Source organism: Halopseudomonas sp. Lyrl_26 (genome assembly GCF_051948695.1).
Taxonomy (GTDB): Bacteria; Pseudomonadota; Gammaproteobacteria; order Pseudomonadales; family Pseudomonadaceae; genus Halopseudomonas; species Halopseudomonas formosensis.
Genome location: NZ_JAYJLH010000003.1, coordinates 225,475 through 338,396, shown reverse-complemented (window position 1 = coordinate 338,396; position 112,922 = coordinate 225,475). Strand labels below are relative to the sequence as shown.

Genomic DNA, 112,922 nt, shown 5'->3' with positions numbered 1-112,922 from the left:
CGGGCATGATCAGCCAGTTCACCCCGGTGCTGCTGCAATTCATCGGCAATCAGGCCGTGGGCCAGCCGCTGCTGGGTACCCTGACCAGTCTGTGGAGTGGGCAGCCGGCCAGCTGAGCCAGCGGGCAGGCGACGGCTCAATAGCTGTAGCCTGCCCAAGCACCGAACAGATTACAGCATGACCAACGTCGGTCAGCTCATCTGGTGGAGAGGGAATAGTCGCCGCAGCTGCGTTACCAGATGCTCGTAATGGATCGGCTTGGGTAGAAAATCCACTGCGCCGCTTCGAAACAGATTGACCACATCGTCGCGGTCAGCGTGGCCGGAGGTGATGATTACCGGGATTCGCCCGGCCTTTTCATCCTTCTCAGCCAGAATCTGCAACAAGCGCAAGCCGCTCTGATCCGGCATCCGCAGATCCGAAATGATCAACTCCAGATCCGGATGGAGCTCCATGGCAGTGATCGCTTCGCTGATATTGCTCGCGCAAAAGCAGGTAAATCCCAGATCAGTTATCAGCTCCTGCAGTTCCATCAGGATGTCGTTATCATCATCAATCAAAAGAATCTTGTTCATTCAGGACTCGCTAACTGTTTTATATACTTCCTTGCAGGACCTGCAACAGTAGTCACGCTACAGGCGATGAATTGAGCTCCTCGCTGTCTTCGTCCGAGTCCGGGGCAGAGCGGGCCGGTAAAAATATGGAAAACCGCGCCCCGTGCGGCGTGTTCTCTGCCGTCAGTTCGCCGCGCATCTGGTTGATGATTCCATAACTTACGGACAAGCCCAGTCCTGTTCCCGCCCCGACCGGTTTGGTCGTGACAAAAGGCTCAAAAATTCGCTTGAGCATGCGCGGCTCTATACCATCTCCATTATCCTCTACTGAGATCAATATGCCGTTTTCCGCCGGGCGGCAGCCAACTTTGACAAGTGGCACACTACAATCGTTAGCGCTGCGGTGTTGTGCCGCATACTGGCCATTGAGAAGCAGATTGATCAACACCTGCTCCAGCCTGTCCGGGTGCCCTACGACCTGAGGTACTGGCTCCATATTCAACTCAAGACTGACACCATCCTTATCCATGCTTTCCTGAACCAACAAAACCGCCGCCTGCAGACTCTCACACGGATCGAAGCAGATACCTTTGACATCGGATGTCCGACCAAAAATACGCACGTGATCAACAATGCGTGAGGCTCGGGATACCTGATTTTCCACTCGTTCAAGCTTGAGTTTCAGGTACTCGGGCTCCAGTTCGCCCTTGTTCAGGCGCTTGAAGATGTTCGTCAGCGCCATGCGCATGACCGTCAACGGCTGGTTGATCTCATGGGCCATGCCGGTGGCCATCTCCCCAAGGGTGGCCATCTTGGCACTCTGGAACAGCTGATCCCGCGCCTCATAGAGCGCCGTGTCATCCCGCCCGACCGCTTGCACCTCAACCAACTGGCCTGTGCTGTCAAACAGGCCGCGCTCAGTCCACAGCCATTTCACCCGTTGGCCGTGCGATGTCTGAGGGCTGAATTCAACCGTTCTGACCGGATCTTCCGGGGTGAGCGTTGCAAGACGCTGGATGGTGGCTTGCTGATCCTCTTTGCTCAGGAACTCTGCGATATTGATGGGATGCAGAGCCAAATCCGGCTGGCCGAGAGACTTAAGCAGCATCTGGTTGGCGTAGGTCAGCGTCAGGTCAGGCAGGTAGCGGCAGATGATCGCCGGGGAGTCCTCTACCAGAACCCGATAGCGCTCCTCGCTTTCACGGATCCGCTCCTGCGCCTCGGTCGCGTCGGTCACATCCATCATCAGCCCCACGACCTCTACCGGCAGGCCTCTGCTGTCACGCAGCAGCTTGGATTCCTCCAGAATCCAGTGGTAGTCTCCCCGGCTGTCCCGCACCCGATAGCGACCGCTGCTGTAGCCGGTCTTGAGCAGAGTCAGCGTGCGCTCATGATAGAAGTCCCGATCCTCCATATGCACGAAAGAGGAAAAAGGTGTGCTCTGCAGATCCTGCAGCGTCCAGCCGAGCAATCGGACCAGACTGGCGCTGCAGAACTCGAAGCTCAGGCAGCCGTCCCTGTAATTCTGCACGAAGATGACGGCCGGTGCATTGTCCAGCAGCCCCTCCAGACGGGCGCGGGCCGCGGTGGTCTCTTCCTGCTGCTCTCGCAGATCGCTGATGTCCAGCGCGTAACCGACGATACGCGGCGTCGGCGAGCGGATCATCTCGCCCTTGAGCCGTAACCATCGGCCGCCTTCCACGGTACGCATCATCACCGTATCACTGAATGCAATGCCGTACTGCTCCGCCTCTTCCAGCCGCCTGACGACCAACTCGCGATCCAGTGGATCAAACACCGACAGGCCGTGCTCCAGGGACATACTGCCATCGGCACTCAGCTCCAGGGCCAGCCTTTGCGCCAGCGTCGGCGTCATCGACAGCCGCCGGGTTACCGTATTCAACTCCCACCAGCCGCTGTCGAGCAGTGCCTCCAGTACAGCGTTGCGCTGGAGCTTGCGCTGAACCTCAAGATACCGCAACCCGGAGCTCAAGGGTGCGGCAAACGGCATCAGCAGCTTGTGCCAGTCACCCTGGTTGAAGAACGGCACACGGCGCAGCATGTCTGCGCCGGATATGATCATCCAGACCCTTACACCATCATGCTCCGAATAGGGCACCAGCCAAGCTCGACGCCCCGTAGCAGCGCTTTGCCACTCACATGCGATGTGGCTGCTACTGCAAGCGAATGCTTCCTGCAGCTCCACGTCATCCCACCCGAGCGGCGTGTGTCCCGGCTGGGTGGACGCCGCATAGAGCTGCCACTGCTTCAGGCCGGGTATGAACAACCCCAGCCAGGGAACCTGGAAGCGCAGCCGAAGCCCCTCCAGCCAGTCCTCTGTCAGTCGGAGCATGTCTTCCAGGGGTGCCTGGCGCATACTGATAGCCTGATTGACAGAGAAATCCATCACCTCCCTGCGGCGTTCTTCGTAGCGCAGGGCCAGGGTGTGGGCGGTGACGTCCAGCAGCATGAGCGCCCACTCGCCGTCACCCTCAAGCAAGCCGGCCTGAAAATGCCACTGTTCGTCATTGCGCCCCTTGAAACTCAGCGAAAGCTGCTGTGGCCATTGGGCAGGCGAACCTTGCAAGCTCCCGAGGGGCTGCGCCAGATCCAGAACAAGGGCAGTCCCCAGGTGCTGGCGGTCAGGCAGGATGGCACCCAGGGCCGGGCTCAATTCCGTCACCAGTCCAGCAGCATCAAGTCGCATGTAATAGCCGCCGTCCTGCCGCCGGGACTCACCGCCTGCGCCGTCACTCCCCGCAGACGTTGCAGACTTGATGAAGCACCGCCAGAATCGCCGCAAATCACTCACTCCTGTCACTTGGCCAAAGAGGCAACATACAGATCATGTTAATGGACAGCCTGCATCGCCGACATTATGTATTTGAGATTAGTCAAAAAATGACTCAAGAGCGTCTTCAGGCTTAGCTGCTATCATGCGCGAGCCGACAATGGATGAGAAGCAATGAGCGGATTTATCGAAACGTCAGTTCTGCTGCTGTGGGGGTTGCTTTGCGCCCTGCAAGACGCACGCAGTCGTCGCATCAGCAACTGGCTGACCCTGGGCATGCTGGTCTGCGCAGCAGCGGTGCTGTGGTACGGCGGCTCCAGCCTGACCGGCGCTCGCGCCGCTGCGGCAGGGCTGGCGATGGGCCTGGGGCTGGCATTGACGCTGCCGGGCTATGTCAGCGGCCGCATGGGTGCCGCTGACGTCAAACTGATGGCTGCGCTGGGTCTGGCCAGCAGTCCCATGCATGTACTGCTGTGCTTTGCCTGCGCTGCTCTGGGCATGCTGCTGTGGGCGGCTATCGGCCCCCGGCTCTGGCCCCGCCTGGGCTCCGCTGTACATACCCGGCTGCGCATGCTCGACCCTGCCGACAAGCAGTCCCAGCCCTACGCCCCGTTTATATTCCCCGGTCTCCTGGCTGCCCTGATCATCCTGCTCTGAACTCAGCGCTCGAAGCTGCCGCCGTCATCCTCACCGAAGTATTCGGGGATCGGATGGCTGTAACTGTCGAGCAGGCGCTGCATGCTGCGCTCCCGCTCCGCCGGGGTGGCGCTCTGCACCTGCCGGGAGGCCGCGTTACCGTCGCGCTGCAACTGCAGCCACCTTTCCGTCTGCGTTCCGGGTTGGTCAGCCACCAAGGGTGCGCCTGCATCAGCTGCACTCAGCGTGGCGGCTCCCATCGCCAGCACCAGACCCGCCAGTATCCGCGTACTCATATTCATCTCGTCCTTCATTCGGGTAGACATTCCATGATCGCCTGGCGCAGAGAACCTTCCCCGGACGATCGGCACACAATGGGACGGCGCCCGGCAGAGGACCTCGATTGCACTTCGCGTTGCGCTGCGGCTGCCGCGGAAGCCGGTGCCTCCTCTACTGCCCAGGCCCGGGCGGCATCCGACAGGCGCATCGGTGCAGAAGTCCGCGCCGGTGCCTGCGCAGCGGGCTGAACGGCGGATAACGGGATGGGAGCAGGCTTGGCAACGGGCACGGGGTCGGGGTGGGCGCGCGGGCGCTGCCCAGCCGCTACCGGCGTGACTGGCGTGACTGGCGTGACTGGCGTGACCAGGGAGGCTACTGCTGCTGCCGTGCCCGCCGGCTCCGGCGTGACCAGCGGCGGCACAATGGCCGTTGGCGCAGCCAGCGCAGCTGTTTCAGGTGCATCCTGGCTGCGCATGGCCTGGGCACGCTGCTCGGCCTGCTTGAAGTCGGCACTGCTCAAGCCCCTGGCAGCAACCAGCTCCTGAGCGGCCTGCCACTGGCCCTGGTACACCAGCAGGGTGAGCATGTTCATTGCCGCACGCCGGGAGTGATCCCCCAGCTCCATGGCGGTCAACAGCTCGAACTGCGCCTCGGACAGGCGCCGCTGGTTCATGTACACCACGCCCAGATCGTTACGGATCGCCTCGCTGGCCGGTGACAGGCTGGCGGCGGTACGCAGGTAGCTCTGGGCTTGCGGATAGCTACCCCGGCTGGCCTCGATCTGCCCCAGCCCATGATTGGCATCGGCCGCCAGACAGCTGTTCAAAAGACCGTGGAACAGCATCTCCGCCTCACTGCCGTGGCCCAGTACGCGTAGCAGGCGGGCCTTGCTCAGGCGCACCTGAGGCACTTCGTTGGGCAACCGTTCGAGGTTGGCCAGCGCCGCGTGCCGGCGCCCGGCACTGGCCATTTCCTGCGACAGCCCCAGCACCAGCTCCTGATCAGCGGTCAGAGGCTCGCAGCTCCTGGGCATGTTGGTGTCACGCTGCACCAGCCATGGCGATTCGTTCGCCGAGTGAGTGGCGCATCCGACCAGAGTTCCGGCCAATAGCAGCACCGCTGTGGCTCGTCTCATCCCATATCCCCCAACGCCTGAATAATCGCTACGAAACCCGGCCCCGCCAATACGATCAACAGCGCCGGGAACAGAAACAGCATCATCACCACGGACATCTTTGCCGACATTTTTGACACCCGCTCCTGCAGGCTGGTCATGCGCCGGTCGTCCAGCAGCTCCTTCAATGACAGCAGCGAGGCCATCGCCCCACCGCCCTGGTAGATCAGTTGCACCAGAATGGCGAAGCAATCGGTCAGATCATCCACCTGCAGCAGGCTGGCCAGCTCGCGCAACTCCTCACCCAGTTCCAGCCCGGCATCGACCCGCGCCAGCAACAGCTTCAGCTCCCGGCTCAGCTCCGGAAGAATCTGCTGCCCCTCATTGCACAGCACACGCAGGGCCTGCTCGACCGTCATGCCGACATCAAACAGCATGCGCAGCATGGGGATCATCAATGAGACTTCCAGGGCCAGGCACTCCTGACGCTGGCGTACCTGGGCTGCCAGCACCCGCTTGGGAATCAGGTAGCCCACGCCGAAGGCGAAGAAAGGGGCCAGCCAGGGCAGGCTCGGTGGCTCCGCCATATTCATCTGCACCACCAGCACAACCAATACCAGCAACAATGGCAGACCGAGCTGGATACAGAAGAACAGTGTCCGCCGCTGGCTGCTGCGCCAACCCAGCTGATTCAGCAACACCAGAGTTTCCGGGTCCGACTTGCCCAGCCTGGCGGCACCACTGCGTTCACCCAGCTGCAGCAACGCCGAGCCGGAACGGCTGTTTTCACCCAGCCTGGCCATCATCCGCCGGGCGGCCAGCTGTTCACGCAGGGCGCTGTACAACAGCAGCCCACCGGCCATCAGCAACAGCAGCGCACTGAGCAGCAACAGGTTCATCGGGTGATACTCCGCATCATCCGCCACAGCAGCCAGGTGCCAATCAGTTGCAGACCAAAGGCCACCAGCAGCACCATGCGCCCACCGGACTGCTCCCACATACCGAGCAGCATCTGCGGGTTGCTGAGGAAAAGATAACCGGCCATGGCCACGGGCATACAGCCCAGCACAATAGCGCTGATGCGCGTCTCGCCGGTCAGCGCCCGCAGTTGTCTGGCGGCCCGCTCACGATCGCGGATCAGGCTGATCAGGTTGGTCAGCAGCTCACTGGCGTTGCCGCCGTAGCGCTGGTTGACCGCCACCCCCATGGCCAGGATGTGAAACTCCTTGCGCTCATACAGCTCGGCAAAATCCGTCATGGCATCGGCCAGCGGCATACCCCGCTGTACCGCGTTACGGGTACGCTCCATGGCGCTGTACAGCGGCTCCTGGGCGTTCTGCATACTGAGCAGCATGCCATCCCCCAGGGTGCGCCCGGACTTCAGGCTGCGTACCGTATGATCCAGCAGGCCCGGTGTCTGCTCGATCATCCGCTGCAGCCGCCGACCGGCCTGCCACAGCATGTACAGGCGCAACAGTACCGGCGGTATCAGCAACAACATGAGCAATGCCAGCCAGCCGCCGAGCAACCAGCCCAGCGCGGCCAGCAGCAGCCAGAAAGAACTCAACAGCACCACGACCCAGGCTGGCATGCTCAGCCCCGAGCGCAGCAACTCCCGCTGCAGCCGCCCCATGCTGACCGGCGCAGCCTGGGCCTGTTCGCTGGTCAGTCGCTGCATCACCTGCTCGGTCTCCGCAGCGCGCAGGCCACGACGCAACAGCCATAACCCGCCAAACAGCAACAGCAGGCACAGCAGCAGCGCGATATTCATCGCCCGCCCAGCCCCGGCATGCCAGGCATACCCGCTCCACGCAGCTTCTCACTGGCAGTGTTCCGCGCCTCGCGGACAAAACCGCCATGCACCCCCGGCTCAAGGCGGAAGAGGGTATTGGTCACATACTGCTCATCACGCAGGCCGACCACTTCCAGCACCTCGGACACACAGCGCCGACCATCACTGGTACGGGTCAGTTGCACGACCACATCAATCGCCGAGCAGATGGTCTGGCGCAGGGTGCGGTCGTGCACCTGGATACCCGACAGCCCGACCAGGGTTTCCAGCCGCAGCAAGGCATCCTGCGCATTGTTGGCATGCACCGTACTCATCGAGCCGTCGTGCCCGGTGTTCATCGCAGTCAGCACATCCAGCACCTCGATGCCGCGAATCTCCCCCAGCACGATACGGTCCGGGCGCATACGCAGAGCGTTACGCACCAGATCCCGGGCAGTCACCTCACCGTGTCCATCGGCATTCGGCGGGCGGGTTTCCAGGCGTACCACGTGGTCGTGCTTGAGTTGCAGCTCAGCGGTGTCCTCGATGGTGACAATACGCTCACGCGGGTCAATCATCTGGCTGAGCATGTTCAGCAGGGTGGTCTTGCCGGTGCCGGTACCGCCGCTGACCAATACGTTGCAGCGTTTGGCGACCATCAGCCGGAAGAAATCCAGAATCGCCTGGTCCAGCGAGCGCGTGGCCAGCATATCGGTGCTCTTGAGCATATCGCGGCTGAACTTGCGCACCGACAGACAAGGCCCATCCAGCGCCACCGGCGGGATCACCGCGTTGATCCGGCTGCCATCGGGCGTGCGCGCATCGACCATCGGCGAGGACTCATCCAGCCGCCGCCCGAGCGGAGCCAGAATCCGCTGGATCACCCGCAACAGATGCTGGTCATCCATGAAGCGCAGGTCACTGTGCTGCAATACCCCGTTGCGCTCGACAAAGATGCGCTGCGGGCCGTTGACCAGAATCTCACTCACCGTGCGATCGCGCAGCAGCACCTCCAGCGGGCCGAAGCCGACCAACTCATCAACCAGCTCCTCGGTCAGCCGGTCGGCCTCGTAGCGGGAGATGGCAAACTGCGCCTGCCGCGTGTACTCCCCGACCTTGGCCGAAACAAAGCGCACCAGGCTGGGCCGCGGCCCTTCCAGCAGGTTGTCGCTCTCCTCTTCCAGTTGCTCGATGATGTAACGGTGCAACTGTGCCTTCAGCTGCCCGCCACCCTGCCCGCTGTGCAATGAGCGATTCATTTACCGAGCCTCGCCAGCCTGCGCAACAGACTGCCCTGAGCCTTGTCTTCACCCTCCGGCGCCAGTTGCCCGACCAGCTGAACAAGCGCCCGGCTCAAGGCATCCCTCGGAGCAATATGGAACAACGGACTGCGCTGATTACGCGAACGCAGACGCAACTCGGCACTGGCGGGCAAGGTCGCCAGTACCGGCATTTCGAAGGTGCGTCCGAGTGCCTTCGAGGCCGGAGCGACACTATCGTAGTAGCGGTCCACCAGCAGCTGGGCATGCTCCAGCTTGACCCCGTCACCGCGCCACTGATTGAGCAGCTCAAGGTTGCGCCGACAGCAACTGACGCTGGGGTCCACATACCAGCACAGCTGGTCTGCCTGGCCGACCAGATTGCGCAGCATCTCGCTGTCCGGCTGGCCGGTCATGTTGATCAGCACCTGGTCAAAGTTCTGCCGCAGGGTTGCGGTCAACAGAAACACCTCCGAGGAGCTGTAGTGATCCAGGCGGTTATCCTTGACATCGGCAGGCAACACCCGCAGACCGCTGTCATGCTCGATAAAGGCCGTGTCGATCAGATTGCGGTCTATGCGCCGCAGGTTACGCACCGCATCGGAGAACACAAAGGTGGCCTCCAGCCCCAGTACGTCGAGGCTTTCACCACTGGGCACCCCCAGATCCACCAGCAGGGTGCGCTGAGTGCCACGTTGCAGCTGCAGCGCCATATGCGCGGCAATCAGTGCTGCATCGGCATCCGGCTGATTACCGAACAGCAGAATCAGTCGGCCCTGTTCCTTGCGCACCGGCAACGTCGGCAGGCGGTCGGTAATCCGTCGCACCAGACCACTGACCTCACTGGTACGCAGCCCCGAGGTCAGAAAGTCCTTGGCCCCGGCGCGCATCGCGGCGATCACCAGTTCATTATCAAAGCCATCACCCATGACCACCACCGCCAGCAGCGGCTTGGCTTCCAGCAGGCTTTCGATCAACGCACACTGGCTGGACAGGTTGTCCCTATCCATCCCGACAAATACCAGCGTCGCCCCGGTGGCATCAATCAGCCCGAACAGCTCATCCAGCTGCGGACTGACACGCAGCACCTGCCCCATGGGAGCCAGTGCACCCTGCAGCCAGCTGACTTCTTCTTCCTGATAAGTGCAGGCAAGAAACGTTCGCATCATTACCTCACTGTTTACCAGGAAAGCCCATCGAACCGATCAAAATCGCCATTCTCGAACAGCAGCATTTCCAGCGCTGAAGGATCGTAGTTGCGCAGTTTTTCACCCGGCAGCTCAGGCAGTTGAGCATCCGCCGCCAGCGGATTGACCAGCCGTGGGGTCACTATCATCAACAGCTCCTTCTCCTCGCGCAGCATGTCGGAATTACGGAAAAACGCACCCAGTACCGGGATATCCCCCAGCCCCGGCAGCTTGTTCACCATCGAGCGGTTGGTGGTATTGATCAGCCCGCTGATGACAAAACTCTCACCATCGGCCAGCGAGATACTGGTATCGGTGCGCCGCACGTTCAGCGCCGGTACCTGGGTACCGGAAATCACCACACCATTACTGAAGTCCAGCTCACTGACCTCCGGTGCCACCTTGAGGTGGATGCGGTTGCGGTCAATCACCGTCGGCGTCAGATTCAGACGGATACCGTATTCCTTGTACTCGATCGACAGCGAGTCACTGCCGCTACTGGGGATCGGCACCGGAAACTCACCGCCGGCCAGGAAGCTGGCGCTCTGACCGCTCAGCGCTACCAGGCTGGGGCGTGACAGGGTGTAGGCAAAGCCGCTGTTCTCCAGTGCATTCAATGCACCAAGGAACTTGCTGCTGCCTCCACCCCAGACGATATTGAAACCATCCGCCGACAGCGGCACCTGCGCCCCTGGCGTCAGCCCGCTGACCCCACCCACAGGCACACTACCCGGTCCAGTGCCCGGCGAGCCGAACAGGAAGTTATTCGACTGTGTACCAAAAATACGCAGGCCGACTTCCTTGAGCTTGGTACGGTTGACCTCGACAAAACGGATATCGGTTTGTACCTGACTGGGCAGCGTTGTCTCAGCGCTATCGGCCAGCAGTGGGCGGGCCAGCGCAGCAGTTGCTTCACCCTCCACAAACAGCATGCTCTGATGCGGCGTGCTGGCACAGCGGGTCCATAGACTGACGGTGGTCACGCCCGAGCCCTTGCCCAACAGCAGTATGCTGTCGCGGTTCAATAACCTGGCTTCAGCCACCTCGGGGTTGCCAACCGCAATACGCGTCACCGGCACCGGCAACTGCAATTGCTGATGCTGGCCCTGCCGCACTTCCAGCGTCCTCGGTACCTGCTCCAATGCGGCGCAGCCCGTGGCCGCCTGAGCCAATGCCAGCGGACTGACCAGCACCGCAGCGAGAGTGCCAAGGGCGAACAATGTACGTTGGGTCTTCTTGATCAGCATGATCTGCATCCTTGGCTCGCTCAGGGGTATTGGCGGGAAACATCGCTACCGTGATACACCGGGATACCGGCAGGACGTACCGGTACCAACCCCGGCTGCGGACGTTGAACCTGGCGCAGGGCCAGCTTCTCGAACTGGAACAGTTGGCGGTTGAGGTCTTCCACCTTGTCTTGCAGGGCCTTGCCGGCCTGGTACTCGGCCAGCAGCTTCTCGTCGATGCTGCGCACCGCCAGCCGCAGCTTGCCCACCTCACTGGCCAGCATAAAGCGCGTCAGCAGGCTCTCGGGCAGCGCCAGCACCACGGTGCGCGCCTGCTCCACCCGGCGGTTGGCGCGGCTGTCCTGCGCATCCTCCGCCACCGGCGCCATCAGCGGCTCACCGCTGCGATCGGCACCCAGCGCGCTGCCCACGGTCAGCACCCGCAGCGCCGGAATCACCACCTGCGCGGTGCGGTCACTGTTGCGCTCGTCATCGCGCAGAAACAGCAGCACGTCGACATAATCACCGGGCTGGATATGCCCGCCACCGCTGATCACCTCGTCCACCTGGATCGCCAGCGCCCGCTCCTCCGGGCGGATCATCCGCGCCAGCGGCCCGCCGGTCTCGAAACTCGATTCGTTCAGCACCGTACCGGCCGGCAGATCGCGCCACACCACCCGGCCCAGCAGCGGCTCGCTGTCGGCAAAGCTGCCCGGGGGGGCCACGCGCAGCTCCTCGATCAGCAGATCCTCGGCGCTGATGGCGCTCATTGCCGGCACCGCCCGCGCCAGCACCACCACAGGTACCCGCTCCTCTTCTGCATTGCGCAGGGGCAAGTCGGGCAACTCAAGGGTTGGCGCGGCGACGATGGGCGCCGGCTCCGCAACCACTTCAACCATCTGTGGCTGGCGGCTCAATGACAACCCCCAGTAGCCGGCAATAACTGCCCCCACCAGCAGCAGGCCCGCCAGCACCATGGTTACACGACTGTTCATTGCGGCACGCTCCTTGGTAGCCGTAATACGGGATCGGGCGAATCGATTCACCCGGCCCGGTGAATACCCGGGCACATGTGGATCGGGATTCTAGCCAGCCGGCAGCGCAACATCCTATTGCCACATAGTGCTAATCCTAATTGCATAATTACCTTGTGCGCCATTAGCCGCTAGGCTTACGCCACATGCACCTCCCTGTCCGCGTCACCGTGGATAATAACTTGCACCGGGCACCGGTAAGGAAGTAAGCAATGAATACCAAGTTGATCATGTTGATGGAATCGCTGCGCTCTTTTGTGAAGCGTGAGGATGGGGCTTCGGCGATTGAGTATGCGCTGATTGCGGGGTTGATTTCCATTGCGATCATAACCGCCGCAGGCCTACTTGGAGATGAGATATCTACTGCCTTCGAGAAAATAACACAAACTCTATCGGATGTTGAACAAAAGTGAGAAAAAGAGAAAAGGGGTTAGGCACAACTTAATGTACCGCCCCGACTGCTTTGAGTTGATATAAAGCGGGTATGTCGGCACCTGACTTACAGGTGCCGACACTCTGGCTTATTGGATTGGGCAAACACTTCAGCCCCCAGCAACGGATGGCTTGAGTCAGCGAATTCTGAGGGAGCAGCCAGCATGCAGTCAGCTGTCGCGCTACGACTGACCAGCGCCGTGGATATCACGCTGCAGCACACGCCCGTCATCGCTGGGCGCCTCGACCTGCAGCAGTGCCTGCAGTTTGCCAACCCAGCGCTGGCGACCGCCGTCGGTTATCCTTCCGAACAGCTGCTGGGCAACAACCTTGCTCACACCGCCCTGGCCGATATCGCCGCCTTGATCACCCGGCAGCGCAGCAGCCTGCTGGCAGGTGAAGCGCATACCAGCCACATGGAATATCAGCATGCCAGCCTCGGCATGCGCGCCGCCGAGGTGACTCTGGTCCCCCACCGCAGCAGTGACGGCAGCATCACTGGCTACCTGTTTTTCCTGCACGATACCCCCGACGCCTGCACCGACCTTGCCAGGCTCAGGCAGCTCGAACAGCAGGCCCGGCAACTGGCGCTGTATGACCCGGTGACCAATCTGCCCAACCGGCGGCGGCTGCACCAGCTGCTGGATCAGTGCCGTGCGGAATCCGCCGTAACCGGTGGATACTGTGCCTTGCTGTCGATCGAGCTGGACAACTTCAAGAGCCTCAATGATCTGTATGGTCGCGCACAGGGCGATCTGCTGCTGGGCAACACAGCGCGACGGCTGATCCAGAGCGTCCAGCTGTCCGACACCGTGGCCCGCATCGGTGACGACGAGTTCGTAGTCATCCTGCGCGAGCTGGGCAGCGAGCGAGACCAGGCCCTGCGCCGCATCCGGCAGATCACCGGTGGCATACTTGCCGCTCTGGGGCAGCCCTATCACGCCGGCGCCGGGGAGAGCCCGAGCGCCCATGGCCTGCTGTCGCCAGCCAGCATCGGCGCCCTGCTGTTCCGTGGCAGCCAGCTGAGCAATGATGAACTGCTCCAGCGCTCCGCCCTGGCGCTGTACCGCGCCAGGGCCAACGGCGGCAATCAATTCACCCTGTTCGAGCCCGAGCAGCTGGTCAAGGCCCAGCGCCGGCTGGCACTGGAAGCCGAGTTGCGGGGTGCCCTGGAGCGCCGGGAACTGCGGCTGCACTACCAGCCGCTGGTCGATGCCCAGCAATGCGTCATTGGCATGGAGGCCCTGCTGCGCTGGCAACACCCGCAACTCGGCCTGCTGCCACCAGACCGTTTCATCCCGCTGGCCGAGCACAATGGCCTGATTGTCACTATCGGGCAGTGGGTACTCGACACCGCCTGCGCGCAACTGGCCCAGTGGCAGCGGGAACCGCGCAGCTGGCACTGGACGCTGAACGTCAACATCAGCGCACGCCAGGTCCATGAGTCGCATTTCTTCGAGCTGCTGCAGGGGTGTGTGGCCCGTTCGGGTATCGATCCCGCCGGCCTCTGCCTGGAGCTGACCGAGTCCCTGCTGCTGAAAGACCCGGACCCACAGCTGCTCCAGCATCTGCATCAACTGCAGCAGAGCGGCGTGCAGCTGGCACTGGATGATTTTGGTACTGGCTATTCTTCATTGAACTATCTCAAGCAGTTGCCGCTGAACTGGCTGAAGATCGACAAGTCATTCATCCGCACGGTGCCGGATGACCCGCGGGATCAAGGCATCACCCAGGCCATTCTGTCGCTGGCCGCCGCCCTGGACCTGAAAGTGGTTGCCGAGGGCGTGGAAACCCGCGAACAGTTCGACTACCTGCGCGCAGCCGGCTGCGACGCATTTCAGGGTTATCTGTTCGGCCGCGCCATGCCCGCCGAGCAACTGACCGGCGAGCTATTCAGCAGGCGGCCGCCAAGCCCCGCCGGCTAGATCCATGAATATCGAGGTATCCCGTTGAAGAACAACCAGCCTGTCACCCAGAATGAAATCAGCTTCCCTGCCAGCCAGCGGCTGATCTCGGCGACCAATGCCAAGGGCGTGATCGCCTACTGCAACGACGAGTTTGTCGCGGTCAGTGGCTTCAGCCGCGACGAGCTGATCGGCAGCCCGCACAATATCGTCCGCCACCCGGATATGCCCGAGGCGGTATTTGCCCACATGTGGTCGTACCTGAAAAGCGGCAAGAGCTGGATGGGCATCATCAAGAACCGCTGCCGCAACGGCGACTACTACTGGGTCAACGCCTACGTCACGCCGATCCTGGAAAACGGCCAGATTACCGGTTACGAGTCGGTGCGGGTCAAACCCGAGCCGGAGCAGGTGCGCCGCGCCGACGCGCTGTATCAGCGCATGCGCAACGGCCAGCAGCCGACCGCCCGCCAGCCGCTGATCAGTCTGGTCACGCAACTGGCACCGCCGCTGGTGGCCACTGGTATTGCTGCCGCTGTATTGTCCCAGGGGCATTATTGGCTCAGCCTGGGCACCAGTGCGGTATTGCTGTTTGGCCTGCAGGCACTGGCCCGTTACCGCCAGCAGCGCACCTTGGACAGCCTGCGCAGCACCGCCGGTGACAGTTTTGACAGCGAGTTGATTGCCCTGACCTACAGCGACGCGCCGGCGCCCATTGCCCGCCTGCAACTGGCGATGATCAGCGAGCAGGCGCGTATCCGTACTGCGTTGAGCCGTCTGAATGACTTTGCCATCCGCACTTCGGAGCTGGCCTCGACCAGCTGTCAGTTGGCCGATCAGTCCGCCCGGGCGCTGCGTACTCAGCGTGACGAAGCGGATATGGCCGCCACCGCGATGAATCAGATGGCCGCCTCCATTACCGAGGTGGCGCGGCATATCCACGACACTGCCGACGCTGCACAACAGGTCAACGGCCTGAGCCAGACCGGCTCGGCACAGGCACAGAATACCCGCCAGGTGATTGAGCGGCTGGCCGACACCGTGCGTCACATCAGCCAGTCAGTCGACAGTCTGGCGGCAGAATCCCAGTCGATTCAGTCCGCCGCCGACATGATCCGCGCGATTGCCGAGCAGACCAACCTGCTGGCCCTCAACGCGGCTATCGAAGCCGCCCGCGCCGGCGATCAGGGCCGCGGGTTTGCCGTGGTCGCCGACGAAGTACGTGCGCTGGCAGCCAAGACTCAGGAGTCCACCGAACAGATCCAGCGCATTATCGGTTCGCTGCAACAGGTCGCTGCGGAGGCCGTGGAAATCGCCCATCAGGGCAGCGAGGAAGCCCAGACTGGGGTCCAGCAGGTGGTGGATACCCAACATGCGCTGGACGGCATCACCCAGGCGATCGCGCAGATCCATGAAATGGGTCAGCAGATGGCCGTCGCCTCCAACCAGCAGGCCCACGTCGCCGAGGACATCTCCCGGCAGATCACCAATATCGCCAGCGTATCCGACCAGAACGCCGAACTGGCGCAACGCTCCGCGCAGACCGGCAAGGACATGGAAACCACCGCCCAGGCGTTGCATACGCTGGTTGAACGTTTCAACCGTTGAATGGTCGCTACACTGGTTTTATTTGCATTAGCCGGTCAAGCGCAATGGCTCCGGCACTTGCCTGGAAAAAACGCAACATGTACCCCCCCCTGCAGGGCGGGGTTTGTTCTTTGTCAGTTGAAGATTACCTATGCCTCTACACCGCCGTACCCCGCCCCTTTCCTCGCTGCAGGTGCCCGCGCTCGGCGCCTGCCTGTTGAGCAGCCTGCTGACCGTCAGCCTGCCAGCCCAGGCCGAGCAGACCGCCGCCAGCACGCGCTGGGTCAGCGATAGCCTGACCAGCTTCGTGCGCAGTGGCCCGACCGACGGTTACCGCATCGTCGGCACACTCAGCTCCGGGCAGCAGGTCGAGCTGCTCGGCAGCCAGGGCGACTATAGCCAGGTGCGCACCCCCAATGGCAATGCCGTGTGGATTCCCAGCCGCGACCTGCAGAGCGTCCCTGGCCAGGCCGAGCGTCTGCCACAACTGGAACAGCAGGTAGCGCAACTGTCTGCCGAGCTGGCCGGCATCGATGATAACTGGAAGGCCCGCGTGCAGGGCATGCAGGAGACGCTGGACTCACGCAAGGCGCTGATCGACGACCTGCAAGCCACCCGCACCAAGCTGAACGCCGAACTGACCAGTGCCCGCTCGCAACTGCGCGATGCCCAGGCCCAACTGGGTGCGGAACAACAACAGGTGCTGATGCGCTACATGGTCTACGGTGGCGGCATAGCCGGAGCAGGTCTGCTGCTGGGACTGATCTTGCCGACCCTGCTGCGCGTGCGCCGCAAGCGCAACGATCAATGGATATAGGCCTGTCGAGTCCCCTCTCGACACCAGCACGTGCAGGGCACTGCATTGGGCGTGACCGCACACATATAGATCGAGGCGATTAAGATATTTGCCCCGATTAGATCAGACAGGAAGGAATGCGATGCTGATTCTGACTCGTAAGGTGGGTGAAAGCCTGATGGTAGGTGACGAAGTGACAGTAACGGTGCTGGGCGCGAAGGGTAATCAGGTGCGCCTCGGCATCACTGCTCCGCAGGATGTTGCAGTACACCGCGAAGAAATTTACCAGCGTATTCAGAAGCAGAAAAATGACCTGTCAAGCAGCTGATTTGGTTAAATGTTTCATGAGGCAGCGGGTTGCCTTGTGATTTAGCGGTTGAGCCAATACCATGCAACGCTTGGATTGATGTAACTCAGGATAATCAGTATGCGCTCCCTTCTTTGGCTGCCCCCGTTGTTTGTTGCCGCATCCGTGTCTCTGCTGGCAGAGGCTGCCGCTGAGCAGCCGGATCAGAGCGCCACCTTCTCTGCCGGCCAGTGCTGGGTCAACGCGCCCATCAAGCCGCGCCCCTTGCACGAGCAAGTGGAAGTCGTGTTGCAGGAATCCAGCGTCAGGTATTCCGTTGCCCCGGCGCAGCTCAGAGAAGGCGTGCAACAGGTGGTCACCCGTGAGGGCACCAAAACCTATCGCGTGGTACCCGCCACCTTCAAGCAGGTGACCGAACAGGTCCTGGTCAAACCCGAAACCCAGCGCTCCGTGGTAGTGCCCGCCGTCTACGAGGCACGCGAAGCGGTGCTGACCGTGGAGGAGGCCAAGACAGTACTTGAGCCCTGCCAGGCAGCAGGTACCCGCTTCGGCAACAGCGGTGCGATGGCGTTCTGCGCCACGGAAATCCCCGCCAGAGAAGAGATCGTCCAAGTCAACGTGCTGGTCGAGCCTGAAACCACCCGGTTGATCACTGAGCCAGCAGTGTACGAGAGCGTTACCCGCTGGGTAGTGGACCAGCCCGCGCGGGTCGTCGAAGTGACCACCGAGCCTCAGCTGGCCACGGTAGCCAAGGTGGAAACAGTCACCCCGGAACAAGTCCAGCAGCGCACCGAGCCTGCAGTGACCCGCACCATGAATATCACCAAGTACCAGGGCGAGCCGCAGATTGTGCTCAGACGCGCAATATGTGATTCGGACCTGCAACCTGCATTGATCAGCCGCCTGCAGGCAGCACTCAGTTCCAGGGGCTACAGCCTCGGCAACATCGACGGCAAGCTTGGTCAGCGCACCATTGCCGCGCTGTCGGACTATCAGGCCGACAACGGCCTGGCGATCGGTGCCGTGACCTACGAGAGCCTGGAAGCACTCGGGGTACGCTGAAACGCGAGCATGGCGGCGGCCTGCCTCGGCCGCCACTAACAACCGGGGCTACGCCGCGCTATGGCGCAGCATCTCGACCGTGCTGGACAGGCCGGTCGCGCCGGAACTCTTGATCAACACAACATCGCCGCCCCGCAACTGATCCACGAGGGCGGCGTTCAGTTCCTTGACCGTGGGATACCACCGCAGGGTCAAACGATCGTCGAGCAGCTGGGCGAGGATCTTCATGTGCTCACCACAGAGCAACAACAGCTCGGGCCGGGCCTGGAGCAGCGGGGCAGCCAACTGCGCGTGATAGCGATCGGCATCCTCGCCCAGTTCCAGCATGTCCCCCAACACCGCCACTTTTCTGCCCTGCTGTGCAGTCGTATCGGCAAGCAGCGCCAGAGCGGCGCGCATGGACACCGGGTTGGCGTTATAGGCTTCGTCCATCACCCGCACCCGCCCCTGCGCTGTTTCCGTGTAGAACGCCACACCCCGGCCCGCCAGCGGCTGGAACAGACTGAATTGGGCGAGCATCGGCTCCAGCGGCAAGCCCAGGGCCAGCGCAACGGCGATGCACGCCAGACTGTTGGCGGCCATATGCTCACCCGGCGCACCCAGCCGATAGTTATAGCGCTGATCCGCAACCACTACCTGCACCTCACTGGTTGCTGCCGAGTAGCGCTCCAGCCGCACCTCAGCGTCCGGGTGGCGGCCGTAGTGCAGCACCTGCAGCCCTCTGGCCCGGGCATGCGCCTCCAGCACTTCCCAGTACTCCATATCCCGGTTGAGCACCGCCACGCCCTGCTCGTTCATGCCCTCGAAGATACGACCCTTCTTGATCGCAACCGTCTCGGTGGTTCTGTGGTATTCAAGATGAGCCGGACCAATATTGGTCACCACGGCAATATCAGGTTTGACCAACAGCGAGTTGCGCGACATGTTGCCGATGGCCATTTCCAGTACCGTATGCGGCGCATCCCAGGCAATCGAGGCCAGATTCCAGGCAATACCATGGGGTAGATTGGCGTTATGCGCTGTGCGGCCGACTTCCCCCCAGGGCTGCAGCGCCCTTGTCAACATGGCCACGGTGCTGGTCTTGCCGGCACTGCCGGTCACTCCGATAACCTTGCCCAGCATCTGCTGACGGGCAAACTTCCCCATCGCCAGAATCGCCTGATTGATGTCCTGCACCCGCAGCAGCGGTATATGTGCAGAACCGACGCTGTCATCATCCTGCGTCAGCAGCGCCTGGGGAGTAAATGGCAGATGGGCCAGCGCTACCGGGTTGATACCGCGGCGGCCGCCGGCAGGCCGCAGGGTGACCATCTGCCCCGGTTGCAAACTGGGTGCCCATATACACAGACCAGTCGCTCGCCAGCTCGGTGCCGGCGGCCTGACCCAGCGTCCACCGGTGGCCTGCAGCAGGCGCTCCGGCGTCCAGTTGGGTCCGCTCTGGTAGGCCAGCTGTTTTCGGTGCTCGCGTGCCGCGCTGATCCGTTGCTGACGGGCGGGCGGGCACTGCTCACGTAGCAGGTAACTGTGGTACGCCACCATCCCGGACAGATAATGCTCAACATCATCGATCCGCACCCGAAACGCCTGATGACGAATGAAAAAACTGCCGAGTATTCTGGCCGGATTGCGAAAGTACATCGCGTATTCCGGCCAGAAATGGCCGTTCATCAGGTAGGCGGCGCGGTGATGCAGCGCCCGGTCGAACTTGTCGAGATCGATCTCACTCAGCAGGTGGCGATGCTCCGGGCTTTGCGCAATGCGTTCGAGCATACGCTGCGCCGCCATCATCAACTCCAGCAGCGTCGGGAAGGTGGTGATCCGCTTGAGCACGAAATCGAGATGGTCGGCGACGTTGCGAATGCCGAAGCGGAAATAACGTTCCTCGGGGCGGTACAGGGTCAGCTCGTTGACGCAGTAGCCCAGCCAGTGGTCGTGGGCCTTCCAGTGCTCGCGTGCGATAAAGCTGTCGAAGGCCTGCTCCACCATGGCCAGCCAGCGCTCATCACCGGTCAAACGGTACAAACGCATCAGACCGAAGGCCGCTTCGCCGTCGTAGTAGATGATGCGAAACGCGGCCTTGACGTCGAGTGCGGGGTAATTGAGCACATGCACGAATTCCCCGGAGTCCGGGTTCTGCATGTGACGGATGCCCAGCGCCAGCTCTTCCAGCAGCGGTAGATGCTGCTCGGTGTCGAACAGCTCGCTGTACTTGCCCAGCGCCAGCAGGCACACGGCGTTGCCACCGAGCTTGATCTCGTTGCCCACGTCCAGCAGAAATGCCGCCCGCTCACCGGTCGGCAACAGCACGCGCTGGATCAGTTCTGTGCACAGATAGCCAAGCCCTCTTTCTATGGCCTGCGCCAGCTCCGGCTCGCGGGTGACTTCCCAGGCTTCGAGCATGGAATAAAGTGTGCTGGCGTGGCGCAACGTGTTGTAGGCATTGATCGGCCGGTCGAAGCATGGATGCCAGCCGTAGTGGAAACGACCGTTTTCCCTGACCTGGGAGGCCAGATAATTGCTGCCCCGCTCGATCATGCCGCGCACCGCATCGGCATCACAGTCAAGCACCCGCCGCCCGGCGTTGTGGCCGGTGGCGTGGAGCGCCAGTGGCTGAGTATCCAGATCGCAGAACAAACCTTCGGTGGTCAGCAGATACACCGGCGCGTCGTCGGTAAAGTCCACCACCAGCCCGGCAAAGCGCTGGCCGGCATAGAGACTGAAATTCTTCTCGTTGATTACCGCGTGGCTGACCTGGCCGCCGCCGTAGAGCATGGCGTTACCGTTGAGCTCACCTTCAAGAAACGCCTGCTGGAAGTTCGCATCCAGGGCCAGGCCGTAACGAAAATAGTTGCGCTTGAACACCTTCAGGCTGGCCCTCAGCGCTTTCCAGGTCAGCGGCTGCGCCCGCGTCACCCAGTCCGCCCGCAGCCAGCGCACAGGCATATGGCGGCGTGCGGCAAGTTGCTGGCAGGCAGCGCTGAGCTCGCTCCACAGCGAGTCGATATTCGTGCCGCTGGCATGTACCACGGCGGCGCGGCGCCGCCCGTCGCTGAATGACAGGAACAGCGTGTACTGCGGCCAGGGCGACGGCAGCGCGGCAATGCGCTGCTGCAGCACCGGGCGCATTTTTTCCAGCAGGTGCGACAGGGATTTACTCATATTCTGGTCAAACTCCCCTATCCATTACCGGCACCGCCGCCATCGGCCCGAGGCGGGCCTCCCACAGAAAGGGCTGGCCGGGTGTTTTTGTGGGAACGGCGCCCCGCCGCGATGTCTGGCAGCATTTACCTTTCCCTCAACGCTTCGCCGGCGTAGTTGATCGGCTTCATCAGGTAATCGAACACGGTCTTCTGCCCGGTGCGGATATCCACCGTGGCGATCATGCCGGGCACGATGGGAAAGCGCGTGCCGACCTGATTGACCAGAGCATCACCATCGGTGCGGATGAACACCCGGTAATACACGCTGTCCGGTTTGGCTTCGTCACGAATGGTGTCTGGCGAGATCAGCGTTACCTGGCCGTCGAGACCGCCATACACCGTGTAGTCATAGGCGGTGATCTTCACCTTGGCCGGCTGGCCGGGGTGGATGAAGGCGATATCGCGGGGTGAAATCCGCGCCTCGACCAGCAACTGGTCACCCAGCGGGACGATTTCCATCAGCCGTCCGTTGGGCGGAATCACGCCACCCCGGGTGGTGATTTCTATGTCCTTGACGATGCCGCGCACCGGCGAGCGTATGGTCAGGCGCCTCAGGGAATCGAAGCGACCACGCACCACCGACTCCAGCGACTGCGCCTCGGCGCGCGCCTTGGCCAGTTCCTCGCGCGCCAGGATCATGTACTCGGAACGGGTGTCGCTGGCCTTGAGTTCCAGCTCGGATATCTGCCGCCGCAGGCGCAGCACCTCCACGTTGCTGGCCGCGCCGATCGCCATCAGCGATTCGGTGATGGCCAACTCCTCGCGCACCAGCTCCAGGGATTTGCTCACCCCCGCCAGCGTCTGGCGGAGGCCCTCGCGGCGGGTCTGGTAAAGGCGCGTTTCGCTGGCGACCAGGTCGGGATAGGCGTCCAGCTCGGCGGGAAATTTCAGCGGCGTGCCATTGACTTCCGCCTCCAGGCGCGCCACCGAAGCCAGGGTGGCGCGGTAGCGTGCGGCGCTCTCCTCGACGTTCGATTCGGTCTTGGTCAGGTCCATTTGCGCCAGTACCTGGTCGGCCTCGACGATATCGCCCTCACGCACCAGCAGATCGAGCAGAATGCCGCCTTCCAGCGACTGGATGACCTGCTCGCGGGAGATGGGAATGACCCGGCCATCGCCGGTGGACACTTCCACCACCTCGGCGAACCAGGACCAGACCAGCAGCGCGGCAATCGCCAGCGACGACAGCCAGGTGATCCGCGTGGCGCGGTCGATGCTGCTGTCGTCGACTTCGTCGTTGTAGTGGCCCTGCGCGCCAGCCTGTCCGGCCACCGCTGGCATGGGGGCAGCGGTGCGCACGGCTCCTCTGCGCCGCAGCTTGATCAGTGGGTTTTTCATGACTCGCTCCGCGTCACGGTTTCAGCTCGCGCCGCGCCACCCTGCGCCAGCCGGCCGAGAATCTGCTGCTTGCTGCCATCGCGCAGTATCTGGCCGTTGTCGACCACGATGATGCGATCCACCAGGCTGAGGATGCTCTGGCGGTGGGTGGCGACGATCAGCGTGCGCCCCTCCAGCCAGGGACCGAGGCGCTGGATGAAGCGCTTCTCGGCCACCTCGTCGAACGATGCCGTGGGTTCATCCAGCAGCAATACGCGGGGCTGGCGCACCAGCAGCCGTGCCAGCAGCAGCGTCTGGCGCTGGCCGCCGGACAGTCCCAACCCGCCTTCCTGGATCATGTGGTCGAGACCGCCCGGCAGCCTCTGCACCACCTCGCCAGCGCCACTGATATCCAGCGCGGACAGCAGTTCCTCGTCGCTGGCATCCGGCGCGCCAAGCAACAGGTTGTCGCGCAGGGAGCCATGGAACAGGCGGGCGTTCTGGCCCATCAGGCTGAGGTCGCGACGCACATCGGCGGGGTCGATATGCGCCATCCGCACGCCATCCACCACGATCTCTCCGGCCGACGGCTCGACCATGCCCGCCAGTGCCTGCAGCAGGGTCGACTTACCCGCGCCGTTGCGCCCCAGCACCGCGATGCGCTCGCCCGCTGCAATATCCAGCTGCTCGACGCGCAGCGCCGGCGGCGCCCCCTCGCCGTACTGGAACACAGCTCCACGCAGGGCAAAGTTGCCGGCAATGTGCGGACGGTGGATACGGCGTTCGGCGCCCGGATCATCCACCGTCAACGCCATGATGTTGTCGAGACTGGTCAGCGCCAGCCTGGCCTGCTGCCACTTGCTCAGCACCTGGGTGACCTGGGACATGGGCGCCATCATCCGCGACGCCAGAATCGAGGCCGCCACCAGCGAGCCGACCGTGAGATCGCCGACCATCACCAGCGGCGCGCCAAACAGCACCACCAGGGCAAACACGCCGTTCTGCAGGCTGTAGGTCCACACACCCAGGGTATTGACGAGAAAGCGCAGCCGCAGGTTCACATCGGCGGTCACCGCGTTGTAATGGTTCCACTGGCGCTGGAAGCGTTGTTCCGCCTGCAGGCTCTTGATATCGTCCGCCCCCTGCACCGACTCCACCAGCATCGCGCTGCGCAGGGAGGATTCGCGCATCGCCTCGCTGGCCAGCCGCCGCAACGGCCCCTGCATCAGCAGACCCGGGATCACCATCAGCAGCAGCGCGACCACCGGCACCCATACCAGCGGGCCGGCGATGTACCAGAGGATGCCGCAGAACAGGAAGAAGAACGGCAGGTCCGCCAGCGCCGTCACCGTGGTCGAGGTCATCAGTTCCCGTACGTGCTCCAGCTCGCGGATCTGGGAAATGAAGGTGCCGGTGGAGCGTGGGCGCTGGCTGTTCTTGATGCGCAGGGCGTGACCGAAGACCCGGTCGGAGGCGACCATGTCGGCGCGCTTGCCCACCAGGTCGGTGATGCGCACCCTGGCGCAACGCAGCATAAAGTCGAACAGCATGGCGACCAGCACGCCGCCGAACAGCACGTAGAGCGTGGCCATGGACTCGGCGGGAATCACCCGGTCGTAGACCTGGCGGGAAAACAGGATACCGGCCAGGGCCAGGATGTTGGCCATCAGCGACGCCAGCAGCACATGGCCGTAGGGCCTGAGATCTCCCAGGGCGATGTCGCGGAACCAGTGGGGCTGATAGGGCTTGATGTAACCGTCCACCCGGGCATCGGGCACCGCCCGCGCCGGACGCAGCACCACCATGGTCCGCGCACGGGCCAGCAACTGCTCGCGGGGCAGCGTGCTGCGCAGGCCGGCATCGCCACTCAGCAGCACGCTGAGCCGACCGTCGCTGGCGATGGCTTCCACCACCGCCACCTGGCCGTCATCCAGTTCCACGGCCAGCGGCAGGCGCCAGGGCGTCAACTGGCCCGCGTCGAAGGCGCTCACCCGGCAACTGAGGCCGATCTGGCGCGCCAGAGCGCCAAGCACTTGCGCCAGCGGGCGCCCCTCCGACCAGGCGGCCTCCAGGCGGATATTCTCCTCGGAGCAATCCAGTCGGTAATGCCGCGCCACCGCCAGCACGGCATCGATCCAGGGAGCGAAAGCGGCACGCTGGCCGGCAAATGACGACTGCTCGGTCATGATCGTACCTCTGTGCGGTTCACTATTCGGCGGTTCAGCGCTTCACCGGCGCGGAACATCTCACGCAGTCCGCCAACGCTGTAAAGACAGTCGATCTGCAGGCTGCGCAGATCGAACAGGGTGTTCTGCTTGTCCACCTGGGTCTGGAAGATTTCCTGCTCGGTGTTGAGGATATCCAGCAAGGTGCGGGTCCCCAGCGACAGATACTGGTGGCGGTACAGCTCCTGGGTCTTGACGATGCTGGCGTGACGCCCGTCCTGCAGCGCCAGACTGGAGGTCAGGCTGAGCGAGCGGTCACGGGTTTCCCGGTAGAGCCGCGACAACTCCAGCAATGCCCGGTCCCGGGCTGCGGTGGCGCTGTACAGGGCGTGCTCCGCAGCGCGGCTGCGGGCGCGCAGGGCACCGCCCTGGAACAGGTTGCTGGTCAGGTTGAGGCTGACGACAAACTCCTGGTCGTCGAGTTGTTGCAAACCATCGGTGTCGCGATTCAGGTAATGCTCGAAATCCGCACTCAACGACAGGGTCGGGCGCTGTTCGGCCCGGGCCTGCTGGATCGCGGCCTCGGCCTCGGCGCGCTCGGCTTCGGCTAGGACTATCCGGGGCGCGCTGTCGAAGTTCTCCGGCAGGCGCGGACACAGCCCCTCCAGTGGCTCGGGCCAGCTATCGTCCAGGGTCAGCGGCTGCTGGCTGCCGATCAGGTTTTCCAGGGCGCGATGCCACTGGTCGCGCTGGGCCTGCATCTGCAACTGTGTGGCCCGCGCCGACTCGCGACGCGACTTCGCCTGCATCTGATCGGACGCCGTGGCGGCACCCAGCGCCGAACGCTTGGCCGCCATGGCTTCCAGTTCGGCAATGGCGTCGATCTGCTCCCCGGCCAGCTCCAGCAATACCTCGTAGCGCCGCGCCTCGATGAACGCCTTGCTGGTTTCGCGGATCAGGTCTTCCGCTGCCAGCAACACACTGGCCTGTTCCCGATCCACCCCGCGCGTGGCCGCGTCCACGGCGCTGGACACCTTGCCAAAATCGTACAGCATCTGCGACGCGGAGACGCTCAGGGCTTCCTCGGAGCGCCCGGTGGTGTGGCGATAGCCGCTATTGATGCCGGTTCTCAGCTGCGGCCAGTAGCCCGCCCGTGCAACGCTGACCTGTTCCTGTTGCGCATCGAGACGACTGAGGGATTCGACGATAGCGGGATGCTCATTCAGGGCGCTGCGTACCGCATCGAACAGCTGCAGCTTGCCAGAGCGGTCGGGGGTGAGTGAGGTAGCGCTGGGTATGCTCAGCGGCAGTGGGAGCGATGCCGGATCCGCGCTGCCGGCGCTGTATTGGGCCAGGCTTGCCGGTGGTACTGCTGTAGCCATGCCGTCGTGCGACGGGATCCGCAGGGTGTCCGAGGGAGTGGCGGCAGGCTCCGTGCTGGCCGATCTAGGGCTGACCTCGCGGCCAGCATCGCCCCGGGGCAGGGCTTCTACAGGGTCAAGGTGTGCTGGAAGAGGTTTAATCAGAGCGCTTGCAACCAACGGCTCAATGACCTCGGTTTGCTCAACGGACTCGATCTGCTCTGCAGCAAGCTGAGTGCTGTCAGCTGGTGTTGTGGGAAGCGCGCCTCGCGACGACGGCGTGCGCAGGACGCCCGAAGGGCTGCCGGCAAACTCCATGCTGGCGGATTGCGCGCTGGCATTGGCGCCGGCATCGTCCCGGAATGGGGCTCCTGCAGGGTCAGTTCTGGTGGCTTCCTGTCCGGTTTGACTGGCCACCAGATCCACCAGCGACACCCTCGTTACCTCCCCCGCTTTGCCCTCTACAGCCGCCTTCTCGACAAACTCCACCAGCGAGAAAGACAGCACCCGCCGCTCGCCGGTCTGCCTGACAGCAGAGTCGGCCTGTGCGGAAGGCGGATTCTGCACCACCTGCACCGGAGTATCCGCAGTGCTGACAGAGGCCTCATCGTTGACCAACCTGGCGAACTCCGCCACCGACAGGGCAGGCAACGACGGCGCCTGCCCTGCCTGATTTTCCGTTTCAGCAACGGCGACCGAGCTGCCCGCCGATAACAGAAACCCAACCGCAAATGACAACCTTGACTGCCACATCCTTATCGTCCCAGCTCTGTTCCCGGCAACGTTACCGGTAACGACGAATGGCGCCGGGTTTTCACCCGGCGCCATTGCGCTTTCCTCGGTCAACTGACGTGCAATAGAGTTTACATCACTGACAGATGCTGCTGGGACAAGAGGTCGTCGAGACTGGACGGCTCCAGTACCAAAGCCAGCTCGGCAGGGGCAGGCACTGCGGCCAGAACCGTATCCTCGGATACTTGCTGGTCGACCTCTTGCGCTGCCTGCTCATCCACTACAGCCTCGGCATCCTCCTGGACTCGCTCCGCCAGCAGCTCTTCGAGCAGCTGATCCACCAGCGTATCCTGCTCCGCTGCGCCGCCCAGCAAATCGCTGATCAGGCTGTCGTCCAGCGCCGCCACTGCCGGCAGGTCTTGCGCCTCTGCCAGGGTATTGCCGGATTCGAACGCGGTCTCTGCAGCTGCACCAGCGCCACTCAGGATATGGTCGAGCAGGCTGACTTCGCCAGACAGCTCATCGGCTACGGCCAGCCCTGCGTCATCCGGCGCACCGGCTGCCAGCAGATCGGCTTCACCCAGCTCCGTGCTCAACAGCATGCCGTCCTCGGCGGTGGCGCTGAGCAGGCTGAACGCGGCAGCCTGGGCGCCGGCGGCATTGGTGCCGCCGCCAAGCAAGCCACCCAGCAGACCGCCGAGCAAGCCGCCAACCAGACCATCCGGGCCCAGCAGACCATTGAGCAGACCGCCGACCAGACCCTGGTCACCGAGCAGGCCGCCCAACAGACCACCCAGCAAGCCACCCAACAGGCCGTCATCGCCGAGCAGGCTGCCCAGGATGCCACTGGTATCCACATTCTCGCCCACCAGACCATTGCCAACCAGGCCGGTGAGCAGGCCACTGACCAGGCCGTTCTCGCCGACCAGCACATCCAGCAGGCCGCTGGCACCCTGTTCGGTGTTCAGCAGGCCACCAAGCAGTTTGCCGATCAGGCCGTTTTCGCCCAGCAGGCCGTCGAGCAGACCGCCAAGCAGGCCAGTCTCGCCCAGAAGTTGCTCCAGCAGCGGGATATCCACCAGGCCGTCGCCGGTGAGCAGGCCGCCGAGCAGGTCGCCACCCAGCACGCTGTTCAGCAGACCGGTGATCAGGCCGTTCTCGCCGAGCAGACCGTCGAGCAGGCCGAGCCCGTCGCCGCCACCCAGCAGGCCGCCGAGCAGGTCGTTGTCACCGCCCAGCAAGCCATTGAGCAGGCCGCCGATTACACCGTCCTCACCCAGCAGCGTGCTCAGCAGACCCGCACCATCGCCTTGACCCAGCAAACCGCCAAGCAGGCCACCGTCACCGCCAAGCAGGCCATTCAGCAAGCCACCGAGCAGACCGTCTTCGCCAAGCAGGGCACCGAGCAGATCACCCGCCGGCAGGCCGCCCTCACCACCCAGCAGACCGCCACCGAGCAAGCCGTTCAGCAGACCGGTGACTAAACCGTTCTCGCCCAGCAGCCCATTCAGGATGCCATCGCCGCCGAGCAGGTCGCCACCGAGCAGGCCATCACCCAGCAGACTGTTCAGCAGGCCGGTGACCACACCGTTCTCGCCCAGCAGAGTGTCGAGCAGACCGTTGCCGTTCTCTCCGCCCAACAATCCGCCAAGCAGACCACCGCCCAGCAGGCCACCGTCACCGCCCAGCAGACCGTTCAGCAGGCTGGTGACCAGGCCCTGTTCACCCAGCAGGCTGTCCAGTACACCGCTGCCCAGCAGGCCGCCGTTCTCTCCGCCCAGCAGACCGCCAAGCAGATCACCGCCCAGCAGGCCGCCGAGCAGGCCGTCCTCGCCGAGCAGACCGCCCAGCAGCCCCTCACCGGTCAGGCCATTCAGCAGACCACCGCCTTCACCGCCCAGCAAGCCGTTGAGCAGGCCGGTGACCAGACCCTGTTCACCCAGCAGGCTGCCCAGCAGGTCGTCCAGCAGCTCGTTCTTCAGCAGGCCGTCTTCGCCGAGCAGGCCACCCAGCAGGCCGTTTTCACCCACCAGGGCTTCCAGCAGGCCGGTAACCAGGCCCTGTTCGCCGAGCAGGCCAGCCAGCAGTTGCTCAGGCAGCAGTGTGCCCAACAGTTCATTGTTGCCCAGCAGCCCCTCCAGCAGACCGCCGACCAGACCGTCGCGGCCCAGCAGGCTATCCAGCAGCTCGCCACCCAGCAGATCATCGCCAAGCAAACCACCCAGCAGCCCGTGTTCACCCAGCAGGGCGTCGAGCAAACCGGTGACCAGGCCGTTTTCACCGAGCAAACCAGCCAACAGATCGTCACCCACCAGACCACCTAGCGGCCCGCTCTCACCCAGCAGGGTATCCAGCAGATTGCTCAGCAAGCTGTCCTGGCCGAGCAGACCACCCAGCAGGGCGTTGTCACCACCCAGCAAGCCATCCAGCAGTCCGCCCTGGTCACCCAGCAGGCCCTTCAGCAGGCCGGCCACCAAGCCTTCGCTGCCCAGCAGCGCAGCCAACAGCCCCTGGTCACCAAGCAGGCTTTCCAGCCCCGCGCCACCCAGCAGACTGTTCAGCAAGCCACCGATCAGACCATCTTCGCCGAGCAGGCCGGACAACAGAGCGCTATCAGTCAGGCCACCACCGAGCAGGCCGCCGCCCAACAGGCCGTTCAGCAAGTTGCTGAGCACGCCGTTTTCACCCAACAAACCGGCCAGCGCGTCACTGCTCAGCAGCCCGTCCTGACCCAGAATCGTATTCAGCAATTCCGACACCAGACCGCCCTGACCCAGTAGGGCGTCGATTGCCGGATTATCAATCAGACCGCTGCCGAGCAGACCATGCAGTAGTTGCGTGACTGCGCCGTCCTCACCCAACAACACACTCAGTGGTCCGTTGGCACCCAGCAAGCCGGACTCGCCAGTCAAACCGTCCAGTGCGCCAGTGCTCAGCAGGCCATTGAGCAGGTTGGTCACCAGGCCGTCGTCACCAAACAGCGTACCCAGCAGTTCATCACCCAGCAGACCGTTTTCACCGGTCAGGCCACCGAGCAGGCCGTTTTCGCCTAGCAGGGTGTCCAGCACCTTACCCAGCACGCCTTCAGAGCCGGTCAGCAGCGCCAGCAAGCCGGTCTCCCCCAACAGATCACCGATAAACGTTGACTCACCCAGCAGCTGGTTGATCAGGTTGATATCACCGCCCAACAGGTTCGCCAGCAGCCCACTGAGCGCGCCCTGATCACCGAGCAGCGTGCTCAGCAGGTCACCTAGCACCGTGCCTTCGGCCAGGATATCGCCCAGCAGCCCGCCTTCATCCAGAATGCCACCCAGAATGCCGTTTTCAGCCAGCAGGGCGCCCAGGGCGCTGTTTTCAGCCAGCAGGCCGCCGATCAGGCCTTTCTCGGCCAGCAGGCCACCGACCAGGCTGCCTTCGCCCAGCAGGTCACCCAGGAGATCGGCCAATGCACCGTCTTCGTCCAGCAGGCTATCCAGTGTGCCACCCAGGCCAAGACCCACCAGCACACCACCCAGCAAACCCTCTTCATTCAGCAGGTTGGCAACCCCGTCGGTGACGAAATCAATCTGCCCGCCCAGCAGCTGATTCAGTAGCTCCAGAGCCACATTCTCGCCGAGGAGGTCGGTGACCAGCGGTGCCAGGAGCTCGCTGAGATCATTCCCGAGCCCGCCCAGGGTGGCATCCAGCTGATCCAGACTGTTCGGGTCATCTGGATGGAACTCACCACCCAGCAGCGGCTTCAAGGCATCGTTGAGACGATCCGTCAGACCTTCGGTAGCTCCGATTGCAGGAGCCAATCCGCCATTCAATCCGAGCAGGTCGTCCAGCGCCGGCACCACTGCACCCAGTATCACATCGGCGGGATCCAGCAGCTCATTGCCGTCCGAGTCGGCATCGGCGTCGGCATCTGCATCTGCATCTGCATCTGCATCTGCATCTGCATCTGCATCGGCGTCGGCGTCGGCATCAGCATCGGCATCGGCATCGGCATCGGCGTCGGCATCGGCATCTGCGTCAGCATCAGCATCTGCGTCTGCATCAGCATCTGCGTCGGCATCAGCATCTGCATCTGCGTCGGCATCAGCATCGGCGTCGGCGTCGGCGTCGGCGTCGGCGTCGGCGTCGGCGTCGGCATCAGCATCTGCATCTGCATCTGCATCGGCGTCGGCATCAGCATCAGCATCTGCATCAGCATCTGCGTCGGCATCAGCATCTGCATCTGCGTCGGCATCAGCATCGGCGTCGGCGTCGGCATCTGCATCTGCGTCGGCATCAGCATCGGCGTCGGCGTCGGCATCTGCGTCGGCGTCGGCGTCGGCGTCGGCATCAGCATCAGCATCAGCATCAGCATCAGCATCAGCGTCGGCATCTGCATCGGCATCAGCATCGGCGTCGGCGTCTGCATCAGCGTCGGCATCTGCGTCTGCATCGCCGTCTGTCACCGGTGCGCGGGACGAGCTGTCGTCGTCATCCAGAATGGCCCACAACGCGCCTGCGCCAAGCAATCCGAGCAGCACCCAGGCCCAGTCCGGGATACCCCCGGCGGCAGCAAGCTCGGATATCTCGGCAAAGTCAAAGTCGGCAGCCGCCGAGTTATATTGACCGAGCCAGACTACACCGTTGCTATCCTCAAGTATCAGCTCGCTGCGCTCTTCTTCACCGGGCACGCCAAAGAAGTTCTTGATCAGAATCTTCTCGCCGCTCTTGAGGTTTACCTCCAGGTCATTGCCCACCCTGATGGTCGAGGCCAACTGCTCCGGACCGAAAGGCAGTTTTACAACGCCCGCCTTTTCGAGCGTGATTATGCCGTCCACCGGTAGGCTGACCGAGGAGTCGCCGGATTTTGCAATGATGTCGATTGTGTTGCCTGCCATGCTCAATTACTCCAAAACGAATTTCTAGCTTCTTTAGCGTCGAACCTGTGCACCCGGCATTCCGCGACCTTTCGAGTCGCCAGCACTGGGGCCAGGCATACCCTTCAACGCTGGCCGTAGATCATGATCTGCACGCGCCGATTGGGCTGCAGGCACTGTTTGAGAGATGCTGTAATGGCGCGACCCTGACACTCGACCAGAGGCTCTCTGGCACCGCGCCCTTCGGCGGAAATCAGGCGACCGTCGACTCCTTTGGCAACCAGCCGATTGCGCACGGCCTCTGCACGGCGCTGCGACAGTGCGTCGTTATAGCGATCAGAACCAATACGGTCCGAGTGACCTACAACTACGACGCGGTCAAGCTGCATCCTCTGGCTGAGCACGACATGTGCAGCGAGATCCAGCTCTTTCAGTCCTTCAGCGGAGAGCGTCGCGCTGTCAAAGCCAAAAAGCAGGTCGCTGAACAGGGTGATTTCCTGAAGCTCTGGGACCTCGGGCCGGATCAGCTCCTCATAACGTGCAGTACATTGCGGCCTACGCCACTTACTGCTGGTAACCAGGCCATCAGGGTCAAACGCAACACCGAACTGACACACCAGGTAATCGCCCGCGGAATCCAGAGGCAGATTGACGTTGTAGCGCCACCAGCGCTGGTTGACCTCATCGACCGGAGTCCCCATCAGGCTCCTGACATCATTCTTGCTGCTGCCCGGCACCACCTGGGCAATACTCCGGGGCGCAATGGCTGTGCCTCTGCGCACATAGTCAGGCCCCAGGTCCGTCAATACGCGCTCGACATTATCAAACTCCAATGGACCCGGGGTCTGATTACCCTGATTGCCATTTACGCTCGCGCATCCAGTCAAAAACGCCAAGGCGCACAGGGCTGTTACTTTCATCATGATTCCCATGGGAACTCCATTACTCCAATCAGTAGCCAACGGCGAAGCCTCGCGCGGCCCAATCCCGAACGAGGTTTTCTGCATGCGACCAGAATAGGCAGTATCAGGAAACTATAAATATTGAATTGGTATTAGTCGGATGGCACAAACAGAACAGTGCCCACCCAAGCATCTATACAGCCAAACCAAACAACCCCACACCAACATAACCTTGTATATAGTTGGAACTCATTATTTATATTTCCCCAACAATTCCTTATAATACACGGTGGAACTAAAAGTTCCATGCACACCAGCGATTTCAAGGGATCTGCCGAACGGGCTTTGGCAGCGGGGCAGACGATGCAGCGACAGACAGCAGGGACGAAACAACAAGGCGCGGCCAGTATCGAGTTCGCCTTTATGTTTGTGCTGGTGTTTATGATCTTCTATGGGATGGTTGGGTATTTCATTCCGCTGTTACTAAGTGCCACTTATCACGAACTATCTTCAGAGGCACTCCGCCAGGCAATAAGCCTGAAATACTCGACTCTGGAGCACGCTGATATTCAGCGTCAGGCAAACCGGGTCATCGAGGATTCGTGGTTACCCAATGCCTGGGCGCAGCTATGTCCAGGTTATGAGGCATATCTGAAAATCCACGGCGATACCTGGAGCGCCTGTGTCCGCCACGATAATCCCTCTTCGATCCTGACGCCCATATCGCTGTTTGGTCTGGATCTGGTTCCGTTACCCGATGAGATTCGGGGAGAAGCGACAGTGCTGCTGCACTGACCCCCTCACCCACGCTAATGCTGACCAGGCACACTGCCAAGGAGTTCATCCATGTCCCGCTTCTCCATGCACCTACCACCCAAAATTCATCAGCGCGGTGCATTCAGCATTCTGACGGCCTTCACCCTGTTGGTGCTTCTGCTTTTCCTGGCCCTCGTAGTGGATGGCGGTCGCTTGTACATGGAGCAGCGGAAGCTGCAGAAAATTGCCGATATGGCCGCACTGGAAGCGGTGGCACGTCTTGAAAACGGCAATTGTGCAGCCGAACCCGGCAACGCTGCCGGCTACGCTGACGAAAACGCCCTGCGACACGGCTTCTTACAGAACAGCGGCCAGTCCCTGCTCACCCAGTGCGCCACGGTAACGCCGGGAGATGCCGCAGGCGACGGAAGCCGCATCATTACTGTCGACCCCGGTGGCCGAGCTGTTAAAGTCACTGCCATCAAAAGCGTGCAGAACAGCCTGATAGCGCAACTGCTCGATCGCCTTCCCACTGTTGACTTGAGAGCTGAAGCCACCGCCGTGCGTGAAGCTCCCACTGCCTCATTCAGTGTGGGTGCGCAACTGCTGCGCCTGAATGATAACAAGCTACTCGGCCAGTTGCTGAAAACCGTGGGGCTGAAGCCAGAACATCTGACCGTCCTCGACTCCGATGGTCTGGCCAGCGCTCAAATCACCCCAGCCGGCCTGCTCAAGGCATTGGGCATCAAGGTCGGCATCCATGAGCTCAAGGCTCTCAGTCCTCAGGGACTGGTTGATCTGGTCAATACCGAAGTGGGTCTTCTCGGCCTTGACCGCCTGATCGGTTTATCAGCCCAAGTAGTCTCTGACTCGGTACTATTGGCGCAGTTGGATCTGCTGCGCCAGGGTATTCTGACCAGCCCTATCCTCAAGGATGTCAACCTGCAACTGTTCGGCACCGAGGATCAACCAGGCCTGCTGAAACTGGAATCCAGCCCGGATGGCACCCTGGGCGCCGCACTGGACACCCAGATCAACCTGGGCGATCTTTTGGGTGCCGGTATTCTGATCGGGGCCAATGGTCGAGGCCTGGAAGTGAGCAACCTGAACGTGCTCGGGCTGGCCCAGATCGAGTTGGGGATTGTCGAACCACCTTCCATTGGTATCGGGCCGGTAGGCACCAAGGCCTACAACGCCCAGATACGCCTGTATGTTGGAGTCGATACCAACAAGCTGCTGGGCGGCATTCTTGCCTGGCTGACCGATACCGTACTGGGCACCCGGATCAATCTACCCATCTGGATCGACCTGGTGTCTGGCGAAGGCACCCTGGAGGCCATCCACTGTGACGCCGGAACGCCCACTGCGGATATCTGGGTGGAAACAGACATACTCAATGCCTGCGTCGGCAAGATGCCCGAGGAAGGAAAATGGTCCACCAGCGGCAGCTGCGAAGTTGCCCTGCATGAGGACGAGCTGATCAGGCTGCTGCATATTCCGGTGCTCAGCGGCAAGACCAACATCCCTGCGCTGGCACACGACGACGAGTTACTGGACATGGTTGCAGGTGAAACTCGCTCCACTACTGTCAACCCGCTTGCACTCGGCAACACAGTGGATAATCTGGTCAGTGGTCTGTTGGATCTGCTCAGTGGCCTGTTCCGCAAACCGGTCAACGATGACCCCAACCTGGATTACAGTCAGAAGGCACAAAACGAACTGATAGCCAGACTGGCAAAGCAATACCTGGACGCCACTAAAGTTAATGGCTTCTATAATGTGGACAATGTCACTAGGCTGATCCTGCAAGGTAGCGAGGAGCGCGACGCAAATGGCGAGCAGATTCTGCCTCCTCTGGTAAGCGCAGACTGGGAGATTCCAAACAGTATTCCTGTAAGCTGTGTGCTCGGGGCATGCCCCACAAGTTCGTGGAAAAAAGGAACCTTCACTCAAGCTTTCCATGCTTATACCAGTATTCCGTATGGAGTTCTGGACATTGTAGGCATCCCCACTCTGGGTAAAGGCTACCTGAGCTGCGCGGGACTACTCTCGTCCCTGCTTAATTGGAACAACTGCGTTGAACACAACCTGGCCAAATTGCTGAAAGACAAACCCGACAGTATCAACGTGAGCGACAATGGCGACGGCCAGAGCCTGGCCAACCCCAACAGCAACGAGATCACTTGCTCAGGTGCGTTGTGTATCCTTCTGAAACCAGTGCTGGCACTGCTCAAGCCCATCCTCAACGGCATCGGAGCCCTGCTGACCACTATCCTCGCCAATGCACTCGGCCTGGAATTGGGCCGCACCGATGTCACCGTGCATGCGATCAGCTGCGGCACGCCGCAACTGGTGCGCTAGACATTTCAGGGAATAAAGAATGTCCTTTATCAGATATCGCCAGAGCCGACACCAAGGGAAGTTCGGGCTGCGGCGTCAACAGGGCGCGGTAGCCATCGAGTTTGCCGTGCTGTTCATGGTGTTCTTCGCCGTGCTATATGCCGTCATCGCCTATAGCATCCCATTGCTGCTGACCCTGACCTTCAATCATCTCAGCGCGGAGGCAACCCGCGCGGCGGTCAGGATTGATCCGGCCATTGGGCTGGCGGCCTATAAACAATCTGTCAGCAAAGTTGTGCAAGATACCGTGGACAGCAGTTGGCTGCCGAAGAGCTGGGTAGACGATGAGCGTTGTGCTCCTCCTGCCGATACCGGATTGCAATGGATAAATCTGGAGAGCAGCCATGCTCTTCTCGCAACAGAGACCCTGGGCACCGTAGAACGTATGCAACTGCATGTCTGCCTGCAACGCGAATACAACCGCAACAACGCCATCATCCCGATATTGACCGTATTCGGTGTCGATATTCCCAGCCTGCCCAAGGATAAGGATGGCAACATCACCCTGCGCGGTCGCTCCACCATCCGCCTATAACGCGGGGGGGGGGCAGCACCGCGCTCGGGCGCTACGCACACAGACTTTCAACCGTGCCAACCCCGTCGTCGAGCAGGCGCTCGACAACCCGGGAGTTGTGCTGGCCGGGATGCAATCCGGCCTTCCGGTACTGGCAAACTGTTTCAGCAGCTACCGTCGCCCGCCCAGAGCCAGCGCCAGCAGCGTGCGGTTATGCATATTGGTGGCCCGCAGTACTTGGGAGACATACAGCTTGACGGTATTTTCCGAGATCCCCAGTTCGCAGGATATCTGGTAGTTGGTCAGCCCCTTGGCCAGCAGCTCGGCCACTTCGACCTGGCGGGGCGACAGCGTGGAGTAGCCGGGCAGTTCCACAACTGGTAGCGGATCAACTGTTTCACTGGTGTTCAAGTCACTGACACCCCGCTGTAGTTCCTGCAGTGAATCGGCCATTTCCTTGATCCGCTCGCTGATGATCTCCACCTTCGACGCTGCGCTACGCCGCTTGACGGTAGCCTGCAATCGACGGAGCCCCGTCAGCAACGCATCCAGATCCAGCGGCTTCGGGTAGTAGTCGGAAATACCCGCCCGCAGGGCATCAATGACATCTTCCTTATCCGCATCCCCAGTGAACAGTATGCTTTCAAACACCCGGTTGGCAGACCGGGTTCTGTTCAGCAGCCTGATCAGCTCGATACCATTGATGCCCGGCATCCGGTAATCGCTTAGCACCACGCCAATATTCTCATCTTCATGGAAGAGGTCGATGGCTTCTGTAGAGCTCACACAGCCAACGCATTCAATACCGCAGTCGGTAAAAAATTCGGTCAGTTCTTCGACAATAGAAGGTTCGTTGTCGACAATCAGGATTTTATTCAAATGGTTCATACTGTCCCTGTCCTCGCTCAGCTGCGAGGGGATGCGATGCAATCCAGTCACCGTCACCCTGACAGTGGCTGGCGGTTCCCAGCAAACATATGCAGTACGTCCAGTACGCATGACCACAACCGAAGGCTTGAAACAAAATTTAGCATAAACTACTAACAATCAAATTATACCTTTCGTTAGCTAAAAGTTTTCTTGCCAGCCACTAGTGCCCTCTGACAGCCTGCGCGCTCCTTAGGCAGCCCTGCGGCATCCCTTGGTCCTGGTAGCTGTGAGCGGCGGCCCGACCTACAGTCATGGCAGGGGCAATCACTTCATCTGGATCAGAATATGGTCGACTACAGCCGCAAATATTTTCTCATAGTGGATGACTATACTGATTTCCGCTCTGCCCTCAGCGGCATGTTGCGGCAGATGGGGGTCAACAGCATTGATGCCGTGGCCTCCGGTGAGGAAGCGCTGGTACTGTGCCGCCGAAACCATTACGACGTGATTCTGCACGATTACAACCTGGGCGGCGGCAAGAACGGTCAGCAGGTCCTGGAGGAACTCCATCACCGGCGCCTGCTTCCACCCCACTGCGTGTTCGTGATGATCTCCGCCGAGAGCAGTCAGGCCATGGTGCTGGCTGCGCTGGAATGCGAACCGGACAGCTACCTGGCCAAGCCTTTCAATCAGGCCAGCCTGCAACAGCGGCTGGATCGCCTGATCGCCATGAAGACTACCCTGCGCCCGGTACTGGAAGCCCACCACGAGGGCGACCATGCCCGTGTGCTGGAGGCCTGCCGGCAGGTGATCGCCGCACACCCGCGCTACCGCCCCCAGTGCCAGCGCTACCTGGTCATGGCCCTCGGCGGGCTGGGTCAGCATGGGGAACAGGAACGCGTGTTGCGGGACCTGATCGCCGAGCGTCCGGTGCCCTGGGCGATGCTTGCTCTGGCCGAGCTGTACCGGAACAGCGGAAGGCTGGACGAAGCTCGTGATACCTACGAAGAGGGCATCCGGCAATTCCCCAGGGTACCGGCGATGTATGACGGACTGGCCGCCACCGCGCTGGCCCAGGGCGACCCCGAGCAGGCGCAGGACTATCTGCAGCAGGGCCTGCGGCTGTCGCCCAATTCCCTGCGCCGCCAGGAAACCATGGGCAGTCTGGCCCGTCGCAACCGGGATCACGAGCAGGCGGCCCGCGCCTATCGTCAGGCGGTGGAGCTGGGCCGGCACTCGCTGTTCCGCAATCCGGAGAACCACCTCAATCTGGTTTCCAGTCTGCACGCCCAGTCCGACGACGGCACGCTCAGCCAGCGCCAGCTGGTGGAGATTCGTCAGACCCTGACCGAGCTGGACCGGACCTGGCGGGATGATCCGGCACTGGCGGTGCGTTCGCGCCTGGCGCAGGCCCAGACCCTGCGCCGCACCGGGCAGGAGGACGAGGCGCGCCGCCTGACCGACCAGGCCCTCGAGCAACTGCAGGAAATGCCCAGTTTCTTCAGTGCCGAGGCGGCCATGCAGGTTTTCACGCAGCTGGACGAACTGGGACAGTCACAACGGGCCCAGCAGGTGCTGGCCACGTGCGCCGAGATGTATGGTGACGATCCCCAGGTGATGGACGCCCTGGCCCGGCATACGGACGATCCGGACATTCTCGCGGCGGGCTCCGAGGCACTGGAATGGAACCGTCAGGGCATACTGCAGTATCAGCAGAAGCAGTATGCCGCAGCGCTGGAGCTGTTCCGCCGGGCCGGCGCCGCCCAGCCACGCAATATCAGTTTTGCGCTCAATACCGCCCAGTCATTGCTGCGCCTGATATCCCGCGAGCCGTCGGCCGACCTTGTCCGGGAATGCCGCGCCTGCCTGCAGCGGGCCAGCCAGATGCCGGCCGATGATCATCGCCGGGAACGCTACCTCAAGTTATGTGACCGCCTGGAGGCGCAATGATGAACCATCAGGACCCGGGCCCCGAATTTTCCGCCATCCTGGCCTCGACCATCCATGACATCAAGAACTCCCTGAGTCTGATGATGCAGAACTGGGAACAGTGGCTGGCACGTCTGCCGCCGGAGCAGGCGCAGGCCGGTGAGCGCGGCGTGATCGAGTACGAGGCGCTGCGGCTGAACGGCATGCTGATGCAGATGCTGGGGCTGTACAAGCTGCAGATCAATGAGCTGCCACTGCAGCCGGACTGGGCCGATGTGGAAGCGCTGCTGCAGGAGCAACTGGCCCGGCATGCGGAGATTCTCCAGGCGCGCAATATCAGCAGCAGCTGCCATATAGCGGGGCCGGAACTGTTCGTGCTGGACGACACGCTGATCGGCTCGGTCATCGGCAATGTCATCAACAACTCCATCCGCTACACCCGTTCAGCCATCCGGCTCAGCGCCACCACGGACGATGGCATGCTGCTGATCCGCATCAGCGATGACGGGGCGGGCTATCCCGAGCACATGCTCGGCCGCCGCGGCCAGGACGCCCAGGCGGCGGACCTGGTGCAGGGCAGCACCGGGCTGGGTCTGTATTTCGGTCAGTGCATCGCCGCCATGCACCAGCGCGACGGACACCAGGGCTATATCGAGCTGGTCAACGACGGTGAGCTGGGCGGGGGCGAATTCCGTCTGTATCTGCCCTGAGTCGGACACGGTCCGGCTTATGATCCATCAACACCGAGGGTTCTGGGGCTTTCCCCCGTCCGCCCGGGCGTGTTTGACTTGGGCCTCAATAATGACAAGACCGCCCACGGAGACCCGCGTATGTTTGACCGTCATTACGCCGTCTGGCCCGATCTGGTGCCGAAATTCCTCGACCTTCCGGCGACCAGCCTGTATTCCAACCTGAGCGTCTCTGCCCTGCGCTACCCCCAGCACCCGGCCATCATCTATTACGGCACCACCCTGACCTACGCCGAGCTCGAGCAGCAGGCCGAGGCGCTGGCCGGTTATCTGCAGCGGGCCGGGGTACAGGCCGGGGACAGAGTGCTGCTGTACATGCAGAACAGCCCCCAGTTCGTCATCGGCTTTTACGCCATTCTGCGGGCCAACGCTGTGGTGGTACCGGTCAACCCGATGAACCGCAAGGCGGAACTGGAGTACCTGATCGCTGATACCGAGGCCGAGGTTGCCCTCTGTGGTCGGGAACTGCTGGACAATATCAGCGGCCTGGTCGGCCATACCCAGCTGCGCGAAGTCATTGTCAGCGCCTATGGCGAATACGTGCGCGAGCCCACCGACCTGGCCCTGCCGGACGCCGTGACACTGGACTCCAGCCTGCCCGATCTGCCCGGTCTCACGCCCTGGCAGCAGGCAATGGAAGCGGCCTACCAGCCCGGTCCGCTGACCGCCGGCCCGGATGACCTGTGCGTGATTCCCTACAGCTCCGGCACCACCGGCAACCCCAAGGGCTGTGCCCATACCCACCACAGCGCCATGGCCACCACGGTGTATTGCTGCGTGTGGGGCAACAGCCAGCACGATGTGGTGCAGCTGGTGTCGGTTCCCATGTTCCATGTGACCGGGATGCAGGTGTGCATGAACGCCTCCATCTATCTCGGTGCCACCCAGGTCATCATGACCCGCTGGGACCGCAGAACCGCTGCCCGGCTGATCGAGCGCCATGGCATCACCTCCTGGCGCAACATCCCCACCATGGTGGTGGACCTGCTCTCGGATCCGGATATCGAGCAATATGATCTGAGCACGCTCAAGTCCATCGGCGGCGGTGGAGCAGCCATGCCGGCGGCCATCGCGGCGAAGCTGGAGAACAAGCTCGGACTGCGCTATTCGGAAGGCTATGGTCTGTCGGAAACCCTCAGCGCCACCCACATGAATCCCCCCGCGGCACCCAAAGCGCAGTGTCTGGGCATCCCCATCATCGGGGTGGACGCACGGGTCATCGACGTGGACAGCCTGCGTGAGGTCGGAGTCGGCGAGACCGGCGAGATCGTGCTCCACGGCGAACAGGTGTTCCAGGGCTACTGGCGCCGCCCGGAGGCCACTGCCGAGGCCTTCATCGAGCTGGACGGCAAGCGGTTCTTCCGCACCGGCGACCTGGGTCATTATGACGAAGAGGGCTATTTCTTCCTGGTCGATCGGGTCAAGCGGATGATCAATGCCTCCGGCTACAAGGTCTGGCCGGCGGAGGTGGAGGCACTGCTCTATGGTCATCCGGCGGTGCACGAGGTCTGCATCATTTCCGCCCCCGACGAACGCCGCGGCGAAACCGTCAAGGCCGTGGTAGTGCTGGCCGCAGGGCATGACGGAACCACCGCAGATGACATTCTCGACTGGTGCAAGGACAACATGTCGGCCTACAAATGTCCGAAGCTGGTGGAGTTTGTCGACAGCCTGCCCAAATCACCGGCGGGCAAGATCATGTGGCGGGCGCTGCAGGAGCAGGAGTGGGCGAACAGCTGATGGCGTCCCGAGCCTTTTAACCTCTGGGAACGTCGAGCACCAGCTCGATGAGAGGCCTCGCCGCCAGCCCCGTGGACGAGCTGGTGCTCGTCCCTCCCAGGGAGCGATTGGCGGCAACCCCAAGTGGCCGGGATGGAACCCGGCCCTCCTACTTCAATCGGCAATATGCACCAGCTGCTTGCCGAAGTTCCTGCCCTTGAGCATGCCCTTGAACGCTTCGATCGCGTTGTCCAGCCCTTCGGCCACGGTTTCGCGGTACTTGATGTTGCCGCTGGCCACCTGCTCGGCCAGCAGTGCCGTGATCTCCTGGTGCTGGTCCTGCCACTCGGTGACCAGGAAGAAACGGTGCTCCGGCGGATTCTCCAGCTTGCCGAAGATATGGAAGGGGGTTTCCACCTTGCTCGCGTCCTCGGCATTGTAGGCCGAGACGTAGCCACAGATCGGCACCCGCGAGCCGGGATTCAGCAGCCTGGCCACGGCACGGCTGACATCACCGCCGACGTTCTCGAAGTACACATCAATGCCGTTCGGACAGGCCGCCGCCAGATTGGCCTCGAGGTTGCCCGCCTTGTAATCGACACAGGCATCAAAGCCCAGCTCCTCGACCACGAAGCGGCACTTCTCCTCGCCGCCGGCGACGCCGACAACGCGGCAGCCGAGCTGCTTGGCAGTCTGGCCCACCACGGTGCCCACCGGGCCGGAGGCCGCGGACACCACCACGGTTTCACCGGCCTTCGGCTTGCCGACGTAGACCAGACCACAGTAGCCGGTGCGTCCGGGCATGCCGGCCACACCCAGATAGGCCTGCAGCGGGATACCCCGGGGCTGGATCTTGTAGACCATGGGCGCATCACCGGGAATGATGCAGTACTCCTGCCAGCCGGAGTAGCAGGTGACCAGATCACCCTCGGCGTAATTCGGCGACTTCGACTCGATCACCCGGCCGACGCTCTCACCGACGATGACCTCGCCGATACCGATGGGATCCATGTAGCCCTTGGCATCGTTCATGCGCGGGCGCATGTAGGGGTCCAGTGACAGCCACAGGGTCCTGATCAGCACCTCGCCGTCGCGCAGCTCGCGCACCGGTGCTTCGGTCAGGACCAGATCACCATCGCGGATCTCCCCCTGGGGGCGGCGCTGCAGAATTATTTTTCGGTTGGTATAAGCAGACATTCGGACCTCGCATGAGCAATGGATAACCCGGGCCTGGGCCCGGCTTGTTGCTGATCATAGACCAGCGCCGTGCCACTGCCGCCTGTTATTCATCACGATGATCGGCCGTCAGCAATCACCCTGCATCCGTCCGTATCCCATCGATCATCAGTACGTCATGGAACACCAGCTGGTTACGACCCTGATGCTTGCCGCGGTACAGGCGCCGATCGGCGCAGCGGTAAAGCTGATCGCCGTCACTGCCATCGCGCGGCCACTCGGCCATGCCGAAGGTAGCCGACAGCGGTATCTGCTCGCCTCGGTAGTCCAGCGGATGCTGAGCGATCTGCGCCCGCAGTTGCTCCACCAGCGGCACGGCATGGGCAGTGTCGGTATCGCGCAGAAGAATACCGAACTCCTCCCCGCCAAGCCGGGCCAGCAGGTCGGTACCACGCAGGCGCCCATGCAGACAGTTGCAGACATGGCGCAGAGCCTGATCCCCGGCGTCGTGGCCCCAGCGATCATTGATGGCCTTGAAATGGTCGAGATCGAGAATCACCAGCACCAGTGCATGGCTACTGCGGCGTGCCAGGGCGATGCTGTTGCCCAGCTCACGCTGGAAGCTGCTGCGGTTGGCGACACCGGTCAGACCGTCGGATTCGGCCATCTGGCGCAGCAACAGCTGCGCCGCCGCCCGCCGACTCTCGTACACATGTACGAACAACATGATCAGCAGCCCGCACAGCAGCGCGTTGCCCAGGTCGATCAACCCTGCGCCTTCCAGCTGTTCGGGGTGCTTGAGCATGTAGGCGGCGATCGCGACCATGGCAAAGGGCACGGTGACCACGAAGCCGGCCCGCTTGCCCAGCAGCAGGTAGGTCATCACCGGGATCATGAAGACCCAGACGAAGGCCGACACCGAGGCCTCGGGCATGACGATGATGTAGATCAGGAAGCTGTAGGTCGGCAGCAGATACAGGTAGATCCACGGCGTGAGGTTGCGCACCCGCCCGAGGCAGACAGCGCCAATCAGCAGCAGAAGACAGGCGCAGGCCTCGACGGCGGCCAGCGGGGTGCGGCCATTGAGCGCCTGCAGTATGCCGAAGAAGCCTATGGTCAGGCCGGTGGCCAGATAGATCAGGCGCAGCAGGGCGCGACTGTCCTCCTGTTCCAGGCCACCGTCAGCATGGGGCGCATTCTTGAACCTTTTCCCTGGCACAGCTTCTCTCCCTGAAATGGTTGGATGCAGACGCGCTCAGTTGCTCTCGTTGCGGTACTGATCCTTCAGACGCACATAGTTGGCTGCAGTATAGGTGAAGAACTCCCGTTCACGCTCGGTCAGCGCCCTCACCTCCTTCGCCGGGCTGCCCATGTACAGGTAGCCGCTGCGCAGCCGCTTGTTCGCCGGCACCAGACTGCCGGCGCCAAGAATCACCTCGTCCTCGATCACCGCCCCGTCCATGACGATGCTGCCCATGCCGATCAGCACCCGGCTGCCTACAGTGCATCCATGCAGCAGTACCTTGTGGCCGATGGTCACATCATCGCCGATGATCAGGGGGTAGCCGTCGGGGTTGAAGGGCCCGGCGTGGGTAATATGCAGCACGCTGCCATCCTGCACGCTGGTACGGGCACCGATGCGGATACGGTGCATGTCCCCGCGGATCACCGCCATGGGCCAGACCGAACAGTCCTCGCCCAGCTCGACATCCCCCAGGACTACCGCGCTGGCATCCACAAACACCCGCTCACCCAACTGCGGCTGGTGACCGGCGAAACGGCGTATATTCATCTGTTGCCCCTTGAATTGGCGGACTGCCGCCATCATCTATCGGATATAGCCGCCCGGCATGCAACCGGGTGCCAATGATTCTCTGGTTCGCTACCATGACCCCATTGTACGAACCCACGCTATTCAGGAAACCCCGCCATGTCCAATCCGCTGTTGCACGCCTACGACCTGCCGCCCTTCAGCCAGATCAAGCCGGAGCATGTCAGACCGGCCATCGAGCAGGTCATCGCCGACAGCCGCGAACAGCTGCAGCAGCTGCTGGCCGAGCCGCCGGCGCAGTGGACCTGGGCCACCCTGATCGAGCCGCTGGACGAGATGGGCGAGCGCCTGAGTCGGGCCTGGTCCCCGGTCAGTCACCTGAATGCGGTGATGAACAGCCCCGAGCTGCGCGAAGCCCATGACAGCTGCCTGCCGCTGCTGAGCCAGTTTTCCACGGAAATGGGCCAGAACCAGGCCCTGTACAATGCCTACCGGCAACTGGCCGACAGTGACGCCTACCACGAACTGGATGCCGCCCAGCAAACCATCATCCAGCATGCCCTGCGCGATTTCCGGCTGTCCGGCATTGCCCTGCCGGCGGAGCAGCAGAAGCGCTACGGTGAGCTGAAGATGCGTCTGTCGGAGCTGCAGAGCCGCTTCTCCAACCAGTTGATGGATGCCACCCAGGCCTGGACCAGACATGTCACCGACGTCAGCGAGCTGGCCGGTCTGCCCGAATCCGCCCTGGCCCAGGCCCGCCAGGCCGCCGAGGCCCGGGATCTGGACGGCTGGCTGATTACCCTGGAATTCCCCAGCTACTACGCGGTGATGACCTACGCCGACAACGCCGATCTGCGCCGCGAGGTCTACACCGCATACTGTACCCGGGCTTCCGACCAGGGGCCGCATGCCGGGCAGAATGACAACGGCCCCGTCATCGCCGAGATTCTCCAGCTGCGGCAGGAGCTGGCCAGCCTGCTGGGCTACGCCAATTACGCCGAACTGTCCCTGGCAACCAAGATGGCCGACAGCACCGATCAGGTGCTGGGCTTCCTGCGCGATCTGGCCGGCCGCAGCCGCCCCTATGCCGAGGCCGATCTGCAGGCCCTGCGCGAGTTTGCCGCCAGCCGAGGCTGCAGTGAGCTGCAGAGCTGGGACACCGGCTATTACGCCGATCAGCTGCGTCAGCACAGGTACGCCATTTCCCAGGAGGAACTGCGCCCCTGGTTCCCGGTGGACCGGGTACTGCAGGGCATGTTCACCACCGCCGGCCGGCTGTTCGGCGTCGAGCTGCGCGAGGTAGCCGAGTTCGATCGCTGGCACCCCGAGGCCCGCCTGTTCGAAGTCGTCGAGGGAGGCAGGGTCATCGGCCGCTTCTTCCTCGATCTGTACGCCCGCAGCAACAAGCGGGGCGGCGCCTGGATGGACGGTGCCCGGGACCGGCGGCGCCTGCCCGGCGGCGAAGTACAGCTGCCGGTGGCCTATCTGGTGTGCAATTTCACCCCGGCGGTCGGTGACCGGCCGGCCCTGCTGACCCACGACGAAGTGACCACCCTGTTCCACGAATTTGGGCATGGCCTGCATCACCTGCTGACCCGGGTCGACTACCCCGCAGCCTCCGGCATCAACGGCGTGGCCTGGGATGCGGTGGAGCTGCCCAGTCAGTTCATGGAGAACTGGTGCTGGGAGCCGGAAGGTCTGGCACTGATCTCGGGGCACCATGAAACCGGCGAGCCGCTGCCGGCGGACCTGCTGGAGAAGATGCTGGCAGCGAAGAACTTCCAGTCCGGCCTGGCCATGCTGCGCCAGATCGAGTTTTCGCTGTTCGATTTCGAGCTGCACGCCCAGAGCGGTCGCAGCGCCCGTGAGGTGCTGCAGGCCGTGCGCGAGGAGGTATCTGTGATGCCGCCGCCGTCGTTCAACCGCTTCGAGAACGGCTTCGCACACATCTTTGCCGGGGGCTATGCGGCCGGCTACTACAGTTACAAGTGGGCGGAGGTGCTGTCAGCGGATGCCTTCTCGCGCTTCGAGGAGGAAGGTATCTTCAATGCCGAGACGGGCCGCTCGTTCCGCGACAACATTCTCGCCCGGGGCGGCAGCCGCGAACCCATGGAGCTGTTCGTCGCCTTCCGCGGCCGCGAGCCCTCAGTGGAGGCGCTCCTGCGCCACAGCGGCCTGACTCAGGAGCAAGCAGCATGAACGAGCCCAACCAGCCGGCACAACCGGTCAAACGTTTCATCGCCGGGGCGGTATGTCCGGCCTGCAGCCGCATGGACACCATCCGCATGTACCAGCAGGACGGGGTCATGCACCGCGAATGCGTGGAATGCGGCTTTGCCGACAGCCTGGACGAGCGGGGCAACTCCATTCCCCGGGAACTGCCCACCCGGGTCACCGCCAAGCCGGTGACCAAGCCGGCCAGCTCCCACGTGGCGCAGTTCTTTCCCAATCCCAGGCTGAAGAAGAAGGACAGCTGAACCGGGGCCAGCGCACCCGCGCTACGCGGGTGTGGCCGTTCGGCTTTTACTGGAGGTTGTCGCGCCAGGTCAGGCCGATGCCCAGCTCCTCGGCCATGTTCGGCCAGCGCCGCCACATCTCCAAGCGGTCCCGCTCTCCGACGCCCTCGCGATAGGCGAGGAAGGCAGGGCTCTCGAACACCGCCTCGGGCAGCAGCCCGGCAACCGCCTCGAAGACGGCAGTATCCAGCCGGTTGGCATAGTCCTCGCCCAGGAGTTCGTGGACTATCAGGTTGGCCCTGGTGTTGTTCATCGGAATCAGCGACTCGCCACCGTGGGCCACGTAGCGGTCGTTGACCTCTTCCACCAACCGGTGCGCCAGATAGGCCTCATCCAGCAGCAGCAACAGCCCGCGATGGGTGTCGGAGATCACCTCCATGGGCTGCAGGAAGAATTCCTCGGCGACCTTGAGCACCGGAATCAGCTGCGGGCGCAGCTGGGCATTATTGGCCACCGCCTGCGCCGCCTCGAGCATGTCCGGCACGCGCTCCACGTAGGCCTGGATGAAGTTGAACAGGGTAGTGGCCGCATCCTCCCGCGTTCGTATGGAGCGATGCAGGCCAGGCAATTTGCGCTCCAGCCATTTGCGCAGCGCTTCGTCGTTGGCTTCATCTTCACGGGCGGCTCTGACCCGCTCGCGCAACTCGGCAATTTTCATTCGCAACTCCGATGATGGCGAACCCGCGCGGCACGCCTAATGCTTTGGATTGACGGAAACTGAAGCTAGCAGAGTGCCTGCATATCGTCAAAGTGACTCGTCGCCGAGCCTAATCACCAACTCGCCTCTGTGCCCCCCTGCGAGCGGTGCCAATTTCTTACATATTTGACCCGTGACGCTCTTGACATTTCTCGAAAAAATCATCGCCCGAAAATTGCCACCACCACCTTCAGGTCTATACTGCTTTCTGACCGTGGTGACCTTGGGCACACCGTCACGATAAAAACAATAAAACAAGGGGAAACCGGGATGTTGCGACATGCACACATCTGGCTGGGGGGGCTATTCCTGATGGCCACTGCAGGGAACGCCGCCGCCAGCTGGACTGTAAATATGAGTCCGGGGGCAACTGAAGTCAGCCGTTCGGTCTTCAATCTGCACATGACCATCTTCTGGATCTCGGTGATCATCGGCGCCATGGTGTTCGGCGTGATGTTCTGGTCGATGATCATGCACCGCCGCGCCAAGGGGGCAGTCGCCGCCAAGTTCCATGAAAACCTCACGGTCGAGATTCTATGGACCGTCATTCCGCTGCTGATCCTGATCGGCATGGCGATCCCCGCGACCAAAACCCTGATCGAGATCTACGATACCGAAGACGCCGATCTGGACATCCTGGTCACCGGCTATCAGTGGCGCTGGCAGTACAACTACATGGGCGAGGGCGTGAGCTTCATGAGCAACATGGCCACGCCCCGTGAACAGATCACCAACCAGCAGGCCAAGGGCGAGCACTATCTGCTCGAGGTGGACGAGCCGCTGGTGGTGCCCACCGGGCAGAAGATCCGCTTCCTGATCACCTCCGCCGACGTCATCCATTCCTGGTGGGTGCCGGCGCTGGCGGTGAAGAAGGATGCCATCCCCGGCTTCATCAACGAGTCCTGGACCCGCATCGACGAGCCCGGCATCTACCGTGGCCAGTGCACCGAGCTGTGCGGGCGGGACCACGCCTTCATGCCGATCGTGGTCGAGGCCCGGACGCCGGAGGACTTCGCCACCTGGCTGGCCGAGCGCAAGGCGACCGCCGCCGCCGAAGCCGAGCTGACCAGCAAGGAATGGACGCTCGAGGAGCTGATGGAACGCGGTCAGCGTGTCTACACCAGTACCTGTGTCGCCTGCCACCAGGCCAACGGCGAAGGGATGCCGCCGGTGTTTCCCTCCCTCAAGGGCAGCGAACTGGTGCTCAACGACATAGCCGCGCATATCGATGTGGTGGTCAACGGGGTACCCGGTACCGCCATGGCCGCCTATGGTCCGCAGCTGTCGGAAACCGACATTGCCGCAGTGATCACCTACGAGCGCAACGCCTGGGGCAACGACACCGGCGACATAGTGGCCCCCATCGATATCCTCAACTTCAAGAACGGCCAATAGGAGACCTGTCATGAGCGCAGTGATCGATCATCACACTGACCATGCCCACGGTCCGGCCAAGGGCCTGATGCGCTGGGTACTGACCACCAACCACAAGGACATCGGCTCGATGTACCTGTGGTTCAGCTTTGCCATGTTCCTGCTCGGCGGCACCCTGGCCATGGTCATCCGGGCCGAGCTGTTCCAGCCGGGGCTGCAACTGGTGGACCCGAACTTCTTCAACCAGATGACCACCATGCACGGGCTGATCATGGTGTTCGGCGCGGTAATGCCGGCCTTCGTCGGCCTGGCCAACTGGATGGTGCCGCTGATGATAGGCGCACCGGACATGGCCCTGCCACGGATGAACAACTTCAGCTTCTGGCTGCTGCCGGCAGCCTTCGGCCTGCTGGTCTCGACCCTGTTCATGGAGGGCGGCGCACCCAACTTCGGCTGGACCTTCTATGCGCCGCTGTCCACCACCTACGGACCGCAGAGCACCACCTTCTTCATCTTCGCCATCCACCTGGCGGGCATCAGTTCGATCATGGGGGCAATCAACATCATCGCCACCATCCTCAACATGCGCGCCCCGGGCATGACCCTGATGAAGATGCCGATGTTCGCCTGGACCTGGCTGATCACCGCCTTCCTGCTGATCGCGGTAATGCCGGTGCTGGCCGGTGTGGTGACCATGATGCTGATGGATATCCACTTCGGCACCAGTTTCTTCAGCGCCGCCGGCGGTGGTGACCCGGTGCTGTTCCAGCATGTGTTCTGGTTCTTCGGCCACCCCGAGGTGTACATCATGATCCTGCCGGCCTTCGGCGCGGTGAGCATGATCATCCCGGCGTTCTCGCGCAAACCGCTGTTCGGCTATACCTCCATGGTCTACGCCACCGGCGCCATTGCCTTCCTGTCCTTCGCGGTCTGGGCGCACCACATGTTCACCGTCGGCATCCCGCTGACCGGCCAGCTGTTCTTCATGTACGCCACCATGCTGATCGCCGTGCCCACCGGGGTGAAGGTGTTCAACTGGGCGACCACCATGTTCCGCGGCTCGCTGAGCTTCGAGGCGCCCATGCTGTTCGCCGTGGCCTTCGTCATCCTGTTCACCATCGGCGGCTTCTCCGGGCTGATGCTGGCCATCGCCCCGGCGGACTACCAGTACCACGACACCTACTTCGTGGTGGCGCACTTCCACTATGTGCTGGTACCCGGCGCCATCTTCGGCATCTTCGCCTCGGCCTACTACTGGCTGCCGAAGTGGACCGGCCACATGTATGACGAAGTGCTGGCCAAGACCCACTTCTGGATGAGCTTCATCGGCATGAACCTGGCGTTCTTCCCGATGCACTTCGTCGGGCTGGCCGGCATGCCCCGGCGGATTCCGGACTACAACATGATGTTCGCCAACTTCAACATGGTGTCATCCATCGGCGCCTTCATGTTCGGCGCCACCCAGCTGCTGTTCCTGTACATAGTGATCAAGACCATCCGCGGCGGCAAACCCGCTCCGGCCAAGCCCTGGGACGGGGCGGAGGGTCTGGAGTGGACAGTGCCGTCACCGGCGCCCTACCACACCTTCAGCACCCCACCGGAAGTGAAGTAGGAGTCTGCCATGCGCGAGGAAGGTCTGAGCACCCGCAGTCTGGTCAAGCGTCTGCTGTTGCTGGTGGTCGGCATGTTCGCCTTCGGCTTCCTGCTGGTGCCGATCTACGACGTGATGTGCCAGGCCTTCGGCATCAATGGCAAGACCGCCGGCTCGGCCTGGCAGGGCTCGGCGCAGAGCGTGGACCTGCAGCGCGAGGTCCGCGTGCAGTTCCTGGCCAGCAATGCCGAGGGCATGCGCTGGCGCTTCGGCCCGCAGGACGAGGAAATCCTGATGCACCCCGGGGAAACCCGTACCGTCCATTTCCTCGCCCACAATCCCACCGATCGGGTGATGGTGGCCCAGGCCATACCCAGCGTCGCGCCGTCCCGGGCGGCGGCGTATTTCCACAAGACCGAATGCTTCTGCTTCACCCAGCAGGTGCTGCAACCCGGGGAGAGCGTGGAGATGCCGGTGCGCTTCATAGTGGATCCGGCCCTGCCGAAGGACGTTCGGCGACTCACTCTGGCCTATACGCTGTTCGATGTAACCGAACGCATGGCGCCCAGCCTGGGGCTGACTGCAATGCACAGCAATTAATCACGACTGCCGATAAGGAGAACAACAGATGGCGAGTCCTGAGAAGCACGAAATCTATTATGTGCCGGAACAGAGCAAGTGGCCGATCGTCGGCTCCATTGCCCTGCTGGTATCGGTGTTCGGCGCCGGCACCCTGATGAATGGCCTGAGCAGCGGCTCGGGCGCGGCGCCCGGCCAGTACATCCTCTTTGCCGGCCTGCTGCTGCTGGTGTGGATGTTCTTCGGCTGGTTCGGCAACGTCATCAAGGAAAGCCGTCAGGGCCTGTACAGCAGCCAGATGGATAGGTCGTTCCGCATGGGCATGACCTGGTTCATCTTCTCCGAGGTGATGTTCTTCTGTGCCTTCTTCGGCGCACTGTTCTATGTGCGGGTATTTGCCGGGCCCTGGCTGGATGGGCTCGGTGACAAGGGCGTATCCGGCATGCTGTGGCCGGAATTCAACTTCTCCTGGCCGCTGGTGAACAACCCCGATCCGTCACGCTTCCCCGGCCCGCATGAAACCATCAGCCCCTGGCAGCTGCCGCTGATCAACACGCTGCTGCTGGTCAGCTCCAGCGTGACCCTGACCCTGGCGCACCATGCCCTGCGAGCCGGCAAGCGCAAGGCGCTGCAGAACTGGCTGCTGCTGACGGTGGTGCTGGGGGTGATCTTCCTCGGTCTGCAGCTGGCCGAATATGCCCACGCCTACCGGGATCTGGGGCTGACCCTGAAATCGGGGATCTACGGGTCGACCTTCTTCATGCTCACGGGCTTTCACGGCTTCCACGTGACCATGGGCGCGATCATCCTGACAGTGATGCTGATCCGCGTGTACAAGGGTCACTTTACCCCGGAGAACCACTTCGGCTTCGAGGCCGCCGCCTGGTACTGGCACTTCGTCGATGTGGTCTGGGTGGCGCTGTTCATCTTCGTCTACGTGCTCTGACCCATTGCGCTGGTCAGTGCAGCCAGGGGGCGCCCCACTGCAGCTGCCCTGACCAGAGCCCCCAGGCGATCAGCAGCATGACCACCACGGTGAGACTGATGCGCAGAGCCAGGGCGCTGAACAGCTGGCGACCGGAGCCCGCATCACGCAAAAAGAAGGCGCCACTGAACAGACTGACCACAATCGCGGTCAAGAGAACGAGAATGACGATTTTCAACCACATGAACACAACCCCCCTTACCCCGGAATGCACTGCAGTATAGACATGGATATCCGACATGGAGCGTGTGATGCCCGACACCGGGGCTGATCAATCGCCACGGCGCTTTGCGCCCGGCTGGCCGTTGTGGCTGTTTACCCTGGGCTTTCTGCCGATACTGCTCGGCCTGGGATTCTGGCAGCTGGATCGCGCCGAGCAGAAACGCGAGCTGCAGACGCGCATGGAGCAGCGCCGGGAGGCTCCGCCTCTGGCACTGGAGGACATCTCCACCACCCGGGATCCGGCCTGGCGCAGGCTGCAACTGACCGGACAGTTCGATCCCGGGTACATCTGGCTGCTGGATAACCGGACCCGCAACGGCCAGGCCGGTGTCGAGGTGCTGCAGCTGTTCCACGCCCACCCGGGCGACCAGCCCCTGATCATCAACCGCGGCTGGCTGCCGTGGCCGGATCGGCGCCACTTGCCCGGCGTCCCTACCGCCGCAGGTCTGCTGCAGCTGGAGGCCGAAGTCGTTGCCGAGGCCGAACCCGGTTTCCGCCTGCGCGGCGCCAGCACCCAGGGCTGGCCGCGCCTGATTACCCAGCTGGATCCGGCGGTGCTGGCCGGCCACCTCGACCTCGACCCGCCGCCCCTGATCGCCCGCCTGCAGCCCGGCAGCGCCGCAGCACTGCGGCTGGAGTGGCCGGCACTGTCAATGAGCCCCAGCAAGCACACCGGCTATGCGGTACAGTGGTTCACCATGGCCGCAGCACTGCTGGCACTGTTTTTCTGGGCCGGATACCACCGGCCCGTCTCCGGGGGAAACAACAACAATGATGAGCATGACTGAACAGCACTCCGTCAAACCGCGGGGCCAGCTGAAGCTGCTGGCGCTGCTCGCCGTGGTGATAGGCCCTATCCTGCTGGCCTGGCTGATGGTGAAACTGCAGATCGGCATCCCGCAGTCACAGACCAACCATTCCTCCCTGGTGGACCCGGCGCTGAGCGTGAGCGACTGGCAGGTGCCGGTGGAGCCCGTCGGCTACGGTGCCCCCTGGCGCCTGCTGGTCACCGCACCGGCGGGCTGCGACGAGGCTTGCCTGACTCTGGTGCACGAGGCGCGGCAGATCCACGTCGCCACCGGGCGCGAGGCTGATCGGCTGGAGCACGCTCTGGCCGTGGGACTGGCCCTGCCTGGCGAACTGGCCCAGCGCCTCGAGCGGGACTACCCGCGCCTGCAGCAGCTGCCGCTGGACAGGCGGGCCTATGAAAGCAGTCTGGAGGCCCATGCGCCGGACTGGCGTGTCGGACCGCAGCTGTGGCTGGTAGACCCCCTTGGGCGGGTGGTGCTGCATCGTGATCCGGCGAACCCGGGCAAGCACCTGCTCGATGACCTGCGGCGCCTGCTGAAACTGTCCAAGATAGGCTGATGATCATGCGTAAACCCGGTTTTGTATTTGCATTGGCGGCCCTGGCGCTGGGCCTTGTCGTGGTAATCCTCGGCGCCTATACCCGTCTGGTACATGCGGGCCTGGGCTGCCCGGACTGGCCCGGCTGCTACGGATTTCTCAGCGTGCCGCGCAGCGATACCGCACTGGAACTGGCCCAGCTGCGCTTTCCCGAGGCACCAGTGGAAAGCTTCAAGGCCTGGGCAGAGATGATTCACCGCTACGCCGCCGGCCTGCTGGGCCTGACCATACTGGGTCTGGCCCTGCTGGCGCTGAAGCAGCGCGGCCGGGACGGCTACCCGCTGAAACTGCCCCTGGGTCTGCTGGCGCTGGTCATCTGCCAGGCCCTGTTCGGCATGTGGACCGTCACCCTGAAGCTCTGGCCCCAGGTGGTCACGGCACACCTGCTGGGCGGCTTCGCCACCCTGAGTCTGCTGTTTCTGCTGAGTCTGCGGCTGTCGGGACGCTTCCCAGCGGACGTGGGGCTGACCGCGCTGCGGCCGCTGGCCAGGGCCACCCTGCTGGTGGTGATCTGCCAGATCGCCCTGGGCGGCTGGGTCAGCAGCAACTATGCCGCTGTGGCCTGCGTCGACCTGCCCACCTGTCACGGCGAGTGGTGGCCGGACATGGATTTTGCCGCCGGTTTCAACATCTTTCAGGAGATCGGCCCCAACTACCTGGGCGGCATGCTCTATGGCGAGGGTCGCACCGCCATCCACTTCACCCACAGGATGGGCGCAGTGGTCACCCTGCTGATCACCCTGCTGCTGGCCTGGCGTCTGTACCGCGCCGGGCTGACTGCTACTGCCGCCGGGCTGACCCTGGTGCTGCTGACCCAGGTCGGCCTGGGCATTACCAACGTGCTGGCGCACCTGCCGCTGGCCGTGGCCGTGGCCCACAATGCGGTAGGCGCCCTGCTGCTGCTGAGCCTGGTGCTGGTGAACTACCGGGTGCGCCCGGCCAGCATCAAGGTGAACCGCCGGAGCAGCGCAGCGGTCGGACACTGGACGCCGGGATGAAATCCCGGCACAACCGATAAACCCGGGCCATACTGAACAGCACTGCCACAGGCGGACACATAATAACAAGCGCCCGAAGCGCAAAGGGGATATCCATGACGACCTTGACCAGAACCGCAACGGCCAGCTGGCGCGACTACCTGGAACTGACCAAGCCCCGGGTGGTGGCGCTGATGATCATCACCTCGGCGATCGGCATGCTGCTGTCCACCCCGGGGGCCATCCCCTGGTCGGTACTGCTGCTGGGCAATCTGGGCATCGCCCTGTGCGCCGGCTCGGCGGCGGCCATCAATCACGTGGTGGACCGCCGCATCGATATCCACATGGCGCGCACCCAGCGCCGGCCGCTGGCCCAGGGCCGGGTGCATCCGCTGCATGCCCTGCTCTTTGCTCTGGTGCTCGGGGTGGCCGGCATGGCCATACTGCTGCTGTGGATCAACGCCCTGACCGCCTGGCTGACCCTGGGCTCTCTGCTCGGCTATGCGGTGATCTACACCTCCTTCCTCAAGCGCGCCACGCCGCAGAACATCGTCATCGGTGGTCTGGCTGGCGCCGCGCCGCCGCTGCTGGGCTGGACCGCCGTCACCGGTCGGGTGGATGCCGAGGCCCTGCTGCTGGTGCTGATCATCTTCGCCTGGACGCCGCCGCACTTCTGGGCGCTGGCCATCCACCGCAAGGCCGAATACGCCAAGGTGGATATTCCCATGCTGCCGGTAACCCACGGTGAGCAGTACACCAAGCTGCATATCCTGCTGTATACCTTTATCCTGTTTGCAGTCAGCCTGCTGCCCTATGTCATCCACATGAGCGGCCCGCTGTACCTGATCGCGGCAATCGCACTGGGTCTGCGTTTCATCGACTGGGCCTGGGCACTGTACCGCGACAGCCGCAAGCATGCGGCGATCAGGACCTTCAAGTTTTCACTCTGGTACCTGCTGTGGCTGTTTGTTGCCCTGCTGGTGGATCATTACGCGGGAGTAGCCGGATGGCTCTGAGTGGTGTGCAGAAAACCGTCATCGCTACGGTGGCGGTCATTGCCCTGGTAGTGGGGGCGACGGTCAACAAGGTGCTGCGGCCGGCGCCGCTGAGCGAGGCGCAGCTCACCGAGGCGGGGGTCTACCTGTTCGATGCGCCGCGACCGGTACCGGATGTCCGCCTTACCTCCGACAGGGGCGAAGGCTGGGGCCGGACGGATCTCGAGGGGCAATGGAACCTGCTGTTCTTCGGCTATACCTTCTGCCCCGACATCTGTCCGACCACCATGGCCGAGCTGCGCCAGCTGAGCCTGAATCTGCCTGAACAGCTGCGCGACCAGCTGCAGGTCACCATGATCAGCGTGGACCCCAACCGGGATACCCCCGAGCAGCTGCGCAGCTATCTGGCATTCTTCGATGCCGGTTTTGCCGGGGCCACGGGTGAACCCGACCAGCTGGCCCACCTGGCCCAGGCGCTGTCGGTGGCCTATATCGAGCCCGACACCAGCCAGGACAACTATCTGGTCGACCACAGCGGTCAGGTGGTGATCATAGATCCCCGGGGGCGCTACGTCGGGTTCATCCGCCCGCCGCTGCGACCGGAGCAGCTGGGTCAGTTGCTGCCGCGCATCATGGACGCTGGCGACTGAGAATTGCTCTGCTTACGGTTTGCCATATGGCTCTGATAACGCCTTGTTATCGCTGACATTTTCAGCTTGTTTGCTGGCCATGCGCTGCGCCTTTGGGCACAATGGGCCGTCCAGTTCACTACCAGTCAACCGAGGTGGCGCGCCATGCAAGGGCATCCGGATATCATCAACTACCTGAACGAGTTGCTGCGTGGCGAGCTCGGCGCCCGCGATCAGTACTTCCTGCACTCGCGCCTGTACGAGGACATGGGTTACAGCAAGCTGTACGAGCGCATCAATCACGAGATGGAAGAGGAAACCGAGCACGCCGACGCCCTGCTGCGCCGCGTCCTGTTTCTCGGAGGCACCCCGGATATGCGCCCGGTGGCCATCCAGCCCGGTTATACGGTGCCGGACATGCTCGAAGCCGATCTCAAGCTGGAATACCACGTGCGCGAAGCGCTGGCCCGGGGCATCGCCCTGTGCGAGCAGCACGGCGACTACGGCAGTCGTGACATCCTGGTGACCCAGCTCAAGGACACCGAGGAAGATCACGCCTACTGGCTGGAGAAGCAGCTGGGCCTGATCAAGCTGATCGGCCTGGAGAACTATCTGCAGGCGCAGATCTGACGCCCAGCCCGGCGGCCCATCCCGGGCCGCTGCAGTTTTCTCCCCCTTACTGCCGTCGCGGCACCAGCAACGACAGCATGAACAACCCCGCGGCACTGACCACTATGGAGGGGCCGGCCGGGGTGTCCAGATTCCAGGACAGCGCCAGACCGCCCAGCACCGCCAGACAGCCCAGTGCACTGGCGCCCAGCGCCATCTGCTCCGGCGTGCGGGCATGCCGCTGGGCCGCCGCCGGCGGAATGATCAGCAGCGACGTGATCAGCAGCACCCCCACCACCTTCATGGCCACGGCGATGACGATGGCGATCAGCAGCATCAGCGCCAGGCGTATGCCGCTGACCGGCAGCCCCTCGACCCGGGCCAGCTCCTCGTGCACGGTCACCGACAGCAACGGCCGCCACAGCCAGGCCAGCAGAACCATGACGATGGCCAGCCCACCGAGCATCCATGCCAGATCACCGCGGGTAATCGCCAGCAGATCACCGAACAGGTAAGCCAACAGGTCAACCCGCACGCTTTCGGTCAGCGCCAGCACCACCAGCCCCAGCGACAGGGTGCTGTGCGCGAGAATGCCCAGCAGGGTATCGCTGGCCAGCCATTTGCGGTTCTGCATGGCCACCAGCAACACCGCCAGCAGCACGCAACCGGCAGTCACCGCCAGGGTGAGATTGACCTGCAGCAGCATGCCCAGTGCCACCCCCAGCAGCGCCGAGTGCGCCAGGGTGTCACCGAAATAGGCCATGCGCCGCCATACCACAAAGGAACCCAGCGGGCCTGCCACCAGCGCCAGCCCGAGGCCGGCAATCAGAGCATAGAGAAGAAAGTCAGGCATGGTTGCAGGGGGATCCGTCCGGGTGCTGGTGGGGCGCGTCGATGACTTCGCCGTGCATGTCGTGGCTGTGATCGTGCTGGTGGTTGTACACCGCCAATGCGCTGGCCTGCTCGCCGAACAGGGCGATGAAGGCCGGATCGGCGCTGACCTGTTCGGGTCGGCCGGAACAGCAGACATGCCGGTTCAGGCAGACCACGGTGTTGGTGGTCGCCATGACCAGATGCAGGTCATGGGACACCATGAGCACGCCGCAACCGTAGCGGTCACGCAGCCGGGTGATCAGCTGGTACAGCTCTATCTGCCCGTTGACATCCACCCCCTGCACCGGCTCGTCGAGCACCAGCAGATCGGGGTGGCGCAGCAGGGCGCGGGCCAGCAGGATACGCTGCTGCTCCCCGCCGGACACCTGCTGCAGCGGACGCTGGGCGAGATGTCCGGCACCCACCTCCTCCAGCGCTCGAAGGGCCGCCTCACGGCTGACGCCCGGGGCCAGCAGCAGAAAGCGCAGCACATTCAGCGGCAGGGTCGCATCAATCTGCAGTTTCTGCGGCATATAGCCGATGCGCAGCCGCGGCTGGCGCTCGACCCGGCCACTGTCGGCGGCCAGCAGACCCAGGACGATGCGTACCAGGCTGGTCTTGCCGGCCCCGTTGGGACCGATCAGGGTGACGATTTCGCCCCGGCGTACCTGCAGACTGATGTTGTCCAGAATCGCATTGCCATGGCGCCGCAGGCCCACCCGATCCAGGCTGAGCAGAATATCGCTCATGCAGCCTCCCGGCAGCGGGTACAGAGTCCGGCGATCTCCACCGTCTCGGACTCCACGGTAAAGCCCAGCTGCTCGGCGACCTTGCTGATGGCCGGCTGAATCAGCGACTGGTCCAGCTCGAAGGCTACCCGGCAGTTGCGGCAGATGAGGAAGTGACCCTGATGCACATGCTCCGGACTGGCGCAGCCGATGAAGGCGTTCAGTGAGGCAATACGGTGCACCAGTCCCTGTTCCTGCAGGAAGTCCAGGGCGCGGTAGACGGTAGGTGGTGCCGGACGCCGGTCGTCCTCACGGGCCAGGATATCCAGCAGGTCATAGGCGCCCATGGGACGGTGACTCTGCCATACCAGCTCCAGCACACGCCGACGCAACGTGGTCAGGCGTACGCCGGCCCGCTCGCAGACCTGCTCCGCGGCCGCCAGGGCATCGCTGACACACTGCGCGTGATCATGCTGGCAGGGCGCTGCCACCAGCGAGGTGATTTTATTCATGCGGATCTGTTCCCGTACGGATACTGACTGTTATCATATAACAATTCTGCTTCAAGGTATCATCACCATGCGTCGTTTCCTGCTCGCCCTGCTATGCGGGCTTGCCCTGCTTCCCTCAGCCGCCATGGCCGCCGGCCCCACCGTGGTCACCACCGTCAAGCCGCTGCAGCTGATTGCCGCGGCGGTACTGGACGGCATCGCGGTCCCCGAGGTATTGCTGCCACCGGCCGCCTCGCCCCACAACTATGCCCTGCGCCCCTCGGATCGGCGCCTGCTGGCCAACGCCGACCGGATCTACTGGGTAGGTCCGGACCTCGAGCGCTTCCTGCAGCGCCTGCTGGAAAGTCAGCCCTCAGCCCGGCGGCTGGATCAGGTGCCGGGCCTGATGCTGCGTCGTTTCGGAGAGGAGGACGACCACGGCCATGGGCACCATGATCACCATGCGCACGATCACGAGCACGATGATCATGATCACGCCCCCGGCACCCTGGACGCCCATATCTGGCTGTCCACCGACAATGCTCGTGCGCTGGCCCGCTGGATGGCCGAGGACCTGGCCGAGCTGTTCCCCGGCCATGCTGCCACCCTGCTGGCCAATGCCGAGGCCCTGGATCAACGGCTGGAGCAGTTGCAGCAGCGCCTGGAGCAGCAGCTGCAGCCCCTGGCCGGCCGCCCGTATTTCGTGTTCCACGACGCCTATGGCTATCTGGAAGACAGTGTCGGTCTGCGGCCGCGCGGAGTGTTCAGCCTGTCCGCGGAAATCCAGCCCGGTGCCCAGCACGTGCAGCGTCTGCGTGCCACCCTGACCGACGCCGGGTCGAGCTGCATATTCCGCGAGCCGCAGTTCCCGACTGAGCGCATTGCCGCGCTGACCAGCGGTCTCAGCGTCCGGACCGCCGAACTGGATCCGCTGGGAATCGCGGTGCCGGTGGACGCGAACGGTTATGAAGCACTGCTGACACAGCTGGGTGAGAACCTCGCGACCTGCCTGCAGGACCTCTGACTACCGCCCCGCTGTCAGCGAGTGCCCAATATGGCTGCAAGCAGCCCCGGAAAGCGGCTCTCCATCTCCTCCGCGCGCAGGGAATTCATGCGCGTGGTGCCCACCGCGTAAGTACACACCAGGCCGGCATCGCGCAGCACCCGGAAGTGATGCGACATGCTGGATTTGGGTCGACCTCCGTCCAGCTCGCCGCAACTGGCCTCGGGCACCTCGGCCAGCGGATGCGGCAGGAAGTCGGCATTCCGGTGTCCTCGGCCTGGGGCTTCGGCGAGCCGCACATCGCCGAGCAGGCGGTCCGGGACGGACAACTGGATCTGGTGATGGTCGGCAAGGCTCATCTGGCCAACCCGCACTGGGCCTATCATGCCGCCCGGGAGCTCAAGGTCGACCGGGCCTCCTGGACCCTGCCGGCCCCCTACGGCCATTGGCTGGAGCGATACTGAGCGTAGCCTGCCCTGTTCGGCGATCGGGCAGGTGCTGATCCTCAGCATCTCAGCCTGCTGATTACCCGCTTGCGTACCTGAAAAGGCGCAGTCAGATCACAGGGCCAGCGGCAAGCCCACCGTCACCTGGCGGTGGTGCACCAGCAGCGCACGGAAGTGCTGCGGGTCCTTGATCAGGACGCCGCTGTGGCCGGCATGCTGCTCGGCAGCCAGCTGGCGTGACAGCCAGAAGCGCAGCGCCGCCACCCGCAGCAGGTCCGGCCAGAGCTCGGCTTCCAGCGCGGTGAAGCGCCGCACGGCGGCATAGCCGGCCAGCAGCGCCTCGGCCCGCCGCCCGTCCAGTCCGCCCTGCTCCGCCAGAGCCCAGTCATTGACGCAGATCGCCACGTCATACAGCGCCCAGCCGCGAAAGGCATTGTGAAAGTCGATCAGCCCCGTCAGGTGGTGCCCCTCGAACAGGACATTGTCGCGGAACAGGTCTGCGTGCAGGACTGCCTCCGGCAACGCCGGACGCCGCGCGCGCAGGCGCTCGACCATCGGCAGCAGCTCACCCAGCAGTATGCGTGCCTCCTCATCACTGCGCGCCTGCAGTGCGGCGGCCTGCTCGGCCATCCAATCCAGCCCGCGATCACTGCGCCGCTGCAGGTCGGTACCTTCGGTCTCCAGGTGCAGCCTGGCCAGCATCTGGCCCAGCGCATGGCAATGGCTGGCATCGACCTCGCCCGGATGACGACCCGGCAGACGGGGTTGCAGCAACGCCGGGTGGCCATTGAGCCGATGCAGCGCCTGGCCCTGCCGGTCGCGCAGGGCGTAGGGCACCGGTAACCCCGCCTGATGCAGGTGGTCGAGCAGCGCCACCATGAAAGGCAGCTCATCCACCGAGCCGCGTTCGATCAGGGTCAGAACGTACTCGCCGCGCTCGGTAGTGACGAAGAAGTTGCTGTTTTCGGCTCCGCCGGCAATGCCGCTGTAGTCGATCAGCCGCCCGAGGTCGAATCTCCGGAGAAAGGCCTCGAGCTCAGCAGCAGTGACCGGCGTGAATACCGACATGGCCGCTTCCTACCACTCGAAGATCTTCCAGGAGGGGATGCGCATGCCGCTGGGCGAGTCGGCCCGGGTGAAGTTGCCATCGTCATCCACCGCTACCAGGAAATAGGGCGCGCCGTTCTTCGGCGTGATCTTGATCGCGTAGAGGAAGCCGTTGATGCGGTATTCCTCCACGGTCTTGTCGCCTTCCTGGCGAATGGTTACCTCGGGCTCACCGGTCAGGGGCGACTCCTGCGCCACCGAGTGCATGCTGCCCAGCAGCAAGAGTGCAGCCAATCCGCAGCCAATCAAGCGTGTCATGTTAACCTTGTCCTTCAGTGGGATGATGTTACTGTCATTCTAGCCTCTTTTACTCTGGAAACGCTGACCTGACGCATGACTGACTCAATTGCCCCCCTGGTTCTGGTTGATGGCTCCTCCTATCTGTACCGGGCCTTCCACGCACTGCCGCCGCTGACCACCTCCACCGGCATGCCCACCGGGGCGGTCAAGGGCGTGCTGAACATGCTCAAGAGTCTGCGCAAGCAGTATCCGGACAGCCCCTTTGCCGTGGTCTTCGATGCCAAGGGCCCGACCTTCCGGGATGCCCTGTTCGAAAACTACAAGTCCCACCGCCCGCCCATGCCCGATGACCTGCGCGCCCAGGTCGAGCCGCTGCACGCCTGCGTGCGCGCCCTGGGCCTGCCGCTTTTGTGCGTCGAAGGGGTGGAGGCCGATGACGTGATCGGCACCCTGGCCCGACACAGCGCCGAGGCCGGCTGCCCGGTAGTGATTTCCACCGGGGACAAGGACATGGCCCAGCTGGTGGACGAACATGTCACCCTGGTCAACACCATGACCGGCACCGTACTGGATGTGGCCGGCGTGCATGAAAAGTTCGGTGTCGGCCCAGAGCTGATCATCGACTACCTGGCACTGATGGGGGACAAGGTCGACAACATACCCGGCGTGCCCGGGGTTGGCGAGAAGACCGCGCTGGGCCTGCTGACCGGGCTGGGCGGCAACATGGATGTGATCTACGCCAATCTCGACAAGGTGCCGGAGCTGCCCATCCGCGGCGCGAAGAAGCTGCCGGAGAAGCTGCTCGAGCACCGGGACATGGCCTACCTGTCGCGCCAGCTGGCAACCATCAAGGTCGACTGCGAACTGGACGTGAAGGTCGGCGAGCTGATGCCCGGTACACCGGATCGCGATGCCCTGATCGAGCTGTACCGCAGCCTCGAATTCAAGGCCTGGCTGGACGAGCTGCTGCGCGAGGCCAAGGCCGCCGGTGACAGCGTCGAGACCGTCGATCAGACCCCGGCGGTCGAGGCCGAGTACGAAACCATCCTTGATCAGCAGCGTCTGGACCACTGGCTGCAGCAGCTGCGCGAAGCCCCGCTGTTCGCCTTCGATACCGAAACCACCAGCCAGTATGCCCAGCAGGCCGAGCTGGTCGGCGTGTCCTTTGCCGTGGAGCCGCACAGAGCGGCCTATGTGCCGCTGGCCCACAGCTACATGGGCGTGCCACAGCAGCTGGATCGGGATCAGGTGCTGGGGCAGCTCAAGCCGCTGCTGGAGGACCCCGCCCGACCCAAGCTGGCACAGAATGCCAAGTACGACATCAACGTGCTTGCCCATTATGGCGTCGAAGTGCGCGGTGTGGCCTTCGACAGCATGCTCGAGTCCTACGTCCTGGACTCCACCGCCACCCGTCACGATATGGACAGCCTGGCGCTGAAGTACCTGGGCATTGGCACTACCCGCTTCGAGGACATCGCCGGCAAGGGCGCGAAACAGCTGACCTTCGACCAGATCGCCCTGGAGCAGGCCGCACCCTACGCCGCCGAGGACGCCGACATCACCCTGCGCCTGCACCGCACACTCTGGCCCCGACTGCAGGAAACCGGCGCGCTGGCCAGCGTGTTTCAGGATATCGAGATGCCGCTGATGCCGGTGCTGGCACGGATCGAGCGCACCGGGACCCTGGTTGACGCGCGCCTGCTGGGCGAGCACAGCCGCGAGCTGGGCGAGAAGATGGTCGCGCTGGAGCGCCAGGCCTTCGAGCTGGCCGGCGAGGAGTTCAACCTCGGCTCACCCAAGCAGCTGTGCGCCATTCTCTACGAGAAGCAGGGCCTGCCGGTGCTGGCCAAGACCGCCAAGGGCCAGCCCTCCACCGCCGAATCGGTCCTGGCCGAGCTGGCCGACCAGGGTCACGCCCTGCCCCAGGTGATCATGCAGCACCGCACCCTGAGCAAGCTCAAGAGCACCTACACCGACCGCCTGCCGGAGCAGATCAACCCGCGCACCGGCCGTATCCACACCAGTTACCATCAGGCGGTCACCGCCACCGGCCGGCTGTCCTCCTCGGACCCGAACCTGCAGAACATCCCGATCCGCACCGCCGAAGGGCGGCGCATCCGCCAGGCCTTCATCGCCCCCGCGGGCTACCGCATCATGGCCGCGGACTATTCGCAGATCGAGCTGCGCATCATGGCCCACCTGGCCCAGGACGAGGGCCTGCTCGATGCCTTCCGCCAGGGTCTGGACGTGCACCGCGCCACCGCCGCCGAGGTGTTCGGCGTATCGCTGGAGGAGGTCACCGCCGACCAGCGGCGCAGTGCCAAGGCGATCAACTTCGGTCTGATCTACGGCATGAGCGCCTTCGGCCTGGCCAAGCAGATCGGTGTCGATCGCAAGCAGTCCCAGGACTATATCGACCGCTACTTCGCCCGCTACCCGGGCGTGCTGCGCTACATGGAGAACACCCGCGCCCAGGCTGCGGACAAGGGTTACGTCGAGACCCTGTTCGGCCGCCGCCTGTACCTGCCGGAGATCCATTCGAAGAACCAGGCCATGCGCAAGGGTGCCGAACGCACCGCGATCAACGCGCCCATGCAGGGCACCGCAGCAGACATCATCAAGCGCGCAATGATCGAGGTGGATGCCTGGCTGCAGGACTCCGGCCTGGATGCCAAGGTAGTGATGCAGGTTCACGACGAACTGGTACTGGAGGTCCGCGAAGACCTGATCGCCCAGGTCAGCACCGGCCTGCAGCAGCGCATGAGCGCCGCCGCCAGCCTCGATGTACCACTGCTGGTGGAAACCGGTGTAGGCAATAACTGGGATGAGGCGCACTGACCGGGAACGTCGAGCACCAGCTCGATGAAGTTTGCCTGTGAGACCTTGGGGTTGCTGATGGGTTACAGGCGCGGCACCCTCGGTGATAGGCGGATGTGGAAGGCAGGGCCGTGCCGACACGCTGCAAGTACATCCTTGTAAGCTCGCGGTTTTCATCCCTGAAAACCGACGGTCGGCACAACCCTGCCTCCCACCTTCGCCGGAAACTTCTGCGCTGCTGATGGTTTTAATCCATCAGCAACACCACTGCCATCAGGCCGGGGCGGGTGTGACCCGTTGCCGGACCGTCTGCGGCCAGGGACGGCCGTAGACGAGCGCCATGGACGGCGGGGTGCGCGTCCGGCAATGGGTCACACCCGCCCCGGCCATGCACCGGACGCACAGCCACTCACAGTCACAAGCCACAAGCCACAAGCCACAAGCCACAGAAAACAAAAAACCCGCCGATAAGGCGGGTTTTCTGGCAGAAAGAGCGAGATCTTACTTGATCTTGCCTTCCTTGTAGATCACGTGCTTGCGTACAACCGGATCGTACTTCTTGATTTCGATCTTGTCGGGAGTAGTACGCTTGTTCTTGTCGGTAGTGTAGAAGTGACCAGTACCGGCAGAGGAGATCAGACGAATCAATTCACGCATGGGGCTGCTCCTTAAACCTTGATGCCGCGACCGCGGATATCAGCCAGAACGGCGTCGATACCACGCTTGTCGATGATACGCATGCCCTTGGCGGAAGTGCGCAGACGGACGAAACGCTTTTCGGATTCTACCCAGAAACGATGGTACTGCAGGTTAGGCAGAAAACGACGCTTGGTTTTGTTGTTAGCGTGGGAAACATTGTTCCCAGTCACCGGACCCTTGCCGGTCACTTGACATACTCGAGACATGGTTAACCCTCTCCAACCACTTGCCCAACCCGAACTGGTTGGAAGTCGTAAATAAGAAACTGTTGTCCAGCCGGGGCAAGCCTTCGCGCATCACTGTAAGGAGCAGATCTACAGGTGCAGCCCCGAGAAGAGCGGAGCTTTATACCAAAATGCGAAGCACCAATCAATTATTTTTCTGTCCGCAGAGCTACAAAAGACCACGTTCGGCAAAGGATACCGGCTCCCCGTCGCCGACCACCAGATGGTCCAGCACGCGGATATCCACCAGCGCCAGCGACTCCTTAAGCCGACGGGTCAGCAGCAGATCCGCCTGACTCGGCTCGGACACACCCGACGGATGGTTGTGAGTCAGGATCAGCGCAGCGGCATTGTGCGCCAGGGCGCGCTTGATCACCTCCCGGGGGTAGACGCTGGCGCTGTCCAGCGTACCGCGGAACAACTCCTCGAAGGCGATCACCCGGTGCTGGTTGTCCAGATAGAGGCAGGCAAAGACCTCGTGGGGCAGCGCGGCCAGCTGACTGCGCAGAAAGTTGCGCACCGCACCGGGAGACGTCAGGGCATCGCCGCGCTTGAGCTCCTCGAACAGGTGCCTGCGGGCCATTTCCATGACGGCCTGCAGCTGCGCATACTTGGCCGGCCCGAGCCCCGGCCGGCTGCAGAACTGCTTCTGCTCCGCCTGCAGCAGGGCGCGCAGGCTGCCGAAACTGGACAGTAACTGGCGCGCCAGGTCCACCGCACTGCAGCCGGGCACCCCGGTACGCAGGAAGATCGCCAGCAGCTCGGCATCGGACAGGGCGCCGGCGCCCTGAATGAGCAGTTTTTCCCGGGGGCGCTCGGCCGCCGGCCAATCGGTGATGGGCATGTGGTGTGCTCCTTGCATAGCTTGTACAGCCAGGCACGTACCACCCTACCGTGCAATCCGGGGCCAGAGTATATGGACCCCAGCGGCCCCGGGCCAGCCATCCATGGAAGGGGCGTGACCGGGTCGGCATATGTTATCGTTAGCGCCATTTGCCGGGCGTTCTGGAGTCTATGATGCAGCGGTTGTTTAACAAGCAGGTGGTTCTGGGAATCAGCGGCGGTATCGCTGCCTATAAAAGTGCCGAACTGGTGCGCCGGCTGAAGGATGCCGGAGCCCAGGTGCGGGTGGTGATGACCCGGGCCGCCCATGAGTTCATCACCCCCCTGACGCTGCAGGCGCTGTCCGGCAACCCGGTGCACGGCGACCTGCTGGACCCGGCTGCCGAAGCCGCCATGGGCCACATCGAGCTGGCCCGCTGGGCAGACCTGGTACTGATCGCTCCGGCCACCGCCGATCTGATGGCACGCCTGGCAACCGGACGCGGCGATGATCTGCTGACTACGCTGGTACTGGCCACCGACGCCAGCATCGCCCTGGCCCCGGCGATGAATCAGGCCATGTGGCGCGATCCGGCGACCCAGGCCAATCTCGAGACCCTGCTGCAGCGCGGCTTCCGCGTATTCGGCCCGGCCGCCGGCGAACAGGCCTGTGGCGACGTCGGCCCGGGGCGAATGCTCGAGCCGGTGGAGCTGGCCATGCGCTGCGCCGAGTGTTTCGAGCTGGGGCTGCTCAGCGGGCGGCACGTACTGATCAATGCCGGTCCCACACGGGAGGCGATCGATCCGGTGCGCTACATTTCCAATCACAGCTCCGGCAAGATGGGCTTTGCCCTGGCCGAGGCGGCGGCCGAAGCCGGTGCCCGGGTGACGCTGGTGGCCGGCCCGGTCAACCTGCCGACCCCGCCTCGGGTCCAGCGTATCGACGTGACTACCGCAGTCGAGATGCTGGCCGCCTGCGAGCAGGCACTGCCGGCGGATCTGTTCATCGCCTCGGCGGCGGTGGCCGACTACCGGCCCGCGCAGTGCGCGCCCGGCAAGCTGAAGAAGGACACCACCCGCGAGGATGGCATGACCCTGCACCTGGTACGCAACCCGGACATACTTGCCACTCTGGCCACCCACGCCCGGCGCCCGGCCTACTGCGTGGGTTTTGCCGCCGAGACCGACGATGTGCTGGGCTACGCCAGCGACAAGCTGACTCGCAAGAATCTCGATCTGATCGTGGCCAACGATGTCAGTCAGGCCGGTATCGGCTTCAACTCCGATGACAACGCCGTCACCCTGATCGACCGCAGCCTGACGCCCCAGCCCCTGCCGCAGGCCAGCAAGCAGAAGCTCGCGCGCCAGATCATTGCCCGCATCGCCCAGCACCTTAATCCACCAGCCTGAGGACGCACCATGCACGCACTGCAAGCCCGGATTCTCGACCCCCGCCTTGGTCAACAATGGCCGCTGCCCACCTATGCGACAGAGGGTTCCGCCGGGCTGGACCTGCGCGCCATGCTGGATGCACCGCTGATCCTGGAGCCGGGTCAGACCCATCTGCTGCCCACCGGACTGGCCATCCACATCGCCGATCCGGGCCTGGCGGCGATGATCCTGCCGCGCTCCGGACTGGGCCACAAGCACGGCATAGTGCTGGGCAACCTGGTGGGTCTGATCGATTCCGATTACCAGGGTGAGCTGATGGTCTCGGTGTGGAACCGCGGACACGCCAGCTTCACCATAGAACCCGGCGAGCGCATCGCCCAGCTGGTGCTGGTCCCCGTGGTCCAGGCCCGTCTGGAGGTGGTCGATGCCTTCGACGACAGCCAGCGCGGCGCAGGCGGTTTCGGCCACACCGGCAGTCACTGAATTTCCGGATCATGCAAGGAGGCACACCCGAAATGAAGCTGAAGACTCCCTCGCTCAGGCGCCAGCCGCGCAATCTGCCCGACACCCTGGTCCCGCTGCTGCTGATGCTCGCCGGGCTGGCCGCCGCCCTGGCGCTGCTCTGGCTGCTGGTGTTGGCCCCGGCGGCGGAGCGCTATCGCCAGGGTCTCAGCCAGGCCTATGCCAGCCAGCAGCAGAGTGGCCTCAACCGCACCCTGGCACGGCTGGATGCGGACCTGATCCGGATCGCCGCCAGCCCGCGACTGCAGACTTCACTGCAGCGGGGCGACCATGCCGCCCAGGTGCAGCTGCTGCGCGAGCTGCTGGGTGACGCCCTGGCGGTCCATGTGCAGCTCCCCGGCAGGGCCGATCTGATCGAGGATGCCCGGGCGCCGGTCAACTTCGCCGCACTGGACATGATCCGCCGTGCCGAGCGGGGCCAGGCAGTCCCTGCCGAAGCCCAGCAGGTCGGCAGCGACTGGCTGCTGTACATGGTCAAGCCCCTGCGCAGCTCGCCCCAGGCACCGGTTGCCGGCACCCTGCTGGCGATCTTCGATCTGCAACGCCTGACCGGCGCCCTGCCGCAGCTGCCCAGCGACGCCGGCCAGGTCAGGCTGATCCAGCAGTTTCCCAGTGGGCCGGAGCAGATGCTGTATCGCGCTGGCCATGGCCAGGGGACCGAAGTACGCCTGAATACCGACAACCCCCATTGGAAAATCAGCTTCCAGGATGGCCAGGCCATGGCTGCCGGAGCCCCCAACCCCCTGTGGCTGGCCGGCGCGATACTGCTGGCCCTGGCCGGCGCACTGGCCAGCCTGCTGTACCTGCAGCGGATCTGGGAACGCGCCCTGGCCGCCGACGCCGAGACCCTGGAGCAACTGACCCGCGGCCACAAGGCTGCCGGACTGGCCCTCGGCCCCCTGGAGCCGGTAGCCCAGCGCATCATGCAGCTGGCCAGCCAGAACGCTAACCGCCAGGCCAGCCCCGCACGCGAGCCGGCCCCACCGGTACAGACCAAGGCCGCCGCACCGGCCGCCGAGCCGCTGGCGGTGGAGGAGCTGCCCCCCCTGGACGATGTGCTGGATATCGATTTTCTCGAGGAGCCGGCGGCACTCACCGGCGGCAGGCCCGAGCTGCCGGCGGAGATCTTCCGCGCCTACGACATCCGTGGCGTGGTCGGTCGCACCCTCACCCCGGAATATGTCTACTGGCTGGGCCGCGCCATCGGCAGCGAATCCCTCGATGCCGGCCAACCGCAGGTGGCCGTCGCCCGGGACGGTCGTCTGTCCGGCCCCGAGTTGATGGCCGAGCTGATCCGCGGCCTGTGCGACAGTGGCTGCCAGGTACTGGATCTGGGCATGGTACCCACGCCGGTGCTCTACTACGCCACCCATACCACCGAGGCCAGTTCGGGGGTGATGCTCACCGGCAGCCACAACCCGCCGGACTACAATGGCCTGAAGATCGTCATCGCCGGTCAGACCCTGTCCGGCGAGCGCATTGCCGGATTGCACCAGCGCCTGCAGCAGGATCGCCTGCATGAGGGCCAGGGCAGCTGCACCGCACTGGACATACTCGACAGCTACTGCCAGCGCATCGTTGATGACGTGCTGCTGACCCGCCCGCTCAAGGTGGTGGTGGATTGCGGCAACGGTGTCGGCGGCGTGGTCGCCCAGACCCTGCTCGAGCAGCTGGGTTGCGAGGTGATACCGCTGTACTGCGAGGTGGACGGGCACTTCCCCAATCACCATCCGGACCCCGGCAAGGCAGAGAACCTGCAGGACCTGATCGAAATGGTACGCCAGCATGGCGCCGAACTGGGCCTGGCCTTCGACGGTGATGCCGATCGACTCGGCGTGGTCACCGCCAGCGGCGAGATCATCTGTGCCGACCGCCTGCTGATGCTGTTTGCCGAGGACATAGTGACCCGCAACCCGGGCGCGGACATCGTATTCGACGTCAAGTGCACCCGGCGCCTGCCGCAGCTGATCAGCCAGCTGGGCGGACGTCCGGTGATGTGGAAGTCCGGTCATTCGATGATCAAGGCCAAGATGCAGGAAGTCGGCGCCCTGTTCGGCGGCGAGATGAGCGGCCATCTGTTCTTCCAGGAGCGCTGGTACGGTTTCGATGACGGCCTGTACGCCGCCTGCCGCCTGCTGGAGCTGGTGTCCATTCTCAGCGGCGATGCGGAACAGACCACTGGCCTGTTCAGCCGCCATCCCGCGGGCTGGAACACCCCGGAGATCAATCTGGAGGTGGGCGAGCAGCGCAAGTTCGCGCTGATCGAGGCCCTGCAGAAGAATGCCGACTGGGGCGAGGATGCCCGGGTCACCGGGATCGACGGCATCCGCGTCGACTACCCTGACAGCTGGGGCCTGGTACGCGCCTCCAACACCACACCGGTGCTGGTGCTGCGCTTCGAGGCCGAGGACGCCGCCGGGCTGGAGCGTATCCGCCACCAATTCCGTGATCAGCTGGCCGCCGTGGCCCCTGACCTTGAACTGAACAACCTGTAATCAGGAGTTGAAAATCACCATGCTCAATCGTGACGCCGCCACCCAGGTCTCGCGCATTCTCACCGAAGCGCTGCCCTATATCCAGCGTTTCACCGGCAAGACCATCGTCATCAAGTACGGCGGCAACGCGATGGAAAGCGAGGAGCTGCAGTCCAGCTTCGCCAAGGATATCGTGCTGATGAAGACCGTCGGCATCAACCCTGTGGTGGTGCACGGCGGCGGTCCCCAGATCGGTGACCTGCTCAAGCGGCTGAACATTGCCAGCGAATTCATCGAGGGCATGCGCGTCACCGACAGCGCCACCATGGATGTGGTGGAGATGGTGCTCGGCGGCCAGGTGAACAAGAACATCGTCAACCTGATCAACCAGCATGGCGGCCAGGCCCTAGGCCTGACCGGCAAGGACGCCAACCTGATCCGTGCGCGCAAGCTCAAGGTCAGCCGTCGCACCCCGGGCATGAACAAGCCGGAGATCATCGACATCGGCCACGTGGGTGAAGTCACCGAGGTCAACGTCAACCTGATCAACCGGCTGATTTCCGACGATTTCATCCCGGTCATCGCCCCCATCGGTGTGGGCGAGGATGGCAAGTCCTACAACATCAATGCCGATCTCGTCGCCGGCAAAGTGGCCGAAGCGCTGAAGGCCGAGAAGCTGATGCTGCTGACCAACATCGCCGGGCTGATGGACAAGCAAGGCAACGTGCTCACCGGACTGAGCACCGCCCAGGTCGACGAGCTGATCGCCGATGGCACCATCTATGGCGGCATGCTGCCGAAGATCCGCTGCGCCCTGGATGCCGTTCAGGGTGGCGTGGGCAGTGCCATCATCGTCGACGGCCGGGTGCCCAACGCGGTTCTGCTGGAAGTCTTCACCGATACCGGTGTCGGCACCCTGATTACCAATCAACAACAGGATTGATCGCAATGCAGCAAGAGGATTTCCGTTTCAGCACCCCATTGCGGGTGCGCTGGGCCGAGGTCGACCCGCAGAGCATCGTGTTCAACGGGCACTACCTGACCTACTGCGATGTGGGCATCACCGAGTACTTCCGCGCTCTGCGCGCCGCTACCCCCGATGCCGGCATTGTCGGCAGCGACTTCTTTGCCGTACGTACGGTACTGGATTATCAGGCACCGGCCATGTTCGACGACCTGCTGGACATCCATGTGCGCATTGCCCGGCTGGGCAACAGCAGCCTGCAGTTCGCCATCGGCATCTATCGGGACGGGGAGTTGCTGGTAAAGGGGGAAATTGTCTACGTCCATGCGGACATGCAGACCCGCCGGCCGGCGCCCTTCGACCCGGCGTTTCGCCAAGCCGTGCATGCCTTTGAAAGCAAGGCGCCCGAGGACTCCAGCGCCACACCGGCCTGAGACGGGCCGATTGCCGGCCGGGACATTGCCCCGGCCGTGCCGGTTCAGGCAGTGGAGCCCACCAGCTGGCTGCGCAACCGGGCTCCATGCAGCAGGTTGTCCGCCAGCGGGCAGCGACGCTCCACCTCCTCCAGAAACTCCTGCTTCTGCGCTTCGGTCAGATCGGCATCGATGTCCACCCGCATGCGGATTTCCTGAAAGCCCGGGCGCACCTCCGGATTGCGGCCCAGCAGACCATCGGGATCATAGTCCGCCTCGATCTCGAAGCGCATGCCGCGCAGCTCTATCCGGCGCTGATGCGCAACAAAGCGACCGATGGTTCCGAAACAGCCGCCCAGAGCGGCAAGCACCATATCCAATGGCGTCGGACCGGTATCGGTGCCGGCGGCGGTGCGCGGCTGATCCATCAGTACCTGATGCTGACCGCACTGCATGCTGATGGCAAAGCCCTGACCCAGCCTGCCGGCGACTTGCATGGTTCTCAATGCCATGGTTTCACCTCCGCTTGCCGGTGTTGATCCGCAGCATCGCATACAGCGGGCAGAAGCTGATGAACGCGGTTGCCAGCAGAATCACCCCCAGCCAGCCCCACCAGCCGATTACCCCGAACAGGCTCAGCCCGATCAGCACCAGACCGGCAACGACACGCAGTAAGCGATCCAAACTTCCAATATTCACTTGCATGATTCCGCCCCTCAGCAGATTGTAACGAGCCAGGCACCAGGCCGGCCTCAGAAACTGAACACCTTGCGATCATTCTCCAGCAGGCTGCGTGCCATCGCATCGGGCGTCGCCACGCCAACACCCTCTTTCAACGCCTCCCTGGCATGTCCGCTGTTGGGCAGGTACAAGGCACAGACCGAGGCGGTGGCCCCCTTGCCCAGCGCTGCGGAAAGCAACTGCGCCGGCGTGACATCGTTCGGCTTCAGCGGCTCGCCTCCTGCCTCCTTCAGCGCCAGGTCGCCGGCCTGGTCGCACAACAGGATATCCACCTGCGCGCCCTGCTCCTGCATCTGGTTCGCCAGCACCATCGCCATGCCCTGGGTCATGCCACTGGCATCACTCAGGGTGACGGTCACCGGCCTTGCTTCGGCCAGCAGTCCAGAGCTTGCGCCCAGCAACACCAATGCTCCAATGGCTCTTTTCATCTTTTAGCTCCCATTTCCGGGTTTCAGGGTCTGTAGATCTTGTCCGGGTTCATCTTCGGGCTCCAGGGCAGCCCCGAGTTCTGCCAGCCGTTCAGCAGACGAAAGCCCGCTTGCTCGCCATCCTTGATGCTGTCGCCCTGGAAGCCATTGATCACATAGCGGGCATTGGCAAAGCCGTTGTCACGCAGATACCGGGCACTGGGTTCACCACGCTCACTGCCGGAGCGGCACAGGGTGATGATTTCCGTATCCGCTGGCAGGCCGCGACGCTCCAGTTCGGCAGCAATCTCGGCGCTGAAACGCGGATTGCGCTCCAGCTGGAAGGTATCCCGCTCGCCGTTCCAGGCGTTACGATCCACGATCAGATAGGGAATGTTCACATGCACGCTGTCGGTGAAGCCGGTGAACATGATCTCCACCGGATCACGCACGTCGACAAATAGAAAGTCATCCTCTCCCGCTGCCAGCCGGGCCTGCACGTCAGCGCCCTGCACGCCGATTTCAACTGCCTGAATCTGAGCTGCCAACAAGCAACCCAACATGACACCAGCCGCTCTGCGCATTTCGCCTCCCGACTACACAGCGTTGCATTACCGCAAATTCAAGATAGTACTAATTTAGATAACTCTAATAAATAAAGCAAGCGCTCAGCTCAAGCGACCACCGCATGTCGCTTGATTCTAAATTAGTTATTGCTAATATTTGGGCAAACACGCCTGCCTCGGATACAGGGAGAACCACAGCCATGAGCTACAACGACAACAATCCCTTGACCCGGCGACGCTTGCTACAACTGGGCGCCCTCGGTACTGGCGCTCTACTGTTGCCGCTGTCCAGCGCCACTGCGGCACCACAGAAGCTCAGGAGCTCGGCACGTATTGTCATCGTCGGTGCCGGTGCCGGCGGGCTGGCGCTGGCCTCGCGGCTGACCACCAGCCTCGAGGGTGCCGACATCACGCTGGTCGACGCCCGCCGGGAACACTTCTACCAGCCCGGTTTCACGCTGGTGGCTGCCGGTATCAAGCCAGCTGACTACCCGGCTGGGCCGGGCGATGCTGGTCGAGTTCGACTACGAGAACAATCTGATGCCCTCGTTCCCTGGCCTGATCGCCCCGCTGGAGGAGCTGTGGGTCAGCTGGGTAATGAAGACCATGGGTCTGAAACCCACCTATATCAGCATGCTGCGCGGCCGCGCCTGAGCAACCAGAGGAGACCGAACCGTGAGAGAACTCGACCCTATCGTGCTGCTGGCGGTATTTCAGGAAATGCTCGGTGCGCCGCTGCTGTGGCTGCTGATCATCCTCTGCATCGTCACGCCGCTGGCGTTTATCACCCTGCTGCTACGTGAACGCCGCCTGGTATCCAGCCACATGCTCTACAGTCAGGCGGCCGGACTGCTCGGTGGCGGGCTGGCTCTGGTGCTGATGGCCAGGGTATCGTCCTCCGGCTTCACCGATGCCGGTGGTCCGGCGGACTGGCTGCTGATCGGGCTGATCTTCGGCCTGGGCCTGATCGTGACCACCCTGACGCTGTACAGCATTGCCGGCTGGACGCAGGCGCTGCGGCGCAGCAGCCAGCCCCCTCTATCGGAGTGAGCACATGTGGGATCAACGCTACGCCAGTGACGAGTTTGTCTATGGCACCCGACCCAACCTGTTCCTCGCCGAGCATGCACAGTTGCTGACCGGGCCGGTGCTCAGTCTGGCCGAAGGCGAAGGACGTAATGCCGTGTATCTGGCCAGCCTCGGCCTTGACGTGCTGGGTGTGGATGCCTCCGCAGTCGGCCTGAGCAAGGCGCATAAACTGGCCGAGGCACAGGGAGTCCGTATCCGCACCCAAGTGGCTGATCTGACGCGCTACCAGCCACAGGCAAAGAGCTTCGGCTCGTGCATCTCGATCTTTGCCCACTTACCCAGCCAGGCCCGCCGCCACCTGCATCGACAGATCGCGGCGGCGCTCAGGCCCAACGGCATCTTCCTGCTGGAGGGCTACAGTCAGGCCCAGCTCTCGCGCCACACCGGCGGCCCGAAAGCTCCCGATATGCTGCTTGATGCCGGAGAACTGGCCGGGGAGTTGCCCGACTGCGAATTGCTGCTGTGCCGGGAAGTGGAGCGCGAGGTAATCGAAGGCAGTCTGCATACCGGCATGGCCAGCGTGGTACAGCTGATCGCCAGAAAAACCTGTCTATAACCGGCATTACGCCATTATCCAATCCAGCGGGGCTACCAGAATGATCTTCCGACAACTGTTCGACACCAGCTCATCCACCTACACCTATCTGCTGGCCGATGCAGAGCATGGCCAGGCGCTGCTGATTGACCCGGTGTTCAGCCAGGCCGGACGCGATCTGGCATTGATCAGCGAGCTGGGGTTGAAGCTGACCCTGGTGGTCGACACCCATGCCCACGCCGACCATGTCACTGCTGCCTGGCTGCTGAAACAGAAAACCGGCTGCCGCATTGCCTCAGCCAGGGTAATAGGTGCCGAGCACGTTGACCTGCCGCTGGACGATGGCCAGACCTTCGGTGTCGCTGGCATCACCCTGCGCGCCATTGCCACCCCCGGGCACACCAACGGCTGCATGAGCTATGTGCTGGAGGATCAGAGCATGGTGTTCACTGGCGATACACTGCTGATCCGAGGCTGTGGCCGCAGTGACTTCCAGCAGGGCAGTGCCAAGAAGCTGTATCACTCCCTTACCCAGAAGCTGTTCAGGCTGCCAGATGCCTGTCTGGTCTACCCCGGCCACGATTACCATGGTCGCACCGTCAGCAGTATAAGAGAGGAGAAAGCCTTCAACGTGCGGGTTGGCGCTCAGGCGAACCAGACTGACTTCATCGAGTTCATGCACGCCATGCGCCTGCCCCATCCGAAGCTGATTGACGAAGCGGTACCGGCCAACCTGCGCAGCGGCTGCCCGGAGGACGGCAGGCTCCCTGCGGTGCCCGATTGGGCGGATATCCGCCTGAACTACGGCGGTGTCCCGGAAGTCGACGCCGATTGGCTGCACAACCACCTGGACAGGGTCACCGTGCTGGATGTGCGGCTGAACGAAGAGGCTGACGACTGCAGCATCTCCAGTAAGCTGGTGGACATTCACATCCCCTTAGACCAGTTACGCGAACGCACGGCGGATGTACCCGACGACAAGCCGGTGGTTACCCTGTGCCGCTCCGGTCGCCGCTCGGCACTGGCAGTGAACATTCTGCAGGAGGCCGGCTTTGACCGGGTAGCCAGCCTGAGCCATGGGCTCATGGGCATGAGCCAGGCTTAAGGCTCCGATGACAGCTGATCGCCTGTCCCGCTGGCTGCCCTGCAATCACTGGCTGCGGCACTACAACCGCAACCTCGCCGGTCAGGATGCACTGGCGGCGATAATTGTCACCCTGATGCTGATCCCCCAGAGCCTGGCCTACGCCATGCTCGCGGGGTTGCCACCGATCACCGGGCTCTATGCCAGCATGCTGCCACTGCTGCTGTACGCGCTGTTCGGCACCAGCAGCAGTCTGGCGGTGGGGCCGGTGGCGGTGGTATCGTTAATGACCGCTGCGGCCCTGCAGCCGCTGTTCCCTGCCGGCAGCGCCGACTATATCGCCGCAGCCATGTTGCTGGCCTTGATGTCCGGCGTCCTGTTGTTGTGCATGGCCGTGCTGAAGCTCGGTTTTCTGGCCAACTTTCTCAGTCATCCGGTAATTTCAGGCTTTATTTCCGCCTCCGCCATCCTTATCGCTCTTGGCCAGTTGCGTCATCTGCTGGGCCTGCCCGCCGCCGGGGATAACGCACTGGCCATGGCCGTGCACCTGTGGCAGGCCGCGCCGGACACACACTGGCCAACCTTGCTGACCGGCGTCTGCAGCCTGATTCTGCTGTTTCTGGCGCGCTTTCGATTCACCTCGTGGCTACAACGCCTGGGCTGTAACGAGACGCTGGCCGGCCACATCGGGCGCACCGGACCGGTGCTCATCCTGCTGCTGGCCATACTGCTGGCAAGCTGGCTTGATCTGGCTGACGCCGGGGTCAGCGTGGTGGGCAACGTACCCGCCGGCCTGCCCAGCCTGACGCTACCGAGCTGGAATACCGCTCTTGCCATACAGTTACTGCCGGCAGCGCTGCTGATCAGCCTGGTCGGCTTCGTCGAGTCGGTCTCGGTCGGACAGACCCTGGCCGCCAGACGCCGAGAACGCGTCGAGCCCAACCAGGAGCTGGTCGGACTAGGCACAGCCAATATCGCCTCTGCGATCAGTGGCGGCTTTCCGATAACCGGAGGTTTTGCCCGTTCAGTGGTCAATCATGATGCCGGGGCCCGCACCCCGATGGCGGGTGCCTTCAGTGCTCTGGGTATTGCCCTGACGGTGCTGCTACTTACCCCGCTGCTGCATAACCTGCCCCACGCGGTACTAGCGGCCACCATCATCATGGCGGTGCTCAGCCTGATGGATCTTGACGCACTGCGCCGCACCTGGGCTTATTCCCGTCCTGATGCACTGGCCATCGCCGTGACCATGCTCGGCGTACTGCTGGTGGGGGTTGAAGCCGGCATTCTGCTCGGTGTCGGCCTGTCCCTACTGTTGTTTCTCAAGCGCACCAGCGAGCCGCACATTGCGGTGGTCGGCCAGCTGCCGGGCAGCGAGCATTTTCGCAATGTGCGGCGCCACCCGGTGATACAGAGTCCCAGCGTACTGTCCATCCGGGTGGATGAAAGCCTGTACTTTCCCAACGCGCGCTATCTTGAAGACCAGGTGGCCAAACAGGTCAGCGAGCATCCGGGCGTTCGTCATCTGGTGCTGATGTGCTCGGCAGTCAACCTGATTGACGCCAGCGCGCTGGCCAGCCTGCAGGCCATATGCGAACGGCTGCGGGAGGCGCATATCCAGTTACATCTGTCAGAAGTGAAAGGCCCGGTGATGGATCAGTTGCGCCGCTCGCCGTTTCTCGACAAACTGAGTGGGCAGGTTTTCCTCAGCCAGTATGCCGCACTGCTGGCGCTGGACCCACAGACCACCCGGCTGGCTCTGGACAATAAGGCCACGGTGATCAGCAAACCGGCGTAGGGAAACGATGCCGGACGTGGTAGGGAGTCAGTCAGCCAGCAGCTGCGACAGGCGCTGGCGGCGCTCGGCAAAGGCGCCATTGACCGTGTCTATTTCCTTGCGGTTACTGGCGATCTGGCGTTCCAGACGCCCCCGCTCCGCGTCTATGTCTTCCAGTTGGCGCAACAGTCTCTGGTCTACCTCGCGCCCGGCCCGTTCCTGGCTGGCAGCACGACTCTGGATATCGTCCCGCTGGCTGCGCAGGGTCATCAGGCCGGCCTCGGCGGTAGCAATCAGACCCTCGATCTGCTGGATCTGCCGGGCGTGGGCGCGGTCCAGATCAGCCACACTGGAGTACAGTCGAAGCAAGGTCTCGTCGGCAGCACGCTGACGCTGCTGCTCCTCGGCGGCGGTACGTGCGGCCCGCAGTTCCTCAGGGCTGGGGGCCGGTGGTACCACCTGCTTCACCCGGCCGTCCCGGTCCAGTACCTCGTACCCGCGAGAGACATACTGGGGTGGCACGCTGCTGTCGAGCACCGTCACCCCCCTGTCGTTGACGTAGCGGTACAGCTCTGCGGCATCGACGCTTGCCACGGAGCCCGCCAGCCATGCCACTACCACCGGATACCAGACCTTCTTGTACATAACGGGACCACCCTGTCCTGATTATCTGCGACGGCTGCCGTTGTCAGATGCCGTACTGATCTCGATAGGCCTGCACTGCGGGCAGGTATTTGCGCAGCTGCGCGTCATCCTCAAGGAAGGCCAGAATCTGGGTCAGCGAAACGATGCTGATCACCGGCACACCGAAATCGCGCTCCACTTCCTGGATCGCCGACAGCTCCCCCTGCCCCCGCTCCTGCCGGTCCAGCGCCACCATCACCGCAGCAGGCTGCGCGCCCGCCGCCTTGATGATCTGCATGACTTCCCGGATAGCGGTGCCGGCGGTGATCACATCATCAACGATGGCCACCTTGCCCTGCAGCGGTGCCCCTACCAGCGAGCCGCCTTCACCATGATCCTTGGCTTCCTTGCGATTGAAACAGTATGGCAGATCAATATCAAAACTGTCAGCCAGGGAAATCGAGGTCGCTGCGGCCAGCGGAATTCCCTTGTAGGCGGGCCCGAAGATCATGTCGATGTCCTTGGGTCCATTGTGGATCAGTGCCTGGGCATAGTAGCGTCCCAGCCGGGCCAGACTGCCGCCGGTATTGAACAGCCCGGCATTGAAGAAGTAGGGGCTGGTACGCCCTGACTTGAGGGTAAATTCACCGAAGCGCAGTACGTTGCGATCCAGCGCAAAACGGATGAATTCCCACTGATATTCGTGCATCTATACCCTCGCGATTTAACAAATCCATATCTGGCTCAGGTATCATACACGCACGATTTTGAGGGAGCCATGTATGCGAATCATCAGTCTGAATGTCAACGGTGTCGAGGCCGCAGCGGCCCGTGGTCTGTTTGACTGGCTGCGCACGCAGGACGCTGATGTCATCTGTCTGCAGGACATCCGGGTAACCGCCCCTGAACTGGAACAGGATCCTTACTGGCTGGACGGCTACTGGCAATATTGCTTCGAGGCCGAAGTACCCAGTCAGGGCGGTGTGGCCATCTATACCCGCACCGCGCCCAAGGCCATCATCATGGGTCTGGGCTTTGAACTGGCCGACCGCTATGGCCGCTATATCCAGGCCGACTTCGACAAGGTCAGCATCGGCTGCCTGCTGCTGCCCTCCGGACGTGATGGCGATGCGAGCCTGAACCAGAAGTTCAAGTTCATGAATGACTTCACCACCTACCTGCAGAAGCAGCGCCGCAAGCGTCGCGAGTTCATCTACTGTGCCTCGCTGTACACCGCGCATCTGAAGCTGGACGTGAAGAACTGGCGCGACTGCCAGCACCAGCCCGGGTTCATGGCACCGGAGCGTGCCTGGATGGACGAGATCTTCGGCAACCTGGGGTATGTCGACGCCCTGCGCGAGGTCACCCGCGAATCCGACCTGTACAGCTGGTGGCCGGACAGCGAGCAGGCCCAGGACCTGAATCTGGGGCTGCGTTTCGACTATCACATCCTCACGCCAGGCCTGCGCCGCTTCGTCAAGCACGCCAGCATCCCGCGCAAGGTGCGCTTTTCCGAGCATGCCCCTGTCATCATCGACTACGAGTGGACCCTGAGCATCTGACCCCGGGACGGCGGCAGCCCGGCTGCCGCGCCGCTTGACCATGATCAATTACTGATCGATCGCGATACTCCAGACTGACCGGCAACGCAGTATTTCCCTTGTCCCATCGCTGCCCGACCACGGACAGCCTGCCAGTCGGAACTCGCCCATGTCTGGATTGCCCCCTGCGGATTGGGACCCCCGATCCGCCGCCGTACTTGCCGATCAACGCCACGCCTACGACCGGATGCGCGAACACTGCCCGGTCGCCTGGAGCCCCTCCGACCACTGGAGTGTCTTCCGCCACGCCGATGTCGGTCGCATCCTCGCGGACCACCACAGCTTCAGCAACCGCACCTCCCCTCACCTGTCGGTACCCAACGGCATGGATCCGCCGGAGCATACAGCCTACCGCGGGCTTATCGAGGGCTATTTCAGCGCCCCGCGCATGGCCGCCTTCGAGCCGGTATGTCGGGAGATCGCCGAAGACCTGGCGTTGAGTGCGCTGGCTCAGCCCCGGACCGAACTCATCGCCAGCTTCGCCCAGCCCTTCGCCCTGCGCATCCAGTGCGCCTTCATGGGCTGGCCACCGAGCCTGCAGGAGCCGCTGCAGAGCTGGGCAACGCGCAACAATCGCGCCACCCTGCACCAGGACCGCCCGGCCCTCGCGGCCCTGGCGGCGGAGTTCGAGGCATTGATAGGCAACCTGCTGGCCGAGCGACGCGCCAGCACCGACCCGGAGCATGACCTGACCTGTGCCCTGATGCAGGAGCAGGTCGAAGGCCGCCCTCTGAATGATCAGGAGATAGCCAGCCTGCTGCGCAACTGGACCGTGGGGGAGATAGGCACCATAGCTGCGGCGGTAGGCATCATCGCCCACTTCCTGGCCAGTGAACCCCAGGTTCAGCAGCTGCTGCGGGAGAATCCCGATCTGCTGTGGCAGGCCAACGACGAGATACTGCGTATCCACGGCCCGTTGGTGGACAATCGTCGCCGCACCACCTGCCCGGTGCAGCTGGGAGGACGGGAGATAGGCGCGGATCAGCGCATCAGCATCAACTGGCTCGCCGCCAATCGGGACCCGGCGGTATTCCCCGAGCCCGACCGCTTTTCCCTGGACCGGGACCCCGCGCTGAACCTGCTCTATGGCGCAGGCATCCACGTCTGCCCCGGGGCGCCGCTGGCGCGCATGGAGCTGGTGATCGCCATAAGGGCATTGCTGCAGCACAGCGAGCAGCTGCAGCTGGTGGAGGCACAGCCGGCGCGACTGGCAAGCTACCCGTCCAGCGGCTACGCCAGCCTGCCGCTGCAGCTGCGCTGACGCCGCGCCATCCCGGCACGGCGCGGCGCGGCGGCGGTGGGATATTACTTGATCAGGCGCAGGCAGAAGGGGTAGCGGTAGGGCGCCCCTTCATTGGCCTTGATGGCGGCGATGATCATCAGCACTATGGCGCCGACGGCCACCACCCAGATCAGCAGAAAGCCCACCGCGATCAGCATCAGCAGCACGCATACCAGGACCGCTATCAGCACCGTGATCTGGAAGTTCAGCGCCTCCTTGCCCTGCTCATCCACATAGGGATGGGTGTCCTTCTTCAGCTGCCACACAATCAGCGGACCGATCAGACTGCCGATCACCGGCAGGAAATAGCCGAGGAAGCCTGCCAGATGGGCGATCATGGCCCACATGCGGGCCTGGGAGTCAGGTTCCTGCAGCCCGGTTTCGGGCTGGTTGATATCCACCATCTCGTCACTCCTGTGTTGTCGTCTGTTCAGAGCATAGCCGATCAGCGCGGCCCGGTCAGTCCTCCAGTGCAGCCTGCTGCAGGACGAAGAGTTCCTCGATCCCCTTGCGCGCAAGATCGAGCATGGCGTTCAGCTCGTCGGGGGTGAAGGGAGCGGCCTCGGCAGTACCCTGCACTTCAATGAAGCCACCGGTGTCGGTCATCACCACGTTCAGGTCGGTTTCGGCGGTCGAGTCCTCGGGGTAGTCCAGATCAAGCACCGGCACACCCTGATAGATACCCACCGAAATCGCCGCAATCATCCGCACCGGCGGGACCTTCTTGATCAGACCACGCTGCTGCATGACCCGCAGGGCATCGACCAGGGCCACGCAGGCCCCGGTGATGGACGCCGTGCGGGTGCCGCCGTCAGCCTGGATCACGTCGCAATCAATGTAGATGGTGTTCTCGCCCAGACTCTTGAGATCAACGGCGGCCCGCAGCGCGCGCCCGATCAGCCGCTGGATCTCCAGCGTCCGACCGCCCTGCTTGCCCCGGCTGGCCTCACGCTGCATGCGTTCTCCGGTCGAACGCGGCAGCATGCCGTACTCGGCGGTGATCCAACCCTGGCCGGTGCCACGCAAAAAGCGCGGCACGCCGGCTTCGACACTGGCGGTGCAGATGACCTTGGTATCGCCGAATTCAACCAGCACCGACCCCTCGGCGTGGCGGGTGTAATGGCGGGTCAGGCTAACCTGGCGCAGCTGATCGGCGGCGCGGCCGCTGGGTCGTATCATGTCGGATTCCTTGTACAGCGTGTGTGTGCGGCGATTATACGGGGCCCGCCCCGGGGTACAACAGGCGTGTACCCCGGGCGCGACTGCCGGAGTACAATGCCGGGCGACATATATCCAGAGATCAGGAGCAGAACATGGTTTACAGCATGACGGCCTTTGCCCGCAGCGAGTCCAGCACCGACCAGGGCAGTCTGGTGTGGGAGCTGCGCTCGGTAAACCACCGTTACCTGGAAGTCAGCCTGCGCCTGCCCGAAGCCTTTCGCGACCTGGAAGGCCCCCTGCGCGAGCGGCTGCGCAAGGAAATCGCCCGCGGCAAGCTGGAGTGTACCCTGCGCTTCAATCCCAGCAGCGACAGCAGCCAGCAGCTGAGCCTGAATCAGCCACTGATTGCCCAGCTGATCGAAGCCGCCAGCCAGATCAGCAGCCAGCTCCCCGCCCCGGCACCGATCAATCCGCTGGAGCTGCTGTCCTGGCCCGGGGTGCTGGCTGGCGGCGAGGCGCAGCAGTCCGATCTGGTGAAACAGGCCGACCAGTTGTTCGGCCAGGCACTGGAACAGCTCAAGCAGAACCGTGCCCGCGAGGGCGCCGAGCTGCGCGCCCTGATCGAGGAGCGCCTGGACAGCATGGCCGAGCGTGTTGCCACCTTGCGGGAGATGATGCCGACCCTGCGCGAAGCCCACCGGCAGAAGCTGATCGACCGCTTTCAGGAGGCGAAGCTGGAGCTGGACAACACCCGCATCGAACAGGAGCTGGTGATCCTGGCGCAGAAGATCGACGTCGCCGAGGAGCTGGACCGGCTCACCACCCACATCAACGAGACCCGCAATGTACTGGCCGGCAAGGGCGCCATCGGCCGCCGCCTGGACTTTCTCATGCAGGAGTTCAACCGCGAGGCCAACACCCTGGGCTCCAAGGCCATCGACGTACGCAGCACCCAGGCTGCGGTGGACATGAAGGTGTACATCGAGCAGATGCGCGAGCAGGTGCAGAATATCGAGTGAAGGTTGCGCGGCAAGAATTAGGTCGACCAAGACACAGCCTGTCTGGAGGATGAATTTCCCTCGGCCAAGCGCGATGTCATCGCCCGGGTACTGGATTATTCTTCTGAGCCGTACAGAATATGTAGGGATGCGTTACCGATTGCGGAATCGTGGACGCCTTGCGGCTCTATGGTCGAGCTGTGGTCGCCCTTCCCAGGTCCGAACCGTCATAACGACCTTGACATGCTCAAGACTAGAGAGTCCTAGTAAACGCTATAGAGAATTTCGGTTTTCCAGTTGCTCTTGGCCACTACCAAACAGCCATAACCATTCAGCTCGGAGCGTTGAATTATCTCTTTGGCTCCGCCCAATGCATGTTTTAGCCAACCCCGTGAGAGGGACCTGCCTCCTGAGACCAGATTACTTACCAGTTCTTTGATATTCCCGTTACAGTCAATATTGGCTTCTATCATTCGCTCCACTGCATAAACGGTCCGACTATTGAAGTCTGATTTTCGAGCGGCAATGGAAGGGTCATTTCCAACGAAAAGCACAATCAAACTCAGAAGGTCATTTTTTTGTTGCTCACTCAACATGATCTGCCTCCAGGAAACTCAGGATGCTGTTTATGCTGAAGCCTTCTGTCTTCAGCACGAGAATATGTTCGTTTTGTGCGTGATGAGTGACGAAAAAAAGGCAGGAAGGATAATCACAGGCGGAGTAGAGCATGCCATTTCTGTATGGCTTTTCCGCAATTGCCGCATCCTGCGAAACACCAAATGCGCGCAGAGAAAACAACCTTTGCAAATCGGCGGGCAACTCGTCGGTAGCATCAAGCCCAAGCACATATCGCGGATAAAGCGCCAGATCAAAGCCCTCCGGCACCCCATCCTCCTCACCGCTGGTAACCCAGCCGCCCAATCTCAAAGAGTCTGAAAACCTTATGGCAGGCCCGACGCCGGCGAAAATCTTCGCTCCCGCCAGGTCCGCAGTTGGAATCGTAAGCTGGTAATAGGGACTGTAATCGATAGTCGTTAAATGTCCGGCGCTGTCAGATGCGCTGTGCGCATTTACCGCTAGCAACGCCGTCAGCGCTCCAATGATGAGAGTTTTAAACATGGCGACCCCTTGAATCAGTTTCGAAAAGCGTATTGAAACGCTGGCTAGATTCAAGAAACTCGGGGCGAAGCTGCTAACCCGATCACGAATAGGCCTATCTAACACTGCGTCTCGCTTACGACGAACCCACCATCTGCAACCCCACCACCGTCAGCACCAGGGTGGTGAGAAAGAACAGTCACCTGCACCACCGCCTGACGGAAACCGCCGCCACTGGTATCATCGGCGCTCACGCAATCCTCTGAAGAAGTCATCTTGCAGCCACTTCCCTCGCGCCTGAGCCTGTTTCGCCAGCCGGGCTTCATGCCCTTTGTCATTGCCCGCCTGCTGGCGGTGTTCGCCATGCAGATCCAGGCCATTGTCGTGGCCTGGCAGGTCTACGAGGTCACCGGCGAGCCGCTGTCGCTGGCCTGGGTCGGGCTGGCGCAGTTCGTGCCCATGCTGTTGCTGCTGATGCCGGCGGGGGATCTGATCGACCGCTACAACCGCAAGCTGATTCTCGGCCTGTCCTGGATCGGCGCCGCCGCCTGCAGCGCCATACTGCTCTGGCTGACCCTGCGCGACGAGCATGATCCGGCCTGGTTCTACGGCGCACTGGTGCTCTATGGTTGCTCCCGGGCCTTCATCGGGCCGGCGCTGCAGAGCCTGCTGCCGCAGATAGTGCCGCGCGACCAGCTGGCCCAGGCGATCGCTACCAACAGCACCATCATGCGTACCGCCACCATTCTCGGCCCGGTGATGGGCGGCGTGTTCTACGCCATCGGCGGGGGCGAGCTGACCTACGCGTTGTGCATGGTCTGCTTCGCCGGCGGACTGGCGCTGCTGAGCCGGGTACCGGTACTCTATGCCGACCGGGTGCAACTGACCGAGACCTCGGGCTGGAAGCGCTTCACCGCCGGCCTGCATTTCATCCGTACCCGGCCGATCATCCTCGGCACCATCTCGCTGGATCTGTTCGCCGTGCTGCTCGGCGGTGTGATCGCCTTGCTGCCGATTTATGCCAGCGACGTTTTGCATGTGGGCCCGGAGGGGCTGGGTCTGCTGCGCAGCGCCATGGCCATGGGTGAAATCTGCGTGGGGCTGTATCTCAGCGCCAGACCATTCAATCGCAACGTCGGCCGCACCATGTTCATCGCGGTGGCGATCTTCGGTCTGGCCAATCTGGTATTCGCCCTGTCGACGCTGTTCTGGCTGTCGTTTGCCATGCTGCTGCTGGCCGGGGCGGCGGACATGGTCAGCGTCTACATCCGCTCCACCCTGATCCAGTTCTCCACCCCGGATGCCATGCGTGGCCGGGTCAACGCGGTGAACATGCTGTTCATCGGCTCGTCCAACGAGCTGGGACACTTCCGTGCCGGCACCAGCGCCGCCTGGTTCGGTGCTGTGCCGGCGGCGCTGATCGGCGCCCTCTGCACCCTCGGCGTGGTCGCCGGCTGGACGGCGGCTTTCCGCAGCCTGCGCCAGGTCGATCGCTTCGAGGATGCCGCTGCGGCCACCGAGCAGGACACCGCCGGTCGCAGTCAATGACCTCGGCGGCGATAGGTCTTATACTTCGCGCCAGACAGAACCAATCAGGAATCAACATGACCCAGGCCTCTGGCACCCTCTACATCGTTTCCGCCCCGTCCGGTGCAGGCAAGACCACGCTGGTGAAGGCGCTGATCGATGAGATCGATACCCTGCGCGTGTCGGTCTCCCACACCACCCGGCCCATGCGCCCGGGGGAGATCGACGGGGTCAACTATCACTTCACCAGCCGCGAGCAGTTCATCAAGCAGGTCGGCGAGGGTGACTTCCTGGAACACGCCGAGGTCTTCGGCAACCTCTATGGTACGTCCCAGACCACCGTCGAACAGACCCTGGCTGCCGGTCATGACCTGATTCTGGAGATCGACTGGCAGGGCGCCCAGCAGGTGCGCCGCGCGCTGCCCCATGCGCGCTCCATCTTCATTCTGCCGCCCAGCCGCGAAGCCCTGCTGCAGCGCCTGAGCAACCGGGGTCAGGATTCGGAGGAAGTGATCGCCGCGCGCATGGCGCAGGCCACCGCGGAAATGAGTCATTACGTGGAATACGACTATATTGTCATCAACGATGACTTCCAGCAGGCGCTGGATGAGCTCAAGGCGATACTGCTGGGCAACCGCCTGACCCTGGCCCGCCAGCAGGCGCTGCATCACCGGCTGCTGAGCGCACTGTTGTCAGAATGATGGCCTAGCCCGTAAAATGTCCGGTCCTGCGTAATATTTTCGCGCATACCCGATCACCCATCTGCCGTTTCGGAGTAACACCATGGCCCGCGTCACCGTTGAAGACTGCCTGGAAAATGTAGACAACCGCTTCGAGCTGGTCATGCTGGCGACCAAGCGTGCCCGCCAGATCGCCACTGGCGGCAAGGAACCCAAGGTAGCCTGGGAAAATGACAAGCCGACCGTCGTTGCCCTGCGCGAAATCGCCGAGGGTCTGATTTCCGACGAGATCATGGCCGAGGAAGCCCTCCACGACCAGCAGGAACCCCTGTACTCGCTGGAATCCGAACTGCCGGAGTAACGCTATACGATGGCCGTGCAATCTGCATCTCATCGCCCGCCCGTCAGGCTGCAGGAGGGTTGCATGTCCGGAATTGAAGTACTCGCCGACCGGCTCGAGAGCTATCTCGAGCCCGAGCAGATCAATCAGGTGCGCCGCGCCTACTTCTATGCCGAGCAGGCCCACGACGGGCAGACCCGGCGCAGCGGCGAACCCTACGTCACCCACCCGCTCGCGGTAGCGGGCATCCTCGCCGACATGCGCCTGGACCATCAGAGCCTGATGGCTGCCATGCTGCACGACGTGATCGAGGACACCGGCATTCCCAAGGAAGCCCTGGCCGCGCAGTTCGGCGAGACCGTCGCGGATCTGGTTGACGGGGTCAGCAAGCTGACCCAGATGAAGTTCGAGAGCAAGGCAGAGGCCCAGGCCGAGAACTTCCAGAAGATGGCCCTGGCCATGGCCCAGGACATCCGCGTGATCCTGGTCAAGCTCGCCGACCGCCTGCACAACATGCGCACCCTGGGTGCGCTCAGGCCGGAAAAGAGCCGCCGCATTTCCCGCGAAACCCTCGAGATCTATGCACCCATCGCCAATCGCCTGGGCATGCACAGCCTGAGTACCGAGTTCGAGGACCTGGGCTTCAAGGCCATGTACCCCATGCGCTCGCGCATGATCGCCCAGGCCGTGCGTGACGCCCGCGGCAACCGCAAGGAGTTGCTCAACCAGATTCTCGAATCGCTGCAGGCCTGTCTGGAGCGCGCAGGTCTGCCGGGCACGGTAGTGGGCCGGGAAAAGCACCTGTACAGCATCTACGAGAAGATGCGCGAGAAGCGCCGGGCATTCAACGAGATCATGGATGTCTATGCCTTCCGCATCATCGTCGACAAGGTCGACACCTGCTACCGCGTGCTGGGTGCGGTCCATGGTCTGTACAAGCCCTTCCCGGGCCGCTTCAAGGACTACATCGCCATTCCCAAGGCCAACGGCTACCAGTCCCTGCACACCACCCTGTTCGGTCTGCATGGGGTGCCGATCGAGATCCAGATCCGCACCGAGGAAATGGAGGAAATGGCCAATAACGGCATCGCCGCCCATTGGCTGTACAAGTCCAAGGACGACGTGCTCAACGGTCAGCATGCCCGCACCCGGCAGTGGCTCAAGGGCGTGCTCGAGCTGCAACAGTCCGCCGGCAGCTCGCTGGAGTTCATCGAGAACGTCAAGATCGATCTGTTCCCGGACGAGGTCTACGTGTTCACGCCCAAGGGCCGCATCATGGAGCTGCCCAAGGGCTCGACGCCGGTGGACTTCGCCTACGCGGTGCACACCGATGTCGGCAACAGCTGCATTGCCTGCCGCATCAACCGCCGTCTGGCCCCGCTGTCCGAACCTCTGGAGAGCGGCCAGACCGTGGAAATCATCACTGCGCCCGGTGCCCGGCCGAACCCGGCCTGGCTGAGCTTTGTCACCACCGGCAAGGCACGCAGCAATATCCGCCATGCGCTCAAGCACCAGCGCCAGTCCGAGGCCATTGCCCTGGGCGAACGGCTGCTGGAGAAGGTTCTGGTCAGCTTCGAGACCAGCCTCGAGCAGATACCCGAGCAACGTATCCAGCGCGTGTTGCGCGACTACGACATGGCAACTCTGGAAGATCTGCTGGCGGACATCGGCCTGGGCAACCGCATGGCCTATGTCACCGCCCGTCGCCTGCTGAGCAACGATGCACCGGCCGAGGTGGAAGCCTCGGTGAGAAGCGAGGCGACGGCCCAGCAACCGAGCAGCGAAGAAGCGCCACTGGCAATCCGTGGCACCGAAGGAATGGTGGTCAGTTTTGCACGCTGCTGTAACCCGATTCCCGGCGACCCCATCGTCGGCTTCATCACCAGCGGCAAGGGCATGGTCATCCACCAGGAGACCTGCAGCAACCTGGCCGAACATCGGGGTAACAGCGAGAAGATCCTGCATCTGACCTGGGACAAGAACGTCAGTGGCGAATTCACTGTGGAACTGCGGGTCGAATTGGAACATCAGCGCGGCATCATCGCCCAGCTGGCGACCAGTATCACCGTCGCCGACGCCAGCATCGACAAGATCAGCGTTGACGAACGCGACGGCAAGATCAGCGTGGTGCAGCTGGCGCTGCGCGTACGCGGTCGACTGCATCTTTCGCAACTGATCAAGCGTATCCGCGCCCTGCAGGGGGTAGTGCGGATCACCCGCTTGAAGAACTGAACCCAATGGAGACCTTCATGAACAAGCAAGTCATCACCAGTGAGCACGCACCGGCCGCGATCGGTACCTACTCGCAGGCCATCAAGGTGGGTAACACTGTGTACCTGTCCGGCCAGATCCCGCTGGATCCCCAGACCATGGAAGTGGTCGAGGGCTTTGAAGCCCAGGTATGCCGCGTGTTCGACAACCTGGCCCTGGTGGCCGAAGCCGCTGGTGGCAAGCTGCAGGACATCGTCAAGCTGAACATCTTCCTCACCGACCTGAACAACTTCGCCAAGGTCAACGAGATCATGGGACGCTACTTCGAACAGCCCTATCCCGCCCGCGCCGCCATCGGCGTGGCCGCCCTGCCCAAGGGTGTGCCGGTGGAAATGGACGGCATTCTGGTCCTCGGCTGAGACCAGGGGGCGGGCTCTGCCCGCCCTCCTGCGCCGCCCCGCCCGGCGCTTCCCTTCCGCTTCCTAGCCCAGCATGCTCGAATAACCCTCCCGATAACTCGGATACTGCGGTACCCAGCCGGACTCCCGTGCCAGTGCATTGCTGCAGCGCTTGCTGCCGACTCTATTGGCCGTAGTCCCCTCATCCAACAAGACCACGCCCAGCTGCTCCGCCAGCCACTGCGCCACCTCATGCAGGGGTGCAGGCTCGTCATCCACACCCAGGTAACAGGGCGCCAGCAGCTCGCGCTTGTCTGCCTGCAGCAGCAGATGGGCCAGCAGCCCGGCAGCATCATCGCGGTGGATGCGGTTGGTGTACTGCACCGGCTCGGCCGGCACATGCAGACCACTGCGCACCTGCTCAATCAGCCGCGTGCGACCCGGTCCGTAGATACCGCCAAGGCGTACTACCGAGGCCGGGATACCACTGCGCAGCGCCACATCCTCGGCCTCGATCAGCACGGGCGCAGTGGGTGTATCCGCCAGTGCGGCGCTGTTTTCGGTCACCCATTCGCCGGCACTCTGGCCATAGACGGCGGTACTGGATACCTGCAGCAGGTGGCGCGGCGGCTGGCGGCTGTTCCTGAGCCAGCCCAGCACATGCTGCAGGCCTTCGACGTACAGGCGGCGGTACAGGTCCGCATCGCGACGCCCGGCAGCGGGGCAGTACACCAGATAATCCACTCTGGCCGGCCAGTCGGCCGGGCGCTGGGCGTCGGTCAGATCCGCGGCGATGCGGCCGAAGCCTTCCGGCAGCACCGAAGGATCCCGACGCAGGCCACTGACCTGCCAGCCCTGCTCCAGCATGCGCTGTCCCAGGACCACGCCCAGGTCCCCACAACCTGCAATAACCAGATGTTTCATCCTGATTGTTTTCCTCTATCAAGCAACCCGTTATGCTTGGTGAAAAATTTCAAGCGAGCAGTATACGACATGACCCTGACCGAACTCCGTTACATAGTGACCCTCGCCCAGGAGCAGCATTTCGGCCACGCTGCCGAGCGCTGCCATGTATCCCAGCCCACCCTCAGCGTCGGTGTGAAGAAGCTGGAGGAGGAACTGGGGGTGTTGCTGTTCGAGCGCACCAAGAGCGCAGTGCGGGTGACCCCGATCGGCGAGAAGATCGTGGCCCAGGCCCAACGGGTACTGGAGGAGGCCATGACCATCCGCGAACTGGCCAGTGCCGGCAAGGACCAGTTGTCCGCACCGCTCAAGGTGGGCGCCATCTACACCATAGGGCCTTACCTGTTCCCGCACCTGATTCCCCAGCTGCACCGGGTCGCGCCGCAGATGCCGCTGTACATCGAGGAAGACTACACCCACAACCTGCGCGACAAACTGCGCACCGGTGAGCTGGATGCCATCATTGTCGCGCTGCCGTTCAACGAGCCGGACATCCTCACCAAGCCGCTGTATGACGAACCCTTCAGCCTGCTGATCCCCGCCGATCACCCCTGGGCATCGCGCAGTCATGTCAGTCTCGACGATCTGGATGACAACCCTCTGCTGCTGCTCGGCGAGGGCCACTGCTTCCGGGAACAGGTCCTGGAAGCCTGCCCCACCACCCGCCGCAATGACGACCAGGGCAAGCACACCACCATCGAATCCAGCTCCCTGGAAACCATCCGTCACATGGTGGCCTCGGGCATGGGTATGACCGTGTTGCCGATGTCTGCAACGGATGACCGCTATTACAGCTCCGATCTGCTGCTGACCAAGCCGTTCAAGGCACCGGTGCCCTTCCGTACAGTGGCCCTCGCCTGGCGCGCCAGCTTCCCCCGGCCCAAGGCGGTGGACCTGCTCAGCGACTCGATCCGCCTGTGCTCGATCGGAACGCCTGCGACCAAGGGCTGAGACAATGCAGGCGAGCGCCGGACACACGTCACTGACGGTGCTCAAGGGCATCGGCCCGGCACTGGAAGAGAAGCTCAACCGTCTGGGTCTGCGCAGCGTGGAAGATGTCCTCTTCCATCTGCCGCTGCGCTACCAGGACCGCACCCGCGTCACCCCCATAGGCGCCCTGCGCCCCGGCCTGGACGCTGTGATCGAGGGCGTGGTGGTCGCCGCGGATGTGGTCATGGGGCGCCGGCGCAGCCTGCTGTGCCGCATTCAGGACGGCAGCGGCACCCTGAGCCTGCGGTTCTACTACTTCAGCGCCGCGCTCAAGGCCAGTCTGCAACGGGGCAGTCGCTGGCGTTGCTATGGCGAGGTGCGACCGGGCGCCTCGGGGCTGGAGATCTACCACCCGGAACTGCAGAGTCTGGACAAGCCGCAGACCGCTCCGGTGGACACCACCCTGACGCCCATCTATCCGGCCACCGAGGGCCTGTCGCAGCAGCGACTGCGGGCGCTGAGCGAAGGTGCCCTGGCCTGGCTGGCCCAGGGCAACAGCCTGCAGGAGCTGCTGCCCGAGGATCTGGTGGCCCGGTACCGCATGCCGCCGCTGCGCGAGGCCATTCGCATCCTGCATCGTCCGCCGCCGGATGTGGACCTGCAGGCCCTGGAGGAAGGCCGGCACTGGGCCCAGCATCGGCTGGCCTTCGAGGAGCTGCTGGCCCACCAGCTGACCATGCGCCGCCTGCGTGCCGAGGTACGCACGCACCGGGCACCGGTAATGCAGGCCAGCGGCGAGCTGGCCCAGGCGTATATCGAGCAGCTGGGATTCCCCCTGACCGGCGCCCAGCAGCGTGTGGCCGAAGAGATCCGTGCCGATCTGCAGCAGGCCAGCCCCATGCTGCGCCTGGTCCAGGGTGATGTGGGTGCCGGCAAGACAGTGGTCGCCGCCCTGGCCGCGCTGCAGGCACTGGAAGCCGGCTGGCAGGTAGCCCTCATGGCTCCCACCGAGATCCTCGCCGAGCAGCATTTCAACAACTTTCAGCGCTGGTTCGCGCCGCTGGGCATCTCCGTGGCCTGGATGGCCGGCAAGCTCAAGGGCAAGGCCCGGGCCAATCAGTTGCAGATGATCGCCACCGGCGAAGCGGCCATGGTGGTCGGGACCCATGCTCTGTTCCAGGACGAGGTGCAGTTCCACAACCTGGGCCTGGCGATCATCGACGAGCAGCACCGCTTCGGTGTGCAGCAGCGGCTGGCCCTGCGCGACAAGGGCGCCGCCGGACGCTTCTCCCCCCACCAGCTGATCATGACCGCCACGCCCATTCCACGGACCCTGGCGATGAGCGCCTACGCCGATCTGGACACCTCGATCCTCGACGAGCTGCCCCCGGGCCGTACCCCGATCAACACGGTACTGGTCTCCGACAGCCGCCGGGAAGAAGTCATCGAACGGGTAAGAGCCGGCTGTGCCGGGGGGCGTCAGGCCTACTGGGTCTGCACCCTGATCGAGGAATCCGAGCAGCTGCAGGCCCAGGCGGCGGAGGTCACCTGGCAGAACCTCTGCGAGCACCTGCCGGAACTGTCCATCGGCCTGATTCACGGCCGCATGAAGGCCGCCGAGAAGGCGGAGATCATGCAGGCCTTCAAGGAAGGCGATCTGCACCTGCTGGTGGCCACCACGGTGATCGAGGTGGGCGTGGACGTACCCAACGCCAGCCTGATGATCATCGAGAACCCCGAGCGCCTGGGCCTGGCCCAGCTGCACCAGCTGCGCGGCCGGGTTGGCCGGGGCAGCACCGCCAGCCACTGCGTCTTGCTGTATCAGGCCCCCCTGTCGGCACTGGGCCGGGAGCGGCTGGGCATCATGCGCGAGAGTTCGGACGGCTTCGTGATCGCCGAGAAGGATCTGGAACTGCGCGGCCCCGGTGAAGTGCTGGGCACACGCCAGACCGGGCTGGTGCAGTTCCGTGTCGCCGACCTGGTCCGCGATGCCGATCTGCTGCCGCTGGTGCAGCAGGCTGCCGCCGATATCGGCGAGCGCCATCCGCAACGGGCAGCCGCCATCATCGACCGCTGGCTCGCCCATGGACAACAGTTTGCCCAGGTATGAGCCGGCGTCATTGCCGCATGCTAAGATCGACCCAGCCCCATTCGGAGAAGGACGCACGATGATAGCCCACGCCACCCTGCCGGACCTGCTGGAAAAACAGCTGCAGCGCCAGGCCATTGCCTATCAGCTGCGCCCACTTCATGAAGCCGGTGCTGCCGGCCAGTGCATAGAGGCCTGCCTGCTCTCCGACAGCCAGGGCGCCCTGCTCACCCTGATTCCCTCCGATCATCTGCTGGATCTGCGCCGACTGAGCGAGCTCAGCGACCGTCCCCTGCAGCCGGTACGTGACAAGCAGCTGCAGCAGATCCTGACGCAGTACCAGCTTACCTACCTCCCCGGGCTGCCCATGCTGGTGGATGCGCCCTGCATGATCGAGCAGAGCCTGCTGAATCAGCCCAGGGTGTGGCTGCCCGCCGGATTGTCCGGCTGGTGTCTGGAGCTGGACAACCAGGCCCTGCGGGCCCTGGCGGCCTCGGCAACCGCCGCCTCCTTCGCCGTCCCCCTGAACAGCATCCACTGCAGCGCCGAGGATCCGGAGCAGGATAACGAAGATATCAACACGGCGGTGAAGAACTTCACCGCCCTGCGCATACGCCAGCGACTCGAGGAAACCATAGAGGTACCGCCACTGCCCAGCACCACACAGCGGATCATGGCATTGCGGGTGAAACCCGACATCACCGTGCAGCAGCTGACCGACGTGGTCGAGACCGACCCCAGCCTGGCCGCCCAGGTGGTCAGCTGGGCCTCTTCGTCTTACTACGCCGCCCCCGGAAGGATACGCTCGGTGGAGGACGCCATCGTCCGAGTGCTGGGCTTCGATCTGGTTTTCAACCTGTCCATCGGCTTGGCTCTGGGCAAGACCTTCAGCCTGCCCAGGGATGCACCGGAACGCACCACACCCTACTGGGAGCAGGCCATCTACACCGCGGCGGTGATCGAAGGTCTGGCCCGCCTGGTACCGCGGGATCGCCGCCCGGAGCTGGGACTGAGCTATCTGGCCGGTCTGCTGCACAACTTCGGCTACCTGCTGCTGGCGTATATCTTCCCGCCGCATTTCCAACTCATCTGCCGGCATATGGAGGCCAACCCCCACGTGCCGGCTTGGCTGGTGGACCAGCATCTGCTCGCAGTCAATCGGGACCAGATCGGCAGCTGGCTCATGCGCTACTGGGACATGCCGCTGGAGATATGCACCGCCATCCGACATCAGCATGACCCGCATTACGATGGCGAACATCACGAGTACGCCAATCTGGTCTATCTGAGTCTGGCGCTGCTGCGCGAGCGGGACCTCGGCAGTGGGCCGCTGATGGAAATGCCGCAGGGGCTGTTTGATCGCATCGGGATCACGCCGGAGCAGGCGCAGCGGGCGGTAGACAAGGTACTGGATGCGCGGGACGCATTGCGCAAACTGGTCAACGAATTCCGGCTCGGCTCGGAACGCAAGGTCTGAACGCCGGGGGCGCTGAGCCCCCGGCCTGTCGATCAGTTAACCGAGTCTTTCAGCCCCTTGCCGGGTTTAAAGGCGACGGTATTGCTCGCCTTGATCTTGACCGGCTCGCCGGTCTGCGGGTTCTTGCCGGTACGGGCGCCACGGTGACGCTGCATGAAGGTGCCGAATCCGACAAGGGTAACGGTATCCTTGCGGCTCAGTGCCTGGGTGATTTCATCGAGAATCGCGTTCAGCGCGCGGTTTGCCTGCTCCCTGCTCAGGTCAGCCTTTTCGGCAATGGCCGCTGCGAGTTCCGGTTTACGCATATAAAGCCTCACTATGTGTTGTTTTTGTTTTTCGCTGCCTCCGCAGCCCTGCTGATCCAGCCTGCCCTACCTGGCTTGCGGCTGTCGAGCTCGCACAGCATCGCACGACTCGCGCACCTGCGCCAGCCAAAACCCGCCTGACAATTGCGGTTTGTCGCCCGTTTCACTTGAAACAGTCAGGAATGTCTCAACCCGAATCACGGCTGATGAGTTCGAAATCCTCCTTTCCCACTCCGCAATCGGGACATTGCCAGTCATTGGGAACATCTTCCCAGCGGGTTCCGGGCGCGATCCCATCTTCCGGCCAGCCTGTGGCTTCATCATAGATGAAGCCACAGACAATGCATTGCCATCTGCTCATGAGTCGGTATCCCCCAAGTGTCCACTGACAGGGTAATCCCCCTGAGGCGACTCCGCCACCTGGCACTGTGAGCGTCTGCAGCTGCAATCGTGCTACCCTCTGCGTTCGCTTACCACACCCTTTGCAGAGTTTGTTCATGTTTCCCGATTGGCACCCGGCACCGACCCACCCACGCAGACCGGACGGCCTGCTGTTCGACTGGTTGTGCGATGAGGGCTCCCTTACCCGCCGGCTGATGGCCGCCGGGCAGGACGATTTCCGGGTCGAGGTTCTGCTGCAGGAACACCAGCCGGCACGCCCGGACGAGGCCGCAGCACTGGGCCTGGACGCTGGCCAGCCATTGTGGGTACGCGAGGTACTGCTGCACACGGCGGGTGCACCGCGGGTGTTCGCTCGCACGGTCGCCGACCTGCAGGCATTCAATGCCGCCGGGGTACACCTGGAGAACCTCGGCAGTCGCAGTCTCGGTCAGCTGCTGTTCAGTGACCCGCGCATCCAGCGTGAGCCGATCGAGATCAGCCTCTACCCCGCCGCCTGGCTGCCCGCGCCCCGGCGCACCGAAGGCTGCTGGGCCCGGCGCTCGCGGTTTCGCAGCGACCGTCTGCAATTGCTGGTGTGTGAAGTCTTTCTTCCCGGCTGGCCGCGCCCGGCCTGATCAATCACCCCGTTTTCTGGAGACTATTGTGACCGGCCTGCTGATCAAACCCCTGACCCGCCTCCACCCGCGGGCTATCGACTTCATCCAACTGATGCGTCTGGACCGCCCGATCGGCATCTATCTGCTGCTCTGGCCCACACTGTGCGCTCTCTGGCTGGCCGCCGACGGCTTCCCCGACCCGGTGCTGCTGGCGGTGTTCGTGGCGGGCGTGGTGCTGATGCGTTCGGCCGGCTGCGCCATCAACGACTTCGCCGACCGCAAGGTCGACGGCCATGTCAGTCGTACCCGCAACCGCCCCCTGGCCACCGGCCGGGTTACCGCCCGCGAGACGCTGATCACCTTTGCCATCCTGGTTGCCCTCAGCGCCTCGCTGCTGCTGCTGACCAACCTGCTGACCTTCAAGCTGTCCCTGGTCGCGGTCGCCCTGGCCACCGTCTATCCGTTCTGCAAGCGCTTCACCTTCTACCCCCAGGTGGTGCTTGGAGCCGCCTATTCCATGGCCATTCCCATGGCCTTCGCCGCCCAGTCCGGCGAGTTGCCGATGGCGCTGTGGATACTCTACATCGCCAACCTGCTGTGGACCGTGGCCTACGATACCGAATACGCCATGTGCGACCGTCCGGATGATCTGCTGATCGGGGTCAAGTCCACCGCCATCCTGTTCGGTGAGGCGGACCGGCTGATGGTCGGCCTGCTGCAGGGGCTGACCCTGCTGTGCCTGCTGCTGGTGGGCAGCCGCTTTTCCCTGGGGCTCTACTATTATCTGGGCATGCTGGCGATGCTGCTGAGCTTTGCCTGGCAGCACTGGCTGATCCGCGCGCGCGAGCCCCAGGCCTGCCTGGCTGCCTTCCTGTCCAATCACTGGAGCGGCATGCTGCTGTTCGCCGGTCTGGCGCTGCATTTCCATCTGGGCTGAAGGGTCCGGCGGGGCGGAGTCATACAACTGCAATAAAAGTGTTATCTAATCGGTAGGTCAGACATGCAACTGGATGGAGCACCATGGCAGAGAAGACCATACTGATAGTTGACGACGAAGCCCCGATCCGGGAGATGATTGCCGTTGCGCTGGAGATGGCCGGATACCACTGCCTGGAAGCGGAAAACACCCAGCAGGCCCACGCCGCCATCATCGACTCGCGTCCCGATCTCATCCTGCTGGACTGGATGCTGCCCGGCACCAGCGGCATCGAGCTGGCGCGGCGCCTGAAACGTGACGAGCTGACCAGCGACATCCCCATCATCATGCTCACCGCCAAGGGCGAGGAGGATAACAAGGTCCAGGGACTGGAAGTCGGCGCTGATGACTACATTACCAAGCCCTTCTCGCCCCGGGAGCTGGTCGCCCGCCTGAAGGCCGTGCTGCGCCGTGCCGGCGCCCTGGACGATGAAACACCCATCGAGGTCGGTGGTCTGTGCCTGGATCCGGTCAGCCATCGGGTAACCATCGACGATACTCCTGCGGAGATCGGCCCCACCGAGTACCGCCTGCTGCAGTTCTTCATGACCCACCAGGAGCGTGCCTACACCCGCAGTCAGCTGCTGGACCAGGTCTGGGGCGGCAATGTTTACGTGGAGGAACGCACCGTGGATGTGCATATCCGTCGTCTGCGCAAGGCGCTGGGCAGCCCCTACGATGGTCTCGTGCAGACGGTGCGGGGCACCGGCTACCGCTTTTCCACGAAGTTCTGACGGTTAATACATGGTACCGCCACGCCACGGGAACAGGACGCACAGGTGAAAAACAACTGGCTCATTTCGACCACCGGTGGTCTGCTCTGGGTACTGCTGCCCTGCCTGATCATCGGCCTGATCCTGGGCCAGCCGGTCTGGGCGCTGGTAATCGGCCTGACCCTGTATCTGGCCTACACCCTGTGGCAGACGCAACGCCTGCAGGCCTGGCTGAACCAGCGCCCTGGAGAGCCGCCACCGGAGGCCAGAGGTCCCTGGGGCGCGGTGTTCGACGAAATCTACCGCATGCAGCGCCGTGATCAACGCGCCCGGGCTCGCCTTGAGGCCATCATAGCGCGCATCCAGACCTCCACCGCAGCCCTGCGCGACGGGGTGGTGATGCTCGATCAGGAAGGTCATCTGGCCTGGTGGAACCACGCCGCCGAGCAGCTGCTGGGCCTGCGCGCGCCCGACAGCGGCCAGCATGTGCACAACCTGCTGCGCGATCCGCGTTTCGTCGAGTATTTCGACCAGGCGGACTACCGCGAGCCGCTGAATATCCAGTCCCCGCTGAGCATCACGACCTGGCTGCAGTACAACATCACCCGCTATGGCGATGGCGAGCGCCTGATCCTGGTGCGCGACATCACCCGGCTGCATAACCTGGAGCAGATGCGCAAGGACTTCGTGGCCAATGTTTCCCACGAACTGCGCACCCCGCTGACGGTGCTGGTGGGTTATCTGGAAACCATGCTCGACAATGCCGAAGGCCCGCAGTCCCGCTGGATCCGCCCCTTGCAGCAGATGCAGCAGCAGGCCAGCCGCATGCAGAGTCTGCTCAACGACCTGCTGATGCTGTCCCGTCTGGAAACCTCGGATGCCCGGGTCGAGGAAAAACCGGTGGCAATCGACCGCATGCTGACCGAGATCCGCAAGGACGCCCTGGCCCTGTCCGGCGAGCGCCGGCATGAGATTACCCTGGAGATTACCAGCCCGGCGACGCTCAAGGGTCTGGAGACGGAGCTGCGCAGCGCCATCTCCAATCTGGTCTACAACGCGGTGAAGTACACCCAGGACGGGGGCCGCATTCACATCAGCTGGTCACGGGACGACCAGGGTGCGCGCCTGAGCGTAGCGGACAACGGGCCGGGCATTCCCAGGGAACATCTGCACCGGCTGACCGAACGCTTCTATCGGGTGGATTCCAGCCGCAACAGCACCACCGGCGGCACCGGTCTGGGACTGGCCATCGTCAAGCATGTGATGATGCGACATCAGGGCTCGCTGCAGATCAGCAGCTCCCCCGGCCAGGGCAGTACCTTTACCTGCGTGTTTCCACCGGAGCGCCTGCTGGATCCATCCTGATCACCCCGCCGCAGCGATCAGCAGCGACAGGCTTTCCAGCTTGGCGGGGTCCTGATCGACGAAACGTATGGTCACCAGCACCCACTCGCTTTCCAGCCGATCCTCCAGCGCCGACAGGGCGTGCAAGTAGCCATTGATGCGCACCACAGCATCCTCGTCACCCTGCTCCATATCCAGCACCGCGCTCTCGAACAGGGAAGGCAGCCGCTCGTTGCGTCGCACCAGCAACTGCGCATCACGCAGGCTCAGGCGGCGGATGACGCAGGGCAGCTGCACCTCGGCCAGGCGCAGCTGAGCCCGTACCGGGGAGCGCAGCTGCACTTCCCGATGATCTTCCTGCGCACCGGCGCCGGGGCGTGCCGTGGTGGCGGGGGCTGAGGACTGGCGGGAGCCAAGCAGGGCACTCACGGATTCCTGGGCATGCCCGACGCTGGTCTGCACCGGGCGACTGCGCAGCAGCTCCAGCTTGCCGACCCTGTGCAGCGCCTTGCTCACCTTGGAAATCAGTTGTTCATTGCTGAAGGGCTTGCCTACGTAGTCACTGACACCGGCCTGAATGGCCTGAACCACGTTGTCCCGGTCACCACGGCTGGTGACCATGATGAAGGGTGTCTTCTGCTGACCCGGCTGGCCGCGGAACCACTCGAGCAGTTCCAGCCCGCTCATTTCGGGCATTTCCCAATCGCACAGGATCAGGTCGAAGGATGTGCGGGCGAGCAACTGCCGCGCCTTGCTGCCATTCACCGCCTCCTCGATCTGCAGACCGGGAAAGTGACTGCGCAGGGCCTTCTTGATCAGATCCCGGATGAAGGGCGCATCATCCACCACCAGCGCCGACACTTTAGCCATGAAGCTTCTCTCAATCAGTTACCGGCCAAGCTTAGCGCAGACTGATGTCGGAAACCCAGCACCGGCGCGCCGGATAATGCCTGGAAAGGGGAGCGGAGGTGATGCCTGGCATCACCTCCCTGGTGATTACAGCTTGCCGGTCAGGGCGTTGAGGAACAGCTGGCGATACTCGCCGGCGTCGAGCTGGCGGGCGTTGGTGCGGGAGGTCACATCCTTCACCGACATCTCGCCGATCAGGTCGGCACGACTGTCATCCACACCGATCTCGGCCAGGGTATGCGGCAGCTCCAGCTCCGCACGCAGATCCAGCACCCAGTCCAGCAGACCGTTGAAGTCGGTGTGCGGCAGCCCCAGATAACGGGCGGCACGGGCCGCCTCCGCCTCGATGGCCGGGCGATTCATCTGCAGGACATAGGGCATCATGATGGCGTTGAGCAGGCCGTGGTGGGAGTCATACAGGGCTCCGACGCTGTGGGACACGGCATGGATGGCCCCCAGTCCACGCTGGAACGCGGTGGCGCCCATGCTCGAGGCGACCAGCATCTGCAGACGCGCATCCATGTCCTGACCATTGCGTACCGCACGGGGCAGATACTCCTTGACCAGACGCATGCCTTCCAGCGCAATGCCCTCGGCCATCGGGTGGTAGGTGGGGGCCAGGAAGGCTTCCAGGTTGTGCGCCAGCGCATCCATACCGGTGGCCGCGGTCAGCTTCGGCGGCAGCCCCAGGGTCAGCTCGGGATCCAGGATCACCGTGGCAGGCAGCATCCGCGGATGGAAGATGATGCGCTTGGTGTGATTTTCCTCGTCGGTGATCACCGCAGCGTTACCCACCTCCGAGCCGGTACCGGCAGTGGTGGGAACAGCCACCACGGGCAGCATGCGCGACGCATCCACATTGGCCGGGTTGCGGGCTTCCCAGAGGGAGATTTCCTGGTGGGCCACCAGGGCGACGGTCTTGGCCGCATCGATGGCCGAGCCGCCGCCGAAGGCGATGACCCCGTCATGGTTGCCGGCCTTCAGCGCAGCCACACCATCCAGAACGTTGGTGCCGGTGGGGTTGCCCTTCACCGCACTGAACAGCCCGACCTGCAGACCGGCGTCCCGGCAGACCTGCAGTGCCTGCTCCACGATCGGCAACGAAGCCAGGCCCGGATCGGTGATCAGCAGGGGAGCCTGCATGCCCAGCTGCCTGCAGCACTTGCCCAGCTCCTGCAGACGGCCCGCGCCTACACGTACGTTGGTGGGATAGCTCCAATTGTTGTTGTAGGATGCGATTTCCATGTAGTCTCCATTACTCGGGTAGGGGTCGGTGGTCATTCAGATTGCCACAGCGACCTGCTCGGGACATATTCTATTTATGTATCGCGACATACTCAAATAACAAAGTTCAATTCCACATGCTTGTTGTGGGCTCATTTGCCACTTGAATAAATGGCCCGCGTGAGCCATTTTGTGATCATACCTGCAGCGAAGAGTTTTTCGTGACAAGCAGGATCTGCTCTTCCGATTAGCCTTTCGAGGATACACCATGAAACTCTACCTGTTGCCGCTGGTCGCCGTTGCCGCGCTGACTGCAGCTCACACTGCCAACGCTGACGAAGCCCTGTTCAAGAGCAAGCCCTGCATTGCCTGTCACGCCATCGACACCAAACTGGTCGGTCCGGCACTGAAGGAAGTCGCCGCCAAGTACGCCGATCAGGAAGGTGCCGCCGAGCTGCTGGCCGGTCACATCAAGAATGGTTCCAGTGGTGTATGGGGCCCGATCCCCATGCCGCCGAATGCGGTAACCGACGAAGAGGCCACCCAGCTGGCCGAGTGGATCCTGACTCTCAAGTAAGCGTCGGTATCCTCCGAAAAGCACCCCGCGGGCCCTGTGGTCGCGGGGTGTTTTCGTTTCCGGCTCCAGGTTTTACGCTGCGCAGCTTGTTGCCCAGCCGCTGTGGATAACCCTGTGGACAAGGCCGCCTGCCCCCGATGCCGCCTGATCAGGATCCGTCTGCGCCATATCCTGCCAGCGCTGCGCAGGAAGTTGCACACTGCCCCGTTGACCCGTTCACGGTTTCTCCGAACCTGAGCTGCACCGGCCCCGGAAAAAATCGCAAGCCCTTGTTTCGTATGGAAATCTCCTGGCGTGGCACAGCTATTGCTCCTTTCCGGTTCACGGGAGCGCTGAGCCGCTCCCATCAACCGTCAAGGAGAGCAACATGCCAACACCCGCGTACATGACCATCGAAGGCACCAAACAGGGCCTGATCACCGCCGGCACCTTTACCGAAGACTCGGTGGGCAACATCTTCCAGGAAGGTCACGAAGACCAGATCCTGGTGCAGGCCTTTGATCATCAGGTCATCATACCCCGCGACCCCCAGTCCGGCCAGCCCACCGGCCAGCGCGTCCACAAGCCGCTGATGATCACCAAGGTCTTCGATAAGTCATCCCCGCTGCTGTTCAATGCCCTGACCTCCGGCGAGCGGCTGAACAAGTGCCGTCTGGAGTGGTACCGCACCTCCGCCACAGGTACCCAGGAGCATTACTTCACCATCGAGCTGGAAGACGCCATCATCGTCGACGTGCAGTCGCGCATGCCCAACTGCCAGGATCCGTCGCTGTCCCATTTCACCCACCTGGAAGACGTGTACTTCACCTACCGCAAGATCATCTGGACCCATGAAGTGTCCGGAACCTCCGGTTCCGACGACTGGCGCACACCGATTTCAGCGTAAGTCCGTGACAACAAAAAACCCCGGCCGGGATGGTTCGACCGGGGTTTTCCCTGCCCGCCTCCAGGTGCGCCTGTGGAGACTGATGGGCGGCATCAGCTACGCCCTGACTTGCCGACCTCCTCGGCCATGCGCTTGAGGCTCAGGTGGCGCACGTTGGTACCTTCCACCATATGGATGACATGCTCGGCGACGTTGCGGGCGTGGTCGCCGACCCGTTCCAGTGAGCGCAGTACCCAGAGGATGTTCAGCACCCGGCTGATCGAGCGCGGATCTTCCATCATGTAGGTGACCATCTCGCGCATCGCGGTCTTGTACTCGCGGTCGACGATCTTGTCTTCCTGGGCCACCTCCAGCGCCTGACGGCTGTCGTAACGGGCGAAGGAGTCAAGTGACTGCTGCACCATCTTGTGCACGTGGTAGCCGATGTGGCGGCACTCCACATAGCCGCGGGGCGCCTGGCCTTCCTCGATCAGCTGCAGGGCACGGCGGGCGATCTTCGAGGCCTCGTCGCCGATACGCTCCAGGTCGACGATGATCTTGCTGATGTTGACCACCAGGCGCAGATCGCTGGCGGCCGGCTGGCGGCGGGCGAGGATGCGCATGCACTCCTCGTCGATCTGCCGCTCCATGGCGTTGGTGGCGTTGTCGTTCTCGCGCACCTTTTCCGCCAGCTTGCCGTCCGCCTCGATCAGCGCGGTGACCGCATCGTAGACCTGCTTTTCCACCAGGCCGCCCATCTCCAGCAGGCGCGTGCGCAGGGATTCCAGCTCGTCGTTGAACTGCTGGGAAATATGCTGGCTGAACCCGTCGTTTTCTTTCGTCATTGTCTTGCCCCCAGAGGATTAACCGTAACGCCCGGTGATGTAGTCTTCGGTCTGCTTCCTGCCCGGATTGGTGAACAGGGTATTGGTATCACCGAACTCGATCAGTTCGCCCATGTACATGAAGGCGGTGTAATCGGACACCCGCGCCGCCTGCTGCATGTTGTGGGTAACGATGACGATGGTGTACTCGTCCTTCAGGTCGTTGATCAGCTCTTCGATCTTCAGGGTGGAGATCGGGTCCAGCGCCGAAGCCGGCTCGTCGAGCAGCAGTACCTGCGGCTGGATGGCGATGGCGCGGGCGATCACCAGACGCTGCTGCTGACCGCCGGACATGCCGAAGGCGTTGTCATGCAGGCGGTCCTTGACCTCGTCCCACAGCGCAGCGGAACGCAGCGACTGCTCGACCACTTCGTCCAGCACCCGCTTGGAGCGCACGCCCTGCAGGCGCAGGCCATAGGCGACGTTCTCGTAGATGGTCTTGGGGAAGGGGTTGGGCTTTTGGAATACCATGCCCACGTTGCGCCGCAGCTCGGCCACATCCACATCCCTGTCATAGATGTTCTTGCCGCCAATCAACACTTCCCCGGTGATGCGGCAGATGTCCACCAGATCGTTCATCCGGTTGAAGCACCGCAGCAGGGTGGACTTGCCACAGCCCGACGGCCCGATGAAGGCGGTGACCTTGCGCTCGGGAATGACCATGTCGATGCCCTTGAGGGCCTGGTCGTTGCCGTAATACAGCTTCAGGTCGTTGACCTGGATCTTGATGGTCTCGTTTTCCATGGACAGTCTGTCTCCGGTCTGCGGCAATGCCGCGCTGGCAGAAACAGTCATCTTATCCGTTTGCGGAAGGCTGGTTTGCATATTCATAGTCGACTCAGTGTTCATTGGGTGTCCCCGTATCCGGTAGTGGTGGCGGTCAGGTGCTGGACTTGTAGCGCTTCTGCAGCCTGTTGCGCAGCAGGATGGCGAACAGGTTGAGCACCACCACGATCAGCAGCAGCAGCAATGCGGTGCCGTACTGCAGGTGACGGGTTTCTTCGATATTGGTCCCCGAGGTCGCCAGGACGTAGATGTGGTAGGGCATTGCCATGACCTCATCGAAGATCGAGGTCGGCAGCTTGGCGGTGGAGAACACCGCGGCGGTGAACATGATAGGCGCCGTCTCGCCGGCGGCACGGCTGATGCCCAGGATCAGGCCGGTGAGCATGCTCGGCAGCGCCGGCGGCAGCACCACCCGGTAGATGGTCTGCCAGCGGGTAGCCCCCAGCGCCAGGGAAGCCAGGCGCATGTTCCTGGGTACCGCACGCAAGGCTTCCTCGGCAGAGCCGATCACCAGCGGCAGGATGAAAGCCGCCAGGGTCAGGGAGCCTGCAATGATACTGACACCCAGCTTCATTATGATCACGAAGAAGGCCAGACCGAACAGGCCGTAGACCACCGAAGGTACACCGGCCAGGTTCACCACCCCCTGGCGGATCATGCGTACCCAGAAGCCATCCCTGGCGAACTCGTTGAGATAGATGGCCGTGCCCACACCGATCGGGAAGGCCACCAGAATGGCGCCCAGACTCAGGTACAGGGTACCGAGAATGGTCGGCAGGATGCCGCCCTCGGTCATGGCGTTGCGCGGCATCTCACTGAGAAACTCCCAGTTGATGGCCGAGATGCCGTTGACCGCGATGAACAGCAGAAAGCCCACCAGCGCCAGCAGATTGAGGGTGGCCGTCGCCCAGAGAATGCCGAAGGCAACCTTCTGGATATTGCGACGGCGACGATTGCGGTTTTCCGAACCCAGCATCAGATGGCCTCCCCGACACGGCGATACTTGTTGGCGAAGTAGGACGCCAGCAGGTTGAACAGGAAGGTGGTCACGAACAGCACAAGACCGATGGCAAACAGCGCGTGGTAGTGATCGCTGCGGAAGGCGGCGTTGCCCATTTCAGCGGCGATGTTGGCCGGCATCGGACGGACCGGATCGAACAGCGAATGGGGAATCATGGCGGCGCCGCCGGCCACCATCAGCACCACCATGGTTTCGCCGATGACCCGGGCGATGCCCAGTACCACCGCCGTGGCGATGCCCGTGATGGAAGCGGGAAAGACCACCCCGCAGATGGTTTCCCAGTGGGTCGCACCCAGTGCCAGCGCACCGTCCTTCATGGATTTGGGGACGCTGTAGATGGCGTCCTCGGCAATACTGGCAATGGTCGGTACCGCCATCAGCGCCAGCAGTATCCCTGCGTTGAACACGTTGAGGCCGGTATCCAGATTGAAGGTGTTCTGCAGCAGCGGTGCAATCACCACCATGCCGACAAAACCGATCACCACGGTCGGCAGGCCTTCGATCAGCTCGATCACCGGCTTGAGAATGCCGCGCATGCGCGGCGAGGCGATCTCGGCCAGGTAGAAGGCGGTGCCCACGCCCAGCGGAACGGCAATCAGGGTGGACACCAGCACCACGCTGGCACTGCCGACGATCATGGGGAAGATGCCGTAGTCCGGCGGATCGTAGGTAGGATACCAGGCCGAGCCGAACAGGAAGTCCGTGACTGAGATCTTGTCGAAGATCGGCAGGCCTTCCATGACCAGAAACACGAGAATCAGGCCGAGGATGATCACCCCAGTGGCGCTCACCAGCAGGAAGAACAGGTGCACCAGCAGATCCATGGTGCGGCTGCTGATCAACGGCTTCTTCGCGGCCTGGAAAGAGGATATCGATGATGTTGACATGTTTTCTCTCGGTTGGAGGGCTCGGATGCAATCTCAGCCAGGCAGAACGCCAGGCTAGGCCTGGCGTCTGTACTACCCTTGCTGCAGCAGAACGTCTTGAGCTCCGGCCGCCACTCAGTACAGCGGTACGTAACCGGTGGACTCAACCGCCTTCTGACCTTTCTCGGGGTGCAGAACGTACTGGATGAACTTCAGGGTTTCGCCCTGCGGCCAGTTGTTGGTGAATACCCACAGGGTACGGGCTACCGGCCAGCTGCCGTCACGCACGGTGTCGTGACTCGGCTCGACGCCGTCCAGCTTCAGCGGCTGCAGCTTGTCATTCAGGTAACCGATACCGACATAGCCGATGGCGTTGCGGTTGCTGGTAACCGCCTGAACGATGGCACCGTTGGACGGCAGCAGCTGGGTCGCGGGGCTGACACGGTCACCCTTGAGCACGGTATCAACCCAGACGCCATAGGTACCGGAGGAGGAGTCACGGGAGATGGAAACGATGCGCTTGTCTTCGCCGCCCACTTCCTTCCAGTTGGTGATGCTGCCGTTATAGATGCCGCGCAGCTGCTCGGAGGTCAGCTCCTTGACCGGGTTGTCGGGGTGGACCACCGGCACGATACCGTCGGAGGCCACGGCGAAGGGCACGATGTAAACGCCATTCTCATGGGCCTGCTTGACTTCGCTGTCCTTGATCCAGCGCGAGGACATGCCGATGTCAGCCATGCCGTCGATGACCGCACGGATACCGTTACCGGAGCCGGTGCCGGCTACCGAGAAAGTGGTCTCGGGGTTGTCATTGGTGTAGGCCTCGGTCGCCGCCTGCATGATCGGCAGCACAGTAGTGGAACCGTTGACGCTGAGTTGGCCGGCAAACACCGGGGACGCCAGCAGGGCACATCCGGAAATGGCAACCGCGGCGAGTTTCTTCAAACCTTTCATTCCAGTCTCCTTAGACATAGCGTGAACTACCTTTGGTCAGCAGCACTATCCGACTCTCCCTGAGGTCGTCGCCAGAAGTCCGCTTGCACAACTCCTTCCCAGGACAGGCGTCATTATGTCCACGCTTTGTTGCAGGAATGTTTCAGTGAAATAAAACCGGCCGGTGGCTGGCATGGCGATAGTCAGCCATTCCTTGCAGCTGCCCCCCCGGGGCCGTAATATTGCGGTCTACAGCAGGGTAGGCCGTCCGCGGCGGGCCCCCAGAACAACTACAACGACATCCAGAGTAGTTCATGCAAGACCTTGATCAAGATCCCGTTCCACAGGGCGAGCTGGCGCTGAAAGTCACCGCTCTGCCCCGCGACTGCAACAGTTTCGGCGACATCTACGGCGGCTGGCTGGTCGGTCAGATGGACATCGCCGGCACCAGCACCGCGGCGCGCATCGCCCGGGGCCGAGTGGCCACCGTCGCCATCGACCGCATGGGCTTCATGGTACCGGTACCGGTGGGCGCCCAGCTCGCCTTCCACTGCCAGGTGCAGGATATCGGCCGCAGCTCCATCACCATCAAGGTGGAAGTCTGGAGCGACAACTACAGCTACAACGAAAGCCGCAAGGTGACCGAAGCCACCTTCGTCTTCGTTGCCATTGATGATCGGGGCCGGACCCGGGTCATTCCGAGCTGAATGCCCCGGCGGCGTTCAGACGCCGCCGAGGTCGGGATTGGCGAGCAGCTGCTCGCCGGAAAATCCCTCGTCCTGCCGCTTCAGTCCTTCGGATAATCCGCGTAGGAATGCTTCAGGGTGGCGTGGTTGAGCAGCATTTCCGCCTTCAGCTGGCTGCCGTCGGCCGAGTAGATGCGCGAACGCACCCAGTAGGACTCGGTGCGCTTGCTCTCGGACAGCGCCACCACTTCCCGCCTGATCAGATAGTCTTCGCCCACGAACAGCGGACCGTCGACCATGCGGATCTCCTGGTCGGCAAACAGGCCGATGACCGGCTGTTTGACCGGAAACGCCGCCAGCTTGCTGCTGTATTCCGCCAGCACACTGACCATTTCCAGCGGGATGATGGCCCGGCCCCAGGGCGAGCTGTCGGCCTGGGAGTACCAGGGTGAATTCTCGGTGATGCGTTCCAGCTTCTGGTTCAGCGAGAAGGGGTAGAGATCCCCCATGTGCTGATCGGCGTCCATGCGCACCCGCTCTTCCCGGGCACCCTGCATGCCCACCTGCAGGTCGGCCAGGATCACCAGCCGCTCCGGCGGGCGCAGTCGGGCCATGCGCTCATCCAGCAGTGACGGACCATCATCCGGGCCGAGGCTGGCGCTGGCTTCCAGCACGGGCGTGCCATCGGCCTTTTCCGCCCAGCAGCGTACCCGGGTCGCCCCCGGTGCCGGGCGCTCGACAAAGGCACGCACCTGCTCGCCCTCGACCACCATGTTCTGGAAGTGCGCGGAGAAGCAGCCACGCTCGAACCAGTCCCGCCCCCAGATCTCCGCCAGCAGCGGAACGAACTGGCTGAAGTGCGTCGGGCCCTCGATCGGGCCGGCACGGAACCCCAGCTTTTCCGCCATGTTGTCATCGTGGATGGAGGTATGGCCGCTGTACTGCTGATCGGCCAGCATCTGTTTCGGTTCGCGCAGCGGGCCGCACAGGTAAAGAGGCGTATCAAAGCTCATGTGCTGTCCCCTCAGCCATTGACCAGGCCAGTCAGACGCTGACGGATGATGCCTTGCGCCTCGGCCATGATGCGGTCGATGAGTTCCTGCACCGTGGGAATGTCATTGATCAGGCCGGCAACCATGCCGCAGGACCAAGCACCGGCGTCCATCTCGCCGGTCTTCATGATGCGCGGGTAGACCCCGGCCACTTCCTCGACGATATCCTCGAACTTGAGGTTGGCGCCCAGGCGTCGTTCCTTTTCCAGCAGGCGCTCGACAGCGGCGTTGGTCATCACCCGCTCGGTATTGCGCAGCGGACGCATGACCAGCCGGGTATCCAGTTCGCTGGCCGCCACGATCGCCTGCTTGACGTTGTCATGCACCGGCGCTTCCCGGGTGGCAATGAAGCGCGTACCCATGTTCATGCCCTCGGCACCCAGCGCCAGCGCCGCCACCAGCGAGCGGCCATCGGCCATGCCACCGGAGGCAACAAAGGGGATGCTCAGCTCCTCCGCCGCCCGGGGCAGCAGAATGAAGTTGGGCACATCATCCTCGCCCGGGTGCCCGCCGCACTCGAAGCCGTCCACACTCACCGCATCACAGCCGATGGCCTCGGCCTTGAGCGCATGGCGCACGGCGGTGCACTTGTGGATGACCTTGATGCCATGTTCCTTGAGGATCGGCAGCCACTTCTGCGGGTTGTTGCCGGCGGTTTCCACGGCCTTGACGCCGCCCTTGATGATGGCCTCGATATAGCCCGGGTAGTCCGGCTGCTTGACCGAGGGCAGGAAGGTCAGGTTGACGCCGAAGGGCTTGTCGGTCATCTCGCGGCAGCGGCGGATTTCCTCGGCCAGCGCCGCCGGGGTGGGCTGGGTCAGGGCAGTGATCATGCCCAGGCCGCCGGCATTGGCCACGGCAGAGGCCAGCTCGGCATAGCCTACATGGTGCATGCCACCCTGGATGATCGGATGTTCGATACCAAAGAGTTCGGTGATTCTTGTTTTCATGCTCTACCTGCTGAATGAAGTGAAGCGCACGCACAGCGTGTCCATCGATGGGACTGAGTGTAGGCGGGGTGACGGAACGTGGGCAAACCCCAAGTTGACGGGGTATTCAGCAGGTTTATGGGGGGGCTGGCACCGGCCACCCGGGGGGCGGCCAGGGCAGTGTTTCCAGCGCTTATCTCTCCGCAGCGTCTTCCAGCGCTTCACCGCCGCGCTGAATATCCCTTCCTGCGCCTTCCATGGTGTTACAACCAGCCATGAAGAGCACCATCATTCCAAGCAGGACCGATTTCATCGTGAGACTCATAATGAACTCCAGTGTCAGTTGAATACTGATCACGCGATGTGGCGCGTGGGTACGGCTGTATGAAGCGCAGCCAGAATTATTGACAGCGAAGGGGCAACGCAGGTTCACATGAGGTTTGGACGAGTCCGCGGGGAGCGTGCGGAATGAGCCCGGGCAGAGCGTCGCTGCCCGGGCCGGAGCAGGTTACATGCGCTGGTTCAGACCCATGTCCCAGAAGTCGATTTCCAGGCGGGTGGCGTCGCGGAAGATGCGCACCAGCTGTTCGAAGCGGCGCGGGGAAATCTCCGCCAGCTCGCGGTTGAGCCAGGCTTCCTCGGCGGCGGCGGCCTGCTGGAACTCGGCCCCCTCGTACATGCAGATCCAGTGATCATAGGGGTTGGCCTCGCCGCGTACAGTCTCTGGCCGCTCGCTCAGCCACTTGCCGATCTGGGCGTAGCCGACCAGACAGGGGGCCAGCGCCACATGCAGGTCGAGCAGGTCACCGCGGTTGCCGGTGTCCAGCACGTAACGGGTGTAGGCCATGGTTGCCCGGGCCTCGGGCAGCGCCTGCAGCTCCGCTTCGGAGATGCCCCACTGGCGGCAGTAGTCGATATGCAGACCCAGTTCCAGACCTATGATGGCCTCCAGCCCGGCCTTGGCCTGACGCAGGTCGTCCAGGGTCGGGCTCTTGTAAGCAGCCAGGGCGTAGGCACGGCCGAACTGGATCAGGAACAGGTAGTCCTGTTTCAGATAGTGGCGGAAGGCGTCCCCGGCCAGGGTGCCGTTGCCCAGCTGCTGAACGAAGTCATGCCTGATGTAGGCGTCCCACTCGCTTTGGCAGGCGCGCTGAAGATCATCAAAGGTAAAAGCCATGGACGTATCTCACTGATAGAAATGGAATTTTCCGGGCGATACGATAGCCGCCGGGGCAGATAAAGCAAACTCGGAGTGTCTGCAGGAGCGTCGTCCTCGGCACGAAAGAGCCTTCCGGCCACTCCGAGCTGCCGGCGCTGTTCGCCCCCGGGGCGGGGGCTCCTACAGTATTCTGAGCGGTGGCCAAGCTACCCGGCTGGCCCCACCCCCTGTAGGAGCGTCGCCCTCGGCGCGATTGAACCTTCCGGCTACTCCGAGCTGCCGGCGCTATTCGCCCCCGGGGCGGGGGCTCCTACAGTATTCTGAGCGATGACCAAACCACCCGGCTGGCCCCACCCCCTGTAGGAGCGTCGCCCCCGGCGCGATTGAACCTTCCGGCCACTCCGAGCGGCCGGCGGGATTCGCCCCCGGGGCGGGGGCTCCTACAGTATTCTGAGCGGTGGCCAAGCTACCCGGCTGGCCCCACCCCCTGTAGGAGCGTCGCCCTCGGCGCGATCGAGCCTTCCGGCCACTCCGAGCGGCCGGCGGGATTCGCCCCCGGGGCGGGGGCTCCTACAGTATTCTGAGCGGTGGCCAAGCTACCCGGCTGGCCCCACCCCCTGTAGGAGCGTCGCCCCCGGCGCGATTGAACCTTCCGGCCACTCCCGGCTGCCGGCGGAATTCGCCCCCGGGGCGGGGGCTCCCACAATATTCGGTGTGATAACCGAACCACCCGGCTGACCCCACCCCCTGTAGGAGCGTCGCCCTCGGCGCGATCGAGCCTTCCGGCTACTCCGAGCTGCCGGCAGTATTCGCCCCCGGGGCGGGGGCTCCCACACTATTCCGAGCGATGACCGAACCAGGCTCAGACCACTCAGCGCTCGGGAACCGCCTCTGCCGCCTCCGCTTCCGGGCGGCGGGCGTAGCGCTCGGCCAGCACCGCACAGACCATCAGCTGGATCTGGTGGAAC

Annotated in this window: 111 protein-coding genes and 3 pseudogenes (2 of these 114 only partly in view); 58 read left to right on the top strand and 56 right to left on the bottom strand. The window is 63.1% G+C overall.

Annotated features, from left to right (window positions below):
- Positions 1-116 carry the end of a DUF2780 domain-containing protein gene (locus VF673_RS06790; RefSeq protein WP_440291359.1) on the top strand. The gene continues 238 nt to the left of window position 1, outside the view, so 116 of the gene's 354 nt are visible here — the last part of the coding sequence; its start codon lies beyond the left edge, outside the window; the stop codon is at positions 114-116.
- Positions 117-191: 75 nt separating this feature from the next.
- Here the strand turns inward: VF673_RS06790 and VF673_RS06785 are convergent, their stop codons facing one another.
- Together VF673_RS06785 and VF673_RS06780 are read right to left on the bottom strand one after the other, a co-directional pair.
- Positions 192-575, bottom strand: coding sequence for a response regulator (locus tag VF673_RS06785; RefSeq protein WP_440291358.1), 384 nt, complete (start codon positions 573-575; stop codon positions 192-194).
- A 52-nt stretch (positions 576-627) separates the two neighbouring features.
- Positions 628-3,357 (bottom strand): PAS domain-containing sensor histidine kinase, encoded by a 2,730-nt coding sequence (locus VF673_RS06780; protein WP_440291357.1) that lies wholly within the window; start codon positions 3,355-3,357, stop codon positions 628-630.
- Between the two features lie 162 nt (positions 3,358-3,519).
- Here VF673_RS06780 and VF673_RS06775 point away from each other — a divergent pair, with 162 nt between their 5' ends.
- A complete protein-coding gene (locus tag VF673_RS06775) occupies positions 3,520-4,002 on the top strand; it encodes a prepilin peptidase (protein WP_440291356.1) in 483 nt (160 codons plus the stop codon).
- 2 nt (positions 4,003-4,004) lie between these two features.
- Here VF673_RS06775 and VF673_RS06770 read toward each other — a convergent pair whose 3' ends face one another.
- Genes VF673_RS06770 through cpaB form a run of 8 tightly spaced genes read right to left on the bottom strand, consistent with a single transcriptional unit; the run spans position 4,005 to position 11,812 of the window.
- Positions 4,005-4,307: a DUF3613 domain-containing protein gene (locus tag VF673_RS06770; protein ID WP_440291355.1), complete on the bottom strand. Its 303-nt coding sequence runs from the start codon at positions 4,305-4,307 to the stop codon at positions 4,005-4,007.
- Entirely contained in the window at positions 4,292-5,395 is a 1,104-nt protein-coding gene (locus VF673_RS06765; protein ID WP_440291354.1) for a tetratricopeptide repeat protein, read from the bottom strand. Before VF673_RS06765 ends, VF673_RS06770 begins: the two co-directional genes overlap by 16 nt.
- On the bottom strand, positions 5,392-6,267 hold the full coding sequence (locus tag VF673_RS06760) for a type II secretion system F family protein (RefSeq protein WP_440291395.1): 876 nt from the start codon (positions 6,265-6,267) through the stop codon (positions 5,392-5,394). Before VF673_RS06760 ends, VF673_RS06765 begins: the two co-directional genes overlap by 4 nt.
- A gap of 2 nt (positions 6,268-6,269) precedes the next feature.
- Positions 6,270-7,145 carry a type II secretion system F family protein gene (locus VF673_RS06755; RefSeq protein WP_440291353.1) on the bottom strand — a complete coding sequence of 292 codons (876 nt, stop codon included), beginning with the start codon at positions 7,143-7,145 and terminating at the stop codon, positions 6,270-6,272.
- On the bottom strand, positions 7,142-8,404 hold the full coding sequence (locus VF673_RS06750) for a CpaF family protein (RefSeq protein WP_440291352.1): 1,263 nt from the start codon (positions 8,402-8,404) through the stop codon (positions 7,142-7,144). Before VF673_RS06750 ends, VF673_RS06755 begins: the two co-directional genes overlap by 4 nt.
- A complete protein-coding gene (locus VF673_RS06745; RefSeq protein WP_440291351.1) occupies positions 8,401-9,570 on the bottom strand; it encodes a pilus assembly protein in 1,170 nt (389 codons plus the stop codon). The genes VF673_RS06750 and VF673_RS06745 overlap by 4 nt, the downstream gene beginning before the upstream one ends.
- Before the next feature lie 14 nt (positions 9,571-9,584).
- A complete protein-coding gene (locus VF673_RS06740) occupies positions 9,585-10,838 on the bottom strand; it encodes a type II and III secretion system protein family protein (protein WP_440291350.1) in 1,254 nt (417 codons plus the stop codon).
- Positions 10,839-10,858: 20 nt separating this feature from the next.
- Positions 10,859-11,812 (bottom strand): Flp pilus assembly protein CpaB, encoded by a 954-nt coding sequence (gene cpaB, locus VF673_RS06735; RefSeq protein WP_440291349.1) that lies wholly within the window; start codon positions 11,810-11,812, stop codon positions 10,859-10,861.
- Positions 11,813-12,063: 251 nt separating this feature from the next.
- Here cpaB and VF673_RS06730 point away from each other — a divergent pair, with 251 nt between their 5' ends.
- The 6 genes from VF673_RS06730 to VF673_RS06705 all read left to right on the top strand — a co-directional run bounded on the left by VF673_RS06730 (position 12,064) and on the right by VF673_RS06705 (position 17,939).
- Positions 12,064-12,264, top strand: coding sequence for a Flp family type IVb pilin (locus VF673_RS06730; RefSeq protein ID WP_440291348.1), 201 nt, complete (start codon positions 12,064-12,066; stop codon positions 12,262-12,264).
- A gap of 183 nt (positions 12,265-12,447) precedes the next feature.
- The gene (locus tag VF673_RS06725; RefSeq protein ID WP_440291347.1) at positions 12,448-14,208 is read left to right on the top strand and encodes a putative bifunctional diguanylate cyclase/phosphodiesterase; all 1,761 of its coding nucleotides are present in this window, start codon (positions 12,448-12,450) and stop codon (positions 14,206-14,208) included.
- 24 nt (positions 14,209-14,232) lie between these two features.
- Positions 14,233-15,795 (top strand): methyl-accepting chemotaxis protein, encoded by a 1,563-nt coding sequence (locus VF673_RS06720; RefSeq protein WP_440291346.1) that lies wholly within the window; start codon positions 14,233-14,235, stop codon positions 15,793-15,795.
- A 130-nt stretch (positions 15,796-15,925) separates the two neighbouring features.
- Positions 15,926-16,591, top strand: coding sequence for a TIGR04211 family SH3 domain-containing protein (locus VF673_RS06715; protein ID WP_440291345.1), 666 nt, complete (start codon positions 15,926-15,928; stop codon positions 16,589-16,591).
- Positions 16,592-16,712: 121 nt separating this feature from the next.
- Positions 16,713-16,898, top strand: coding sequence for a carbon storage regulator CsrA (csrA, locus tag VF673_RS06710; RefSeq protein ID WP_440291344.1), 186 nt, complete (start codon positions 16,713-16,715; stop codon positions 16,896-16,898).
- 99 nt (positions 16,899-16,997) lie between these two features.
- On the top strand, positions 16,998-17,939 hold the full coding sequence (locus tag VF673_RS06705) for a peptidoglycan-binding protein (protein ID WP_440291343.1): 942 nt from the start codon (positions 16,998-17,000) through the stop codon (positions 17,937-17,939).
- Positions 17,940-17,987: 48 nt separating this feature from the next.
- On the opposite strand, the gene VF673_RS06700 is transcribed toward VF673_RS06705, so the two are convergent.
- From VF673_RS06700 to VF673_RS06675, 6 genes are all read right to left on the bottom strand, one after another.
- On the bottom strand, positions 17,988-21,098 hold the full coding sequence (locus VF673_RS06700) for a UDP-N-acetylmuramoyl-tripeptide--D-alanyl-D-alanine ligase (RefSeq protein WP_440291342.1): 3,111 nt from the start codon (positions 21,096-21,098) through the stop codon (positions 17,988-17,990).
- 125 nt (positions 21,099-21,223) lie between these two features.
- Entirely contained in the window at positions 21,224-22,420 is a 1,197-nt protein-coding gene (locus tag VF673_RS06695; RefSeq protein WP_440291394.1) for an HlyD family type I secretion periplasmic adaptor subunit, read from the bottom strand.
- A gap of 53 nt (positions 22,421-22,473) precedes the next feature.
- Positions 22,474-24,642, bottom strand: a complete 2,169-nt coding sequence (locus VF673_RS06690) for a type I secretion system permease/ATPase (RefSeq protein WP_440291341.1) — start codon at positions 24,640-24,642, stop codon at positions 22,474-22,476.
- The gene (locus tag VF673_RS06685) at positions 24,639-26,633 is read right to left on the bottom strand and encodes a TolC family outer membrane protein (RefSeq protein WP_440291340.1); all 1,995 of its coding nucleotides are present in this window, start codon (positions 26,631-26,633) and stop codon (positions 24,639-24,641) included. The genes VF673_RS06690 and VF673_RS06685 overlap by 4 nt, the downstream gene beginning before the upstream one ends.
- Positions 26,634-26,845: 212 nt before the next feature.
- The gene (locus VF673_RS06680) at positions 26,846-31,588 is read right to left on the bottom strand and encodes a BapA/Bap/LapF family prefix-like domain-containing protein (protein WP_440291339.1); all 4,743 of its coding nucleotides are present in this window, start codon (positions 31,586-31,588) and stop codon (positions 26,846-26,848) included.
- A gap of 104 nt (positions 31,589-31,692) precedes the next feature.
- A complete protein-coding gene (locus VF673_RS06675) occupies positions 31,693-32,499 on the bottom strand; it encodes an OmpA family protein (protein ID WP_440291338.1) in 807 nt (268 codons plus the stop codon).
- 276 nt (positions 32,500-32,775) lie between these two features.
- On the opposite strand from VF673_RS06675, the gene VF673_RS06670 reads away from it, so the two are divergent.
- The 3 genes from VF673_RS06670 to VF673_RS06660 are packed head-to-tail and all read left to right on the top strand — an operon-like array spanning position 32,776 to position 36,160.
- The gene (locus tag VF673_RS06670; RefSeq protein ID WP_440291337.1) at positions 32,776-33,264 is read left to right on the top strand and encodes a TadE/TadG family type IV pilus assembly protein; all 489 of its coding nucleotides are present in this window, start codon (positions 32,776-32,778) and stop codon (positions 33,262-33,264) included.
- A 51-nt stretch (positions 33,265-33,315) separates the two neighbouring features.
- Complete coding sequence (locus VF673_RS06665; protein ID WP_440291336.1) at positions 33,316-35,586, top strand: pilus assembly protein TadG-related protein; 2,271 nt, start codon at positions 33,316-33,318, stop codon at positions 35,584-35,586.
- 19 nt (positions 35,587-35,605) lie between these two features.
- Positions 35,606-36,160: a TadE/TadG family type IV pilus assembly protein gene (locus VF673_RS06660; RefSeq protein ID WP_440291335.1), complete on the top strand. Its 555-nt coding sequence runs from the start codon at positions 35,606-35,608 to the stop codon at positions 36,158-36,160.
- A 150-nt stretch (positions 36,161-36,310) separates the two neighbouring features.
- Here VF673_RS06660 and VF673_RS06655 read toward each other — a convergent pair whose 3' ends face one another.
- Positions 36,311-37,027 carry a response regulator transcription factor gene (locus VF673_RS06655; RefSeq protein ID WP_440291334.1) on the bottom strand — a complete coding sequence of 239 codons (717 nt, stop codon included), beginning with the start codon at positions 37,025-37,027 and terminating at the stop codon, positions 36,311-36,313.
- 327 nt (positions 37,028-37,354) lie between these two features.
- Here VF673_RS06655 and VF673_RS06650 point away from each other — a divergent pair, with 327 nt between their 5' ends.
- The 3 genes from VF673_RS06650 to VF673_RS06640 all read left to right on the top strand — a co-directional run bounded on the left by VF673_RS06650 (position 37,355) and on the right by VF673_RS06640 (position 41,427).
- A complete protein-coding gene (locus VF673_RS06650; protein ID WP_440291333.1) occupies positions 37,355-38,959 on the top strand; it encodes a response regulator in 1,605 nt (534 codons plus the stop codon).
- A complete protein-coding gene (locus tag VF673_RS06645; RefSeq protein WP_090540355.1) occupies positions 38,956-39,648 on the top strand; it encodes a sensor histidine kinase in 693 nt (230 codons plus the stop codon). The genes VF673_RS06650 and VF673_RS06645 overlap by 4 nt, the downstream gene beginning before the upstream one ends.
- 120 nt (positions 39,649-39,768) lie before the next feature.
- Entirely contained in the window at positions 39,769-41,427 is a 1,659-nt protein-coding gene (locus VF673_RS06640) for a long-chain fatty acid--CoA ligase (protein ID WP_440291332.1), read from the top strand.
- A 153-nt stretch (positions 41,428-41,580) separates the two neighbouring features.
- On the opposite strand, the gene VF673_RS06635 is transcribed toward VF673_RS06640, so the two are convergent.
- From VF673_RS06635 to VF673_RS06625, 3 genes are all read right to left on the bottom strand, one after another.
- A complete protein-coding gene (locus VF673_RS06635) occupies positions 41,581-42,603 on the bottom strand; it encodes an NADP-dependent oxidoreductase (RefSeq protein WP_440291331.1) in 1,023 nt (340 codons plus the stop codon).
- 115 nt (positions 42,604-42,718) lie between these two features.
- A complete protein-coding gene (locus VF673_RS06630; RefSeq protein ID WP_440291330.1) occupies positions 42,719-43,801 on the bottom strand; it encodes a GGDEF domain-containing protein in 1,083 nt (360 codons plus the stop codon).
- Between the two features lie 36 nt (positions 43,802-43,837).
- Positions 43,838-44,374, bottom strand: a complete 537-nt coding sequence (locus VF673_RS06625) for a gamma carbonic anhydrase family protein (protein WP_090540363.1) — start codon at positions 44,372-44,374, stop codon at positions 43,838-43,840.
- A 138-nt stretch (positions 44,375-44,512) separates the two neighbouring features.
- Between VF673_RS06625 and prlC the strand changes: the two genes are divergently transcribed.
- A complete protein-coding gene (prlC, locus tag VF673_RS06620; protein WP_440291329.1) occupies positions 44,513-46,552 on the top strand; it encodes an oligopeptidase A in 2,040 nt (679 codons plus the stop codon).
- Positions 46,549-46,830 (top strand): YheV family putative zinc ribbon protein, encoded by a 282-nt coding sequence (locus VF673_RS06615; protein WP_440291328.1) that lies wholly within the window; start codon positions 46,549-46,551, stop codon positions 46,828-46,830. The genes prlC and VF673_RS06615 overlap by 4 nt, the downstream gene beginning before the upstream one ends.
- A 46-nt stretch (positions 46,831-46,876) precedes the next feature.
- Here VF673_RS06615 and VF673_RS06610 read toward each other — a convergent pair whose 3' ends face one another.
- Positions 46,877-47,527 carry a hypothetical protein gene (locus tag VF673_RS06610; RefSeq protein WP_440291327.1) on the bottom strand — a complete coding sequence of 217 codons (651 nt, stop codon included), beginning with the start codon at positions 47,525-47,527 and terminating at the stop codon, positions 46,877-46,879.
- A 309-nt stretch (positions 47,528-47,836) separates the two neighbouring features.
- On the opposite strand from VF673_RS06610, the gene coxB reads away from it, so the two are divergent.
- The 4 genes from coxB to VF673_RS06590 are packed head-to-tail and all read left to right on the top strand — an operon-like array spanning position 47,837 to position 52,056.
- Positions 47,837-48,961 (top strand): cytochrome c oxidase subunit II, encoded by a 1,125-nt coding sequence (gene coxB / locus VF673_RS06605; protein ID WP_440291326.1) that lies wholly within the window; start codon positions 47,837-47,839, stop codon positions 48,959-48,961.
- Positions 48,962-48,971: 10 nt separating this feature from the next.
- A complete protein-coding gene (ctaD, locus tag VF673_RS06600) occupies positions 48,972-50,552 on the top strand; it encodes a cytochrome c oxidase subunit I (protein WP_090540371.1) in 1,581 nt (526 codons plus the stop codon).
- A 9-nt stretch (positions 50,553-50,561) separates the two neighbouring features.
- Positions 50,562-51,131, top strand: a complete 570-nt coding sequence (locus tag VF673_RS06595; protein ID WP_440291325.1) for a cytochrome c oxidase assembly protein — start codon at positions 50,562-50,564, stop codon at positions 51,129-51,131.
- A 28-nt stretch (positions 51,132-51,159) separates the two neighbouring features.
- The gene (locus VF673_RS06590; RefSeq protein WP_440291324.1) at positions 51,160-52,056 is read left to right on the top strand and encodes a cytochrome c oxidase subunit 3; all 897 of its coding nucleotides are present in this window, start codon (positions 51,160-51,162) and stop codon (positions 52,054-52,056) included.
- A gap of 13 nt (positions 52,057-52,069) precedes the next feature.
- On the opposite strand, the gene VF673_RS06585 is transcribed toward VF673_RS06590, so the two are convergent.
- Complete coding sequence (locus tag VF673_RS06585; RefSeq protein WP_090540380.1) at positions 52,070-52,279, bottom strand: DUF2909 domain-containing protein; 210 nt, start codon at positions 52,277-52,279, stop codon at positions 52,070-52,072.
- A 67-nt stretch (positions 52,280-52,346) separates the two neighbouring features.
- Here VF673_RS06585 and VF673_RS06580 point away from each other — a divergent pair, with 67 nt between their 5' ends.
- From VF673_RS06580 to bfr, 6 genes are all read left to right on the top strand, one after another.
- Entirely contained in the window at positions 52,347-53,105 is a 759-nt protein-coding gene (locus VF673_RS06580; protein ID WP_440291323.1) for an SURF1 family protein, read from the top strand.
- Positions 53,098-53,685 carry a hypothetical protein gene (locus tag VF673_RS06575; protein ID WP_440291322.1) on the top strand — a complete coding sequence of 196 codons (588 nt, stop codon included), beginning with the start codon at positions 53,098-53,100 and terminating at the stop codon, positions 53,683-53,685. The genes VF673_RS06580 and VF673_RS06575 overlap by 8 nt, the downstream gene beginning before the upstream one ends.
- A 5-nt stretch (positions 53,686-53,690) precedes the next feature.
- Complete coding sequence (locus VF673_RS06570; RefSeq protein ID WP_090540444.1) at positions 53,691-54,722, top strand: COX15/CtaA family protein; 1,032 nt, start codon at positions 53,691-53,693, stop codon at positions 54,720-54,722.
- A gap of 95 nt (positions 54,723-54,817) precedes the next feature.
- The gene (cyoE, locus tag VF673_RS06565) at positions 54,818-55,717 is read left to right on the top strand and encodes a heme o synthase (RefSeq protein ID WP_090540385.1); all 900 of its coding nucleotides are present in this window, start codon (positions 54,818-54,820) and stop codon (positions 55,715-55,717) included.
- Complete coding sequence (locus VF673_RS06560; RefSeq protein ID WP_440291321.1) at positions 55,708-56,346, top strand: SCO family protein; 639 nt, start codon at positions 55,708-55,710, stop codon at positions 56,344-56,346. Before cyoE ends, VF673_RS06560 begins: the two co-directional genes overlap by 10 nt.
- Positions 56,347-56,490: 144 nt before the next feature.
- A complete protein-coding gene (gene bfr / locus VF673_RS06555) occupies positions 56,491-56,955 on the top strand; it encodes a bacterioferritin (RefSeq protein ID WP_090540387.1) in 465 nt (154 codons plus the stop codon).
- Positions 56,956-57,001: 46 nt separating this feature from the next.
- Here bfr and znuB read toward each other — a convergent pair whose 3' ends face one another.
- Genes znuB through VF673_RS06540 form a run of 3 tightly spaced genes read right to left on the bottom strand, consistent with a single transcriptional unit; the run spans position 57,002 to position 59,047 of the window.
- A complete protein-coding gene (gene znuB / locus VF673_RS06550; RefSeq protein WP_320331430.1) occupies positions 57,002-57,787 on the bottom strand; it encodes a zinc ABC transporter permease subunit ZnuB in 786 nt (261 codons plus the stop codon).
- On the bottom strand, positions 57,780-58,556 hold the full coding sequence (znuC, locus tag VF673_RS06545; protein ID WP_273123113.1) for a zinc ABC transporter ATP-binding protein ZnuC: 777 nt from the start codon (positions 58,554-58,556) through the stop codon (positions 57,780-57,782). Before znuC ends, znuB begins: the two co-directional genes overlap by 8 nt.
- The gene (locus tag VF673_RS06540; protein WP_090540393.1) at positions 58,553-59,047 is read right to left on the bottom strand and encodes a Fur family transcriptional regulator; all 495 of its coding nucleotides are present in this window, start codon (positions 59,045-59,047) and stop codon (positions 58,553-58,555) included. The genes znuC and VF673_RS06540 overlap by 4 nt, the downstream gene beginning before the upstream one ends.
- 67 nt (positions 59,048-59,114) lie before the next feature.
- On the opposite strand from VF673_RS06540, the gene znuA reads away from it, so the two are divergent.
- The gene (gene znuA, locus VF673_RS06535; protein WP_440291320.1) at positions 59,115-60,050 is read left to right on the top strand and encodes a zinc ABC transporter substrate-binding protein ZnuA; all 936 of its coding nucleotides are present in this window, start codon (positions 59,115-59,117) and stop codon (positions 60,048-60,050) included.
- A 14-nt stretch (positions 60,051-60,064) separates the two neighbouring features.
- On the opposite strand, the pseudogene VF673_RS06530 reads toward znuA, so the two are convergent.
- A pseudogene (locus VF673_RS06530) lies at positions 60,065-60,268 on the bottom strand (ArsR/SmtB family transcription factor); the annotation flags it as partial.
- On the opposite strand from VF673_RS06530, the pseudogene VF673_RS06525 reads away from it, so the two are divergent.
- Positions 60,269-60,493, top strand: a pseudogene (locus VF673_RS06525) (NADH:flavin oxidoreductase/NADH oxidase); the annotation flags it as partial.
- 96 nt (positions 60,494-60,589) lie between these two features.
- On the opposite strand, the gene VF673_RS06520 reads toward VF673_RS06525, so the two are convergent.
- Together VF673_RS06520 and VF673_RS06515 are read right to left on the bottom strand one after the other, a co-directional pair.
- Positions 60,590-61,543 (bottom strand): homoserine kinase, encoded by a 954-nt coding sequence (locus tag VF673_RS06520; protein ID WP_440291319.1) that lies wholly within the window; start codon positions 61,541-61,543, stop codon positions 60,590-60,592.
- Between the two features lie 9 nt (positions 61,544-61,552).
- Positions 61,553-61,840 carry a DUF2782 domain-containing protein gene (locus tag VF673_RS06515; RefSeq protein ID WP_440291318.1) on the bottom strand — a complete coding sequence of 96 codons (288 nt, stop codon included), beginning with the start codon at positions 61,838-61,840 and terminating at the stop codon, positions 61,553-61,555.
- A gap of 75 nt (positions 61,841-61,915) precedes the next feature.
- Between VF673_RS06515 and polA the strand changes: the two genes are divergently transcribed.
- Positions 61,916-64,660 carry a DNA polymerase I gene (polA, locus tag VF673_RS06510; RefSeq protein ID WP_440291317.1) on the top strand — a complete coding sequence of 915 codons (2,745 nt, stop codon included), beginning with the start codon at positions 61,916-61,918 and terminating at the stop codon, positions 64,658-64,660.
- Positions 64,661-65,140: 480 nt separating this feature from the next.
- Here the strand turns inward: polA and rpmG are convergent, their stop codons facing one another.
- From rpmG to radC, 3 genes are all read right to left on the bottom strand, one after another.
- Entirely contained in the window at positions 65,141-65,296 is a 156-nt protein-coding gene (gene rpmG, locus VF673_RS06505; RefSeq protein WP_003177274.1) for a 50S ribosomal protein L33, read from the bottom strand.
- Between the two features lie 11 nt (positions 65,297-65,307).
- On the bottom strand, positions 65,308-65,544 hold the full coding sequence (rpmB, locus tag VF673_RS06500; protein WP_090540403.1) for a 50S ribosomal protein L28: 237 nt from the start codon (positions 65,542-65,544) through the stop codon (positions 65,308-65,310).
- Between the two features lie 187 nt (positions 65,545-65,731).
- Complete coding sequence (gene radC / locus VF673_RS06495; protein ID WP_090540405.1) at positions 65,732-66,406, bottom strand: RadC family protein; 675 nt, start codon at positions 66,404-66,406, stop codon at positions 65,732-65,734.
- A 173-nt stretch (positions 66,407-66,579) separates the two neighbouring features.
- On the opposite strand from radC, the gene coaBC reads away from it, so the two are divergent.
- From coaBC to VF673_RS06470, 5 genes are read left to right on the top strand one after another with little or no spacing between them, the layout of a single operon-like run.
- A complete protein-coding gene (gene coaBC, locus VF673_RS06490) occupies positions 66,580-67,794 on the top strand; it encodes a bifunctional phosphopantothenoylcysteine decarboxylase/phosphopantothenate--cysteine ligase CoaBC (RefSeq protein WP_440291316.1) in 1,215 nt (404 codons plus the stop codon).
- A 9-nt stretch (positions 67,795-67,803) separates the two neighbouring features.
- A complete protein-coding gene (dut, locus tag VF673_RS06485) occupies positions 67,804-68,259 on the top strand; it encodes a dUTP diphosphatase (protein WP_090540409.1) in 456 nt (151 codons plus the stop codon).
- 32 nt (positions 68,260-68,291) lie between these two features.
- Positions 68,292-70,793, top strand: a complete 2,502-nt coding sequence (locus VF673_RS06480) for a phosphomannomutase/phosphoglucomutase (protein ID WP_440291315.1) — start codon at positions 68,292-68,294, stop codon at positions 70,791-70,793.
- A gap of 19 nt (positions 70,794-70,812) precedes the next feature.
- Entirely contained in the window at positions 70,813-71,715 is a 903-nt protein-coding gene (gene argB, locus VF673_RS06475) for an acetylglutamate kinase (RefSeq protein ID WP_440291314.1), read from the top strand.
- A 5-nt stretch (positions 71,716-71,720) separates the two neighbouring features.
- Complete coding sequence (locus VF673_RS06470) at positions 71,721-72,170, top strand: acyl-CoA thioesterase (protein ID WP_440291313.1); 450 nt, start codon at positions 71,721-71,723, stop codon at positions 72,168-72,170.
- A 44-nt stretch (positions 72,171-72,214) separates the two neighbouring features.
- On the opposite strand, the gene VF673_RS06465 is transcribed toward VF673_RS06470, so the two are convergent.
- The 4 genes from VF673_RS06465 to VF673_RS06450 are packed head-to-tail and all read right to left on the bottom strand — an operon-like array spanning position 72,215 to position 73,845.
- Positions 72,215-72,661 carry an OsmC family protein gene (locus VF673_RS06465; RefSeq protein ID WP_440291312.1) on the bottom strand — a complete coding sequence of 149 codons (447 nt, stop codon included), beginning with the start codon at positions 72,659-72,661 and terminating at the stop codon, positions 72,215-72,217.
- Between the two features lie 4 nt (positions 72,662-72,665).
- Positions 72,666-72,854, bottom strand: a complete 189-nt coding sequence (locus VF673_RS06460; RefSeq protein ID WP_440291311.1) for a YgaP family membrane protein — start codon at positions 72,852-72,854, stop codon at positions 72,666-72,668.
- Between the two features lie 47 nt (positions 72,855-72,901).
- On the bottom strand, positions 72,902-73,318 hold the full coding sequence (locus VF673_RS06455; protein WP_440291310.1) for a hypothetical protein: 417 nt from the start codon (positions 73,316-73,318) through the stop codon (positions 72,902-72,904).
- A gap of 23 nt (positions 73,319-73,341) precedes the next feature.
- Positions 73,342-73,845 (bottom strand): rhodanese-like domain-containing protein, encoded by a 504-nt coding sequence (locus VF673_RS06450; RefSeq protein WP_440291309.1) that lies wholly within the window; start codon positions 73,843-73,845, stop codon positions 73,342-73,344.
- Between the two features lie 140 nt (positions 73,846-73,985).
- On the opposite strand from VF673_RS06450, the pseudogene VF673_RS06445 reads away from it, so the two are divergent.
- The 6 genes and pseudogenes from VF673_RS06445 to VF673_RS06420 all read left to right on the top strand — a co-directional run.
- Positions 73,986-74,282, top strand: a pseudogene (locus tag VF673_RS06445) (hypothetical protein); the annotation flags it as partial.
- An 88-nt stretch (positions 74,283-74,370) separates the two neighbouring features.
- On the top strand, positions 74,371-74,517 hold the full coding sequence (locus VF673_RS06440) for a hypothetical protein (RefSeq protein WP_440291397.1): 147 nt from the start codon (positions 74,371-74,373) through the stop codon (positions 74,515-74,517).
- Between the two features lie 21 nt (positions 74,518-74,538).
- Complete coding sequence (locus VF673_RS06435) at positions 74,539-74,913, top strand: DUF5368 family protein (RefSeq protein WP_440291308.1); 375 nt, start codon at positions 74,539-74,541, stop codon at positions 74,911-74,913.
- Between the two features lie 4 nt (positions 74,914-74,917).
- Positions 74,918-75,508: a class I SAM-dependent methyltransferase gene (locus tag VF673_RS06430; protein WP_440291307.1), complete on the top strand. Its 591-nt coding sequence runs from the start codon at positions 74,918-74,920 to the stop codon at positions 75,506-75,508.
- A 40-nt stretch (positions 75,509-75,548) separates the two neighbouring features.
- Positions 75,549-76,592, top strand: coding sequence for an MBL fold metallo-hydrolase (locus tag VF673_RS06425; RefSeq protein ID WP_440291306.1), 1,044 nt, complete (start codon positions 75,549-75,551; stop codon positions 76,590-76,592).
- Positions 76,593-76,599: 7 nt separating this feature from the next.
- Entirely contained in the window at positions 76,600-78,369 is a 1,770-nt protein-coding gene (locus tag VF673_RS06420; RefSeq protein WP_440291305.1) for a SulP family inorganic anion transporter, read from the top strand.
- Between the two features lie 27 nt (positions 78,370-78,396).
- Here VF673_RS06420 and VF673_RS06415 read toward each other — a convergent pair whose 3' ends face one another.
- On the bottom strand, positions 78,397-78,993 hold the full coding sequence (locus VF673_RS06415) for a DUF4124 domain-containing protein (RefSeq protein ID WP_440291304.1): 597 nt from the start codon (positions 78,991-78,993) through the stop codon (positions 78,397-78,399).
- A 43-nt stretch (positions 78,994-79,036) separates the two neighbouring features.
- The gene (pyrE, locus tag VF673_RS06410) at positions 79,037-79,681 is read right to left on the bottom strand and encodes an orotate phosphoribosyltransferase (RefSeq protein ID WP_090540422.1); all 645 of its coding nucleotides are present in this window, start codon (positions 79,679-79,681) and stop codon (positions 79,037-79,039) included.
- 73 nt (positions 79,682-79,754) lie between these two features.
- On the opposite strand from pyrE, the gene VF673_RS06405 reads away from it, so the two are divergent.
- Together VF673_RS06405 and VF673_RS06400 are read left to right on the top strand one after the other, a co-directional pair.
- Positions 79,755-80,534 carry an exodeoxyribonuclease III gene (locus tag VF673_RS06405; protein WP_090540423.1) on the top strand — a complete coding sequence of 260 codons (780 nt, stop codon included), beginning with the start codon at positions 79,755-79,757 and terminating at the stop codon, positions 80,532-80,534.
- A 148-nt stretch (positions 80,535-80,682) separates the two neighbouring features.
- Positions 80,683-81,834 (top strand): cytochrome P450, encoded by a 1,152-nt coding sequence (locus VF673_RS06400; protein WP_440291303.1) that lies wholly within the window; start codon positions 80,683-80,685, stop codon positions 81,832-81,834.
- A 44-nt stretch (positions 81,835-81,878) separates the two neighbouring features.
- On the opposite strand, the gene VF673_RS06395 is transcribed toward VF673_RS06400, so the two are convergent.
- Both VF673_RS06395 and rph read right to left on the bottom strand, forming a co-directional pair.
- Positions 81,879-82,250, bottom strand: a complete 372-nt coding sequence (locus VF673_RS06395; protein ID WP_440291393.1) for a DUF4870 domain-containing protein — start codon at positions 82,248-82,250, stop codon at positions 81,879-81,881.
- 64 nt (positions 82,251-82,314) lie between these two features.
- Complete coding sequence (gene rph / locus VF673_RS06390; protein WP_440291302.1) at positions 82,315-83,034, bottom strand: ribonuclease PH; 720 nt, start codon at positions 83,032-83,034, stop codon at positions 82,315-82,317.
- A gap of 134 nt (positions 83,035-83,168) precedes the next feature.
- Here rph and VF673_RS06385 point away from each other — a divergent pair, with 134 nt between their 5' ends.
- Positions 83,169-84,035, top strand: a complete 867-nt coding sequence (locus VF673_RS06385) for a YicC/YloC family endoribonuclease (RefSeq protein ID WP_090540431.1) — start codon at positions 83,169-83,171, stop codon at positions 84,033-84,035.
- A gap of 242 nt (positions 84,036-84,277) precedes the next feature.
- Here the strand turns inward: VF673_RS06385 and VF673_RS06380 are convergent, their stop codons facing one another.
- The gene (locus tag VF673_RS06380; RefSeq protein WP_320331443.1) at positions 84,278-84,610 is read right to left on the bottom strand and encodes a hypothetical protein; all 333 of its coding nucleotides are present in this window, start codon (positions 84,608-84,610) and stop codon (positions 84,278-84,280) included.
- Positions 84,600-85,133 carry a hypothetical protein gene (locus VF673_RS06375; RefSeq protein ID WP_090539310.1) on the bottom strand — a complete coding sequence of 178 codons (534 nt, stop codon included), beginning with the start codon at positions 85,131-85,133 and terminating at the stop codon, positions 84,600-84,602. Before VF673_RS06375 ends, VF673_RS06380 begins: the two co-directional genes overlap by 11 nt.
- A 255-nt stretch (positions 85,134-85,388) precedes the next feature.
- On the opposite strand from VF673_RS06375, the gene VF673_RS06370 reads away from it, so the two are divergent.
- The 5 genes from VF673_RS06370 to VF673_RS06350 all read left to right on the top strand — a co-directional run bounded on the left by VF673_RS06370 (position 85,389) and on the right by VF673_RS06350 (position 90,289).
- Positions 85,389-86,660, top strand: a complete 1,272-nt coding sequence (locus tag VF673_RS06370; protein ID WP_440291301.1) for an MFS transporter — start codon at positions 85,389-85,391, stop codon at positions 86,658-86,660.
- Between the two features lie 56 nt (positions 86,661-86,716).
- Entirely contained in the window at positions 86,717-87,340 is a 624-nt protein-coding gene (gene gmk, locus VF673_RS06365) for a guanylate kinase (protein WP_440291300.1), read from the top strand.
- Positions 87,341-87,422: 82 nt separating this feature from the next.
- Positions 87,423-87,680 (top strand): DNA-directed RNA polymerase subunit omega, encoded by a 258-nt coding sequence (gene rpoZ / locus VF673_RS06360; protein WP_090539316.1) that lies wholly within the window; start codon positions 87,423-87,425, stop codon positions 87,678-87,680.
- 63 nt (positions 87,681-87,743) lie between these two features.
- Positions 87,744-89,891, top strand: coding sequence for a bifunctional GTP diphosphokinase/guanosine-3',5'-bis pyrophosphate 3'-pyrophosphohydrolase (gene spoT, locus VF673_RS06355; RefSeq protein WP_090539318.1), 2,148 nt, complete (start codon positions 87,744-87,746; stop codon positions 89,889-89,891).
- Between the two features lie 17 nt (positions 89,892-89,908).
- On the top strand, positions 89,909-90,289 hold the full coding sequence (locus VF673_RS06350; RefSeq protein WP_090539588.1) for a RidA family protein: 381 nt from the start codon (positions 89,909-89,911) through the stop codon (positions 90,287-90,289).
- A 63-nt stretch (positions 90,290-90,352) separates the two neighbouring features.
- Here VF673_RS06350 and VF673_RS06345 read toward each other — a convergent pair whose 3' ends face one another.
- Positions 90,353-91,192, bottom strand: coding sequence for an NAD-dependent epimerase/dehydratase family protein (locus tag VF673_RS06345; protein ID WP_440291299.1), 840 nt, complete (start codon positions 91,190-91,192; stop codon positions 90,353-90,355).
- Between the two features lie 69 nt (positions 91,193-91,261).
- Here VF673_RS06345 and VF673_RS06340 point away from each other — a divergent pair, with 69 nt between their 5' ends.
- From VF673_RS06340 to VF673_RS06330, 3 genes are read left to right on the top strand one after another with little or no spacing between them, the layout of a single operon-like run.
- Positions 91,262-92,182, top strand: coding sequence for a LysR substrate-binding domain-containing protein (locus VF673_RS06340; RefSeq protein WP_440291298.1), 921 nt, complete (start codon positions 91,262-91,264; stop codon positions 92,180-92,182).
- A gap of 4 nt (positions 92,183-92,186) precedes the next feature.
- Positions 92,187-94,271, top strand: a complete 2,085-nt coding sequence (gene recG / locus VF673_RS06335; protein ID WP_440291297.1) for an ATP-dependent DNA helicase RecG — start codon at positions 92,187-92,189, stop codon at positions 94,269-94,271.
- Positions 94,272-94,329: 58 nt separating this feature from the next.
- A complete protein-coding gene (locus VF673_RS06330) occupies positions 94,330-95,727 on the top strand; it encodes an HDOD domain-containing protein (protein WP_440291296.1) in 1,398 nt (465 codons plus the stop codon).
- 32 nt (positions 95,728-95,759) lie between these two features.
- On the opposite strand, the gene VF673_RS06325 is transcribed toward VF673_RS06330, so the two are convergent.
- On the bottom strand, positions 95,760-96,032 hold the full coding sequence (locus VF673_RS06325) for an HU family DNA-binding protein (RefSeq protein WP_440291295.1): 273 nt from the start codon (positions 96,030-96,032) through the stop codon (positions 95,760-95,762).
- Between the two features lie 187 nt (positions 96,033-96,219).
- Complete coding sequence (locus VF673_RS06320) at positions 96,220-96,393, bottom strand: rubredoxin (RefSeq protein ID WP_440291294.1); 174 nt, start codon at positions 96,391-96,393, stop codon at positions 96,220-96,222.
- 136 nt (positions 96,394-96,529) lie between these two features.
- On the opposite strand from VF673_RS06320, the gene VF673_RS06315 reads away from it, so the two are divergent.
- The 4 genes from VF673_RS06315 (at position 96,530) to phoR (ending at position 100,084) form a co-directional block, all read left to right on the top strand.
- Positions 96,530-97,048 carry a chorismate--pyruvate lyase family protein gene (locus VF673_RS06315; protein WP_320331448.1) on the top strand — a complete coding sequence of 173 codons (519 nt, stop codon included), beginning with the start codon at positions 96,530-96,532 and terminating at the stop codon, positions 97,046-97,048.
- Positions 97,049-97,076: 28 nt separating this feature from the next.
- Positions 97,077-97,967 (top strand): 4-hydroxybenzoate octaprenyltransferase, encoded by an 891-nt coding sequence (gene ubiA / locus VF673_RS06310; RefSeq protein ID WP_320331449.1) that lies wholly within the window; start codon positions 97,077-97,079, stop codon positions 97,965-97,967.
- A gap of 83 nt (positions 97,968-98,050) precedes the next feature.
- The gene (phoB, locus tag VF673_RS06305) at positions 98,051-98,740 is read left to right on the top strand and encodes a phosphate regulon transcriptional regulator PhoB (RefSeq protein WP_440291293.1); all 690 of its coding nucleotides are present in this window, start codon (positions 98,051-98,053) and stop codon (positions 98,738-98,740) included.
- Between the two features lie 45 nt (positions 98,741-98,785).
- On the top strand, positions 98,786-100,084 hold the full coding sequence (gene phoR, locus VF673_RS06300; protein ID WP_440291292.1) for a phosphate regulon sensor histidine kinase PhoR: 1,299 nt from the start codon (positions 98,786-98,788) through the stop codon (positions 100,082-100,084).
- Here phoR and VF673_RS06295 read toward each other — a convergent pair whose 3' ends face one another.
- Both VF673_RS06295 and VF673_RS06290 read right to left on the bottom strand, forming a co-directional pair.
- On the bottom strand, positions 100,085-100,933 hold the full coding sequence (locus tag VF673_RS06295) for a response regulator (RefSeq protein WP_090539341.1): 849 nt from the start codon (positions 100,931-100,933) through the stop codon (positions 100,085-100,087). It abuts the gene before it with no gap.
- Between the two features lie 126 nt (positions 100,934-101,059).
- Positions 101,060-102,217, bottom strand: coding sequence for an iron-containing alcohol dehydrogenase (locus VF673_RS06290; RefSeq protein ID WP_440291291.1), 1,158 nt, complete (start codon positions 102,215-102,217; stop codon positions 101,060-101,062).
- A 247-nt stretch (positions 102,218-102,464) separates the two neighbouring features.
- Between VF673_RS06290 and VF673_RS06285 the strand changes: the two genes are divergently transcribed.
- A complete protein-coding gene (locus tag VF673_RS06285) occupies positions 102,465-102,773 on the top strand; it encodes a c-type cytochrome (RefSeq protein ID WP_320331454.1) in 309 nt (102 codons plus the stop codon).
- A 367-nt stretch (positions 102,774-103,140) separates the two neighbouring features.
- On the top strand, positions 103,141-103,659 hold the full coding sequence (locus VF673_RS06280) for an Hcp family type VI secretion system effector (RefSeq protein WP_090539346.1): 519 nt from the start codon (positions 103,141-103,143) through the stop codon (positions 103,657-103,659).
- A 92-nt stretch (positions 103,660-103,751) separates the two neighbouring features.
- On the opposite strand, the gene phoU is transcribed toward VF673_RS06280, so the two are convergent.
- From phoU to VF673_RS06255, 5 genes are all read right to left on the bottom strand, one after another.
- Positions 103,752-104,483: a phosphate signaling complex protein PhoU gene (gene phoU / locus VF673_RS06275; protein ID WP_440291290.1), complete on the bottom strand. Its 732-nt coding sequence runs from the start codon at positions 104,481-104,483 to the stop codon at positions 103,752-103,754.
- Positions 104,484-104,501: 18 nt separating this feature from the next.
- A complete protein-coding gene (gene pstB, locus VF673_RS06270) occupies positions 104,502-105,317 on the bottom strand; it encodes a phosphate ABC transporter ATP-binding protein PstB (RefSeq protein ID WP_320331455.1) in 816 nt (271 codons plus the stop codon).
- Positions 105,318-105,402: 85 nt separating this feature from the next.
- Entirely contained in the window at positions 105,403-106,284 is an 882-nt protein-coding gene (gene pstA, locus VF673_RS06265; RefSeq protein WP_090539351.1) for a phosphate ABC transporter permease PstA, read from the bottom strand.
- Entirely contained in the window at positions 106,284-107,216 is a 933-nt protein-coding gene (gene pstC, locus VF673_RS06260) for a phosphate ABC transporter permease subunit PstC (RefSeq protein ID WP_320331457.1), read from the bottom strand. Before pstC ends, pstA begins: the two co-directional genes overlap by 1 nt.
- Before the next feature lie 114 nt (positions 107,217-107,330).
- The gene (locus tag VF673_RS06255; RefSeq protein WP_440291289.1) at positions 107,331-108,149 is read right to left on the bottom strand and encodes a phosphate ABC transporter substrate-binding protein; all 819 of its coding nucleotides are present in this window, start codon (positions 108,147-108,149) and stop codon (positions 107,331-107,333) included.
- Between the two features lie 293 nt (positions 108,150-108,442).
- On the opposite strand from VF673_RS06255, the gene VF673_RS06250 reads away from it, so the two are divergent.
- Positions 108,443-108,835, top strand: coding sequence for an acyl-CoA thioesterase (locus tag VF673_RS06250; RefSeq protein WP_090539358.1), 393 nt, complete (start codon positions 108,443-108,445; stop codon positions 108,833-108,835).
- An 80-nt stretch (positions 108,836-108,915) separates the two neighbouring features.
- Here VF673_RS06250 and VF673_RS06245 read toward each other — a convergent pair whose 3' ends face one another.
- The 5 genes from VF673_RS06245 to VF673_RS06225 all read right to left on the bottom strand — a co-directional run.
- Positions 108,916-109,827, bottom strand: coding sequence for a hypothetical protein (locus tag VF673_RS06245; RefSeq protein WP_320331459.1), 912 nt, complete (start codon positions 109,825-109,827; stop codon positions 108,916-108,918).
- Between the two features lie 11 nt (positions 109,828-109,838).
- Complete coding sequence (locus VF673_RS06240; RefSeq protein WP_320331460.1) at positions 109,839-110,816, bottom strand: NAD(P)H-dependent flavin oxidoreductase; 978 nt, start codon at positions 110,814-110,816, stop codon at positions 109,839-109,841.
- Positions 110,817-110,988: 172 nt separating this feature from the next.
- Positions 110,989-111,120 (bottom strand): entericidin A/B family lipoprotein, encoded by a 132-nt coding sequence (locus VF673_RS06235; RefSeq protein WP_090539364.1) that lies wholly within the window; start codon positions 111,118-111,120, stop codon positions 110,989-110,991.
- Positions 111,121-111,303: 183 nt separating this feature from the next.
- Positions 111,304-111,972, bottom strand: a complete 669-nt coding sequence (tenA, locus tag VF673_RS06230) for a thiaminase II (protein WP_090539366.1) — start codon at positions 111,970-111,972, stop codon at positions 111,304-111,306.
- A gap of 853 nt (positions 111,973-112,825) precedes the next feature.
- A protein-coding gene (locus VF673_RS06225) for a bile acid:sodium symporter family protein (RefSeq protein WP_440291288.1) crosses the window boundary here: on the bottom strand, positions 112,826-112,922 show its end. Its footprint extends 899 nt past the window's final position; 97 of the gene's 996 nt are visible here — the last part of the coding sequence; its start codon lies off the right edge, out of view; it ends in the stop codon at positions 112,826-112,828.

Coding starts and splice junctions, on each gene's coding strand:
- VF673_RS06595 (WP_440291325.1), top strand. CDS start 50,562: ATGCGCGAGGAAGGTCTGAGCACCCGCAGTCTGGTCAAGCGTCTGCTG.
- VF673_RS06380 (WP_320331443.1), bottom strand. CDS start 84,610: ATGTTGAGTGAGCAACAAAAAAATGACCTTCTGAGTTTGATTGTGCTT.
- VF673_RS06330 (WP_440291296.1), top strand. CDS start 94,330: ATGATAGCCCACGCCACCCTGCCGGACCTGCTGGAAAAACAGCTGCAG.
- VF673_RS06455 (WP_440291310.1), bottom strand. CDS start 73,318: ATGAAAAGAGCCATTGGAGCATTGGTGTTGCTGGGCGCAAGCTCTGGA.
- VF673_RS06570 (WP_090540444.1), top strand. CDS start 53,691: ATGCGTAAACCCGGTTTTGTATTTGCATTGGCGGCCCTGGCGCTGGGC.
- VF673_RS06295 (WP_090539341.1), bottom strand. CDS start 100,933: ATGGCTAAAGTGTCGGCGCTGGTGGTGGATGATGCGCCCTTCATCCGG.
- ctaD (WP_090540371.1), top strand. CDS start 48,972: ATGAGCGCAGTGATCGATCATCACACTGACCATGCCCACGGTCCGGCC.
- VF673_RS06680 (WP_440291339.1), bottom strand. CDS start 31,588: ATGGCAGGCAACACAATCGACATCATTGCAAAATCCGGCGACTCCTCG.
- rph (WP_440291302.1), bottom strand. CDS start 83,034: ATGATACGACCCAGCGGCCGCGCCGCCGATCAGCTGCGCCAGGTTAGC.
- VF673_RS06420 (WP_440291305.1), top strand. CDS start 76,600: ATGACAGCTGATCGCCTGTCCCGCTGGCTGCCCTGCAATCACTGGCTG.
- VF673_RS06235 (WP_090539364.1), bottom strand. CDS start 111,120: ATGAGTCTCACGATGAAATCGGTCCTGCTTGGAATGATGGTGCTCTTC.
- VF673_RS06255 (WP_440291289.1), bottom strand. CDS start 108,149: ATGAAAGGTTTGAAGAAACTCGCCGCGGTTGCCATTTCCGGATGTGCC.
- recG (WP_440291297.1), top strand. CDS start 92,187: ATGCAGGCGAGCGCCGGACACACGTCACTGACGGTGCTCAAGGGCATC.
- gmk (WP_440291300.1), top strand. CDS start 86,717: ATGACCCAGGCCTCTGGCACCCTCTACATCGTTTCCGCCCCGTCCGGT.
- VF673_RS06635 (WP_440291331.1), bottom strand. CDS start 42,603: ATGTCTGCTTATACCAACCGAAAAATAATTCTGCAGCGCCGCCCCCAG.
- VF673_RS06325 (WP_440291295.1), bottom strand. CDS start 96,032: ATGCGTAAACCGGAACTCGCAGCGGCCATTGCCGAAAAGGCTGACCTG.
- VF673_RS06715 (WP_440291345.1), top strand. CDS start 15,926: ATGCCTCTACACCGCCGTACCCCGCCCCTTTCCTCGCTGCAGGTGCCC.
- rpmG (WP_003177274.1), bottom strand. CDS start 65,296: ATGCGTGAATTGATTCGTCTGATCTCCTCTGCCGGTACTGGTCACTTC.
- VF673_RS06690 (WP_440291341.1), bottom strand. CDS start 24,642: ATGACCGAGCAGTCGTCATTTGCCGGCCAGCGTGCCGCTTTCGCTCCC.
- rpoZ (WP_090539316.1), top strand. CDS start 87,423: ATGGCCCGCGTCACCGTTGAAGACTGCCTGGAAAATGTAGACAACCGC.
- cyoE (WP_090540385.1), top strand. CDS start 54,818: ATGACGACCTTGACCAGAACCGCAACGGCCAGCTGGCGCGACTACCTG.
- VF673_RS06580 (WP_440291323.1), top strand. CDS start 52,347: ATGCCCGACACCGGGGCTGATCAATCGCCACGGCGCTTTGCGCCCGGC.
- VF673_RS06645 (WP_090540355.1), top strand. CDS start 38,956: ATGATGAACCATCAGGACCCGGGCCCCGAATTTTCCGCCATCCTGGCC.
- VF673_RS06745 (WP_440291351.1), bottom strand. CDS start 9,570: ATGCGAACGTTTCTTGCCTGCACTTATCAGGAAGAAGAAGTCAGCTGG.
- csrA (WP_440291344.1), top strand. CDS start 16,713: ATGCTGATTCTGACTCGTAAGGTGGGTGAAAGCCTGATGGTAGGTGAC.
- VF673_RS06560 (WP_440291321.1), top strand. CDS start 55,708: ATGGCTCTGAGTGGTGTGCAGAAAACCGTCATCGCTACGGTGGCGGTC.
- rpmB (WP_090540403.1), bottom strand. CDS start 65,544: ATGTCTCGAGTATGTCAAGTGACCGGCAAGGGTCCGGTGACTGGGAAC.
- VF673_RS06640 (WP_440291332.1), top strand. CDS start 39,769: ATGTTTGACCGTCATTACGCCGTCTGGCCCGATCTGGTGCCGAAATTC.
- VF673_RS06460 (WP_440291311.1), bottom strand. CDS start 72,854: ATGCAAGTGAATATTGGAAGTTTGGATCGCTTACTGCGTGTCGTTGCC.
- pstC (WP_320331457.1), bottom strand. CDS start 107,216: ATGTCAACATCATCGATATCCTCTTTCCAGGCCGCGAAGAAGCCGTTG.
- spoT (WP_090539318.1), top strand. CDS start 87,744: ATGTCCGGAATTGAAGTACTCGCCGACCGGCTCGAGAGCTATCTCGAG.
- znuB (WP_320331430.1), bottom strand. CDS start 57,787: ATGCCTGACTTTCTTCTCTATGCTCTGATTGCCGGCCTCGGGCTGGCG.
- radC (WP_090540405.1), bottom strand. CDS start 66,406: ATGCCCATCACCGATTGGCCGGCGGCCGAGCGCCCCCGGGAAAAACTG.
- VF673_RS06625 (WP_090540363.1), bottom strand. CDS start 44,374: ATGAATATACGCCGTTTCGCCGGTCACCAGCCGCAGTTGGGTGAGCGG.
- VF673_RS06540 (WP_090540393.1), bottom strand. CDS start 59,047: ATGAATAAAATCACCTCGCTGGTGGCAGCGCCCTGCCAGCATGATCAC.
- VF673_RS06750 (WP_440291352.1), bottom strand. CDS start 8,404: ATGAATCGCTCATTGCACAGCGGGCAGGGTGGCGGGCAGCTGAAGGCA.
- VF673_RS06290 (WP_440291291.1), bottom strand. CDS start 102,217: ATGGAAATCGCATCCTACAACAACAATTGGAGCTATCCCACCAACGTA.
- VF673_RS06250 (WP_090539358.1), top strand. CDS start 108,443: ATGCAAGACCTTGATCAAGATCCCGTTCCACAGGGCGAGCTGGCGCTG.
- phoU (WP_440291290.1), bottom strand. CDS start 104,483: ATGACGAAAGAAAACGACGGGTTCAGCCAGCATATTTCCCAGCAGTTC.
- VF673_RS06705 (WP_440291343.1), top strand. CDS start 16,998: ATGCGCTCCCTTCTTTGGCTGCCCCCGTTGTTTGTTGCCGCATCCGTG.
- VF673_RS06615 (WP_440291328.1), top strand. CDS start 46,549: ATGAACGAGCCCAACCAGCCGGCACAACCGGTCAAACGTTTCATCGCC.
- VF673_RS06695 (WP_440291394.1), bottom strand. CDS start 22,420: ATGCCAGCGGTGGCCGGACAGGCTGGCGCGCAGGGCCACTACAACGAC.
- VF673_RS06725 (WP_440291347.1), top strand. CDS start 12,448: ATGCAGTCAGCTGTCGCGCTACGACTGACCAGCGCCGTGGATATCACG.
- VF673_RS06385 (WP_090540431.1), top strand. CDS start 83,169: ATGGTTTACAGCATGACGGCCTTTGCCCGCAGCGAGTCCAGCACCGAC.
- VF673_RS06515 (WP_440291318.1), bottom strand. CDS start 61,840: ATGACACGCTTGATTGGCTGCGGATTGGCTGCACTCTTGCTGCTGGGC.
- VF673_RS06470 (WP_440291313.1), top strand. CDS start 71,721: ATGCAGCAAGAGGATTTCCGTTTCAGCACCCCATTGCGGGTGCGCTGG.
- prlC (WP_440291329.1), top strand. CDS start 44,513: ATGTCCAATCCGCTGTTGCACGCCTACGACCTGCCGCCCTTCAGCCAG.
- VF673_RS06650 (WP_440291333.1), top strand. CDS start 37,355: ATGGTCGACTACAGCCGCAAATATTTTCTCATAGTGGATGACTATACT.
- znuC (WP_273123113.1), bottom strand. CDS start 58,556: ATGAGCGATATTCTGCTCAGCCTGGATCGGGTGGGCCTGCGGCGCCAT.
- VF673_RS06400 (WP_440291303.1), top strand. CDS start 80,683: ATGTCTGGATTGCCCCCTGCGGATTGGGACCCCCGATCCGCCGCCGTA.
- VF673_RS06430 (WP_440291307.1), top strand. CDS start 74,918: ATGTGGGATCAACGCTACGCCAGTGACGAGTTTGTCTATGGCACCCGA.
- VF673_RS06465 (WP_440291312.1), bottom strand. CDS start 72,661: ATGGCATTGAGAACCATGCAAGTCGCCGGCAGGCTGGGTCAGGGCTTT.
- VF673_RS06520 (WP_440291319.1), bottom strand. CDS start 61,543: ATGTCGGTATTCACGCCGGTCACTGCTGCTGAGCTCGAGGCCTTTCTC.
- tenA (WP_090539366.1), bottom strand. CDS start 111,972: ATGGCTTTTACCTTTGATGATCTTCAGCGCGCCTGCCAAAGCGAGTGG.
- VF673_RS06315 (WP_320331448.1), top strand. CDS start 96,530: ATGTTTCCCGATTGGCACCCGGCACCGACCCACCCACGCAGACCGGAC.
- VF673_RS06245 (WP_320331459.1), bottom strand. CDS start 109,827: ATGAGCTTTGATACGCCTCTTTACCTGTGCGGCCCGCTGCGCGAACCG.
- VF673_RS06240 (WP_320331460.1), bottom strand. CDS start 110,816: ATGAAAACAAGAATCACCGAACTCTTTGGTATCGAACATCCGATCATC.
- bfr (WP_090540387.1), top strand. CDS start 56,491: ATGCAAGGGCATCCGGATATCATCAACTACCTGAACGAGTTGCTGCGT.
- VF673_RS06320 (WP_440291294.1), bottom strand. CDS start 96,393: ATGAGCAGATGGCAATGCATTGTCTGTGGCTTCATCTATGATGAAGCC.
- coaBC (WP_440291316.1), top strand. CDS start 66,580: ATGCAGCGGTTGTTTAACAAGCAGGTGGTTCTGGGAATCAGCGGCGGT.
- VF673_RS06415 (WP_440291304.1), bottom strand. CDS start 78,993: ATGTACAAGAAGGTCTGGTATCCGGTGGTAGTGGCATGGCTGGCGGGC.
- VF673_RS06665 (WP_440291336.1), top strand. CDS start 33,316: ATGTCCCGCTTCTCCATGCACCTACCACCCAAAATTCATCAGCGCGGT.
- VF673_RS06340 (WP_440291298.1), top strand. CDS start 91,262: ATGACCCTGACCGAACTCCGTTACATAGTGACCCTCGCCCAGGAGCAG.
- VF673_RS06610 (WP_440291327.1), bottom strand. CDS start 47,527: ATGAAAATTGCCGAGTTGCGCGAGCGGGTCAGAGCCGCCCGTGAAGAT.
- VF673_RS06575 (WP_440291322.1), top strand. CDS start 53,098: ATGACTGAACAGCACTCCGTCAAACCGCGGGGCCAGCTGAAGCTGCTG.
- coxB (WP_440291326.1), top strand. CDS start 47,837: ATGTTGCGACATGCACACATCTGGCTGGGGGGGCTATTCCTGATGGCC.
- VF673_RS06755 (WP_440291353.1), bottom strand. CDS start 7,145: ATGAATATCGCGCTGCTGCTGTGCCTGCTGTTGCTGTTTGGCGGGTTA.
- znuA (WP_440291320.1), top strand. CDS start 59,115: ATGCGTCGTTTCCTGCTCGCCCTGCTATGCGGGCTTGCCCTGCTTCCC.
- VF673_RS06660 (WP_440291335.1), top strand. CDS start 35,606: ATGTCCTTTATCAGATATCGCCAGAGCCGACACCAAGGGAAGTTCGGG.
- dut (WP_090540409.1), top strand. CDS start 67,804: ATGCACGCACTGCAAGCCCGGATTCTCGACCCCCGCCTTGGTCAACAA.
- VF673_RS06440 (WP_440291397.1), top strand. CDS start 74,371: ATGCTGGTCGAGTTCGACTACGAGAACAATCTGATGCCCTCGTTCCCT.
- VF673_RS06785 (WP_440291358.1), bottom strand. CDS start 575: ATGAACAAGATTCTTTTGATTGATGATGATAACGACATCCTGATGGAA.
- phoB (WP_440291293.1), top strand. CDS start 98,051: ATGGCAGAGAAGACCATACTGATAGTTGACGACGAAGCCCCGATCCGG.
- VF673_RS06375 (WP_090539310.1), bottom strand. CDS start 85,133: ATGTTTAAAACTCTCATCATTGGAGCGCTGACGGCGTTGCTAGCGGTA.
- argB (WP_440291314.1), top strand. CDS start 70,813: ATGCTCAATCGTGACGCCGCCACCCAGGTCTCGCGCATTCTCACCGAA.
- VF673_RS06655 (WP_440291334.1), bottom strand. CDS start 37,027: ATGAACCATTTGAATAAAATCCTGATTGTCGACAACGAACCTTCTATT.
- VF673_RS06405 (WP_090540423.1), top strand. CDS start 79,755: ATGCGAATCATCAGTCTGAATGTCAACGGTGTCGAGGCCGCAGCGGCC.
- VF673_RS06345 (WP_440291299.1), bottom strand. CDS start 91,192: ATGAAACATCTGGTTATTGCAGGTTGTGGGGACCTGGGCGTGGTCCTG.
- VF673_RS06700 (WP_440291342.1), bottom strand. CDS start 21,098: ATGAGTAAATCCCTGTCGCACCTGCTGGAAAAAATGCGCCCGGTGCTG.
- pstB (WP_320331455.1), bottom strand. CDS start 105,317: ATGACTGTTTCTGCCAGCGCGGCATTGCCGCAGACCGGAGACAGACTG.
- VF673_RS06730 (WP_440291348.1), top strand. CDS start 12,064: ATGAATACCAAGTTGATCATGTTGATGGAATCGCTGCGCTCTTTTGTG.
- pyrE (WP_090540422.1), bottom strand. CDS start 79,681: ATGCACGAATATCAGTGGGAATTCATCCGTTTTGCGCTGGATCGCAAC.
- VF673_RS06740 (WP_440291350.1), bottom strand. CDS start 10,838: ATGCTGATCAAGAAGACCCAACGTACATTGTTCGCCCTTGGCACTCTC.
- VF673_RS06350 (WP_090539588.1), top strand. CDS start 89,909: ATGAACAAGCAAGTCATCACCAGTGAGCACGCACCGGCCGCGATCGGT.
- polA (WP_440291317.1), top strand. CDS start 61,916: ATGACTGACTCAATTGCCCCCCTGGTTCTGGTTGATGGCTCCTCCTAT.
- cpaB (WP_440291349.1), bottom strand. CDS start 11,812: ATGAACAGTCGTGTAACCATGGTGCTGGCGGGCCTGCTGCTGGTGGGG.
- VF673_RS06480 (WP_440291315.1), top strand. CDS start 68,292: ATGAAGCTGAAGACTCCCTCGCTCAGGCGCCAGCCGCGCAATCTGCCC.
- VF673_RS06675 (WP_440291338.1), bottom strand. CDS start 32,499: ATGGGAATCATGATGAAAGTAACAGCCCTGTGCGCCTTGGCGTTTTTG.
- VF673_RS06670 (WP_440291337.1), top strand. CDS start 32,776: ATGCACACCAGCGATTTCAAGGGATCTGCCGAACGGGCTTTGGCAGCG.
- VF673_RS06280 (WP_090539346.1), top strand. CDS start 103,141: ATGCCAACACCCGCGTACATGACCATCGAAGGCACCAAACAGGGCCTG.
- VF673_RS06770 (WP_440291355.1), bottom strand. CDS start 4,307: ATGTCTACCCGAATGAAGGACGAGATGAATATGAGTACGCGGATACTG.
- VF673_RS06765 (WP_440291354.1), bottom strand. CDS start 5,395: ATGAGACGAGCCACAGCGGTGCTGCTATTGGCCGGAACTCTGGTCGGA.
- VF673_RS06775 (WP_440291356.1), top strand. CDS start 3,520: ATGAGCGGATTTATCGAAACGTCAGTTCTGCTGCTGTGGGGGTTGCTT.
- VF673_RS06585 (WP_090540380.1), bottom strand. CDS start 52,279: ATGTGGTTGAAAATCGTCATTCTCGTTCTCTTGACCGCGATTGTGGTC.
- VF673_RS06425 (WP_440291306.1), top strand. CDS start 75,549: ATGATCTTCCGACAACTGTTCGACACCAGCTCATCCACCTACACCTAT.
- VF673_RS06590 (WP_440291324.1), top strand. CDS start 51,160: ATGGCGAGTCCTGAGAAGCACGAAATCTATTATGTGCCGGAACAGAGC.
- VF673_RS06285 (WP_320331454.1), top strand. CDS start 102,465: ATGAAACTCTACCTGTTGCCGCTGGTCGCCGTTGCCGCGCTGACTGCA.
- pstA (WP_090539351.1), bottom strand. CDS start 106,284: ATGCTGGGTTCGGAAAACCGCAATCGTCGCCGTCGCAATATCCAGAAG.